Genomic DNA, 115,343 nt, shown 5'->3' on the forward strand with positions numbered 1-115,343 from the left:
TCGCTGTTCGAAACGCTGTTCGTGTTCGAGAATGCGCCCGTCGAGGAGGCGTTGTTGGCGCAGGCGGCGCGGATCGGCGCGCGTGCCGACGGCGCCCGCACGCACACCAATTATCCGTTGACCGTGGTGGTCAAGCCGGGCGATGCGCTGGTGCTGCAGATCACCTACGATCCGGCCCGTTTCGAGGCCTCGGAGGTGCAGGCCGTCCTGACCGGCCTGCGGCACGTGCTGATGCAGTTTGCCAGCCAGCCCGACGCCGCGCTCGACGGGATCGAACTGCTCGATCCCGAGCAGGGACGCCTGGCGCTGGCGGCGGGAGCCGGCCCCACGCCGGATTATCCGTTGGACGCGGGCTATGCCGTGCTGTTCGAAACGCAGGCGCGCCGGCATGCCGATCGCATCGCCGCGCGCGACGCGATCGGCGAGATCCGCTATGCGGCCCTGGACCGGCTGGCGAACCGGCACGCGCATGCGTTGGCGCTGGCCGGCGTGCGCCGTGACGACGTGGTGGTCGTGCTGGCCGAGCGTGGCATTGCCATGCTTGCCGGCGTGCTGGGCGTTTTCAAGGTCAATGCGGCCTATCTGGCCCTCGACCCGTCGCAGCCGCCACAGCGCATTGCCCAGATCTTCGCCCTGAGCCGGGCGCGGGCGCTGGTGGTGGATCCGGTCGCCGCGCGCCAGCATGCGTCCTTGATCGACACGCTGCGCGGCACGGTGCCGGTGCTGGCATTGGCCGACGTGCCCGAGGCCGGCGCGGATCGTGGCCCGGCCGAGCCGGCCCGCCCGGGCCAGGCGGCCTACGTGATCTTCACTTCGGGGTCGACCGGCACGCCCAAGGGTGTCGTCGTGACCAGCGCGGGAATGCTCAACAACCAGTTGAGCAAAGTCCCGGCGCTGGCCCTGGGAACGGACGACGTGATCGGACAGACCGCGTCGCAGAGTTTCGACATCTCGGTGTGGCAATTGCTCGCGGGCCTGCTGTGCGGCGCGTGCGTGGACATCGTGCCGGACGCGGTCGCGCGCGATCCGCAGGCGCTGATACGCCATGCCAATGCGCGCGGCATCACGGTGCTGGAGTGCGTGCCGGCGCTGATCCAGGGCATGTTGATGGGCCAGGCCGAGGACATGCCGCGGCTGCGCTGGATGCTGCCGACCGGCGAAGCCAGCCCGGCCGCGTTGGCCCGGACCTGGTTCGAGCGCTATCCGGGCGTGCCATTGATCAACGCGTACGGCCCCGCGGAGTGCGCAGACGACGTGGCCCTGCACCGGCTCGATACGGCGCCGACGGATGCGGGCGCGGCGTTGCCCATCGGGCGGGCCACCGACCACACCCGCCTGTATGTGCTGGACGCGAATCTGGCGCCCACGCCGGCCGGCGTGATCGGCGAGCTGTGCGTGGCCGGCGTCGGCGTGGGCCGCGGCTACCTGGCCCAACCGGGACTGAGCGCCGATCGCTTCGTGGCGGACCCCTGGGCCCTGACGCCCGGCGCGCGCATGTACCGGACAGGCGATCTGGCGCGCTGGCGCTCGGATGGCGTCCTGGAATACGCGGGGCGCCGCGACCATCAGGTCAAGGTGCATGGTTTTCGCATCGAGCTGACCGAGATCGACGCCGTGCTCGCTCGCCAGCCGGGCATCAGGCAGGCGATCACCACGGTGCGCGACGACGGCCAGGGCCGGCGGCTGGTGGCCTACGTGGTGCCCGTCGATCCGGCGGCAGCCATGGAAGGCGGCCGCCAGGACTGGTGGCAGCCGGCACGCGAGGGGCTGGCGGCGGCGTTGCCCGCGTACATGGTGCCGACCGTCTGGATGACGCTCGACCGCCTGCCGCAGACGCCCAACGGCAAGATCGACCGCAAGGGCCTGCCGGCGCCCGATCCGCTGCGGACCGGACGCGAGCACGTGGCGCCCGAGGGGTCGTTGCAGCAGCAGCTGGCGCGGATCTGGGGCGACGTGCTGGGCGTGGCGCAGGTGGGCCGCCATGACAGCTTCTTCGAGCTGGGAGGGCATTCGTTGCTGGTGATGCGCGTCGTCGCCAGGATCCAGGTCGATCTGGGCCTGGAGGTGCCGCTGGTGGCGCTATTCGAATCGCCGACGCTGGCAGCCTTTGCCGAGGCCGTGGACCGTGCCGGCGCGCGGGCACAGTCGCAGGACCGGGCGCTTCAGGACATTGGCGCCTTTATCGATACGCTGGAGACACACTGATGGACGACACGCTGGCCAGGCAGATCGCCGCCAAATTTGCCACGTTGGCCGCGCCGCAGCGCCGTGCCGTGTATGAAAAGATGCGCGAGCAGGGCCTGGATCCCGGCGCGCTGCCGATCCTGCCGCGCGACCGGCCGGCCGTCATGTCCCACGCCCAGGAGCGCCTGTGGTTCCTCTGGCGCCTGGCGCCGGAGGACGCCTCGTACCATCTGCCCGGGGTGTTGCGACTGCGCGGCGACCTGGATCCCGACGGCGTCCGGGCGGCCTTTGACCGGCTGTTGGAATCGCATGAGTCGCTGCGGACGCACTTCGACATGGACGAGCTGGGGATGGGCCGGCCGGTGGTTCAGGCGCAGGCCCGGGTGGCGCTCGTCCAGTCGGACCTGCGCGGCCTCGGCGCGAATGCGGAGCAGGGCGCGAAGGAACTGGCCGCGCAGTGGATCGCCGAGCCGTTCGACCTGTTGGCCGGGCCGCTGTTCCGGGTCGGACTGATCCGGATCGGCCCCCAGGATCATCTATTGGTCACCGCCATGCATCACATCGTGTCGGATGGCTGGTCCATGGGCGTGTTGATCGAGGAATTCGTGCAGTCCTATGCGGATTGGCGCAGCGGCAAGCCGGGCGCGGTTGCCGCCGGGCGACTGCGCTATGCCGACTATGCGCACTGGCAGCGCGATCTGCTGGAGGCCGGAGAGCGCGAGCGGCAGGCAGGCTACTGGCGGTCGGCGCTCGACGCGGACCAGGCGCCGTTGGTGCTGCCGGGCGACGCCCGCAAGCGGACGGGCGCGCCGTATGCGGCCGACGCGGTGACGCGTCGGCTCCCCGCCACGCTTGCCGGCGCGCTGCGCGGCCTGGCGCCCGGCGGCTCCCTGTTCGTGACGCTGCTGGCGGCATTCCAGGCATTGCTGGCGCGCTACGCGGGCCAACATGACCTCAGTGTCGGCGTGCCCGTCGCGGGGCGTGGCCGGCCCGGGCTGCAAGACGTGGTCGGCCTGTTCGTGAACACGCAGGTCATGCGCGCCCGGCTGGCGCCCGCGACCTCGTGGCGCGACCTGCTGGAACAGGTCCGGCGGGCCTGGCTCGAGGGGCAGGCCCACCAGGAGTTGCCGTTCGATCAATTGGTCGACGCGCTGCGACCGACCCGGGTGGCGGGCGAAACGCCGTTGTTCCAGGTGCTGTTCAATCATCAATCGCTGCCCGCGCGGCATGACTGGCGCGTGGCGGACCTGGTGTGTCAGCCCGTCGCGATGGCGGCGCCCATGTTGCCTTTCGAGCTGCAGTGCGACAGCGTCGAGTACGACGATGGCAACGTGCAGTTCACGCTACGCTACGCCCGCGACGTGCTGCCGCGCGCGCTGGTCGAACGGATGGCAGACGCCTACGAGACCCTGCTGCGCGAGCTGGCGCGGGCGCCGGACGCGGCCGTGCTGGCGGTGCCGTTGATCGACGCCGAGGCCGGGCCGCGGCAAAAGGCTTGGGAGCGTGGCGCGGCCTTGCCGGTTGTGGAGGGGTCGGACGACCCGATGCCGGTGCGCATCGCGGCGCAGGCGCGGCGCACGCCGGACCGGGTGGGGCTGCGGGTGGGCGAGACTGCCTTGAGCTATGCCGAGCTGGACGGCCGCGCCAACGCGCTGGCCTGGCAACTGCGGCAGGCCGGGGCGGGGCCGGAGCAGGTGGTGGGCATCCTGGCCGAGCGCTCGGTGGAGATGGTGCTGGCCCTGCTGGCGGTGCTCAAGGCGGGCGCGGCCTACGTGCCGCTGGACCCGGACTATCCGGACGATCGATTGGCCTACATGATGGCCGACAGCGGCCTGGGGCTGCTGCTGGCACAGCCGGCGCTGGCCGCTCGCGCCGTCACGCTGGCGCCGTCGGCGCGGGTGCTGGCGCTGGACGAGGCCTTGATAGCCGGGCGTGCAGAGGCGCCGCCCGAGGTGGCGTGGCACCCGGAACAACTGGCCTACGTGATCTACACGTCGGGCTCGACCGGTCGGCCCAAGGGCGCGGCCAACCGCCATTCGGCGCTGGGCAACCGACTGGCATGGATGCAGCAGGCGTATGACCTGCAGGCCAGCGACACGGTGTTGCAGAAGACGCCGTTCAGCTTCGACGTATCGGTGTGGGAGTTCTTCTGGCCGCTGGCGCAGGGCGCGCAGTTGGTGCTGGCGGGGCCCGGCGAGCACCGGGAACCGGAACGGCTGGTGCAACTGATCGAGGCGCACGAGGTGAGCACGCTGCACTTCGTGCCGTCGATGCTGCACGCATTCCTGAGCCATCTGGAGACGCAACCCACGCCGCGCTGCGCCAGCCTGAAGCGCATCGTGTGCAGCGGCGAGGCGTTGAGTCCGGAACTGTTGCAGCGGGCGCTGCGGTGCCTGCCGCAGGCCTCGGTAGAGAACCTGTACGGCCCGACGGAAGCGGCCATCGACGTGACGGCTTGGCATGGCGTATTGGATGAAGAGGGCCAGGCACCGGCCATTGTTCCGATCGGTCGTCCTATCGCCGGCGTACAGACGAAGGTGCTGGACGGGCAACTGAACCCGGTACCGGTCGGCGTTGCCGGCGAACTGTACCTGGGCGGCGCCGGGCTGGGTCGAGGTTACCTGGGCCGGCCAGGCATGACGGCCGACCGCTTCGTGGCCGATCCGGACGGCGGCGGTGCACGTTTGTACCGCACGGGCGACCTGGCGCGCTGGCGCGAGGATGGCGAACTGGAATACCTGGGCCGGCTGGACCACCAGGTCAAGATCCGCGGCCTGCGCATCGAGCTGGGCGAGATCGAGTCGGCGCTGCTGGCGCAGGATGGCGTGGAGCAGGCCGCGGTGCTGGCGCAGGACGGCCCCGCGGGTGCGCGGCTGGTGGCCTACGTGGTGCCGGCCTCGGCGCCGGTCACCGCCTTGCGCGAGGCGCTGGCAGCACGCTTGCCGGATTACATGGTGCCAGCAGCCTTCGTGACGCTGGATGCGCTGCCGGTCAACGCCAACGGCAAGCTGGACCGCCGCGCACTGCCGCAGGCGAGCTTCACCGCACAGCAAGCCTACGAGGCGCCGCAAGGCGAGGTCGAGGCGGCGCTGGCGGCGATCTGGTCGCAGGTGCTGGGCGCCGAGACCGTGGGCCGCCACGACAATTTCTTCGAACTGGGCGGCGACTCGATCCTGAGCCTGCAGATCGTGGCGCGGCTGCGCCAGGCGGGTTGGCGCATCACGCCGCGCCAGGTGTTCGAGCGCCAGACGGTGGCGCAACTGGCGGCGGTGGCCGAGGCGGCGCGGACTGACGCGACGCCGCAAGGGCCGGCCCGCGGCGAGGTGGCGCTGCTGCCGATCCAGGCGCAGTTCCTGGCGCAACCGCTGGCCACGCACGATCACTGGAACCAGGCGGTGCTGCTGCACAGCGACGCGCCGGTCGATGGCGATGCGCTGGCCCGGGCGTTGGCCGCGCTGGTGGCGCACCATGACGCGTTGCGGCTGCGATTCAGCCGCGAGGGCGACGGTTGGCGCCAGCGCTATACAGATGTGGACCAAGGCGATGGCGAGGGGCTGCTGTGGCGGCGGCCGGCCGCCGACCGCGCGCAGATCGAAGCGATCTGCGACAGCGCGCAACGCAGTCTGTCCATCGGCGAGGGCCCGCTGCTGCGTGGCGTGCTGATCGAGGTGGCCGATGGCTCCTGGCGCGTGCTGCTGGCGATCCACCATTTGGCGGTGGACGGGGTGTCGTGGCGCATCCTGCTGGAAGATCTGCGCACGGCCTATGGCCAACTGCTCGCCGGTGAGCCGCTCCGCCTGCCGGCGCGTACCAGCAGCTACGGCGACTGGTCGGGCCACCTGTGGCAGGCGCATCGCCCGAACGCGGCAGAGTCGGCCTACTGGCGTTCGTTGCCGGCCGGCGACGCGCTGCCGGTGGATTATCCGCAAGGCGCCAACCGGGTGGGCGACCTTCGCCAGGCCGTGTTGGCGCTGGACGAAGCCACGACCCAGGCGCTGCTGCGCCAGGCGCCCGCGGCGTATCGCACGCAGGTCAACGATCTGCTGCTGGCGGGCCTGGTGCGGGCGCTGCGGCGCTGGGGCGGCATGACGCAGGTCCGGATCGACCTGGAAGGCCACGGCCGCGAGACCGGTGACACGGCGCTGGATCTGTCGCGCACGGTGGGTTGGTTCACCAGCGTGTATCCGGTGGCGCTGACCGCCGAGGACGACGACGCGGCGTTGATTACGGGGATCAAGGAATATCTGCGCGCCGTGCCGGGACGGGGACTGGGCCACGGCCTGCTCGATGCCCAGGGGGTGGCGCGATCTTCGATCCTGTTCAACTATCTGGGCCAGTTCGAGGAGACGGCCGCGGGGCAAGGCTGGCGCATCGCGGCCGAAGGCGTGGGCGCGGGCCAGCTGGAGACGGCGCCGGCCTCGCATGCATTGACGATCAACGGCCAGGTGTACGCAGGCACGCTGCGCCTGACGCTGGGCTACAGCGGCGAACGCCACGACGCGGCGCGCATGCAGGCGCTGGCTGACGCCTATGCGCAGGCGCTGCGCGAGCTGGTGGCGCACTGCGCCAGCGGCGCGCAGGGCGTGACGCCGTCGGACTTCCCGCTGGCCGGGCTGGACCAGGCCGCGCTGGCGGCGCTGCCGATCGACGCGCCGGTCTCGCAATGGGAGGATCTCTACCCGGTCACGCCGATGCAGGCGGGCATGCTGTTCCACAGCGCCTGGGCGCAGAGCGAAGGCGAGGCGGGCGAGCCGGCCTACGTGAACCAGCTGTGCGTGGACGTGCAGGGGCTGGACGAGGCGCGCTTCGAGGCGGCCTGGGCGGCGGCGCTGGCGCGCCACGAGGTACTGCGCACGGGCTTCGTGCAAGGCGCCGGCGCGCCGCTGCAATGGGTGGCGCGCGAGGTGGCCGTACCGTTCGAGCGGTGCGAACGGCTGGGCGCGGACGCGGCGCAACTGCAGGCGCTGGCGCGCCAGGCGCGGCGCGGTGGCTTCGACCTGTCGCGGCCGCCGCTGATGCGGCTGCTGCTGGTGCGCACGGGCGCGGACCGGCACCACTTCATCTGGACGCACCACCACCTGCTGCTCGATGGCTGGAGCGTGTCGCAGTTGCTGGGAGAGGTGCTGCGGGCCTACGAAGGGCAGGCAGTGACGCGCGGCACCGGCCGCTACCGGGATTACCTGGCCTGGCTGGGCCAGCGCGATGGCGCCGCGATGCAGGCGTACTGGCAAGGCGTGACCCGGATGCTGGACGAACCCACGCTGCTGGCGCCGGTTCTGCCGCATGGCGCGCAGGACGGCTCCGACTCCTTGTCGCCGCCACTCGATGCCAGCGTGACGCTGGACGAAACGCAAACCCGGCGCCTGACCGAGGCCGCGCGGCGTCATCGCATCACATTGAACACGTTGCTGCAGGCGGCCTGGTCGCGCGTACTGGCGCAGACCACCGGCCATGACACCGTGGCTTTCGGCGTGACCACGTCGGGGCGTCCGGACAGCCTGGCCGATGCCGGACGCATTCTCGGCCTGTTCATCAATACGGTGGCATTGGTCGTCCCGAGCGCCGCGGATCAGGAACTGGGTGAATGGCTGCGGGCCATCCAGGCGCAGAACCTGGCGTCGCGCGAAGCGGAGCATGTGCCGCTGGCCGATGTGCAACGCTGGGCCGGCCACAATGGCCGGGCGCTGTTCGATACGCTGCTGGTGTTCGAGAACTATCCCGTGGACGCGGTGTTGCGGGGTACCGGCGGCAGTGTGCGATTCGGTGAACTGACCACCGAAGAAGACACCAACTTTGCATTGACCGTGCTGGCGTCGGGTGATCGCTGCCTGAGCCTGCGCCTGCGCCGCGATCCGGCCCGGGTGCCGGCGGCCGCGATGCGGGCCTTGGCGCAACGGTTGCTGGCGCAGTTGATGGGGATCGCGACGCACGACGGCGCCGTCGGCGCGCTGGCGACGCCCATCGCCGCCGAAGACAGCGAGCGCCTGGCGCATTGGGAGCGGGCCGTGGCCTTGCCGGCGGCGGACGGTTCGGACGACCCGATGCCGGTGCGCATCGCGGCGCAGGCGCGGCGTACGCCGGGCCGGGTGGCGCTGCGGGTGGGCGAGACTGCCCTGAGCTATGCCGAGCTGGACGGCCGCGCCAACGCGCTGGCCTGGCAACTGCGGCAGGCCGGGGCGGGGCCGGAGCAGGTGGTGGGCATCCTGGCCGAGCGCTCGGTGGAGATGGTGCTGGCCCTGCTGGCGGTGCTCAAGGCAGGCGCGGCCTACGTGCCGCTGGACCCGAACTATCCGGACGATCGGTTGGCCTACATGATGGCCGACAGCGGCCTGGGGCTGCTGCTGGCGCAGCCGGCGCTGGCCGCTCGCGCCGCCACGCTGGCGCCGACGGCGCGCGTGCTGGCGCTAGACGAGGCCCTGGTCGCCGGCTCGGCCGAGGCGCCGCCGGAGGTGGCGTGGCACCCGGAACAACTGGCCTACGTGATCTACACGTCGGGCTCGACCGGTCGGCCCAAGGGCGCGGCCAATCGGCATTCGGCCCTGGGCAATCGGCTGGCGTGGATGCAGCAGGCGTATGACCTGCAGGCCAGCGACACAGTGCTGCAGAAGACCCCGTTCAGCTTCGACGTATCGGTGTGGGAGTTCTTCTGGCCGCTGGCGCAGGGCGCGCAGTTGGTGCTGGCCGGGCCGGGCGAGCACCGCGAGCCTGAGCGGCTGGTGCAACTGATCGAGGCGTACGAGGTGAGTACGCTGCACTTCGTGCCGTCGATGCTGCATGCCTTCCTGAGTCATCTGGAGACGCAACCCGCGCCGCGCTGCGCCAGCCTGAAGCGCATCGTGTGCAGCGGCGAGGCGTTGAGCCCGGAACTGTTGCAGCGGGCGCTGCGGCGCCTGCCACAGGCCTCGGTAGAGAACCTGTACGGCCCGACGGAAGCGGCCATCGACGTGACGGCTTGGCACGGCGTACTGGATGAAGATGGCCAGGCACCGGCCATTGTTCCAATTGGTCGTCCTATCGCCGGCGTACAGACTCGGGTGCTGGATGGAAACCTGAACCCGGTACCGGTCGGTGTGGCCGGCGAACTGTACCTGGGCGGCGCCGGACTGGGTCGAGGTTACCTGGGCCGGCCCGGTCTGACGGCCGACCGCTTCGTGGCCGATCCGGACGGTGGCGGTGCACGTTTGTACCGCACGGGCGACCTGGCGCGCTGGCGCGAAGATGGCGAACTGGAATACCTGGGCCGGCTGGACCACCAGGTCAAGATCCGCGGCCTGCGCATCGAGCTGGGCGAGATCGAGTCGGCGTTGCTGGCGCAGGATGGCGTGGAGCAGGCCGCGGTGCTGGCGCAGGACGGCCCCGCGGGTGCGCGGCTGGTGGCCTACGTGGTGCCGGCCTCGGTGCCGGTCACCGCCTTGCGCGAGGCGCTGGCAGCACGCTTGCCGGATTACATGGTGCCAGCAGCCTTCGTGACGCTGGATGCGCTGCCGGTCAACGCCAACGGCAAGCTGGACCGCCGCGCACTGCCGCAGGCGAGCTTCACCGCACAGCAAGCCTACGAGGCGCCGCAAGGCGAGGTCGAAACCGCGCTGGCGGCGATCTGGTCGCAGGTGCTGGGCGCCGAGACCGTGGGCCGCCACGACAATTTCTTCGAACTGGGCGGCGACTCGATCGCCGTGATGACGGCCACCGCCATGTTGCGGCAGCGCCATGGCGTGGAATTGTCGCTGCGGGCGGTGTTCGACACCCCGACACTCGCGGCCATCGCGGCCCAACCTGAACTCGCGCGGCTGTGCAATGGCGCCGGCGCGACTGGGCAAGACGAGCGACAGGCGGAACTTGCCGCCATCGACTCGCTGTTGAACGAATTGGAGATTTGAGCACATGGGACTGGATCCTCGCACGCTGGCCGAACGCATCGCAAAACTGGATTCCGTGCAGCGCCAGGCGCTGTTGGACAGGTTGCTGGAGCAGGGTATCGACCCCGCATCGCTGCCGGTCGTGCCGTTCCCTGGCAGGCAAACCTACCCCCTTTCGCACGCCCAGAACGCGCTTTGGCTGACCTGGCGCATGGCGCCGGACTCCGCGGCCTATAACCTGTCCGGCACGCTGGCGTTGTCCGGCCCCCTGGATGTGGACGCGCTGCGCCGCGCGGCGCGGCGGCTGGCCGCGCGCCATGCCGTACTGCGGACCGTCTTCGAGGCGAGCGATGACGCGGCGCCGGTGCAGCGGGTGCTGGCCGATCCGGAAGTCGAATGGCGCCAGGTATCGGTGCGGGAAGTCGATGCGGAGCAGCGCATGGAAGCCGCCCGACGGGCCAGCGTGGCGATGGTGGAGGCCGCATTCGACCTGACGCATGCGCCGGCCTGGCGGTTGGGCGTGGTCAGCCTGGATGCGGAGCAACACTGGCTGACGCTGTGCGTGCATCACATCGTGGCCGATGGTTGGTCGCAGGCGATCCTGGTACGCGAGCTGGCGGCCCTCTACGACGAGGAGGCGACCGGCGTGGCCGCGGCGCTGGCGCCGCTGCCGGTACAGTTTGGCGACTATGCATCGTGGTTGCGTGAGTGGCATGCGCTGCGGCGCCTGCCGGCGCAGATGGAATACTGGAAGGCCCGCCTGGCCGGCTTGCCCGAGAACCTGCGGCTGCCGCTGGACCGGCCGCGTCCGGCGCACCGCGACGCGGTCGCCGGCTCGCACACGTTGCGGCTGGACGCCGCCGCCAGTGACGCCGTGCGCCAATTGGCGCGCGCCAGTGGCGCCTCGGTGTTCATGGTGATGCTGGCGGCATTCAAGTACACGCTGTCCCGCTATTGCGGCGCGGACGACGTCGTGGTGGGCACGCCGCTGGCCAATCGCGACCAGGCGGAAACACATGGCCTGATCGGCTATTTCACCAACACCGCGGTGCTGCGCACCCGTGTGAACCGCGACGCGAGCCTGCGGGAACTGGTGGCTGACGTGCGCGATACGGTGCTGCAGGCGCAGTCCCATGCCGATTGCCCCTTCGATGTGCTGGTGTCCGAACTCGCCGGCGAGCGGGTGCCCGGCTTGAACCCGTTGTTCCAGGTCAAGTGCACGGAGCAGGCGCAGGGCGATGCCATTGGCGCCGGTTTCGGTTCCCTGGGGATGCGGCCCATGTCGCTGCACGCGCAACAGGCGCACTTCGACCTGAGCCTGGACGTGACCAATGGCCGCGATGCCATCCAGTGCCAGTTCGACTACGCCGCCGATGTGTTCGACGCCGCGACGATCATGGCGTTGGCCGAGGCGTTTGGCCAATGGCTGCGCCAAGGCGTGGCCGACGCGGATATCCCCCTGGTCGAGCTGCCGTTGGCGCAGGCCTCGGGCGAAGCGGGCGGCGAGACGGTGGCGTGGGCGGCGACGGATGTGCTGACGCTGTGGGATGCCTGGGTCGCGCATGCGCCGACGGCGACCGCCGCGGTGCAGGAAGACCGCAGCCTGTCCCGCGAGGCGCTGGACGGCATCGCCACCACGCTGGCCGGCAGATTGCGCGGATTGGGCGTGTCTTCGGAGACGCGCGTCGCCGTGCACGCCGGACGCGGCCTGGCCTTCGTCGCCGGCCTGCTTGCCGTGTTGCGTGCAGGCGGCGCCTATGTGCCGCTGGATCCCGCGTTGCCCGAGGCGCGCCGCCGCCAGTTGATCGATGACAGCGGCGCGATTTGCGTGCTCAGCGAAACGGAATGGGAGCCGGCGGGCGTGCCTTGCCTGGATATCGACCTGAGCGCATGCGCGGCGGTCGAGAAGCCGGTGGCGGTGGCTGTCCATCCGGCTCAGACGGCCTATCTGATCTACACGTCGGGCTCGACAGGCCAGCCCAAGGGCGTGGCGGTCAGCCGGGGCGCGTTGGCCAACTATGTGCAGGGCGTGCTGGCGCGCCTGGACTTGCCGGGGACGGCGCGCAGCATGGCCATGGTTTCGACGGTTGCGGCCGACCTGGGGCACACCACCCTGTATGGCGCCCTGTGCGGCGGCTGCGCCTTGCATCTGATTGCGCCGGAGCGGGTCTTCGATCCGGACCGGTTCGCCGAATACATGCGGCAGCATGAGGTTGACGTGTTGAAGATCGTGCCCAGCCATCTGCAGGCGTTGCTGCAGGCCGCGCGGGCCGCGGACGCATTGCCGCGCCATACGCTGGTGTTGGGCGGCGAACGCACGCCGGGCGCGCTGCTGGATACCATCCGCGAACTGGCGCCGGCGTGCCGGATCTACAACCACTATGGCCCCACCGAAACGACGGTCGGCGCGCTGGTGCAAGCCGCGGCGGACACGGGCCGGGAAGAGGGCAGGAACCTGCCCATCGGGCGGCCGTTGCCCAATCTGCGCGCCTATGTCCTGGACGCCTATCTCGACCCGGCGCCAGCCGGCGCCGAGGGCGAACTGTACCTTGCCGGCGCCGGCCTGGCGCGCGGCTACCAGGGACGGCCGGGCCAGACGGCCGAACGTTTCGTGGCCAGCCCCTTCGGGACGGGTGAGCGGCTGTATCGCACCGGCGATCGCGTCCGTATGAATGCGCAGGGCGCCCTGGTCTACCTGGGGCGCGGCGACGACCAGGTCAAGGTGCGCGGCTACCGGGTCGAACCGGGCGAGATCGCCGCCCTGTTGCGCGCGCAGTCCGGCGTGGCGGCCGCGGCGGTGGTCGCGCGGCACGACGACGGGCGGACAGCGCTGCACGCCTACGCGGTGGCGGCGGGCGAGGCGGTGGCGGATGCATTGGCGGTGCTCGCCGAAAAACTGCCGGATTACATGGTGCCGGCCACGCTGACCTGGCTGGACAGCCTGCCACTGACGGCCAACGGCAAGCTCGACATCCGTGCCTTGCCGGCGCCCGCCGTTCAGGCGCAGGCCGATGGCGAAACGCCGCAAGGCGAGGTCGAGGTGGCGTTGGCGGGCATCTGGCAGGAAGTGCTGGGCGTGCCGGCGGTCAAGCGGCAGGACAATTTCTTCCAGCTGGGTGGCGACTCCATCCTGAGCCTGAAGGTCATGGCGCGCGCGCGTCGCCTCAAGCTGCCGATCAAGCCCCGCCAGATCTTCGAATGCCAGACCCTGCAGGCGCTGGCCCGGGCGATCAGTCCCCAGGCGCAGGCCGAGCCGCCAGCCGCGGCCGCCGGCGGCCTGGCGGCCCCGGCGCAGGAACCCGTGGCAACGGTCGCGGCCCCTGCCCAACAGGACGAGCCGGCGCCGCAGCGCCCCGGGCATCGCATGGCGGTGCTCTCGCATGCGCAGCAGCGGCAATGGTTCCTGTGGCGCATGGATCCCCAGAGTTCGGCGTATCACATCAGCGGCGCGCTGCGCTTGTCGGGTGCGCTGGACGAGGCCGCGCTGGCCGCCGCGTTCGAGGCGCTGGTGGCGCGCCATGCCAGCCTGCGTACGCGATTTGTCGCGACCGACGACGGCCAGGCCGAGCCGGTGGTGCAGCCGCCGGCGCCTTTCACCTTGCTGCGTCAGGCCGCCAGCGATCCCATGCGGGCGCAACGGGCGGTGCAGGCCTGGACGCAGGAACCCTTCGACCTGGAGGTGGGGCCGCTGCTGCGCGTGGGGTTGCTGCGCCAGGCGCAAGACGATCATGTGCTGGTCGTGGTCATGCACCACATCATTTCCGACGGCTGGTCCATGCAGGTGATCGTGGAGGAGTTCGCGGAACTGTACCGGGCCCGCGTCGAGGGCCGGGCCGCCGCGCTCGCGGCCGTGGGCCTGGCCTATGAAGACTACGCGGCCTGGCAGCGCGGCTGGCTGGCGCGGGGCGAGGGCGAGCGCCAGCGCGAGTACTGGCTCCGCACCCTGGGCGGCGAGCAGCCGGTATTGCAATTGCCGACGGCGGCGCCGCGCCAGCCCAACGCTTCGTACCAGGCGGCGCGCCACACCTTGTATTTGCCCGCCGGGCTCGTCACCCGGCTGCGCGCGACGGCGCAGGCTCGAAGCGCCACGCTCTTCAGCGCGCTGCTCGCGGGTTTCCAGGCCGTGCTGTACCGCTATAGTGGCCAGACGGACGTGCGCGTCGGCGTTCCCATCGCCAACCGCCATCTCGGCGACACCGAACGCGTGGTGGGTTTCTTCGTCAATACGCAGGTCCTGCGTGGGCGCTGCGATCCGGGCGAGACGCTGGGCGGGCTGCTGGCCCAGTCGCGCGACCGCGCGCGCGAGGCCCAGGAGCACCAGGATCTGCCCTTCGAGCAACTGGTCGATGCGCTGCAGCCCGGACGCGATGGCCATACGCCCTTGTTCCAGGTGCTCTTCAATCACCAGCGTCCCGACTACCGCGCCTTGCGCGACCTGGGCGGCTTGCGCACCAGTGACTACGGCATGCCCGAACAGCAGGCGCAGTTCGAGCTCAGTTGCAATACGGCGGAACTGCCGGACGGCCGGGTCCAGGTCGCGTTGTTGTATGCGCGCGAGCTGTTCGACCCGCGCTTGATCGTCCGTTTGGGAAGCCATCTCGAACGGATGCTGGAAGCGTTGATCGACATGCCGGAGCAGCGCCTGGACCGCGTGGCGTTGCTTTCCGACGCCGAAGCGGCCCAGGTGATGGCATGGGGCCGCGCCACCGAGGCAGACCCGACCGCTGCCCATGACACGCTGCACGGCCTGATCGAAGCGCAGGCGCTGCGCCAGCCCGGCGCCATCGCCTTGAGCTGCGATGGCGCGCAGATGGACTATGCCGCGCTCAACGCGGCGGCAAACCGTATCGCGCATCGGCTGATTGCGCTGGGCGTGGGGCCGGAAACCAAAGTGGGCGTGGCCTTGCCGCGCTCCATGGCGCTGGTCCAGGCCCTGCTGGGCGTGTTGAAGGCGGGCGCGGCCTATGTGCCGCTGGATCCGGCCTATCCGGAGGACCGCCTGCGCTACATGGCCGCGGACAGCGGTTTGCGGGTGGTGCTGACGGGGCAGGCCCAGGCCGATGGCCTGGCGTGGCTGCGTGAAGACCTGCCCGGCGTCACGCTGGCGTGCGTCGACGGGGACGAGGTGTCGCGAGCGCCGGCGCACAATCCCGCGCTGCCCGTGCATACCGACAACCTTGCGTACGTCATCTACACATCGGGCTCGACTGGCCGGCCCAAGGGCGCACTGTTGGCGCATCGCCAGGTGTGCCGGCTGTTGTCGCGCACCGCGCATTGGTTCGGCTTTGGCCCCCAGGACACCTGGACGCTGTTCCATTCCTACGCTTTCGACTTCTCGGTGTGGGAGCTGTTCGGCGCGCTCTGCACCGGCGGGAAGCTGGTTGTGGTGCCCTACGAGCAGAGCCGTGAGCCGGAGGCGATGCTGGCGTTGCTGCGACGCGAGCAGGTCACCGTGTTGAACCAGACGCCGTCGGCGTTCCTGCAACTGATGCAGGTGCCCGGGCTGCTGGGCGGACCGACGCCCACCGGCCTGGCGTTGCGGACCGTGATCTTTGGCGGCGAAGCCCTGGATCCGCGCAAATTGAAACCCTGGTTCGACCATGTCGGCGACGCAATGCCGGCCTTGGTCAATATGTATGGCATCACCGAGACCACGGTGCATGTCACGCACCGCCTGTTGCGGCACGACGATCTGGCGGCGGGCGGCAGCCCCATCGGGGTGGGCATTCCCGATCTCGGCCTGCACGTCTACGACAACGAGCTCAACACCGTGCCGCCGGGTGTCAGCGGCGAGCTGTATGTCAGCGGGCCGGGCCTGGCGCGCGGCTATCTGGGCCGCGGCGGGCTGAGCGCCGAACGTTTCATCGCCGATCCGGCGGGCAGCGGCGGCCGTTTGTACCGCACGGGCGACCTGGCGCGCTGGCGCGAGGATGGCGAACTGGAGTACCTGGGACGCGCGGACCAGCAGGTCAAGATCCGCGGCTTCCGCATCGAGCTGGGCGAGATCGAGTCGGCGTTGCTAGCGCAGGACGGCGTGGAGCAGGCGGCGGTGCTGGCGCAGGACGGCCCCGCGGGCGCGCGGCTGGTGGCCTACGTAGTCCCGGCGAATCTGGCCGTCACCACGCTGCGCGAAGCGCTGGCGGCACGCTTGCCGGACTATATGGTGCCAGCAGCCTTCGTGACGCTGGATGCGCTGCCGGTCAACGCCAACGGCAAGCTGGACCGCCGCGCGTTGCCGCAGGCGAGCTTCACCGCACAGCAAGCCTACGAGGCGCCGCAAGGCGAGGTCGAGATCGCGCTGGCCGCGATCTGGTCGCGGGTGCTGGGTGCCGAGACCGTGGGCCGCCACGACAACTTCTTCGAGCTGGGCGGCGACTCGATCCTGAGCCTGCAGATCGTGGCGCGGCTGCGCCAGGCGGGTTGGCGCATCACGCCGCGCCAGGTGTTCGAGCGCCAGACGGTGGCGCAACTGGCGGCGGTGGCCGAGGCGGCGCGGGTCGAGGCGGTGGCGCAAGGGCCGGCCCGCGGCGAGGTAGCGCTGCTGCCGATCCAGGCGCAGTTCCTGGCGCAACCGCTGGCCACGCACGATCACTGGAACCAGGCGGTGCTGCTGCACAGTGACGCGCCGGTCGATGGCGATGCGCTGGCCCGGGCGTTGGCCGCGCTGGTGGCGCACCATGACGCGTTGCGGCTGCGATTCAGCCGCGAGGGCGACGGTTGGCGCCAGCGCTATACAGATGTGGACCAAGGCGATGGCGAGGGGCTGCTGTGGCGGCGGCCGGCCGCCGACCGCGCGCAGATCGAAGCGATCTGCGACAGCGCGCAACGCAGTCTGTCCATCGGCGAGGGCCCGCTGCTGCGTGGCGTGCTGATCGAGGTGGCCGATGGCTCCTGGCGCGTGCTGCTGGCGATCCACCATTTGGCGGTGGACGGGGTGTCGTGGCGCATCCTGCTGGAAGATCTGCGCACGGCCTATGGCCAACTGCTCGCCGGTGAGCCGCTCCGCCTGCCGGCGCGTACCAGCAGCTACGGCGACTGGTCGGGCCACCTGTGGCAGGCGCATCGCCCGAACGCGGCAGAGTCGGCCTACTGGCGTTCGTTGCCGGCCGGCGACGCGCTGCCGGTGGATTATCCGCAAGGCGCCAACCGGGTGGGCGACCTTCGCCAGGCCGTGTTGGCGCTGGACGAAGCCACGACCCAGGCGCTGCTGCGCCAGGCGCCCGCGGCGTATCGCACGCAGGTCAACGATCTGCTGCTGGCGGGCCTGGTGCGGGCGCTGCGGCGCTGGGGCGGCATGACGCAGGTCCGGATCGACCTGGAAGGCCACGGCCGCGAGACCGGTGACACGGCGCTGGATCTGTCGCGCACGGTGGGTTGGTTCACCAGCGTGTATCCGGTGGCGCTGACCGCCGAGGACGACGACGCGGCGTTGATTACGGGGATCAAGGAATATCTGCGCGCCGTGCCGGGACGGGGACTGGGCCACGGCCTGCTCGATGCCCAGGGGGTGGCGCGATCTTCGATCCTGTTCAACTATCTGGGCCAGTTCGAGGAGACGGCCGCGGGGCAAGGCTGGCGCATCGCGGCCGAAGGCGTGGGCGCGGGCCAGCTGGAGACGGCGCCGGCCTCGCATGCATTGACGATCAACGGCCAGGTGTACGCGGGCACGCTGCGCCTGACGCTGGGCTACAGCGGCGAACGCCACGACGCGGCGCGCATGCAGGCGCTGGCTGACGCCTATGCGCAGGCGCTGCGCGAGCTGGTGGCGCACTGCGCCAGCGGCGCGCAGGGCGTGACGCCGTCGGACTTCCCGCTGGCCGGGCTGGACCAAGCCGCGCTGGCGGCGCTGCCGATTGGCGCGCCGGTGTCGCAATGGGAGGATCTCTACCCGGTCACGCCGATGCAGGCGGGCATGCTGTTCCACAGCGCCTGGGCGCAGAGCGAAGGCGAGGCGGGCGAGCCGGCCTACGTGAACCAGCTGTGCGTGGACGTGCAGGGGCTGGACGAGGCGCGCTTCGAGGCGGCCTGGGCGGCGGCGCTGGCGCGCCACGAGGTACTGCGCACGGGCTTCGTGCAGGGCGCCGGCGCGCCGCTGCAATGGGTGACGCGCGAGGTGGCCGTGCCGTTCGAGCGGTGCGAACGGCTGGGCGCGGACGCGGCGCAATTGCAGGCGCTGGCGCGCCAGGCGCGGCGCGGTGGCTTCGACCTGTCGCGGCCGCCGCTGATGCGGCTGCTGCTGGTGCGCACGGGCGCGGACCGGCACCACTTCATCTGGACGCACCACCACCTGCTGCTCGATGGCTGGAGCGTGTCGCAGTTGCTGGGAGAGGTGCTGCGGGCTTACGAAGGGCAGGCAGTGACGCGCGGCACCGGCCGCTACCGGGATTACCTGGCCTGGCTGGGCCAGCGCGATGGCGCCACGATGCAGGCGTATTGGCAAGGCGTGACGGGGACGCTGGACGAACCCACGCTGCTCGCACCGGTTCTGCCGTTCGGCCAGGCCCGACAACAGGGGGACGCGGCCGCGGGCCATGCCGACCTGCTGCTCGACTGGGACGAAGCCGCGACCCAGGCGCTGGTCGCATTTGCCCGGGCCGAACGCGTGACCGTCAACACCCTGGTGCAGGCGGCCTGGGCGCATGTGCTGGCGCAGGCCACCGGCCACGACACCGTGGCCTTCGGCGCCACCACGTCGGGCAGGCCGGAAGCCTTGCCCGGTGCACAGGCCATGCTCGGGCTGTTCATCAATACGCTCACCATGGTGGTGCATCTGCCGACGGCCTCGCCCACGGGTGACTGGCTGCGCCGGATCCAGGCCGACAGCGTGGCGTCCCGGGAATGGGAGCACGCCGCCTTGGCGGACGTCCAGCGTTGGGCCGGCCACAATGGCCAGGCGCTGTTCGACACGTTGTTGGTATTCGAGAATTTCCCGGTGGACGAGGCCTTGCGCCAGTCACGACCCGCCGGACTGGCCTTCGAAGGGCTGGCCAGCCGCGACCACGCCAGCTATGCGTTGAGCCTGGTGGTGGCGCAGCGGGAGGGTTTGAGCCTGCGGTTGAGTTACGCGCGATCGCAGGTCGATGACGCGGCCGCCGCGGCCTTGGTGGCGCGCGTCGATCTGGCGTTGCGCGGCCTCATGCGGGACGGCGCCGCACCGGTTGCCGATCTGTGCACGCTTACCCACGAAGACAGCGCACGCCTGCGTCGCTGGGAGCGTGCCGAGGCCTTGCCGACGGCGGAAGGTTCGGACGACCCGATGCCGGTACGCATCGCGGCGCAGGCGCGGCGCACGCCGGACCGGGTGGGGCTGCGGGTGGGCGAGACTGCCTTGAGCTATGCCGAGCTGGACAGCCGAGCCAACGCGCTGGCGTGGCGGCTGCGGCAGGCCGGGGCGGGGCCGGAGCAGGTGGTGGGCATCCTGGCCGAGCGCTCGGTGGAGATGGTGCTGGCGCTGCTGGCGGTGCTCAAGGCAGGCGCGGCCTACGTGCCGCTGGACCCGGACTATCCGGACGATCGGTTAGCCTACATGATGGCCGACAGCGGCCTGGGGCTGCTGCTGGCGCAGCCGGCGCTGGCCGCTCGCGCCGTCACGCTGGCGCCGTCGGCGCGGGTGCTGGCGCTGGACGAGGCCTTGATAGCCGGGCGTGCAGAGGCGCCGCCCGAGGTGGCGTGGCACCCGGAACAACTGGCCTACGTGATCTACACGTCGGGCTCGACCGGCCGCCCCAAGGGCGCGGCCAACCGCCATTCGGCGCTGGGCAACCGACTGGCATGGATGCAGCAGGCGTATGACCTGCAGGCCAGCGACACGGTGTTGCAGAAGACCCCGTTCAGCTTCGACGTATCGGTTTGGGAGTTCTTCTGGCCGCTGGCGCAGGGCGCGCAACTGGTGCTGGCCGGGCCGGGCGAGCACCGCGAGCCTGAGCGGCTGGTGCAACTGATCGAGGCGCACGAGGTGAGCACGCTGCACTTCGTGCCGTCGATGCTGCACGCGTTCCTGAGCCATCTGGAGACGCAACCCACGCCGCGCTGCGCCAGTCTGAAGCGCATCGTGTGCAGCGGCGAGGCGTTGAGTCCGGAACTGTTGCAACGGGCGCTGCGGTGCCTGCCGCAGGCCTCGGTAGAGAACCTGTACGGCCCGACGGAAGCGGCCATCGACGTGACGGCTTGGCACGGCGTACTGGATGAAGATGGCCAGGCTCCGGCCGTTGTTCCGATCGGTCGTCCTATCGCGGGCGTACAGACTCGGGTGCTGGATGGAAACCTGAACCCGGTACCGGTCGGTGTGGCCGGCGAACTGTACCTGGGCGGCGCCGGACTGGGTCGAGGTTACCTGGGCCGGCCCGGTCTGACGGCCGACCGCTTCGTGGCCGATCCGGACGGCGGCGGCGCACGTTTGTACCGCACGGGCGACCTGGCGCGCTGGCGCGAGGATGGCGAACTGGAATACCTGGGCCGGCTGGACCACCAGGTCAAGATCCGCGGCCTGCGCATCGAGCTGGGCGAGATCGAGTCGGCGTTGCTGGCGCAGGATGGCGTGGAGCAGGCCGCGGTGCTGGCGCAGGACGGCCCCGCGGGTGCGCGGCTGGTGGCCTACGTGGTGCCAGCGGATCTGGCCGTCGCCACGCTGCGCGAGGCGCTGGCGTCGCGCTTGCCGGACTACATGGTGCCGACGGCCTTCGTGACGCTGGACGCGCTGCCGGTCAATGCCAACGGCAAGCTGGACCGCCGCGCACTGCCGCAGGCGAGCTTCACCGCGCAGCAAGCCTACGAGGCGCCGCAAGGCGAGGTCGAGGCGGCGCTGGCCGCGATCTGGTCGCAGGTGCTGGGCGCCGAGACCGTGGGCCGCCACGACAATTTCTTCGAGCTGGGCGGCGACTCGATCCTGAGCCTGCAGATCGTGGCGCGGCTGCGCCAGGCGGGTTGGCGCATCACGCCGCGCCAGGTGTTCGAGCGCCAGACGGTGGCGCAACTGGCCACGGCCGCCGAGGCGCTGGGTGACGCGGGCGATACCGCTGCCGAGCGCCAGGCCGCTGGGTCCCAGGGCCTGCAAGACCATGCCGGCGCGCCTTCGCTGGCAAGCCTGGGGCTGCGGCCCGAACAGGTCGAGGACGTCTATCCGCTATCCCCGACGCAATCCGGCATGCTGTTCCACACCCTTGAGGCACCGGGTTCGGGTCTCTATGTGAACCAGCTCAGCGTGCCGGTCCAGGGATTGGACGCGCCGCGCCTGGTCGCGGCCTGGCATGCCATGGTGGCGCGTCACCCCGTGCTGCGCACGGCGTTCCTGTGGCAGGAGGGAATGACGCGGCCGCTGCAGCTCGTGCTGCGCCAGGCGCCGTCGCCGGTCGAGGAGGTCGATCTGCGCGGCCACGAGCCGCATGAGCAGCGGGAACGGGTGCGGCGCCTGGCCGGGCGGGACCTGTTGCTGCCCTTCGATTTCCTGCGTCCGCCCGTGGTCCGCCTGACTTTGGTACGGACGGGCGAAAAGGCGTATCAGTTGATCTGGACCTACCATCATCTGCTGTTGGATGGCTGGAGCGCCTCGCGCCTGATCGGGGAATGGCTGAGCGCCTACGGCGGGCAGTCCCTGGGCCAGGCGGGTCCAGGGTATGGCGACTACGCCCGTTGGCTCGAACGCCAGGATCGCGCCGAGAGCGAGCGGGTCTGGAAGCATGAACTGCGCGACTTCGACGGGCCGACCTTGCTGGCGCAGGCGGCGCGGCAGGTCACGCCGGCCGGCGCCGCCGCGCCCACGGACGACACCATGCCGGCGCAGGCCGACTACGGCAAGCTGTATACCCGGCTCGACGGCCCGGCGACCGAAGCGCTGCGCCGGCTGGCCCGGGAACAGCGGGTCACGCTCAACACCGTGGTGCAGGCGGCATGGGCATTGGTGCTCAAGCGCTACACCCAGCAGGACACCGTGGTGTTCGGCGCCACCGTGGCGGGCCGCCCCGCGACGCTCGCGGGCGTCGAGGAGATCGTCGGCCTCTTCATCAACACGTTGCCGGTGCCGGTGCGCCCGGATCCGTCCCTGTCGCTCTCGGCCTATCTGCAAGCCTTGCAGCAGGGCAACCTGCGCCTGCGCGAGCAGGAGCACAGTGCGCTGGCCGACGTGCAGCGCTGGGCGGGTTCTTCCGGACGGCCGCTGTTCGACAGCATCGTGGTGTTCGAGAACTACCCGATCGACGAGACCCTGCGCCGCGGCGATCGCCACGGCCTGCATTTTGGCGCCATCGAAGGCATGGGCCTGACCGGCTACGCGATGGACCTGCAGGTGGTGGCCCGCGACGATCTCGAGATCGAGTACTGCTACGCGCGCGCCGACATCGCGCCGTGGCTGGCCGCCCGCATGCGGCGCCAGATGGAATGCCTGCTTGCCGCCATGGCGGCGCATCCCGGGCGCACGCTGGGCGAGCTGCCCTGGCTGGATGAGGCCGAATGGCATGCTCTGGGGCGGTGGACCGTCGATGCCGACCAGGCGCCGGCGCCGGCCGATGGCCATGGCTACGTTCACACCCTGATCGCGCGCCATGCCCTCGAGCGTCCGCAAGCCCTGGCCGTCGTGATGGGGCAGGCGGGCTTGACCCATGGCGAACTCGAGCAGCGGGCCAACCAGCTCGCGCATCACCTGGTGCAGGCTGGCGTGGGGCCGGAGCAGCGGGTCGGCGTGGCCATGCCGCGCTCGCTGGATACGCTGGTCGTGTTCCTCGCGGTGCTCAAGGCCGGCGGCGCCTACGTGCCGATGGATCTCGAGCACCCGGCCGAGCGGCAGGCCTATGTCATGCAGGACAGCGGCATGCGCCTGGTCGTGACGGCCGCCGAGTCGCCGGCGCATCTGCCCGCGGTCCAGGGCGTCGTTCGCCTGGGCTACGTCGCGGACGCGTTTGCGACGCGACCGGTGACGCCGCCGCAAGTGCGGCTGTCGCCCGACAACATGGCGTACGTGATCTATACCTCCGGTTCCACGGGCAAGCCCAAGGGCGTGGCGGTGACGCATGGCCCCCTGGCCATGCACTGCCGTGCCACGGCCCGCATCTATGGCCTGACGCCGGACTCGCGCGAGCTGTTGTTCATGTCGTTCTCGTTCGACGGCGCGCACGAGCGCTGGCTGACCGCGCTCACCACCGGCGCGCAACTGGCCGTGCGCGGCCCGGACCTGTGGACGCCGGAACAGGCTCTGGACGCGCTGCGCCAGCACGGCACCAGCCACGTGGCGTTCCCGCCGGCCTACCTGACGCAACTGGCCGATTGCGCCGCGCAACAGGGCGAGGCGCCGCCGGTGTCGCTCTATGTCTTCGGCGGCGAAGCCATGCCGCGCGCCGCCTACGAGCGGGCGCGGGCCCATCTGCGGCCGGATTGGTTCATCAACGGCTACGGGCCGACCGAAACCGTGGTCACGCCGCTCATCTGGAAGACCCCCGCCAGTGCCAGCTTCGATACCGCTTACGCGCCGATCGGCAAGCCGGTGGGCGAGCGCACGGTCTACGTGCTCGACGCCGACCTGAATCCCGTCCCGCCCGGACACCTGGGCGAGCTCTATGTCGGCGGCTACGGCGTGGCGCGCGGGTATCTGGGCCGGCCCGGCCTGTCGGCGGATCGTTTCGTGCCCGATCCCTTTGGCGCGCCCGGCGCCCGCATGTATCGCAGCGGCGACATGGTGCGCTGGCTGGCCGACGGCAATATCGAATATGCGGGCCGGGGAGACCACCAGGTCAAGATCCGCGGGTTCCGCATCGAACTGGGCGAGATCGAGGCCCGCCTGATGGCGCTGCACGGGGTCGCCGAGGCCGCGGTGGTGGTGCACGAGGGACCCGCGGGCAAGAAACTGGTGGCCTATGTGGCGCCGGCGGCCGAGGTGGGCGCCGACTTCACCGCCGGGTTGCGCGCGCTGTTGGCGGCGCAATTGCCCGACTACATGGTGCCGGCGGCCTTCGTCCGCCTGGCGCGGCTGCCGCGCCTGGTCAGTGGCAAGCTCGATCGCGCCGCGCTGCCTGAGCCCAGGCAGGTCGAAGCGCGCGAGTTCCATGCGCCCAGCACCGACGCCGCCCGCCGCCTGGCCGAAATCTGGCAGGAGGTGCTGGGGGTGCCCAGCGTGGGGCAGCGCGACAATTTCTTCGAACTGGGCGGCGATTCCCTGCTCAGCCTCAAGGTGCTGACGCGGGTGCGGGCCTTGCGTGATCCCGCGCTGACCTTCACGCTGCGGGACCTGATGCAGCGGCCGACCATCGGCCAGCTGCTGCGGATCGAGGAAGCGCCGTCGCCCGCCGCGCGCGCCAGCTTGCCGCTCAATGGCGGCCAGGGCGACGCGGCGCCCTTGTTCTGCGTGCACGCCGGCATGGGAACGCTGTTTGACTACCAGCCGCTGGCGCGTGCGCTGGATGGCGGGCGCGCGGTCCATGGCCTGCCGTTCCGCATGCTGGATGATCCGGCGCATCGTGACGTGTCGCTGACGCAGATGGCCCGGGACTACTGCGCGATGATCCGCGCGCGCCAGCCCCAGGGGCCGTATCACCTGCTGGGCTGGTCGCTGGGGGGGACGCTGGCGGCCTTGATGGCCGCCGAGCTGGAGGGGCAGGGGGAATCCGTGGCCTACCTGGGGCTCATCGACCCCTATGTGCCGGGCCGGGAGGACGGTGCGCTGCGTGAGTGGCAGGAAGACCTTGGCCACTTCGCCGCGGCGTTGGGGCTGCCAAGGTCCGCGCCAGTCGCAGCGAGTGCCGGCGCGGCCGCGGTGCCCATTTCGCTTGACGCCGTGCAGGCGCGCCTGGCGCCATGGGTGGCGGCGGCGGAGGGCGCCGAAGGCTATGGCGCGCTCGGCGCGGATGAATTGGCGCGCATCTTCCTGGCGGCGCGTGCCTTGCAGGCCCTCTCGTTGCAGGCGGGGCCGGTTGGCGAAGTTCGCGCGCCGCTCGACTGCTGGTGGACGCCGCCGCGCGCACGGGCGGTACGTGACGCATGGGCCGAACAGCTGGGGCAGCCCGTGACGGCCGAGCGCGAGATCGACGTCGACCACTACGCGATCATGCGCGACCCGAACTTGCTGCGCGAAGTGATGCGGGCACTGGCGGCGCTGCCGCTGGCGCAAGGGCAGGCGTGCATGGTGGAGAAATGAAAATGGGCCGGCGCTTTTGGGCGCCGGCCCATTCATTGCATCACGCGGGTCAGGCGGACGTGGCGCTGTCGAAGCTGCGGCGCAGATGATCCGCGAGATCGCGGCGCAACCCGGCCGTCTGGGCGACGATGTTGCCGAAACGGGCAAAGTCGTGGGTCATTCCGGCATGCACGCGCAGTTCGGTGCGCACGCCCGCCACCCGCAGGCGATCGGCATAGGCCCGGCCTTCGTCGATCAGCAGATCGTGTTCGGCCAGCGCGACATGGGCGGGAGGCAGGTTGCGCAGATCGGGGTGCGTCAGCGGCGCGAAGCGCCAATCCCGCGCGTCGCCGTCCCAGCCCAGATAGTTCGCGTACATCCAGGCGAGGGTGTCGGCCTCGAGCAGATAGCCGCGCGCGTAGCGACGGCGCGACGGGCTGTCGTCGCCCGGGCTGGTGCAGGGATAGAGCAGCAGCTGCGTCAGCGCGGCCGGGCCGCCGTCGTCGCGGGCCTGGATGCAGACGGTGGTGGCCAGCGTGCCGCCGACGCTGTCGCCGCCGACGGCCACGCGTCCCGCGTCCAGGCCAAGCGCCGCGCCCTGGTCATGCAACCAGCGCCAGGCATCCACGGCGTCGTTGAACGCCGTGGGAAAGCGATGCTCCGGCGCCAACCGGTAGTCGATTGCCAGCACGGCGCAATCGGCCAGCGCGGCCAGGTCCCGGCACAGGGAATCGTGCGAATCCAGTCCGCCGACGACGTAGCCGCCGCCATGGAAGAACAACAGGACCGGCAAGGGGGTATCGGCGCGGCTTTGATAAAGGCGCGCGCCGATACGCGCGCCATCGCGGCACGGCACGTCCAGGTCGCGCACCTGCGCCAACGGTGCTCCCGGAGCGTCGATGACCGCGGTGGCCGCATCGTAGCCGAGCCGGGCGAGGGCCGGCCCGGCCTCGTGCATGGGCCGACCCTCGCTGGCGGCGGCCAGCTCCAGGAAGGCGGCCAGATCGGGATCCACCTCGCCGTCGAGCATTGCGCCGCTTACCATCGATAGGCCACGCTGGCGATGATCGTGCGCTCCAGGCCGTACCGGCAGTTGGACTGGGTGTTGTTGCGGCACACGATGGTCTCGCGGTTGAAGAGGTTGGTGGCATCGAGCGCGAACCGCCACTTGTCGAGCTGGTAGCTCAGGCCGGCGTCGACCATGAACGACGAGCCGTTTTCCATGGTGTTGGCGACATCCACATAGGTCTTGCCGACGTAGCGCACGCCGACGCCCATGCCCAGTCCGCGCAGCGCGCTGTCCGACAACGTGTAGTTGACCCATGCCGACGCCATGTGGCGCGGCGTCACGATGGGCGTTTTGTCCTTCTCGAGCGGATTGTTGCTCTGGGTCACGGTGACATCGTTCAACGTATACGAGGCCACCACGTCCAGGTTGCGGATCAGTTCGGCCTTGCCTTCGAGTTCGATCCCGCGCGAACGGATCGCGCCGGTCTGGACGCTGAAGTTGATGTTGCGCGGGTCGGGGGTCAGCGCGTTGCGCTGCGTCAGGTCGAAGAACGACGCGGCCACCATGCTCTTGGAACCCGGCGGCTGGTACTTGATGCCGAACTCGTATTGCTCGCCCTTGGTCGGCTTGAAGGGGGTGGCGTCCATCGACACGCCCGCTTGCGGGTTGAACGAGGTCGAGTAGCTCACGTAGGGCGTCACGCCGGAATCGAACAGGTAGGCCAGCCCCAGGCGGCCGGTCAGCGCGGTATCGTTCTGGCGGGTGGTGCTGCTGGTCAGGTTGTTGCGGCTTTCGGACCTGGCCCAATCGTGCCGCAGGCCGGCCGTCACCACCACGCGATCGACCTTGATCTGGTCCTGCAGGTACAGGCCGTACTGCCGGTTGACGTCCTTCTGGTCGATGAAGGCGTTGGCGGCGCCCGGATACGGAATATTCTGGTCGTATACCGGATTGTTCAGGTCCAGGTCGGGCGCGAGGCCCTGGCGATACCATTGCTGGCCGTCCTGGAAGCGGTAGTCGAAGCCCGCCAGCAACGTATGGACGGCGCGGCCGGCATTGAAGCGGAATTCTCCCTGCGTGTCCACGACCACGCCATCGGCGCTTTCCTTCGAGACCATGGCATAGCGGCGCAAGGTGTGGCCATCGGGCCTCAGCCCCTGGGCGTAGAGGTCACGCTGGTCGAGCTTGCCGTGCTGGTAGCGCGCATTCTGGCGCACCGTGACGCTGTCATTGAACCGGTGCTCGAACAGGTAGCCGATGGCGTACTGTTTGCGGTCGTATCGGTTGAAGCCGTAATCGCCCACCGGCACGTGGGTCGGGTACACCGGACGCGACTCGCCGTCGGTCTCGTCGTGCTGATAGTGGGTCAGCAGCGTGAACGAGGTATCCGAGTTCGGACGCCAGGTGAAGGCCGGCGCGATGTAGCCGAGGTCGTCCGGGTAGCGGTGGTCGCCGTCATACTTCACCTGGGTGCCGCTATCGCGCAGAATGCCGGTCAGCCGGTACAGGTACTTGCGGTCTTCGTCGATCGGGCCGCCGATGTCGAAGGCGGCCTGGCGCCGGTCGAAGTTGCCGGCCTGCAGCACGACCTCGCCGAACGGATCCAGCGTCGGGCGCTTGGTGATGCGATTGACCAGGCCGCCGGGCGCCACCTGTCCGTACAGCACCGACGAGGGGCCGCGGATCACTTCGACGCGCTCGAGCGCGTAGGGGTCGGTGCGTGCCCGGATCTGGTCATAGGGCAGCTGGTTCAGGCCGTCGCGGTAGTCGCCGGTTATCTTGGCGTCGAAGCCGCGCAGCACGATCCAGTCGTTGCGTACCTCGGCGCCGCCGAAGTTGGTGATCTGCACGCCCGGAACATACTGGATCGCCTGCGACACGCTTTGCACGCCCCGATCGCGCATTTCCTGCGCGCCCACCACCGAGATGGATTGGGGAATCTCGCGCAACGGCGTGCTGGTCTTGCTACCCGACGTGGTGTCTTCCGCCACGTAGCCCTGCACCGGGCCCGTGCCGGTATCGGCGGTGCCGCTGACGGTGACGCTGGGCAGCGTGCTGACGTTTTCCCCTGTGGCCTGTTGCGCAAGCACCGGCGCGGCGACGACCAGACCCAATAGCGTCAACGTGTGATGCGGGCGAAGCGTAAAGGCTGTGCGTAATGTGTTTTTATGGTCTTTCATGATGTCTTCAGGTAGTCGGGCGCGCCTGCTTCCAGGCTCGCCCTTTTTGAGCGCGTCAAGCTGCCTGGGCGGCCGCCGTCGGCTGTAACGGCGCACGCGCGTCTGGCGTGCTCCGGGCAAGGGAAGCCGTGTCCACGGCATGTCGGAGCGCCGCGGCGAAAATCTCGCAGACGTGGTCGATCTGCGCGGCGGTGATGATCAGGGGCGGCAGGAAGCGCACCACGCAACCGTGGCGTCCGCCCAGTTCGACGATCAGGCCGCGCCGCAGGCATTCGGCCTGCACCTGGCCCGCCAGGGCCGTGGCCGGCGCGCGGCCGTCGTCCTGCGCGGGGTCGATCAGTTCCACGCCCTGCATCAGGCCGCGGCCGCGCACGTCGCCGATCTGCGGCAAGTCGCGCTGCAGGGCGCGCAGATGCCCGGCCAGGCGTGCGCCCATTTCGGCGGCGTGATCGGCCAACGCTTCTTCGCGCAGGACCTTCAGGGTGACGCTGCCGGCCGCCATCGCGAGCTGGTTGCCGCGGAAAGTGCCGGCATGGGTGCCGCTGGTCCATTGATCCAGGTCCTGGTCGTACACCACCAGCGACAGCGGCAAGCCGCCGCCGATGGCCTTGGACAGCACCACCACGTCGGGTTCGATGCCTGCGTGCTCGAACGCGAAGCGCTTGCCCGTGCGGCAGAACCCGGATTGGATTTCGTCGGCGATGAGGGGCACGCCGGCACGCCGGGTCAGGTCGCGCACGCCCGCCAGCCAATTGGTCGGGGCCGGGATCACTCCGCCTTCGCCTTGCACGGGTTCCAGGATCATCGCCGCCGGGGTGGCCACGCCGCCCTCGGGATCCGTCAGGACCGATTCGATGTAGCGCAGGCCCGCCTTTACGCCGGCGTCGCCATGCAGGCCGAAGGGGCAGCGGTAGTCATAGGGATACGGCAGGAATTGCACGCCGGCCAGCGGCGAGCGCAGCGACTGCTTGGGACGGGTGTTGCCCATCAGTTGCAGCGCGCCCTGGGTCATGCCGTGGTACGCGCCCTGGAAAGCCAGCACGTCGGCGCGGCCGGTGGCCGTCTTGACCAGCTTCAATGCCGCCTCGATGGCATCGGTGCCGGCCGGACCGCAGAACTGCACCCGTGCGCGCGCCGCCAGCCGCGCAGGCAGGAAATCGAGCAGATCACGCATGAATCGATCCTTGACCGGGGTGGTCAGGTCCAGCGTCAGCAAGGGCAGCTCGTCGCGCAGGGTGTTCTGCATGGCCTCGGCGACCGCGGCATGGTTGTGGCCCAGCGCGAGCGAGCCGGCGCCGGCCAGGCAGTCGATGAAGACGCGGCCCTCGACGTCCTCGACATAGATGCCTTTGGCACGCCGCAGCGCCAGCGGAATGCGCCGGGGATAGCTGCGCGCGTTCGACTCGCGCTCGGCCTGGAATTGCAGCAGCGGATGGTGCTTGATCACGTAAGGATGGCGCAATGCATCGTGCCTGCGTTCCAGATCCTGCTCGGTCGTCGAGGGTGCGAGATGGGTTGCCATGAGAATTCGCCTTCAGTGAGCCGCCCGGCGCGGGCGGCGGGACGGGGCGGCGGTAGCCGCCCCGGTCATGAGATCAACGCGGCCGCCGGCCGCACAGGCGCGGCGACGCGCGCGTCGGCGGGCATGTCCAGCAGGGCGCTACCGATTTCCTGCGAGCGGATCGCCAGGATCGACAACAGGCTGTCGCTGATGCCATGGGTGCTTTCGCTGCCGCCCTGCACATAGATGGCGGGCAGCAGGCGGTCGGTGGCGCGCACCCGGTAATTGCGATCGATCTGGAAATCAGGCAGGAAGGACGCCAGGGGGCTGAGCAGCGCCCGATGCTGGTCGCGCACGTAGCCGGTGGCCAGCACCACCGCGTCGTAGCGGCATTGCGTCCGGTCGCCGCTCTCGCTGTCCTGCAACTGCAGGGTGATCCCGTCGTCGCCAGGCTGCACGGCCGTGATCCGGCAGTGGCGTTGCAGGCGATGGCGCGCCTCGCGCCGGACCCGCTGTTGATACAGCACGTCATAGATGCGTTCGATCAGTGCCAGGTCCGGCGCGGCATAGTTGGTGTGCCAGACGTCGGCCAGCAGGGCATCGCGCTCGTGCGGCGGTCGGTCGTAGATGTAATCGGTGTGTTCGGCGTTGAAAATCTCGTTCATGAAGGGGCTGTCGTCCGAAGGACGCAGCGCGCGGCCGCGGATCAGCAGGTCGACGGCCGGCTGGCGCGGGTGGCCATGCAGGTCCATGAAGATTTCGGCGGCGCTCTGCCCGGCGCCCACCACGGCGACGCGGCCCAGCTCGCCAGTCTGGTTGATGGCGCTCAGGTATTTGCTGGAATGGATGATGCGCGCGTCGTGCCGTGCCTGGGCGAAGATGTCCGGCACATTGGGGCGCCCGCCGACGCTGACGATCAGGTTGCGCGCCAGGCGGTCGGTGATCCTGCCCTGGGCGTCGCGCGACACCACGCGCAGCAGCGTCACGGTGTCGCCGTCGAATTCGGGGCGGACCTCGATCACGTCTTCGCCGTAGCGCACCTGTTCGTCGAAATGGTCCGCCGCCCACTTCAGGTAGCCGTTGAAGTCGTGGCGGCTCGGAAAGAAGGTTTGCAGGTTGATGAACTGCTGCAAGCGGCCCTCGGCGTGCAGATAGCTCAGGAACGAGAAGGGGCTGGCGGGATTGCGCAGGGTGACCAGGTCCTTCAGGAAGGAGATCTGCATGTGCGTGCCGTCGAGCATCATGTGCGGATGCCAGGCGAATTCCGCTTGCCGTTCCAGGAACAGGGCGCGCAGCGGCGGGCCGGCGCGCTCGCGCAGGGCGATGGCCAGGGCGATGTTGGACGGCCCGAAGCCGATACCGATGAGATCGTGTACGAGCATGGCGGCCTTCAGTGCAAGGAGGGGGAAACGGGGCGGTCGGCCTGGCGCGGCTGGAGCGGCGCCAGTGCCTGGGGGGTGATGCCATCGGCGGCCCGCGGGACCCAGAGCGATTCATTGAAGAACCGTTCGCGCGTGAGCGTGCCCAGCATGGCGCGTTTGTGGGGGAAGTCGAAGGTCTTTTCCAGCGCGTAACCGCTGCGTGCCAGGCTGCGCAGCATCTTCGCGTTGTCGATGCGGGGCTCGATGACCAGGCGCTGTGTGCGGGGATCGTCCAGGAACAGGTAATGCGAGATCGACGGCATCCAGGCCGAGACGAAATGCTGGCCGCGATAGGCGGGATCGCCGATCAGCACATGCCAGCCGCGATCATGGTCGGCGGCGCCGCAGAACGCGGCGATGCGGTCCTCGCGGGCCCAGTAGGCCTCGACGTAGCCCAACGGGACACCGTCCAGGCAGATCACCAGCGGCAGCGTATGCGCGTCCTCGGTTTGCTTGCGCAGATAGGCGCGGTGCTTTTCGATGGGGCCCGCCTCTTCCCAGAAGTGCGCGACCGTCGGGTCGTTCATCCACAGGTTGAGACGGACGGCATCGAGCTCCTCGGTGGCAACGCGCAGGGACAAGGTGGCCTGCAGCCAGGGAATGTGGCGCCGGTAGACCACGCTGGCCGGCTTGGGCGGCCGGCGCGGATGGCGGGCCGCGCCCGTCATGACGTAGTCCAGCGGATAGGGCGCCGCCGCCGGGCCGGCGAGCCAGGGATGCTGCTGCTGCCAGAAGAGGCCGGCCTGGGCGATGATGGGTTCGTCCGGCGGGCGCCGCAATATCCCCTGCGTGAACAGCGGCGATTGGCGTGGCAACGGCGCGACCACGCGGATCGTGCGCGGGGCCGGGTGCAGCGCGAACGTGGCCTCCAGCGCGGCCAGCAGTTCGGGCGTGTCGGGGCCGGTCGAGCAGGGCCCCAGCCAGTCGAGCTGGGCCTGGTCGCCGGCGTGGTGCAGGCGCCAGGCGCTGGCGGCATCGCGATCGATGACCTTGATGGTCAGGCAGGACCCTTGCATGACGGCTTCATGGGGCACGCCGCCGGGGTGGCAGAGATAACGGTGCGATTGCGCGTGTCCAATCGAGGTTTGCTTGGTGACGGGTGGCATCTGCGTCCAGGGAAGGAGAACAACCGGGCGGGCCGGCGTATGAAGCGCTCTTCTTAACTAGACGAATGAGAATCGCTGCCGTTCAGCAGGCCGCCGTGTCGACGTCGGCGCATGGGCCGGCCACGCGCCGGGCGGCGCGATTGCATGGCGCGAGCGGGCAGAGATCGCAGTAGCCATGGCCCGGCAACTGGTAATAGAGGCAGCAGCGGCGCAACAGCGTGTGGGTCGTGTCGCCCTGCGCGCTGCCGCGCGTGACCGCGCGCGCCGGCCGGTACATCGGGTTTTCGAGGCCGTCCCAATCGGGACGCGCGAGCAGCCAGGCGTGATCGGCGCGCAGGCCTGCATGCGTCGGCAGCATGCGCGCGAGTTGGCTGAAGATCACCTCGAGATAGCGGGCCGCATTGCCCCACACGATGCGCGGCGCCACGCCGCAGCATTCGGCCAACCGGGCGGCGACGGGCGCGATGTGGCCGTGCAGCAGGGTGGCATAGCGCTCGGCGCTGGGCGCGCCGGGCATGGCGTGGCCGTCGTGAGGCAGCAGGAAAGGCAGGGGTGCGCCATCTTCGGCCAATGCCAGGCGAGCCTGCGTGGTGCCGACAGGCAGGACGCGCTGCAGCACGCTGGCCGCCGCCACGACCGGTGGCAGCAGGCGCCAGAAATAGGTGAGCGACCAGACCGAGGCCAACGCCGCCAGGGGCGCCTGCGGATCCGTGACGGGCGGGTCGAGGTGGCGGGCGTGGGCCCGGCAGGCGGCCGCAAGCGTCGCCGGGCATTCCAGCCACGCCGCCACCGTTGGCGCCGTGCTGCCGGACGGCGCCAACGCCACGCCAGCGCCGTGCGTGCGCCATTCCCCGGGAAAGAGCGGTTCCAGGCAGGGGATCATGGGACGACGGCACCGTCACGGTTATGGCTCATAGGAATACAGACGAATCAGCCTGGCGAAAATTCAATGCCCAGGCGTTCGGCCCGATCCGTGGGTAAATTTCGGTTCGGCCGGTTCGTCTATCCATAAGACCCCCTCCGCTTTTTCTAGGAATCCGGCTTGATTACCCATTTGATCCGGCAGTCTCGCGCCGCGCTGGTCCTGGCGTCGCTTGCCTGCCTGTGCGCAGGCGTGGCCAGCGTGTTGCTGGTCGTCTTGATCAACACGGCCTTGACGGCCGAGCCCGATGCCCGTGGCGGGTTGGCATGGCAATTCGCGGCCGTCGCCATCTTCGCGATGCTGGCGCGCATGGCCGCATCGTTGATGTTCGAACGCCTGGGGCAACAGGCCCAGGCCGATCTGCGCCGCTACATCACGGACCGCGCCATGCGCGCCGACTATGCCCGGCTCGAGGAAGTGGGCGCGGACCGCCTGCAGTCCGCGCTCACCGAGCACAGCGGCAATATCGCCCAGTACTTCGTGATGCTGCCCGCCATCCTGACCAACGCGGTGATCGTCGTCGGCTGCCTGCTCTATCTGGCGCTGCTGTCCTGGCAGGTATTCCTGGTGGCGGTGCTGGTGGTGGGCCTGGGGTCGCTCGGCTACCATTTCGCCCACCTGCGGGCCATTCGTCACCTGGAGGTGGCCGCGCGTGAGCAGGACGGCCTGTTCGCGGGCTTCCGTTCGGTCAACGCGGGCGCCAAGGAATTGCGGCTGCACCAGGGCAAGCGCGCCGCCTTCACGCAGGACGTGCTGCATCGCTCCATCGAGGCGGTGCGGCGCGCCCGCACGCGCGGCATGTCGATCTTCGTGGTGTCGACCAGCTGGAGCCATTTCCTGATCTATGCCTTCATCGGCCTGGTGCTGTTCGCACTGGCGGGCGAGGGCGCCAGCCAGCAGCGCGTCATGACGGGCTTCGCGCTGGTGTTCCTGTACATGGTGGCGCCGCTGGAGGCGCTGCTGCTGAACATCCCGCGCGCCAACCTGGCGCGGGTGGCGGCCCGGCGCATCGATGCGATCGTGGCGGGCCTGGTGGCTTCCGAATCCGCCGCGCCGCCGGCCGAGTCGCCGGCCACGCTGCGATCGGTGGCCTTGCGGGGCGTCACCCATGTCTACTATCACGAGCAGTCCGACGATACCTTCCAGCTCGGGCCGGTGGACCTGGCTTTCGGTCCCGGCGAGATCGTGTTCCTGGTGGGGGGCAACGGCAGTGGCAAGACCACGCTCGCCAAGCTGCTGGTGGGCCTCTACCGGCCGGAACAGGGCGCGATGACCGTCGATGGCGTCGAAGTGACGGACGCCAACCGCGATGCCTATCGCCAGCGCTTTTCAGCGATCTTCTCCGATTTCCACCTGTTTGACCGCCTGCTCGAAGCCAGCCGGGGCAACCTCGATGACGAGGGCAATCGCTGGCTCGAACGCCTGCTGCTGAACCACAAGGTGCAGGTGCGCGACGGCGCCTTTTCCACGCAGGCGCTGTCGCAGGGGCAGCGCAAGCGGCTGGCACTGGTCGTAGCCTACCTGGAGAACCGCCCGTTCATCGTGTTCGACGAATGGGCGGCCGACCAGGATCCGGTGTTCAAGGACGTCTTCTATCGCGAACTGCTCCCCGAGCTGAAGGCGCGTGGCAAGACGGTGCTGGTGATTTCACACGATGACCGCTACTTCGACCTGGCCGATCGCATTCTGCGCATGGAGCACGGGCAATTGCTGGGCGAGGCCGCAAAGGCGCCGGCCACGCCCGCGTCAGCGCCGGCGGGGACTCGCCCGGGCTTGATCGACGCGGCGATTCCCCGGGCGGAAATGGTGCCTGGCGCAAGCCCGATCTGAACTCAGCCCTGGCCGCCGCGCCGGGGCACGATCATCGGGCTGCCGGTCTCCGGATCCGGCAGCACCCGGCATTCCAGGTCGAACACCCGCCGCATGGCGTCCTCCGTGACCACCTGCCGCACCTCGCCCTGCGCGGCGATACGGCCGCCCCGCATCATGACGACGCGGTCGGCGTAGCGGAACGCCAGGTTCAGGTCATGCAGCACCACCACCAGCGTGCGCCCGGCGCGGTGCAGGCGCGCGCACAGTTCCAGCAGGTCGATCTGGTGGCGGATGTCGAGAAAGGTGGTGGGTTCGTCCAGCAGCATGATGCCGGCGTCCTGCGCCAGCACCAGCGCCAGCCAGGCGCGCTGCCGCTGGCCGCCCGACAGCGTGTGCACCGGCTGGTCGGCCAATTGCGCCAGGTCGGTGTCGGCCAGGGCCGCGTCGACTGCCTGGGCGTCGGCCGGCGACCACTGCCGCAGCAGGGTCTGGTGCGGATAGCGGCCGCGCGCCACCAGGTCGCGCACCGTGATCATTTCCGGCGCTACCGGATTCTGCGGCAGATACGCCAGGCGCCGCGCCACCGCCTTGCGCCGCAGGCTGGCCAGGCTGGCGCCGTCCAGGAAGGCCTGCCCGCGGCTGGGCGCCAGCGCGCCACCCAGCACGCGCAGCAGCGTGGACTTGCCACAGCCATTGGGGCCGACCACCGCCGTGAAGGCGCCCGCGGCCACCGCCAGCGACAGGTCCCGCAGCACGGGCGTGTCGCCATAGGACAGGCTGACCTGCCGCAGTTGCAGGGCGGACATGCCGCCGGCCGGATCGTTCAGGTCGAGGTCTTGCGCCATTCGAGCACCAACAGGAAAGCGAGATAGATGCCGCCGATGCCGGCGCTCAGCACACCGACCGGCAGGCCATTGGGCCCGGCGGCGCGGGCGAGCAGGTCGGCGGCCGCGAGCAGCACGGCGCCGGTCAGGGCCGCCAGCAGCGGCTGCGGACCGCTGGCGCGCACGCAGCGGCGGGCAATCTGCGGCGCCGACAGGGCGATGAAGGCGATCGGGCCCGCCACCGTGACGGCGGCCGCGGCCGCCAGCACCGCCACCAAGGTGGCGGCCAGCCGGCTGCGCGAGGGCGTGGCGCCGAGGGCCTGGGCCAGGTCATCGCCCATTTCCAGCAAGCGTAGCCGGGCGCACAGCGCCAGCCCCAGGGGCAGCAATACCGCGCAGGCGGCGCCGATCAGGGCCACGTCGGCCCAGGTCTTGCCGGCCAGGCTGCCGTTGAGCCAGGCGGCGGCCAGGTAGGCCTGCTCGCGCCGCAGGTTGGACAAGCCATATTGCACGAAGGCGAAGGCGATCGCGCCCACCGCGATGCCCGCGATGACCATGCGCTGGGGCGCGGCAAAGCCGGCGCCGGAGCCGAACCAGACGCCGGCCGTGGCCAGCAGCGCGCCCGCCGCCGCGCCCCAGGCCACCGGCATCAGCCCCGGCCAGACCATGGCCACCGCCACCGCGCCCGCCGACGCGCCGGCCGTCAGGCCGATGACGTCGGGGCTGCCCAGCGGGTTGCGGGTGAGGCTCTGGAACAATGCGCCGGACAGGCCCAGCGCGGCGCCGGCGCCCAGGGCCGCCAGCACGCGCGGCAGGCGCACCGTGTGCACCAGCCATTGCTCCACGGCGCCGCCCGCGCCATGCAGCGCCAGCCACAGCGCGCGCCAGGAAAGGCCCGGATCGCCGGCCCGCAAGGTCGCGACGACCACGGCGCAGGCCAGCATCAGCAGCAGCGCGGCATAGGCCAGCGCCCGCGGCGCGACGGGCCAGGCGAGCCAGTTGCCGGCGCGCAGCAGGCATGCGGGCCGCGGAGCGGAAAAAGGGGCGTTCCAGGTCATGCCAGGCTCCGCGCGCGGCCGCGCAGCGCCGCCAGCAGGAAGGGCGCGCCGATGAAGGCCACCACCACGCCCGTCAGCAGCTCCGCCGGCGCGCGCAGCAGCCGCGCCAGGATGTCGGCGACCAGCATCAGCAGCGGACCGAGCACCACGCAGTAGGCCAGCAGCCAGCGCAGGTCGGGGCCAGCATAGCGGCGCGCGATGTGCGGCACGGCCAGGCCCACGAATGCGATCGGGCCCGCGGCGGCGGTGGCAGCCGCGGCCAGCACCGCCACGCACAACAGGCCCAGCATGCGATACAGGCCGGCCCGCAGTCCCAGCGCCTGCGCCAGCGCCTGGCCCAGCGCCAGCAGGTTGAGCGGCCGCGCCAGGATCGCGGCCAGCAGCAGGCCGGCGCCGATGTAGGGCGCGGCGCGCAGCGCGGCCTCCAGCGCTTGGCCTGCCAGCGAGCCCACCGCCCAGAAGCGGTAGGCATCGAAGATGTCGTCGCGCAGCAGCGCCACGGCCTGCACGTAGGCGAACAGCACGGCGTTGACCGCGGCGCCGGCCAGGATCAGCCGCACGGGTTGCAAGCCGCGGCCGCCCGCGCCAATCAGGTACACCGCCGCCGCGGCCGCCAGCGCGCCGGGCAGGGCGGCCCAGAACGGATGCGCGGGCAGGCCGCCCAGCAGCAGCGCCGCCGTCACGATGGAAGCGGCCGCGCCGGCGTTCACGCCGAGCAAGCCGGGCTCGGCCAGCGGATTGCGGGTCAGCGCCTGGATCAGGGCGCCGGCGACGGCCAGGGCGGCGCCGGTCAGCAGGGCCAGCACGGTGCGGGGAATGCGCGAGGCGACCACCAGCGCGGCGTGGCTGTCATCCGGCTGCAGCAGGACGCGCCAGACCGTGGCCGCCGACAGGCCGTGCGAACCGAGCCACAGGCTGGCCAGCGCGGCGGCGGCCAGCAACATACAGGCGGCCAGCAGCAGTGGCGCCCGCGAGCGCCGCGCGGCCGGGATGGGCGCATCGGCCTGTACAGCGGGCGATCGGGGGAAGCGCCGCATCAGTCGCCGGCCCCGTCGCCGCGAGCATGGCGCGCGGCCTCGGCCAGGCGAGGCGCCAGCCGGTCCAGCATCCACGCCACCGCCAGCGGCGTGCCGGAGGACGAGGCCATGACCAGCGCCGGGTCGCTCAGCGCCACGTAGGCGCCGCGCCGCACGGCCGGGATCGAGGCATACAAGGGCAGGGCCGCGGTGCGGTCGCGCTCCTCGGGCGTATAGAACCAGGACACCAGGATATCGGCGTCGCCAAGGGCGTCGGCGTGCTCGAACCCCAGGTAATGGGCGAAGTGCCCGGCGCTGGCGCGCAGTCCGCGCACCGAAGGCGCCAGGGTCAGGCCCATGGCCGTGAGCGTGTCGACGCGGGGATCGCCGGCGACGTAGGCGGCGAAATTGCCGGAACCCAGGTCGGCGCGCACGTAGGCGAAGGTCTTGCCGGTCAGTTCCGGGTAGCGGCGCGCCACCTGGGCCAGGGCGTCATGGATGCCGCCCTTGAGCGACGCGGCGGCTTCGGGCCTGCCCAGGGCGGCCGCGATCAGGTCGATCTGCGTGTCCACCGGCGTCAGGAACGGCTGCTCGGGATAGGCCACCACCGGCACCAGCCGCGACAGCTGCGCATACGCCTCGGGACTGACGCCGGAGAAGGGCGCCAGCACCACGTCGGGGCGCAGCGCGATGATCTTTTCGATATCCAGTTCGGGATAGACGGTGATGCGCTCGGGCAACGCCTGCCCCCGGGCTTCGATGGCGGCGCGCACCCAGGGCCAGTAGTGCTCGGGGTCGCCGCCCCAGTCGGCGCGGCCCACCCCCACGGGCACCACGCCCAGCGCCAGCGCCAGGTCATCGGCGCCCAGGCCGAGGGTGACGACGCGCCTGGGCGGGGCCGGGATCACCGCCTCGCCCAGGGCGCTGTGCAGCGTAACGGGAAAGCCCGGGACGGACGCCGTGGCCGACGCGCCGGCCGAGGACGGCGCGGATGCGGCCGGCGCCGGCGCGCGCTCGCAGGCGGCCAGGGTCAGCACCATGGCCAGCGCCGCCACGCCGGCCAGGGCATGGCGGCGCATGCGCGCCGTGACAGCAGGATTCAAACGCATCGTGCTGCAACACTCCCTGGCTTGTCGCCGTATGCCATCGCCATCAGTACTGTGCGCGCACGGTCAGCATGACGTTGCGGGGCGCGCCGTACCAGCCCTGGCTGTAAAAGCCGATCTGGTCGTAGTACTTGCGGTCGAAGACGTTGTTCAGGTTGAGGGTGGCCGAGACCTGCTTGCTGAAATCGAAGCGGGCCATCAGGTTGACCAGCGCGTAGCTGCCTTGCTCCACGTCCACGTTGCCGCGCGGGCTGGCGGCGGACTGGTACATGCGGCTCTGCCAGTCGACGCCGCCGCCCACCGTCAGGCGGTGCAGGTCGCCCGGCAGGCGGTAGGTGGTGTACACCTTGAACAGGCTGCGCGGATGGCTGGTGTTGATCGGCTTGCCGTCGGCGTCCTTGGCGGTGAAGTGGGTGTAGCTGGCGCCGATGTTCCAGCCGGGCGTGAGCTGGCCGCTGGTTTCCAGCTCGAAGCCCTCGACCTTGGCGCCGGTGGCGGCGCGATAGGCCTGCGTGCCCGGCATGCCGCTGACCGACTCGCCCGGGATGGCCTGCGCCAGGTTGTTCTGGCGCGTCTGGTAGAGCGACGCGGAGGCGTTCAGCAGGCCGTCCAGGTAGGCTGCCTTCAGGCCGACTTCGTAGCTCTTGCCGTCGATCGGCGGCAGGATCGAGCCATCGGGCGTGCGCGCGTTCTGCGGCTGGAAGATCTCGGTGTAGCTGGCGTAGGCCGTGTAGGTGCTGTTGATGTCGTACAGCAGGCCGGCGTACGGCGTGAACTGGTCGCTGATCTTGTAGGCGCGCTTGCTGCCGAAGTAAGTCTGGTTGGTTTCCCAGTTGCTCCAGCGGCCGCCGACGATCAGGTGCAGCGGGTCGGCCAGCGAAAAGCGCCCGACCGCGTAGGCGCCGGTCTGCTTGACGCGCAGGTCGTCCGCGGGCGTCTTGGTACCGGACCAGGTGGGCTCGGCGATGTGGTCCTGGCGCCAGTCGAAGAAGCTGCCGATCGCCGGCTTGGCGCCGGTCATCGCGTACTGGCCGATGTTGCTGTGGTCGTTCACGCTCATCCAGCCCAGCGCCAGTTCGTGCTTGCGGCCCAGCAACTGGAACGGACCCGATACGGTCAGGTGGATGTCGTCGCGCGAGCGGTCGCCGTCGTAGTTGTTGAACGAGCTGGTCATGCCGGCGCCGGTCGCCTTGTTCGGGTAGCCGCCGCGGTACAGCTGCTTCATGCGGTAGTCGCCGTCGGTGTGGCTGTAGGCGGCGCGCACCTTCCAGTCGTTGGCGAAACGGTGCGTCAGGTCGACGAAGGTGGTGGTGGACTCGGTGTCGATGCGGGCCCAGCGGGTGTTGTTGGCCACCGAGCGGTTGAAGTCGGTGCGCGAGCCGTCGCTGTAGAACAGCGGGAAGCCGCTGCCGAAGCCGTTGCTCTGGTTGCGGAAGTACTCGACGCTGGCGGTCAGCACGGTGTCGGGGGTCAGGTCGGCGCTGACCACCCCGTAGAAGGTGCGCTTGCGCGAATCCAGGAACGTGACGTAGTCGTCGCCCTGGTTGTAGGCGGCCACGAAGCGCGAACGGATGCGGCCGTTCTCGGTAAGCGGCACCGACAGGTCGAGGTCGCCGCCGACATAGTCCCAGCTGCCGGCGCTGGCGCTGCCGGACAGGGCGAATTCGCGCAGCGGCTTCTTGCGGATGAAGTTCACCGCCGCCGACGGGTTGCCCGAACCGGTCATCAGGCCGGTGGCGCCGCGCACGATCTCGACCCGGTCGTAGATGGCCGCGTCGATGTCGGTGGCGCCGTAGTTCCACTGGCTCAGGATGGGTGAGTTCAGGCCGTCGAACTGGAAGTTGTCGATGGAGAAGCCGCGCGACGAGAACGACAGCCGGTTGCTGTCGCTGCGCGTGACCGAGATGCCGGGCGCGCTGGCCAGGATCGAGCCGGTGTCGCGCAGCCCCTGGTCCTCGATCTGCTGGCGCGTCACCACGCTGACCGATTGCGGCGTCTCGCGCGGCGACAGCGTCAGGCCGGTGGCCGTGTTCATGGCGTCGGTGGTGTAGGAATGGGTGCCTTCCGTGGTGCCCGGGATACCCGCGCCGCTGACGGTGACGGCGGGCAGTTGCGCCACGTCATTGGACGCGCCGCCGGCAGGGGCCGCGTTCTGGGCGTTGGCTTGTTGATGGGCGAGTGCGGAGCAGAGCAGGGCCGTCTGGATCGCGTAAGCAAGGGGACGCACCCGGCGCGGCTGCGCGGCGGGCGAGGGTGGAACGGACGACATGAGGACAAGCTCCAGCGGTAAGGTTTGGTAATGAGAATTATTGATTTTTACCGTTGGATTGATGTATGCGCCGCGATGCGATGCGTATGGCAAATGCCGCCGGGCTATCCCGCCTTGGCCGGCGCCTGCCCCAGGGGCGCGGCGCAGCGGTGCAGCCAGGCCCAGCCCGCCGCGCTGGCCGCCACGAACAGCAGCATCGCCGCCGCCAGCCGCAGCGGCTGGCCGTAGACCAGCGGCACGCCCCAGCCGCTGGCCAGCGAAAACGTCAGCATCTGCATGAAGCCCAGCACCGATGCCGCGGTGCCCGACAGATCCGGCACGTGCCCCAGGATGCGCAGGGTCATGGCCGGCACCCCCATGGCCAGCCCGCAGGTGAACAGTCCGGGCAGCAGCACCGCCCAGGGCAGGCGCGGCGGCTCGGCCGCGGCCATGTACAGCACATAGGCCAGGCAACTGCCGCTCATCAGCAGGAAGGCCAGCAGCGTGATGCGGCCATCCGACCAGCGGCCGGCCTTGCGCGCCGCCAGCAGGGCGCCCGCCATCGCGCCCACCACCAGCGGCACGAACAGATAGGCGAAGTCCGTTTCCGGCAGGCCCAGCACGTTGCTGATGAAGTCGGGCGCCGCGCCGATCAGGAAGCCCTGGGCGGCGAACAGCAGGCTGAACGCCAGTCCCAATGCGGTGTAGCGCCGGTTGCCCAGCACGCGCGCGTAGTTGGCGGCCAGCGTGCGCCAGGCCAGCGGTTGGCGCCGTTCGGGCGGCAGGGTCTCGGGCAGACGCCGCGCGCACAGCAGCCAGGCGGCGCCGGCCAGCAGGGTCAGCAGCAGGAACACCGCGCGCCAGCCCTGGTGCGCGGCCAGGTAGCCGCCCAGGATGGGCGCCAGCGCTGGCGACAGGTTGAACACCAGGATCAGGTAGGACATGGCGCGGCGCGCCACCGCGCCGTCGTAGCAGTCGCGGATGATGGCCTGGCCGACCACGATGCCGGCGCCCGCCGACAGGCCTTGCACCGCGCGCCCGGCCAGCAGCCAGCCGAAGCCGGGGGCCAGCGCGGCCATCAGCGAGCCGCAGACGTACACCGCCAGCGCCGCCAGCACGATGCGGCGCCGGCCCAGCGAGTCGGACACGGTGCCGTGCAGCAGCAGCATCGACGCATAGCAGGCCATGTAGACGCCGAGCGTCAGCTGCACGGTCTCCTGCGGCACGCCGAACTCCCGGCCCAGCGCCCCGAAGGCGGGCAGGTAGGCGTCGATGGTGGCGGGCGCGACACAGGACAGCAGGCCCAGCATCAGCACCATGACGGGAAACGAGGGCAGGGGTTCGGGGCGTGACACGGGGACATCCATGGCGGGCGCTTCCGGGGAGGGGAAGCTCTGCCGCATGGTCGCCCGTCACCGCGGATTGCAGGAATGGGAAATGCCGTAAGACCAATGGGCGCCGCCGGAAGCCGTCCACGGCCGGGGTCAGTTCAGTTCGCTGGGGGCGATGCCGTAGCGTTCGCGGAACGCCGTGGCGAAGTTGGTGGCGTGGCGGTAGCCGACGAAATGCGCCGCCTGCTGCACGCTGCAGCCCTGGGCCAGCTGCTCGCGCGCCACTTCCAGGCGGCGTTCGCGCAGCCAGCTGAAGACCGAGCGCTGGTAGGTGGCCTGGAACTTGGCGCGCAGGGTGCTGGGGCTCATGCAGGCCAGCCGCGCCAGGTCGTCCAGCGTGTGTTCCTCGCCGGGCGCGCTGTGCAGGCGCTCGCGCACCCGCTCCAGCAGCTGGCGGTCGCGTTCGGACACCGCGTTCTCGGCCGGCGCGCGCTGTTCCAGCGTGGCCAGGGCGTGGGCCAGCAGCTGGGTGCCGACGCCTTCGCGCAGCATGTGCTGCAGCGGGCCGTCCCAGCCGCAGTCCAGCAGGTGTTCGATGGCCTGCAGCAGATGGCCCTGCACCTGCCAGCGGCGCAGCCGCAACGACGGTGAACGCAGCGCCTTCCAGATCATTTCGCTGGTCTGGTCGTCGCCCGCGCCATCCGGGTCGGACAGCGACAGGTTGACGCTGCGCAGGCGCTGCCCGGCGGCATGGGTGCCGGTCATGGCGACGGTGTCGCCATACAGCGCGCTGACGCCGCTATGCGCCGCCAGGCGGACGTCGTCATGGCGGTCGATGCGGGTCTGGGCGTGGCCCTGCAGCATGACGATGGCCGAGAAGCGCGGCGACATCATCGAGGTGGCTTCGTAGTGCTGGTGCACGCGCACGTCGGACAGCACCAGCGTCAGGCCAGGCCGGATGGCATAGGTGTCGACCCGGCCTTCGGCGATGCACAGGGTTTCCGGGTCTGCGCGCAGCGCGCCCGTGAGCCGTGGCAGGCGGTAGCGGAAACCGCTCTGGCTGCCCATGCGGTTGAAGTCGGCGACGGTGAATTGGGCGGGGGAGGCTGATGGGTTCAAGATCGTCACTCGCGTTACGGGATGAGCCCTTTGGCGGCGCGAAAAAGCCCCGTCAAATGTGAGAATGAGAATAGCATATGTTCTCATTGTTGCGGTTTTTTGCCGGCGTGTTCCGGCACCGCTATCGCTCCGGGCGCCTGCCTCCTCCCTCCGACGTCTCAAGGCGCGGCGCCCATATGCAGGGTGGCGAGGCGCATAGGGACATGGCCGCCGCGCATAAGCTCATGCGGCGCGCGGGCCCGCGCCATGTCGGCGGGTTATGCTTGCCGCCATGTCAGATAAACCTCCTGTGCTCAGGCTGCGCGGCGTCTACAGCGAACGCCTGTCGCCGGTCAGCCTCGATCTCGCGGCAGGCGAGTGCGCCGCCATCACCGGCCCCTCGGGCTCGGGTAAATCACTGCTGTTGCGCCAGGTGGCCGACCTCGATCCGGGCCATGGCGAAGTGGAACTGGACGGCGCGCCGCGCTCGGGCATGCGCGGCTATCAATGGCGCCGCCAGGTGATCTACTGTCAGGCCGAGGCCGGCTGGTGGGACGACCACGTGGCGCCGCATTACACCGATGCGGCCCGGGCGGCCGATCTGTTCCAGCGGCTGGGCCTGGCACCGGGAAAAATGGACGCGCTGGTGCAGGAGCTCTCCACCGGCGAACGCCAGCGCGCCGCCTTGGCGCGCGCCCTGGCGCTGGCGCCGCGGGCCCTGCTGCTGGATGAACCCACCGCGGCGCTCGATCCCGAGGCCACCGCGCGGGTCGAGACCGAGCTGCATCGCTATCTCGATGGCGGCGCCGCCATCCTGATGGTGACGCACAATCCCGAGCAGGCGCGGCGCATGGCGCGGCGCGGCTGGCGCATGGAGCAGGGCAGGCTGGAGCCGCAATGGACGTGATCAGACTGCAGGCGCTGGACCTGGTCATCGCCTCGCTGCTGGTGCTGCTGTCGGCCGGCATCTCTTTCGCGCTGCGGCTGAACCTGCAGCGCCAGGTGTTGTGGGCGGCATTGCGCACCGTGGTGCAGCTGCTGCTGGTCGGCCACATCCTGCGCGTCGTGTTCGCGCACGCCGCGCCCTGGCTGACCGCGCTGGTGGTGGCGGTGATGATGGCGCTGGCCGCGCGCGAGGTCGCGGCCCGGCCCAAGGCCCGGCTGGCGCGCCGCGGCAACGGCCAGGTGGGCGCGATGGCGGTGGTGGCCACCACGGTCGTGACCGCGTTGTTCATCCTCAGCACGGCGCTGCGGCCCGAGCCCTGGTACGACCCGCGCTACACCATCGCGCTGGTCGGCATCGTGCTGGGCAGCGTGCTGAACGCGGCCAGCCTGGCGCTGGACGGCGTGCTGTCGGGCGTGCGCCGCGACCGGCTGGCGATCGAGGCGCGCCTGTCGCTGGGCGCCACCGCGCACCAGGCCTTCGCCGCGTTGCTGCGCGAATCGGTGCGGCGCGGCATCGTGCCCAGCATCAACCAGATGTCGGCGGCCGGCATCATCACGCTGCCCGGCATCATGACCGGCCAGATCATCGCCGGCATGGATCCGATCGACGCGGCCAAGTACCAGATCCTGCTGATGTTCCTGCTTTGCGGGGCCAGCGGCATGGCCGCCATGGGCGCGGCCTACGGCGCCATGCGGCGCCTGACCGACGAGCGCGGCCGCCTGCGGCTGGACCGGCTGCTGTCCGAGCGCTAGCCGGCGCGCGCGTCCGCGGGCCGGCGCCAGCGCGGCCGAAGCGGCAAAATTTGATGAAATATCGACGGGGCCCGCGGCATACTCGGCGTTTTCATACGCAGGCCGGCCGCGCCGGCCGCCGCGACAAGGACCGGATCCGCATGAGTATTACCGAGCTGTTCTCCTGGCTGACCAGCGAGCAGGGCCTGATGGCGCTGCTGGCGCAAAACTGGGTGCTGGGCACCTGCATCATCGCCGCGATCGTGTTCATCGAGACCGGCCTGGTGGTGATGCCGTTCCTGCCGGGCGACTCGTTGCTGTTCGCCGCGGGCGCCTTCCTCGGGCTGGCCGGCATCGATCCCATCGTCTCGCTGGCGGCGATCACCTTTGCCGCCATCGCCGGGGACGCGCTCAACTACGCCATCGCCTCGTCGCGCTGGGGCCAGAAACTGGCGCACAGCCGCTGGGTCAAGCCGGACCACCTGGAACGGGCGCGCGACTATTTCGCCCGCTACGGCGCGATGACCATCACGGTGGCGCGTTTCGTGCCGATCGTGCGCACGCTGGCGCCGTTCGTGGCCGGGCTGTCGCAGATGCCGCGCCGCACCTTCTTCGTCTACAACGTGGTCGGCGCCATCCTCTGGTGCGGCTCGATGCTGCTGGCGGGCTACTGGCTCGGCTCGATCGCCTGGGTGCGCGCCAATCTGCACTGGGTGTCGGTCATCATCATCGGCCTGTCGCTGATTCCGGTGGCGCTGCAGTGGCTGCAGATCCGCCGGGCGCGCAGGGTGTCGCAGGCCTGAGCGGCGAAGAAAAAGCCGGCGGCTCCGCGAGGAACCGCCGGCTTTGACGCGACCGGGCCAGGCGGCCCGGGGCGGGGGGCTTAGCCGATGTTGGCCAGCACCTGGTTCAGCGTGGCGCTGGGGCGCATGGCGCGGCTGGCCTTGTCTTCGTTCGGCTGGTAGTAGCCGCCGATGTCGACCGGCTTGCCCTGGGCGGCCTTCAGCTCTTCCAGGATCTTGGCTTCGCCTTGGACGAAGGCGGCCGCGGCCGGGGCGAACAGCGCGGCGAGCGCGCGGTCGTCGGTCTGCTCGGCCAAGGCCTGGGCCCAGTACGTCGCCAGGTAGAAGTGGCTGCCGCGGTTGTCCAGGCCGCCGACCTTGCGGTCGGGCGACTTGTTTTCGTCCAGGAACTTGGCGGTGGCCAGGTCCAGCGTCTTGCCCAGCACCAGGGCGCGGGCGTTGTCGTAGGCGCGGCCGAGGTGATCCAGCGAAGCGGCCAGGGCCATGAATTCGCCCAGCGAATCCCAGCGCAGGAAGCCTTCTTCCAGGAACTGCTGCACGTGCTTGGGCGCCGAACCGCCGGCGCCGGTCTCGAACAGGCCGCCACCGGCGACCAGCGGCACGATCGACAGCATCTTGGCGCTGGTGCCCAGTTCCATGATGGGGAACAGGTCGGTCAGGTAGTCACGCAGCACGTTGCCGGTCACCGAGATGGTGTCCAGGCCTTCGCGGATGCGCTTGAGCGAGAACTTGGTGGCCTCGACCGGAGCCAGGATGCGCAGATCCAGGCCGTTGGTGTCGTGGTCGTTCAGGTACTGCTTGACCTTGGCGATGACCTGGGCGTCGTGGGCGCGCTTTTCGTCCAGCCAGAACACGGCCGGCGTCTGGCTGACGCGGGCGCGGGTGACGGCCAGCTTGACCCAATCCTGGATCGCGGCGTCCTTGGTCTGGCACATGCGCCAGAGGTCGCCGGCCTCGACGGCCTGCTCCAGCAGCACCTTGCCGGCGGCGTCGGTGACGCGCACGGTGCCGGCGGCAGGGATGACGAAGGTCTTGTTGTGCGAGCCGTATTCCTCGGCGGCCTGGGCCATCAGGCCGACGTTGGGCACGCTGCCCATCGTGACCGGATTGAAGGCGCCGTGCTGCTTGCAGTCGTCGATGACGGCCTGGTAGACGCCGGCGTAGCAGCGGTCGGGGATGACGGCCTTCGTGTCCTGCAGCTTGCCTTCGGCGTTCCACATCTTGCCCGAGTCGCGGATCATGGCGGGCATGGAGGCGTCGACGATGACGTCGCTGGGCACGTGCAGGTTGGTGATGCCCTTGTCGGAGTTCACCATGGCCAGCTGCGGCAGCGTCTTGTAGGCGGCGTCGATGTCGGCGGTGATCGCGGCCTGCTGGTCGGCGGGCAGCGACTGGATCTTGGCGTACAGGTCGCCGATGCCGTTGTTGGGATCGAAGCCGGCCTGCTTGAGCGCGGCGGCGTGCTTGGCCAGCACGTCCTTGTAGAACACGGACACCACGTGGCCGAAGATGACGGGGTCGGAGACCTTCATCATTGTGGCCTTCAGGTGCACCGAGAACAGCACGCCCTGGGCGCGGGCGTCGTCGATCTGGGCCTGCAGGAAGGTCTTGAGCTTGGCGGTCGACAGCACGGCGGCGTCGATGATCTCGCCGGCCTTGACCGGGGTCTTTTCCTTCAGCACGGTCTTGCTGCCGTCGGCGGCCGTCAGTTCGATCTTGACGTCGCCGGCGTCGGCGATCAGGGCCGACTTCTCGGTGCCGTAGAAGTCGCCGCTATCCATGTGCGAGACGTGCGACTTGGAGTCAGCCGTCCAGGCGCCCATCTTGTGCGGGTGCTTGCGGGCGTAGTTCTTGACCGACAGCGGGGCGCGGCGGTCGGAGTTGCCTTCGCGCAGCACGGGGTTGACGGCGCTGCCCTTGACCTTGTCGTAGCGCGCCTTGACGTCGCGCTCGGTGTCGTTGGCCGGGGCGTCCGGGTAGTCGGGCAGCTTGTAGCCTTGTTCCTGCAGTTCCTTGATCGCGGCCTTCAGCTGCGGCATCGAGGCGCTGATGTTCGGCAGCTTGATGATGTTGGCTTCGGGCTGGACCGCCAGGGCGCCCAGTTCGGCCAGGGCGTCGCCCAGCTTCTGGCTGTCATCCAGGTAGTCGGGGAACAGGGCGATGATGCGGCCCGCCAGGGAGATGTCGCGGGTCTCGACCGTGATGCCAGCGGACTTCGCGAAGGTCTGGACGATCGGCAGCAGGGAACGGGTTGCAAGCGCCGGAGCTTCGTCGGTGAGGGTATAGATAATCTTCGGAGTAAGAGACATGATCCTTGAATCTGTTCGGCGGTGGCGCTAGGCGCAAACCCGAACATGCTATGCGGCGTCAGCCGGTAGATGTTGTCGAGAGTGGGTTCGTATGGGCAGACCCGGGCCAGGCCCCGATCGGCTCAACATGGCGTCGCCCGTCCTTTATTGCTGGTCCAATTGCCCGACCGCCTGGAAGGTGCGAGTGCCACGAACCAAACATTGTAATACCGTGACCCGCGCGGCGGGCGCGGAAATGGGCGCCAATCGTCCGCGGCGCGTGCGGCGGACGTCGAAAAAACGGAATTTTCCCCCAGGAATGGCGCCAAATTGACGCAATCTGCTGGCTTCGACCTGCAAGTATTGGCTAATATTCAGCATCTTCCCGCGCCGCCTGGCGGGGCGGGGCAGAGCGGGGCGCCGGATGACGATGGGCGTTGTAGCGCCCCGGCGCGGAGAAGAAATCAATGCGGTTTGGCAATTTGTTGTTCGATCCGAAGTTCCGCTACGCCAGCCGTTCCGATGGCAAGACAATCCAATTCACCCCGGTCGAGACCGCCGCGCTGGCGCTGTTGACCGAGCACGTGGGCCAGATCCTGCCGCGCCAGCGCCTGTTGGACGCGACCCAGCGCGGCGAGGCCGAGGCGCTCGAGCGCAGCGTCGACCTGCTCATCAACCGCCTGCGCGGCAAGCTCGGCGATTCGGCCCGCGCGCCGCGCTTCATCGCCACCAGCTACGGCGAAGGCTACAGCTGGATCGCCGCGCCCGAGGCGGGGCCGGGCGGCGACGTCTATGTCGCCATCGGCCCGGCGGCCGGACCCGAGGCGTTGCGCGCCGAGCCGCGGGTGCGGGCCTTCCTGACCGACCTGGCCGGCGCTCTGCGGGCGCGGCTGCCGAGCGAGCGCGGCGTCAGCCTGTTGTCGCTGGCCGCGGCGAACGAGGCCAACGCGCCGTTCCGCGTCGACGTCGGGCTGCGCCAGGACGAGGCGGGCGTGCATTGCGCGGTGGTGCTGCGCGAGGCCGCCAGCGGCGCCGCGCTGCGCGCCGAGCGCTGGACCATCGCGCCCACGGACGAGGCCGAGGTCGGCCACACCGCCACCTCCGCGTTCGCCGCCTCGATCAAGAGCGAGATCTGGCGCAGCCTGGCGCGCGCCCGCGGCGATGTGGCCGGGCCCACCGACGAGCCGATCGAGCTGCGCCTGCATCGCGCCGCCGTGCTGCTGGCGCGCACGCCGCAAAGCTGGCTGGAGTCGGAGGCCGAGCTGGAAAAGCTGCGCGCCGAGCAGCCGGACGATCCGCAGACCGCGCTGATGTGGGCCTCGCATCTCTACGCCAAGCTGGTGCTGGACCTGGCCAGCGATCCGGCCGAGCTGGAGCCGCGGATCGAGGCGCTGGTGTTCCAGGCCCTGCCGCACGTGCGGGGCAATCCGATGCTGGCGCTGGCCGCGGCCAAGCTGCTGTGCTTCGTCAGCCATGGGCATCTGGAACTGGCCGAGGCCCTAGCCGAAGAGGCCTTCGCCCACAGCACCGCGTTCGCGTCGGCCTTCGCGGTGCTGGGACAGCTGCGGCTGAACCGCGGCCGCCTGCGGGAGGCCATCGATTACTTCGACCAGGGCATCGAACTGGCCGAGGCCGGCTCCGAATTCCAGGTGTTCCTGATGGTGCTCAAGTGCACCACGCTGCTGGCGCTGGACGACCGCCAGGCCTGCCTGGCGGCCTGCGAGACGCTGTATCGGACCAAGCCGCTGACGCGGGCGCAGATGGGGCTGTTCCTGTCCTCGCCCGACGAGGTGCTGCCCGACGACCTGCGCCAGATCCTGCTGGGGCTGGACGCGGACCTGCTGCGCCGGCTGCTGGCGCACTTCGAATACCTGTTCGTGCGGCGGGTGCCGGACGCGGCCGGCAGGAAGAACATGTTCCGCGGCGTGCTGGCGCAGCTGGCGCGGCACCGGCCGCTCGACGGCCTGCCGCCGCAGGTGAGCGCCTACCTGTAGCCGTCCGCCGTGACTCGGCGGGGCGGTTCGACTTGATAGTCCGATTTGACAAACGGCCGCGCATGCGGGAAGCTACGGCCCATGACTTCCCGCGCCGTTCGCATTTCGCTGATTATTACCATCATTCCTGGAATGGTGGGTTAGCGCGCGACCGCAGTCAGTCAAACAAACCCGCCCCACGAGGCGGGTTTTTTGTTGCCGCCTCTGCCGGGCCCAGCCCCCACGCCGCAGAGAGTTTCCATGCAACAACCGCAAGCCGCCACCGCCAAGACGTCCGAGACCGACACCTTCATCCCGGGCCACGCCACGCCCATGGAATACCTGCGCCAGATCCTGACGGCGCGGGTCTACGACATCGCCCGCGAGACCGAACTGGACCCGGCCCAGGGCCTGTCGCGCCGGCTCGGCAACCGCGTGCACCTGAAGCGCGAGGACAACCAGCCGGTGTTCTCCTTCAAGGTGCGCGGCGCCTACAACAAGATGCGCAACACGCCGCAGGCGGCGCTCGAGCGGGGCGTCATCACCGCTTCCGCCGGCAACCACGCCCAGGGCGTGGCGATCTCGGCGGCGCGGCTCGGCGTGCGCGCCACCATCGTGGTGCCGCAGACCGCGCCGCAGGTCAAGGTGGACGCGGTGCGCGCCTTTGGCGGCCCGACGGTGCAGGTGGTGCTGGCGGGCGATTCCTACAGCGATGCCTATGCCTACGCGCAGACGCTGGCCCGCGACCAGGACCTGGCCTTCATCCCGGCCTTCGACGACCCTTACGTGATCGCCGGCCAGGGCACGGTGGGCATGGAGATCCTGCGCCAGCACCCGGGGCGGCTGGACGCAGTGTTCGTGCCGATCGGCGGCGGCAGCCTGGCGGCGGGCGTGTCGGTGTACATGAAGGCGGTGGATCCGTCGGTCAAGGTGATCGGGGTGCAGACGGTCGATTCCTGCGCCATGGCGCAGTCGATCCAGGTGGGCGAGCGGGTCAGCCTGGCCGAGGTCGGCCTGTTCTCGGACGGCACGGCGGTCAAGCTGGTGGGCGAGGAAACCTTCCGCCTGTGCCGCCAGTACCTGGACGAGGTCATCCTGGTGGATACCGACGCGGTCTGCGCGGCGATCAAGGATGTGTTCCTGGATACGCGCAGCGTGCTGGAGCCGGCGGGCGCGCTGGCGCTGGCCGGGCTCAAGCAGTATGTCGAGCGCGAGGGCGTGAGCGGCCAGTCGCTGGTGGCGATCACGTCGGGCGCCAACATGAATTTCGACCGCATGCGCTTCGTGGCGGACCGCGCCGAGGTGGGCGAGGCGCGCGAGGCGGTGTTCGCCGTGACGCTGCCCGAGGAACGCGGCAGCTTCCGCCGCTTCTGCGCCGTGATGGGCGCGCGCAGCGTGACCGAGTTCAACTACCGCATCGCCGACGCGAACACCGCCCGCATCTTCGTCAGCGTGCAGATCGCGCGCCGCGGCGAAGGCGCGGACATCATGCGCGGCCTGGAGCAGGAGGGCTTCGCGGTCAGCGACCTGAGCCACAACGAGGTCTCCAAGCAGCACATCCGCTACATGGTGGGCGGGCGCTCGCCGCTGGCGGGCGGCGAACGGCTGTTCCGTTTCGAATTCCCGGAGCGCCCGGGCGCGTTGACGAAGTTCCTGTCGGCGATGGCGCCAAACTGGAACATCAGCCTGTTCCACTACCGCAACCAGGGCGCGGACTTCAGCTCGGTGCTGGTGGGCATCCAGGCGCCGCTGGCGGACGACGCGGCGCTGGACCGCTTCCTGGCGCAGCTGGGCTACGCGCATTGGGAAGAGACGGCGAACGAGGCCTACCGCCAGTTCCTGATCTAGGCGGTGGCGGGGCGCCGGTCGCCGGGCTGCGCCGTGGCGGGCGCGACCGGCGTGAGCGTGCCGTTCGTCAGCCCATTCTGGGCCAACCCATCCACATGCACCTGCGGCTGGCCTTGCGGACAGCGTTCGACCCGCGCCAGCACGCCGTAGGCGCGGCGCAGCGTGTCGGGCGTGACCACCTGCTGCGGCGGGCCTTCGGCCAGCAAGGCGCCGCCATGCAGCAGCAGGGCGTGGTCGGCGTGGCGCAACGCGATGTTCAGGTCGTGCAGCACCACCAGCGTGATGAGGCGATGGCGCGCGGTCTGGCGGCGCAGCACGTCCATCACGTGGAACTGATAGTTCAGGTCCAGCGCCGACAGCGGCTCGTCCAGCAGCAGCAGGCGCGGCCGCCGCACCAGCGCCTGCGCCAGCGAGGCCAGTTGCTTCTGGCCGCCGGACAATTCGTCCAGGTAGCGGCTGGCAAGGTGGTTGATGCCGAGTTCGGCCAGCACCTGCATCGCCTCGCGCATCAAGGCGTCGCCACCCTGGCGCGCCCGGCCCGAGCGGGCCGCCACCAGCACCGATTCCAGCACGGTCATGTGCACGCCCTTGGGCAGGGCCTGGGGCATGTACATGGCATGCTCGGCGCGGCGGGCGGGCGAGAGGCCGGCGAAGTCCGCGCCGTCCAGCCGCAGGTCGCCGCCGAGCATGGGATTGAGCCCCGCCAGGGTCTTGAGCAGCGTCGATTTGCCGCTGCCGTTCGGCCCCAGCAGGGCCGTCAGCGTGCCTTCGGGCAGCGGCGCCGCCCGCAGGTCGCGCAGCACCGGACGGCTGCCGTAGCCGGCGGTCAGCGAGCGGATCTCCAGCGAGGCCATGGCGTCAGGGCTGCAGCGCCAGCGTGCCACGCATGTGCTGGGCGTGGGCGGGGAACGAGCAATAGAAGGTGTACGACTGGCCCGCGGCCAGGCGGCTGACCGGGAACGTGACGGTGGCGGTTTCGCCGCCGCCGAGCATCGGCGTCTTGGCCAGGATGCGAGCGTCGCCAGGCGCCAGGAAGTCGTGCGCCGCACCGGCCTTGATGCCGTCGACCATCACCGCGTCGATGTCCTCGGTCTTGGTCAGCACCCAGTTGTGGCCGGCCTTTTCCTTGCTGTTCTTGCCGGTGTGGATGAGGCGCACCGTGAAGTCCTTGCAGGTCGCGGGCACCACGATGTGGGCGGGCGCGAACTTCTTGCCAGGCTGGCCTTCGACGTCGATGCTGCAGGCGGGATCGGCAGCGTGAGCGGCGCCGGTGGCCAGCAGGGCAACGAGGGCGAGCGGGTAACGGTATTGCATGGGGAGGCGTCTCCGGGGTCGGGGGAAGGGGTCAGCTGCGCTTGAGGGCGCGGATGACGATGGTGAGAAAGAAGGGAATGCCGACCAGCGAGGTCACGATGCCGACCGGGATCAGGGCCCCCGGCAGCACGGTCTTGGAAGCGACCGAGGCCAGCGACAGGATCAGGGCGCCGGCCAGCGCGCTGCCGGGCAGGTAGTAGCGATGGTCCTCGCCCAGCAGCAGGCGGGCGATGTGCGGCGCCACCAGGCCGACGAAGCCGATGGTGCCGACGAACGACACCGCCAGCGCCGCCAGCGCGCTGACCCGCAGCAGGCTGACCAGGCGCAGGCGTTTGACGTCGATGCCGAAACTGGCGGCGCGTTCCTCGCCCAGGCGCACGGCGGTGAGTTTCCAGGCGTCGCGCAGCGAGAACGGCAGCGCCAGCGCCAGCGCTGCGGCCATCACGCCCACGGTGGTCCAGGTGGCGCGCGCCAGGCTGCCCATGGTCCAGAACACGATGCCTTGCAGCGCTTCCTCGCTGGCGATGAACTGCAGCAGCATGACCAGCGCCTGGAACGAATACACCAGCGCGATGCCGAACAGCACTACGCCCAGCGTCGAACCGCCGCGCCAGCGCGCCACGCGCTCCAGGATCAGGACCGACACCAGGGTGCTGGCGAAAGCCGACAGCGACACCACCATGCCGGGCGGCAGCGCCGGCACGTGCCAGTCCAGCGTGATGGCCAGGGAGGCGCCGAACGCGGCCGCGGCCGACACGCCCAGCGTATAGGGGCTGGCCAGCGGGTTGTCCAGCATGGTCTGCATCTCGGCGCCGCCCAGGCCCAGGGCCACGCCCACCAGCAGCGCCATCAGGGCGTAGGGCAGGCGGAACTGCCAGACGATGACGCGGGTGCCGGCATCGGCCAGGTCGGGATGCAGCAGCGTGCGCAGCAGGTCGGTCGGCGCCAGGCCGGCCGGCCCGCTGGCGATGTCGGCCAGCAGGCTGACGGCGATGGCCAGCGCCAGCACCAGGGTCAGCGCCAGCCGCCGCCGGCGGGTGCGGTGGTAGCGGGCGACGGGATCGTCCGGGGCGCCGTCGGCAACGAGGGCGGTGGCGGAAGTCTGCATGATGCGTGCCTGCCTGCCGTCAACGGGCAGTGGGCGCGGTCCAATAGGTGCCGGCGCCGTCCACGTCGAGGAAGTCGCGGTACAGCGTGGCCATCGTGGCGTCCGGGTCCAGCGCGGCGGCGCGTTCGGGGTACAGCCACTTGGCCATGGCTTCGATCGCCGCGACGTTGTAGGGCGAGTTGTAGAACGCGTGCCAGATGCCGAAGGCGCGGCCGCGCTTGACCGCGTCCAGGTCGCGGATGCCGTCGCGTTGCAGCAGGGTCGAGAGGCTGGCGGCGGACACGTCGGCGGCGGCGCCGGGGCCGACCAGCAGGCCGGGGCGGCCGGGGTCGGAACGGCTGCCGGTGGCGATGTAGACCTGCGGCTGGGCCTTCAGCAGGAATTCCATGCTGACGTCGCCGATCGCGCCCGGCAGCACCGGGGCGGCCACGTTGACGCCGCCGGCGGCTTCCAGCAGCTCGCCGAAGCTGCCGTTGCCGGTGGTGTGGCAGCAGGCGGGCCAGACGCCGGCCAGCATTTCCACGAACACGCGCGGACGCTCGGCCTGCGGCACGGGTTGCACCAGTTCGCGGACCTTGGCCAGGTGCGATTCATAGAACGCGATGTAGCGCTCGGCCTGTTCCGGGCGGTCGAGCGCCTGGCCCAGGATGCGCAGGCTGGGCACGGTGTTCTGCACCGGATGCTGGCGGAAGTCGATGAACACGACCGGGATGCCGGCCTGCTGCAGCGAGGCGATCATCGGGTTGTTGCGGCCGGGACCATGTCCGCTGAGGCTGAAGATGGCGACGTCCGGCTTGAGCGAGACGATCTTCTCCGGGCTGACGCTGGCTTCCGAGGTGGTGCCGATCAGCGGCACCTCGGCCGCCTTGGGAAAGCGCTTGATCAGCTGCTGCCAGGAATAGGGGTCCTGCTGCTTGAGCTCGCCCTGCCAGCCGACCACGCGCGCCACCGGGTCGGCGCGGTCCAGCAACGCCATGGCGAAGACGAAGCGGCCTTCGCCCAGCAGCACCCGCTGCGGATGATCGGGCACGGTGACGACGCGGCCGGCCAGGTCGGTCACCTGACGGGCCTGGGCGCCGGGCAGGGCGCAGAGCAGGGCGGTGGCGGCCAGCGCCGCGCGGAACATGTTTTTCAAACGCATGGGGAGATCCCGATCCAGTGGCCACGACACGCCCCGCGGGCTTGCGGGTAACGCGAACCATTCCTATCGGCAGGCAGTCTCCGCCATCGCGGTTCAAGAATTCGTTAAGACGCGCGCCGCTCTGTGGCGGCACAGCCGCGAAATCGGGCCAATCCGCGCCCGGATACCGGTCGCGCTTACAATCTGAGATTGATTTCCATTCCCCGCACCGCCCCATGCGCGTTCTTGTCATCGAAGACGACCCCGATATCCTCGCGAACATCACGCATCACCTGACGCGCCGCGGCTACATCGTCGATTGCGCCGAGGACGGCTTGCGTGGCTACGCCATGGCGGCCGAGGGCGGTTTCGACCTGATCGTGCTCGACCTGATGCTGCCGCGGCTGGACGGCTACGACCTGTGCCGCCGGCTGCGCACCGAGGCCGGCTGCGATACGCCGGTCATCATGGTGACGGCGCGCGACACGCTGGACAACCGGCTGACGGGATTCGACGCCGGCGCCGATGATTACCTGGTCAAGCCCTTCGCCCTGGCCGAGCTGGCGGCGCGCGCCAAGGCGCTGCTGCACCGCGCCAGCGGGGCCGGCGCGTCGCGGGTGCTGCGGGTGGGCGACCTGACGCTGGACACCGGCACCCTGGCGCTGGAGCGGGCCGGACAGCCGCTGCGGCTGCCGCCGTCGCCGCTGCAATTGCTGATGCTGCTGATGCGCGCCAGCCCCGCGGTGGTGCACCGCGGCCGGCTGGAAGAGGCGTTGTGGCGCGATTCGCCGCCGGACAGCGACAGCCTGCGCACCCATATCCACCAGATCCGTCACGTGGTGGACAAGCCGTTCGCCACGCCGCTGCTGCATACCGTGCACGGCATCGGCTACCAGTTGCGGGCCGTCGACGATGCGTAGCGCGCGGCGCGGGCTGGCGCGCTATCTGGTGCGCACCTACCTGCTGCTGGCGCTGCTGGTCGGCGGCGTGCTGACCTGGGTCTCGATCTGGAGCGTGAACACGCTCGAAGTCCATCTGCAGCGCATCGACATGGGCATGGCGGTCGAGCGCGTGCGCAGCGACTTCCTGGCAGGCATCGATCCGGGCCGGCCGCACCGGTTCTTCCATGGCGAGCCGGGCAGCGCGGCGTTTCCGCAAGGGCTGCGCGGCCTGGCGCCGGGGTTCCACAAGATCGAGCGCGAGGGCCGCGTCTGGCACGTGATGGTCGACGACAAGGACGGCCAGCGCTACATGCTGCTGCGCGACTACACCGAGTACGAACGCAACCAGTCCACCTCGCACTGGACCGTGGTCAGCGGCCTGGCCGGCGGCCTGGTGCTGGCGTTCGTGCTGGGCACCCTGGCGACGCGGCGCATGTTGCGGCCGCTGGCGCGGCTGGCGGCGCAGGTCACGGCGCGCGGCGCGCAGCCGCCCCAGACCCGCCTGGCCGCGGACTATCCGCCGGACGAGATCGGCCGGCTGGCGGACGCCTTCGACGCCACCTACAACCAGCTCGAACAGGCCCTGCGACGCGAGCAACTGTTCACCGCCGACGTCGGCCATGAGCTGCGCACGCCGCTGATGGTGATCTCCAGCTCCTGCGAGCTGCTGCTGGAGGAACCCGGCCTGGACGCCGACGGCAGCGCCCGCGTGCGGCGCATCGCGGCCGCGGTGACCGACATGGGTGAACGGCTCGATACCTACCTGATGCTGGCGCGCGGCCGTGATGCCGGCGACCAGTTCGCGCGCGAAAGCGCCGGCGGCGCGGCGCGTGAACAATTGGCGGCCTGGAGCGCGATGGCGCAGCGGCGCGGCATGTCGCTGGTGCTCGATGCGCCGGCGCAGGCGAGCGCGGCGGACCCGGACGACGCTCCGGCTGGCGCCGCGCAGGCCGACCCGCCGCGTTTTCCCGCGCCCTTGCTGCGCGCGCTGCTGTCCAACCTGATCCGCAACTCGCTGCAATACGCCGGTCCGGGCGCGCGGGTCACGATCAGCGCCGGCCCCCACTACCTGCAGGTGGCCGACGACGGCCCCGGCATCCCGCTGGAACGGCAGGAAGCCGTCTTCAGCCCGTTCGTGCGCGGCACGCAGGCCGATGCCGGCAACCTGGGGCTGGGCCTGTCCCTGGTGCAGCGCATCTGCGAGCACCAGGGCTGGCGCGTGTCGCTGCGCTCCGCGCCAGGGCAGGGCAGCGTGTTCCGGGTGGACCTCAGAACGACAGCTCGGCCGTGAAGGTCACGGTGCGCCCGGCGCCCGGCACGCCATACAGCTGGAAGCCGTCGAGCGAGGCGCCGACGCGGCTGTAGTAGAACTTGTTGAACAGGTTCTCCACGTTCATGCCCAGCGTCAGCGACTTGTCGACGCGGTAGCGCGCGGCCACCGAGTGCAGCCAGTAGGACGGCGCCTTTTCATCGTCGCGCACCCAGATCGGATGGTTGCCGTACGGCCCGGAGACGGTGGAGCTGTTGTTGTTCTTGCCGCCCACGTACTTGTTGTCGGTGTAGCGCCGCTTGCCCACGTACTGTGCGCCATAGCTCAGCGACAGCTTGTCCGTGGCCGCGTAGGTGGTCCACAGGTTGAACGTCAGGTCCGGCACGTTCTTGGCTTCCTCGCCGCTGTTGGCGCCCTTGGTGATGCGGCTCTTCATGGCGCTGACGCCGGCGAACGCCGACCAGCGCGGGGTGATGTTGCCGGCCAGCCCCAGCTCGATGCCGTCGACCCGCTTGGCCGGCAGCGCGCGCACCACGTCGGTGGCGTCGTCGCCGTATTCCCAGGAGTCGGACAGCTCGGTGCGGAACACCGCGCCGGTCAAGGACAGGTCGCCCTGGGCCAGGTCCCATTTGCCGCCCAGCTCGTAGGTCTTGGACACCGCGGGCTTGTAGCTGTCGCCGCCGGTGGCGCCGTAGATGTTGTTGTTGGTTGACGCGCCCAGCGCGGACGGCTGCGCGGCCTGGCTGTAGGAGGCATAGATGCTGGCTTCGGGCGCCGGCTTGTAGGTCACGCCGACGCGGCCGCTCCAGGCGCCGTCCTCGACCCGGTTGGTGCTGTGCTTGGCGGCCGAACCGCTGACCTGGGTGACGCGGAACCGGTCATAGCGCAACGCGCCCTGCAGCAGCCATTGCGGCGTCAGCGTCAGGGTGTCGCCCACGTAAAGGCCCGTGTTGAAGACCTCGGCGCGGTTGCCGTCGGCGCCCTTGACGGTGTCGACGCCGCCCATGTCGACGCCGCCATTGGTGCGCAGGTCGAAGGTCGGATTGGTCGAGGGCGCCTTGATGGTGCGCTCGTGGTCGCCGTAGGTTTCCTTGTAGAACTCCACGCCGGTCACCAATTGGTGCTTGATGGCGCCGGTCTGGAAGTCCAGGCTCAGGTTGGTCTGGTTGGCCAGGATGGTGTAGCGCTTGGAGGTGCCGAAATCGTTGCCGCGCAGCTGACCGTAGGGGCTGGGGTTGTCCAGCGGCACGTAGCCGCTGTACGACGGGATGCCATCGGCGCTGTTGACCAGCGGCCCGGCGCCAACATAGCCGTAGGAGGTGCGCGAGGTGCTGTTCAGGCGCGCCGGCGACAGCACGCCGATGCGGTCGGTCTGCTCCCAGCGGCTGATGTTGGTCAGGTGCACGCGGTCGTTGAAATCGTGCTCCGCCTTCAGCGTGGCCTGGTCGGTGCGGGTCTGCTCGGTGTACAGCGACGGGTCGCCGTACCAGGCGTTGCGCGACACGTTCGGCATGCGCTTGCCGCCGGTGCCGCGCTGGATCGGCACGCCGCCGTCGGGAATGTTGTTGTCTTCCTGGTGCAGGTAGTCCAGGGTGATGCGGGTGGGCGTGCCCAGCCCCATCGCCAGCGAGGCGGCCATGCCGGAGCGGTCGAACTCGGTCACGTCGCGCTCGGCCACGCCGTTGTGGTGGCGCATCAGGTTGATGCGCAGCGCCGAGCTGTCGGTCAGTTCCTGGTTCAGGTCGGCCGTGATGCGGCGGTAGTGGTCGGTGCCCAGGCCGCCCGAGGCCTTGTAGAACGACCCCAGCCGGGCTTCCTTGCTGACCAGGTTGACGCTGCCGCCGACCGCCGAGACGCCGGACTCGATCGAGCCGGTGCCCTTGAAGACTTCGGCCCGTTCCAGGTTGAAGATGTCGGTGCGGCTGGACATGCCGGCGTCGCGGATGCCGTCGACGGTGATGCTCTGTTCCGCCGAGAAGCCGCGGATGGTGAACATGTCGCCCCAGCCCAGGTTGCCCTCGCCGGAGCTGAAGGTGATGCCGGGGACATTGCGCAGTACATCCTGCAGGCTCTGGGCATGCTGCTCTTCCAGCACCTCGTGGGGCACCACCGTGATGCTCTGCGGGGTGTTCAGCAGCGGCTGGACGAACTTGCCGGACTGCACCTGGTCGGCCTTGTAGGGCACGGGACTGTCGGCCTGCACCGTCACCGGCGCCAGCACCGTGGTGTTGTCGGCGGCCGGCTGTGCCTGCGCGCTGGCGGCGGCGCCAAGCGCCACGCCCAGGGTCTTGAGCGCCACCGCGCCGGGATGAGAGGGTTTGTACTGCGCCATGATCGGGTTCCAGAAAGAGTGCCAATGAGAATCGTTGCGATTCTAGGAAGGCGCGTCTCAAGATCTCGTTAAGGCATGGCGGCAGCCGGCCCCCCCGTGGATGGACGCGGGGTCGGTAAATCGGACCGAGGCAGGGGTGAACGAACGGCGGCGCCAGCGCCGCCGTCCGGTGGGCGTGCCGTCAGGCCAACAGCACGCCGTCGGTCATGCGCGGCAGGCCGAGCGGATTGGCGCGCTTGAGGCCGTCGGGCAGCAGCGCGTCGGGCAGGTCCTGGTAGCAGACCGGGCGCAGGAAGCGGCGGATGGCGGTAGCGCCGACCGAGGTCGAGGCGGGGTTCGAGGTGGCCGGGAACGGACCGCCGTGCACCATCGCATGGCTGACCTCGACGCCGGTCGGGTAGCCGTTGGCCAGGATCCGGCCGGCCTTGCGTTCGAGCACCGGCAGCAGGGCGCGCGCGGCGTCGGCGTCGGCCTCGTCCACGAACAGCGTCGCGGTCAGCTGGCCTTCCAGGTGCTCGGCCACCGCGCGCATCTGCGCGGCGTCGCGGCACGCCACCACCAGCGAGGCGGGGCCGAACACTTCGGCCTCCAGCTCGGACGAGGTCAGGAAGCGGGTGGCGTCGGTGCCGAAGACGGCGGGGCCGGCCGCATTGGCGGCGGGCCGCGACGCTTCGCCGCGTCCCAGCGTGGCGACGCTGGCGTGGCCGGCCAGCGCCTGTTCGCCTTGGGTGTAGGCAGAAAAGATACCCGGCGTCAGCATGGTGGCGGCGCCTTTGGCCTGCACCGCCTGGCCGGCGGCCTGGCGGAAGCGATCCAGCGCCGGGCCTTCGATGCCGATCACCAGGCCGGGATTGGTGCAGAACTGGCCCACGCCCATGACCAGCGATTCGACGAAGCCCTTGGCGATGGTCTCGGCGCGCGCCTCCAGGGCCGCGGGCAGCAGGAATACCGGGTTGATGCTGGACATCTCGGCGTACACCGGGATCGGCACCGGCCGCGCATTGGCGGCCGCCACCAGGGCCAGGCCGCCGCGGCGCGAACCGGTGAAACCGACCGCGGTGATGGCGGGGTGCGTCGCCAGCGCGGTGCCGATGTCGTTGCCGGCGCCGAACAACAGCGAGAACACGCCTTCCGGCAGGCCGTGCTTGGCGACGGCCTGCTGGATCACGCGGCCCACCATTTCGGAGGTGCCGGGATGGGCGTTGTGCGCCTTGACGATCACCGGGCAGCCGGCGGCCAGCGCCGACGCGGTATCGCCGCCCGCCACCGAGAACGCCAGCGGGAAGTTGCTGGCGCCGAACACCGCCACCGGACCCAGCGGCACGTTGGCCAGGCGCAGGTCGGCGCGCGGCAGCGGCTGGCGGTCCGGTTGGGCGGGGTCGACGGTGGCGTCCAGGAAGTAGCCATCGCGCACCACCCGCGCGAACAGGCGCAACTGGCCGACCGTGCGGCCGCGCTCGCCCTGCAGGCGGGCCAGCGGCAGGCCGGTCTCCAGATGCGTGCGCTCGATCAGCGCATCGCCCAGCGCCAGGATGCCTTCGGCGATGCTTTCGAGGAATTGCGCGCGGGTCTCGAGCGGCGCGGCGCGGTAGGGGTCGAACGCGGCCGCGGCCAGTTCGGCGGCGCGCGCCACGTCCTCGGCGGTGCCGGCGCAGAAGCCGGGTTGCAGCGGCTCGCCGCGGGCCGGGTCGATGGCGTGCAGCGGCGCGCCAGCGCCCTTCACGGCCTGGGCGCCGATCAACATGTTGCCGGTCAAAGTCATGCAGTCTCTCCGAATGAAAACGCCCCCGGACCGGGGGCGAACAGGTAGGGCGCGAAGCGGGCTTATTGCGGACCCAGCTTGCGGATCAGGGCGTCGAGCATCTCCATTTCCTCGGGATGCAGATCGGTCAACGGGGCGCGCACCGGGCCGGCGTCGTGGCCGACCAGCTTGGCGCCGGCCTTGACGATGCTGACGGCGTAGCCGGCGCAGCGGTTGCGGATCTCCAGGTAGGGCAGGAAGAACTCGTCAAGCAGGCGGTTGGTGGTGTCGTGGTCCTGGGCGGCGATGGCGCGGTAGAACTGCATCGCCGTCTTGGGCACGAAGTTGAAGACGGCCGACGAGTACACCGGCACGCCCAGGGCGCGGTAGGCCGCGGCGTAGACCTCGGCGGTGGGCAGGCCGCCCAGGTACGAGAAGCGGTCGCCCAGCTTGCGGCGGATGCGCACCATGGCCTCGATGTCGCCGACGCCGTCCTTGAAGCCGACCAGGTTGGGGCAGCGTTCGGCCAGCTGGGCCAGCTTGTCGGCCGACAGGCGCGACTGGGCGCGGTTGTAGACGATGACGCCGATCTTGACGGACTTGCAGACCTGTTCGACATGGTCGGCGATGCCTTGCTGCGAGGCTTCGGTCAGGTAGTGCGGCAGCAGCAGCACGCCCTTGGCGCCCAGGCGCTCGGCTTCCTGCGCGTAGGCGATGGCCACGCGGGTCGGGCCGCCGGCGCCAGCCAGGATCGGCACCTTGCCGGCGCAGGTGGTGACGGCCGTGCGGATGACGTCCGAATACTCATCGGGAGCCAGCGAGAAGAACTCGCCCGTGCCGCCGGCGGCGAACAGGGCGGTGGCGCCGTATGGGGCCAGCCATTCCAGGCGCTGGGCATAGGTCTTGGCGTTGAAGTTGCCTTGCGCGTCGAAATCGGTCACGGGGAAGGAGAGCAGTCCTTCCGAGACGATGGCCTTGAGCTCCTGCGGCGTGGTCATGGGCGGGTTTCCGTAAGTGGCGGGTCACCGCAGGCAGGCGAGCCTGTCGTGCGGATCCGGTTGAATAGGTACGTCATCGTACAACATGATTTTGGTCCATTCAACCAATCTCCTAGCGCGCAGCGGGCAGGCATTGGGGAAATCCGCAATGCGGACCAAGCCCGTCCAAACGCATAATCGCTCAGGTTGTACGATAACGTATCGCGCGCCGCCTAACGCGTCGCCACTTTCGCAGAGGATTCCACCATGCTGCCCGCGGCTGGCCCAGCGCCCGTGCTGATCAAGATTCATCCCGACGACAACGTCGCCATCGTGGCCAATGACGGCGGCCTGGCGGCCGGCGCCGCGCTGCCCGACGGCCAGACGCTGGTCGAGGCCGTGCCGCAGGGCCACAAGGTGGCGCTGCGCGACCTGGCGGCGGGCGAGCCGGTGCGCCGCTACAACGTCATCGTGGGCTACGCCGCGCGCGATCTGCCGCGCGGCAGCTGGGTCAATGAACGCGTCACCACCATGCCCGACGCCCGCACGCTGCAGGACCTGCCGGTCGGCACGCGCAAGCGCGCGCCGCTGCCGCCGCTGGAGGGCTACACGTTCGAGGGCTACCGCAATGCCGACGGCACGGTCGGCACGCGCAACATCCTGGCGATCAGCACCACGGTGCAATGCGTGCAGGGCGTGGTCGAACACGCGGTCGAACGCATCCGCCGCGAGCTGCTGCCGCGCTATCCCAACGTCGACGGCGTGGTGGGCATCGAGCACACCTATGGTTGCGGCGTCGCCATCAACGCGCCGGGCGCGGCGATCCCGGTGCGCACCCTGCACAACATCGCCCGCAATCCCAATTTCGGCGGCACCACGATGGTGGTGAGCCTGGGGTGCGAGAAACTGCAGCCCGAGCGCCTGCTGGCGCCCGGCGCGATCCCGATCCGCGCTGGCGAGGGCATGGCGGCGGACGGCGGCGTCGATACCATCGTGCTGCAGGACGACGAACACGTGGGCTTCGAGTCCATGATCGCCAACATCATGCGCACCGCCGAGCGCCATCTGCGGATCCTGGACCAGCGCCGCCGCGAAACCTGTCCGGTGTCCGAGCTGGTGGTGGGCGTGCAGTGCGGCGGCAGCGACGCGTTCTCGGGCGTGACGGCCAATCCGGCGGTCGGCTTCGCGGCCGACCTGGTGGTGCGCGCCGGCGGCACCGTGATGTTCTCGGAAAACACCGAGGTGCGCGACGGTATCGACCAGTTGACCGCGCGCGCCGCCACGCCGGAAGTGGCGCAGGCGCTGGTGCGCGAAATGGCCTGGTACGACGAATACCTGCAACGCGGCAGCGCCGACCGCAGCGCCAACACCAGCCCGGGCAACAAGAAGGGCGGCCTGTCCAACATCGTCGAGAAGGCGATGGGGTCGATCATCAAGTCCGGCACGTCCAACATCGACGGCGTGCTGTCGCCGGGCGAGCGGCTGACGCGCAAGGGCCTGATCTTCGCGGCCACGCCGGCCAGCGATTTCATCTGTGGCACGTTGCAGCTGGCGGCGGGCATGAACCTGCACATCTTCACGACCGGCCGCGGCACGCCTTATGGGCTGGCGCAGGTGCCGGTGATCAAGGTCGCCACGCGCAGCGACCTGGCGCGGCGCTGGCACGACCTGATGGATGTGGACGCCGGCCGCATCGCCACCGGCCAGGCCAGCATCGAGGACGTGGGCTGGGAGCTGTTCCGCCTGATGCTGGACGTGGCCAGCGGCCGGCGCCAGACCTGTGCCGAGACGCTCAAGCTGCACAACGCCCTGGCGCTGTTCAACCCGGGTCCGGTGACCTGACGCCTTTCCGGCGGGTCCGCCAGTGGCGGATCCGGCGCAAGCGGCACCCCGGCGCGCGGCGGCGGGGCTCGACCGGGCCTGCCGCGGCCGGCCCGGACACACGACCTACAACGACAACGGAGACAACATGGATTCAAACAGAAGGCACCTGCTGGCGGGCGCGGCCGCGCTGGGACTGGCGCGCCTGACGCCGGCCTGGGCCCAGGCGGACGCATGGCCGACGCGGCCGGTGCGCATCGTGGTGCCGTACCCGCCCGGCGGTTCGTCGGACATCATCGCGCGCGTGATCGCGCCGCGCCTGGCCGAGGCGCTCAAGCAGACGGTGGTGGTCGAGAACAAGCCCGGCGCCAACGGCAACCTGGGCGCCGGCATCGTGGTGCAGTCGGCGCAGGAGGGCCATACGGTGCTGCTGTGCGACGTCGGCGCGCTGGCGATCAGCCCGTCGGTCTACACCAAGCTCAGCTTCGATCCGTCCAGGGACCTGCGCGCGGTCGGCATGCTGGCCTATTCGCCGCACGTGCTGGCGGTGCATCCGGATGTGCCGGCCAAAACCGTGCCGGAACTGGTGGCGCTGTCGAAGAAGCAGCGCCTGAATTTCGCCGTCACCGCCATCGGCAGCGCGCCGCACCTGGCGGCCGTGGCGGTGCAGCAGGCCACCGGCGCGCAATGGGAGTACGTGCCCTACAAGGGCGGTTCGCAGGCGGTGACCGACACCATCGGCGGCCAGACCCAGGTCATCATGAACGGCCTGTTGGCGACGCTGCCGCACATCAAGGGCGGCAAGCTGCGCGCGATCGCGATCTCGAAGAAGGAACGCATGCAGCTGGTGGCCGACATCCCCACGATTTCGGAGCAGGGCGTGGCGGGCTTCGAGTCCGGCACCTGGCAGGGCGTGATGGCGCCCGTCACCACCACCGACAAGACCGCCAGCCTGCTGGCCACGCTGATGGGCCAGATCGTCAACCAGCCCGATGTGAAATCGCAGCTGAACGAGCAGGGCGCCGAGATCGTGGTGCGCGATCCGGCGCAACTGGCGCAGTTCTTCAACAGCGAGCGGGCGCGCTGGGCCAAGGTGGTGCAGAGCGCCGATATCCGGCTGGACTGATCCAGGCGGCCGGCACGACCGGCGCCCCAAAAGACCGCGGACCGTGAAGCGCCTGGCGCCGCACGGTCCGCGGTCTTTAGAGGCGGCGATCAGTCGCTGGTCTGCGTATCCGACGGCGCCTGGGTCGGCGTGTCCACCGAGGTATCGACAGACGTTTGCACCGAGGTATCGACCGACGCGTCCACGGACGTGTCGGCGGCGGCGGGCGCGGCGGCCTCGGCCTGCGCCGGCTGCTTGGCGCCTTCCGCGGCCGGCTTGCCCTTGTTCGCATTGCCCTTGCCGCCACGGCCACCGCCCGCCTTGGCGTGGCGGCGCGAGGCCATGCGCTTGGCGTGCTGCGCCTCGTTGGCGGTGACGGCGCCGGCGGGTTCGCCGTTCAGGTCCACGCGCGCGGCGGCCTCGACCATGCAGTCCCAATAGCGACGGCCATCACACCAGGTCTTGACGGCCTGCTTGATCTCGTCGGCGCTGAGCTGCAGGGGCTTGGCGTGTTGCACCAGGTCCTCGAGCACGCCCAGCTTGAGCGGCACCTTGGGCGCCGGCTTCTTGGGAAAGGCCTTGGGGAATTGCCGTTGCAGCCGCGAAATGGCGATCAGCACCGGGTCGACCGCCGGCGCCTCGCGTCGCTCGCCGGCCGGCGAACGCGCAGGTTTCTTCCGGGCGGCGCCCGCATCGTCGGACCCACGCGCGGACGGCTTGCGCGACCCCGCTTCGTTGGCGGCCGGACGGGCGGGTTTCTTTTTGGAAGCCGCCTCTTCGGGAGCCTGCTTCAACAGCAGTTCTCGGATTGCGGCGAGCTGTTCTAGACCCATGGTGTGCTGCGACTTCAAATGTTGAAAGCGTGGAGCATAACAGTTGTGGCGGGTCAGATTGAAGTTGCGGGCGTCCGGCGGCCGTCGTAAGCTCGGGACCACCATGGGGATGCACACGCCGGTTACGTTTACAAGCCCGTCCACCGCCGCCCGTCGCGCGGTGGCGTGGCTGGCGGCGGCGTTGCTGGTTTTCCAGTCGCTGGTGGCCTCCACGGCGTTCGGCGCGCCGGCGCCGGCGGTGTCCGCCGCGGTGTCCGGCAAGGGTGCCAGCGTCATCCTCTGCACCGCCAGCGGTCCGCGCGTGGTGGTGCTGGAGGCGGATTCCCCGGCCGGCCCGTCGGCGGCCGGCCATGACGCCGGGGCCAAGGGCGGCCCGTTGCCGCACTGCTGCGCCTCGACCTGCGCCATGCTGGGCGCGGCTTGCCCGCCCGCGCCGGCCGGCGTGGCCTGGCGCCTGCCGGCCGCGCTGCCGGCGCTGCCCTTTGTGGCCGACGCCGCACCGCGTCTGCGCGGCGAACCGGCCTGGCTGCCCCAGCAATCCCGGGCCCCGCCACGCGCGGCCTGATACCGTCTTAGCGCCGCGCTGGCACGGCATTGCCGGCTCGCCCGTCGTTCACGCGCACCGGATACCGGCCGTGGCGCCCGCCGCGGCCCGCTCCGCGCTCCATTCCCTTCGTGACTGTTCCGCGCGCCTGCCGCGCGTCCGTTTTTCGCCATGCGGCCTTGCGCCGCCTGTTTTCCAGGAGTTCATCATGTTCAAACCCGTTCTGATCGCCGCCACGCTGATCCTGGCCCCGCAATGGGCCTGGGCCCATGCCCACCTGCAACGCGCCACGCCGGCCGACAAGGCCGAAGTGGCCACGCCGTCCTCGGTGAGCGCCAGCTTTTCCGAAGGGCTGGAGCCCGCGTTCTCTTCGCTGACCGTGCTGGACGCCGCCGGCAAGCCCGCCGTCACGGCCAAGGCGGCGCCGGCGCCCGGCGACGACAAGACGCTGGTGCTGCCCGTGGCCAAGCCCCTGCCGGCCGGCGCCTACACGGTCAAATGGCAGGCGCTGTCCAAGGACGGCCACAAGACCGACGGCGCGTGGACCTTCACGGTCAAGCCTTGAAATGACGTCGTTGTTGCTGGCGTTCGCGCTGTGCCGGGCGCTCGCCGCCGGCGCGGTGGCGGTGTTGTTCGGCGCTGGCGCGATGCTGGCCCTGGGCGGTTCGCCCCGCCTCGGGCTGGAGGCGGAAGCCGCGCTGCGGCGCGTTTTCCGCCTGGCGGGGAGCGTCGGGCTCGCCGCCACGCTGTGCCTGTTGCCGCTGCAGGCCGCCAGCATCGCCGGCGACTGGCACGCGATGCTCGATGGCGACATGCTCGATACGGTGATCCTGCAGACCCGTTACGGCCAGGTCTGGATCGTGCGGGCGCTGGCCACGGCGGCGCTGCTGGGCGTGGTGCTCGGCCTGCGGCCCGGCAGCCCCGGCCTGATCGCCGGGGTCGCCGCGCTGGCGCTGGCGCCGCTGGCCTTGAGCGGCCATGCGGCGATGGACGAGGGCTGGCTGGGGCTGGCGCACGCGGTGAATGACTTCCTGCACGTGCTGGCGGCGGCGTTCTGGCTGGGCTCGCTGCCGGTATTCCTGCTGTGGCTGGCGGCATGGCGGCGGCCGGAATGGCGCCGGGACGCCACGCGCGCGCTGCTGCGGTTTTCGGCCTGGGGGCATGTGGCCGTGGCCGTGCTGCTGTTGAGCGGGGTGGCCAACGCGGTCCTGATTCTCGGTCCGGGGCTGCCCGACCTGGCCACCGGCTATGCGCGGCTGCTGTTGGTCAAGGTGGCGCTGGCGCTGGCCATGACGGCCCTGGCGCTGCGCAATCGTTATCACTGGATCCCGCGCATCCGCTCAGGGCCCGTGCCGGCGCTGCGCGCGATCCGGCGCAACACGGTGTGGGAACTGGCGCTGGGCGCGTTGCTGCTGGCGGTGGTGGGCCTGCTGGGGCTGATGTCGCCGCACTAGCCGGGCGCGGCGGGCATTCAGCCCGCCAGCACCAGCAGCAGCGCCAGGCCCAGCAGGATGGCGAACGCGCCCAGCGCGAACGGCAGCAGTTGCGCGTAGACCGCGCGTTCCTGGCCGCGGCCGTGGCCTAGGCCGGCGGCGATCGACATGCGTATCGGCGAGAAAAACCCCATCGACGTGCCGGACACGTGCAGCAGCGCGGCCGCCGCCGGCAGGCTCAGGCCGGCGTGCAGCGCCAGCGACAGCTGCGACGGCATGAACAGGCTGTTGGGCGCGTTGCCGCTGTTGGCCAGGATGCCGAAGGCGCCGGCCAGGAGCGGCGTCAGCAGCAGCGTCCAGTCCTGCAGGCCGCGGAACAGCCCGTCGGCGAAGGCCTGCGAAATGCCGGCGCCCGCCAGCACCTCGGCCATCATCGCGAACAGGAACACGGACAGCACCGCGTGCTTGCCGGTGTTCCAGGCATGGCGCGCATTGCCGGCCAGCAGGCCGGGCTGGCGGCGCCACAGCGCCATCAGCAGCGCGCCTCCGATGAGCCAGCTGCCGGCGTGCAGGAACGGCGCCCAGGCGGGCAGGTCGGGGTATGGCGCGATCCTGGCCAGCCCCGCCAGGGCCGGGTTCAGCCCCGGCGCCAGGCGGGTCACGACCAGGCAGGCAATCAGCAGGATGTAGGGCAGGGCGCCGCGCGCCGCCGTGCGCAGCTCGGCGCGGCCGGGCCGGCGGTCGAGCACGAAGCGCAGCACGATCAGCGGGCCATACGCGGCCAGCAAGGCGGTCTCGGGGCCCAGCAGCGCCGTGGCCGCCGTCAGCAGCCCCAGGCAGGCCAGCATCCAGCCGGCTTCGCGGAGGCGTTCGCCTGCCGCCGCCGGCAGGCCGGCGCGGTTCGCGGTGCGCCAGAACAATGTCATCCAGACGATCATCAGCAGCGCCACCGGCACCATGCCGAGCAGCGCCAGCTGCGCCGCCGGCACGCGCGCATAGGCCGAAGCCAGCAACGTGCCGCTGCCCATGGCGCCCCAGGGGATCAGGGTCTGGCTCAACAGCGCGAACACCATCAGCTCGCGCGGCTTGAAGCCGAGCGGCCGAATCAGCAGCACCGTGCCCAGCATGCCGACGCCGAAGCCGGTGGCCGACTCCGCGAACGGCCCCACCAGGAAACAGGCGAAGAACAGCAGGCGGCGCCGCGCCTGCGGGTCGGCCGGCGCCTGGGCGGCGCCGTGGCCGGCATCGCCGCGCGCGGCCATCTGCCAGAACAGCAGGCCGCCCAGGATGTAGGGGGTGATGACGGCGCCGATCCACAAGCCGCGCGCCAGGGCATGGCCGAGCTGCCCCGCGCCGAAGACGCCGGGCGCCGTGAACAGGGCCACCGGCGCGGCCGCCAGCAGGCCCAGCACGGCGGCCAGGGTGGTGTTCAAGCGGCCGCTGGCGATGGCGGCGATGACGATCAGCGCCGGCAGCGACCACAGCAGATAGGTCAGCATGCCGCCGCGAAGCCGCGCAGGATCGATTGGGCGTGCGGGGTGGGGGCCAGCGCAGCGCGCAGGGCGGCGATGTCGTGCCCCTCCGCCGCGAACACGTCCTGGCGCCGCGCCAGGCAGGCGTCCATCAGGCCGGCGGTGAATTCGGGGTGGAACTGCACCGACAGCGCGCGCGGGCCGTAGCGCAGCACCTGGTGCGGATCGTGCGCCGTGCCCGCCAGCACCGTCGCGGTGGCGGGCGGTTGCAGCACGCTCTGCTCGTGCGTCAGGTGCGCCAGGAAGCGGTCGGGCAGGCCCGCCAGCAGTGGATCGGCGGCCGCGGCGGGCAGGCGCTGAACCGTATGCAGGCCGATTTCGCGGCCGCGCGGGTGATAGTCGACCACGCCGCCGAACGCGTGCGCCATCAACTGATGGCCGTAGCAGATGCCCAGCAGCGGCAATTGCGCCGCCATGGCGTCGCGCAGCCACTGCGCGGTGCGTTCGCTCCACGGCTCGCGGTCGGTGACCATGGACCAGGAGCCGGTCAGCACCGCGCCGCGCAGCGAGGCCGGGTCGGGCAGGGTGTCGGTGGCGGCGGGATGGAGCACGGCCAGCGGAACCTCGACGCCCTCCAGGGCGGCGGCGACCCAGTCGGCCTGCTCCCCGTGAGTGGCGCGCAGATCTTCGGGCGGGCGGCCCATTTGCAGGATGGCGAGCGGTTTGTGCGGCATGTCGGTGGCGGAATCGGCGCGGCCCGGACGGGGCCCCGCGCCATGATGAGGCCAGCGCGGTCATTCATCAATATGAAAAACCGCCTATCTGCTATGAGCCAGGATGATATCGCCGGGGCGCCGGCCAATGGCCGCCTGGCGCCCCGGCGGACCTGGCGTCAGGCGGCGGCGGTTTCCGCCTCCGCGGCGCCGGCGCCCACCGGCGCCACGGCCCGATGCGGCGGACGCGCCAGGCCGAGATGCTGGCGCAGCGTGGCGCCCTCGTACTCGCTGCGGAACAGGCCGCGGCGGCGCAGCTCCGGCAGCGCCAGTTCGATGAAGTCGTCCAGCCCGCCCGGCAGCCACGGCGACATGATGTTGAAGCCGTCGGCGCCGTCTTCCTCGAACCATTGCTGCAACTGATCGGCCACGCTCTGCGGCGTGCCGACCACCTGCTGGTGGCCGCGGGCGCCGGCGATGCGCAGGTACAGCTGGCGGATCGTCAGGTTGTCGCGCCGCGCCAGGTCGATCAGCAACAGCTGGCGGCTCTTGCCGCCGTTGGTCTCCGGAATGTCGGGCAGGGGCCCGTCGACCGGATAGCCCGACAGGTCGAAGCCGCCGATCATGTTGGACAGCAGCTGCACGCCGACGACCGGATGGATCAGGTCCTGCAGGCGCGCGAATTTCTCCTCGGCCTCGGCCTGGGTGCGGCCGATCACGGGGAAGATGCCGGGCATGATCTTGATATCGTCGGGATCGCGGCCATACTCGACGGCGCGGCCCTTGATGTCGCGGTAGAACGCCTGGGCCTCGTCGAAGGTCTGGTGCGCCACGAAGATGACCTCGGCGGTGCGCGCCGCCAGGTCGCGGCCGGCGGGCGAGGCGCCGGCCTGCACCACCACCGGCCGGCCCTGCGGCGAGCGCGACACGTTCAACGGCCCGCGCACCGAGAAATGCTCGCCGCGGTGGCGCAGTGGATGCAGCTTGGCCGGGTCGAAATACTGGCCGCTGGGCTTGTCGCGCAGGAAGGCGTCGTCCTCCCAGCTGTCCCACAGCCCCAGCACCACGTCGTGGAACTCGGCGGCGCGGGCGTAGCGGCGGGCGTGCTCGACGTGCTCGTCCAGATTGAAGTTCTGCGCCTCGCCCTGGCCGCTGGAGGTCACCAGGTTCCAGCCCGAGCGGCCGCCGCTGATGTGGTCGAGCGAGGCGAACTTGCGTGCCACGTGGTAGGGCTCGTTGTAGGTGGTCGAGACCGTGGCGATCAGGCCGATCTTCTCGGTCACCGCGGCCAGCGCCGACAGCAGCGTCAGCGGCTCGAAGTGGTCGCTGCGGGCGGTGCGCGACAGCGACGCCAGGTCGGTGTTGCGCACGCCGACCGAGTCGGCCAGGAAGATGGCGTCGAACTTGGCGGCCTCGGCGCGCCGCGCCAATTCGGCGTAGTGGCGGAAATTGACCGGCGCGTCGGCCTGGGCGTCGGGATGGCGCCAGGCGGCGATGTGATGGCCGGTCTGCATCAGGAAGGCGCCGAGCTTGATCTGGCGCGGGGAACGGGTCATGGGGATGACTCCAGCAATGGGGTGGCCGGCAACGCTGCCGGGGATCGGAACGGGAACCTCACCAGGCCATGCGCAGCGAGGCCAGCGAGGGCAATGCGGGCACGCCGGCGGTGGCGTCCACGCCCAGCGGCGGGCTGTCGTCGGCGGGCGCGCCGTCCGGCTCCAGGAAGTCGGACAGCACGTCGTCGCGCAGCTTGATGAAGCGCGGGTCGCTGCGGTTGCGGGCATGCGGCAGCGGCACGTCGACGATGCGGCGGATGCGCCCCGGGCGCGGCTGCATGATGACCACCCGGTCGCCCAGGTAGACCGCTTCCTCGACGTCGTGCGTCACCAGGATCATGGTGATGCGCTCCTTCTGCCAGATGCGCTGCAGTTCGGCCTGCAGGCGCGCGCGGGTCAGCGCGTCGAGCGCGCCAAAGGGTTCGTCCAGCAGCAGCACGCGTGGCCGGTTGACCAAGCCGCGGGCGATCGCCACGCGCTGCGCCATGCCGCCGGAGATCTGGTGCGGGTACGACTGTTCGAAGCCCTCCAGCCCGACCAGGGCGACGTGCTCGGCCACGCGGTCACGCTTTTCGGCGCTGGAAATGGCGGCGTTGCGCAGCCCCACGGCGATGTTCTGCGCCACCGTCAGCCACGGGAACAGGCGGTGGTCCTGGAACACGATGCCGCGTTCCGGCCCGGTGCCGCGCACCGGCTCGCCACCCAGCGTGATGGCGCCCTCATAGGTATCGTCCAGCCCCAGGATCAGGCGCAGCAGGGTGGACTTGCCGCAGCCGCTGGCGCCGACGATGGAAACGAACTGGCCGGCGGGAATGTCCAGGTCCACGCCTGTGAGCACCTGCAGCACGCCGCCTTCGGCCTGGGCGCTGGGATAGCGCTTGCCGACCGCCTGCAGCGACAGGTCCAGCGAAGAATGTTGAGCCATGCTTGAGTCTTCCTGCGGTTATTGGTCCTGCCCGCGCAGGCGCGCGAGCCGGCGTTCGGCCACGCGGGCCAGGGCATTCATGAGCCAGCCGATCACCCCGACCACGAACATGCCGAAGATCACCAGGTCCATCTGGAAATGTTCGCTGCCCTCGATCAGCAGGTTGCCGATGCCGACGCCCGCCACCAGCAGGTATTCGGCGCCGATGGTGGCCAGCCAGGAATAGATCAGCGCCAGGTAGACGCCGGTGAAGATGGCGGGCGCGGCGGCCGGCAGCACCACCTGGGCGAAGGTCTGCCAGCGGCTGTAGCCGTACACCCGCGCCACCTCCAGCAGCTTGGGCGGCGCGTTGCGCACGCCGTCGCAGGTGTTGACCACCACCGGCACCAGCGCCGCCAGCGACAGGAACACCACCTTGGCGGTGTCGCCCAGCCCGAACCACACCGAGATCAGCGGAATCCAGGCGAACAGCGAGATCTGCTTGAAGGTGTTGAAGCTGGGACCGACCAGCCGGTTGAACAGCGGCGACAGGCCCAGCAGCACCCCCAACACCAGGCCCGAAACGGTGCCGATGGCGAACCCGGTCAGCTCGCGGCCCAGGCTGGCGCCCAGCGCGCGCCACAGCTTGCCGCCGACGATCTGGTCGGCCGCGGTGGCCAGCACCTTGCCGGGCGAGACCAGCAGGGCCGAGTTCACCAGGTCGGCGCGGGCCAGCAGCCACCACAGCGCGATCGCCGCCACCGGCAGCGCCAGGCCGCGCCAGCGGCCGCCGCCGCGCACGGCCAGCGGTTGCGACAGCGCCAGCTCGGCCGCGTCGCGCGAGACAGGCGTCGGCGCGCTCATGGTTGCACCTGCGGGGCCGTGGCGGCGCCGCGGCGGCCGTGGATCAGGCGGGTCTCGGCCCAGTCCAGCAGCCGGTCGATGGCGTAGCCGATGGCGCCCACCACGATCACCGCGGCCATCACCAGGTCCAGCTGGAACAGCTGGCGGCCGTAGACGATCAGATAGCCCAGGCCTTCGCTGGAGGCCACCAGTTCGACCACCACCAGCGACAGCCAGGCCTTGGTGAAGCCCAGCCGCAGGCCGGTGAACAGCGTCGGCAATGCCAGCGGCACGACCACCTCCAGCACCTCCTGGCGCCGGCTGTAGCCATAGACCCGCGCCACTTCGCGCAGCGCCGGGCTGGCCTGGCGAAAGCCCTGCAGGGTGTTGAGCGTGACCGGCACCAGCGCCGCCTTGGCGATCAGGATGTACTTCAGCGGCTCGCCGATGCCGACGATCAGCAGCACGAACGGCAGCCAGGCCAGCACCGGGATCTGCACCAGCGCGTTGAAGGTCGGCAGCACGTAGGCCTCGAGCCGGCGAGACAGGCCCATGGCCGTGCCCAGCAGCAGCCCCAGCAGGCTGCCCAGCGCGAAGCCGACCAGCACCCGCTGCAGGCTGGCGCGGGTGTTGAGCCACAGGTCGCCGCTGGTGGCCAGGTCGCGCAGGGTGTCCCAGACGAAGGCCGGCGGCGGCAGCACCTGTGGCGAGATCCAGCCCTGGCTGGCGCCGGTCTGCCACAACGTCAGCAAGGCCAGCGGCAGCAGCCAGGGCGCGGCGGTCCAGGCCGCCTGGCGCGCCCAGGCCGGCGCCGGGGCCAGGCGCGGCAGGGCGGAGGAAGAGAGGGAAGGCAAGGCCATGGCGGCGCTCCGGTCAGCGCGCGGCGGCCTGGGCCGGTCCGGCGACCGGCTTGCCGGCAGCGTCGAAGGCGGTCCAGTAGCGCTCCAGCCCCTGCGCCTTGAGCGCGTTCTGCAGATAGCGCGGATCGAACCAGCCGTCCAGCGAGACCTCGCGGCGGATCAGCTTGAGCTTGGCGGCGTCGGCCACCACCGCCTTGTAGCGGGCGATGATGAAGTCGTCGATCAGCGGCGAATTGCGCGCGGCCAGGTCCTGCTTGTCGAACTCGGCCGCCCACGAGGCGTAGGGCACGCCGCTCTTTTCCCAGATCTTGAACAGGGCGTCGCGGTTCTTCTCGTCGGACGACCATTGCGCGGCGCGCACGAACACGTCCACCACCTTCTGCACCTGGGCGGGGTTCTCGCGCTCGAAGTCCTCGCGCACCAGCAGCGACGCCTGGCGGGTGTAGGCGGGGTCCTGGCCCTGGGTGCTGTAGATGACCTTGGCCAGGCCCTGGTCGCGCACCTTGAACCATTCGTAGCCGCCGAAGGCCGCGTCCACGCCGTTGGACACCAGCGCGGCCTGGGCGCTGCCCGCGTCCAGGTTCACCCCCTTGATGTCGCGCTCGGCCAGGCCGTGCGCGGCCAGCACGTTGATCGCCACCAGGTGGCCGTTGGTGCCGCGGAAGATCGACACCTTGCGGTCCTTCAGGTCCTCGATGGACTTGAGCGGGGAATTCGGTGGGGCCACCAGGTACAGGTTGTTGCGCGCGCCGCTGACCAGCAGCAGCTTGGTCTTCAGGCCGTTGGCGCGGCCCACCACCTGCGGCAGGTCGCCCTGGTAGGCGAAGTCGATCTGCTTGTTCGACAGCGCCTCGTTGACGGCCGGGCCGGCGCCCTTGAAGAACAGCCACTCGACCTTGACGCCGTCGGCGGCGAAGGCCTGCTCCAGCCACTGGTTGACGCGCACCACGCCGCCCGGCGAGCCGCCCCAGGTGATCGGGTCGCCGCCGCCGGCGGTGGCCACGCCGACGCGGATGACGTCGGCGGCCCGGGCGCTGCCGCTCAACGCCGCCAGGGCCACCAGGCCCAGCGCGGCAACGTGTTTGCTCAGGTTCATCAATGACTTCATGGAAAGACTCGTTCAGAAAGGAAACGGGCAACCCGCCGGCGCGACGCCGGCGGCGGACAACGGCAGCAACAGGCCGGCGTGGATCAGGCCGCGGCGCGGGCCGGGGTGGCGGCGAGCTTGCGTTCGATGGCGGTGCCCTGGAAGAAGGCCGGATTGGCCTCGGTGTAGAAGCGGTAGGGGTTGCCGAACACCAGCGCCTTGAAGTCTTGCGCGCTGATCACGCCCTGTTCGACCAGGTCCCAGCTTTCGGCCAGCGGCGCGGTCAGGTCGGGCACGTCCCAGTGGCCGATGTCCGAGGACCAGATGGCGTTGATCTTCACGCCGAGCGGATTGACCTTGTCGTTGAAGGCCGCCGCCACGGTGCGGTCGTCGGACTCCGAGCCGAAGTAGAAACTGTCGACCCAGCGCTTGCGAATGTCCTCGACCGATTCGATGCCGGCGGCGGCGAAGTCGTCCAGCTCGTCCGGATGCGGGTCGCGGCTATGCGGCAGGGCCGAGATGCCCAGGCTGTCGCGCAGCAACTGCTGCGGGTCGATGTCGCGGCCGCGGATGAAGTCGGCGCCATAGCGCTGAAACAGCTCGTGCAGCAGCGCCACGTCGGCGTTGGCCGGGTTGTAGTTCTGCACCGCGGCGCGGTTGCGCTTTTCCCAGCGGTCCACCAGATGGGTGTAGACGTGCGAGCCCCAATCGGCGCCGCCTTCCAGCAGCGCCACGCGCAGGTTCGGGAAGCGCCGCGTGACGCCGCCGAAGAACAGCGCCTTGGCGAAGGCCTGCGAGCCATCGGCGAAGTGGCCGATGTGGTTGAACATGTAGTTGCTGATGGAATGGCGGCCGGTCCAGCCCTGGCTGCCGTAGTGCGTGGTGACCGGCACGCCCAGCTCGACCACCTTGGCCCAGAACGGGTCGTAGTCGTACTCGCTGTCGATGCCATAGAAATCGATATAACTGGCGTGCTTGGCGATCTCGGGATAGTCGGCGGCGGGATACTTGCGCGCGATCGCCTTGATCGGCCGCTTCACGCCGCCGGCGATGTTGATGACCTTCAGCCCCAGGGTCTTGACCGCGAACTCAAGCTCCTCGATGCCTTCCTGCGGGGTGTTCAGCGGGATGCCGGCCACCGGCGTCAGGCGGTCGCTGTACTTGCGGTACTGGTCGGCATGGAAGTGGTTGATGGCGCGGTGCAGCGGCTGGCGGAACTCGTCGCCCGCGGCCAGCGGCGCCAGCACGTCGTTGGGGAACAGCACGGAGTAGTCCGCGCCTTGCTCGGCCAGGCGCTCGTTGAGCAGCTCGGGCAGGGTATAGGTGGCCAGGTCCAGCGTGTTGCGCGTGACCCGCGCCCACCAGGGCGAGCGCAGGGTGCGGTTGTCCTGGCGCTCGGCCGGCGTCTGCTGGTACCAGTCCTTGCCGCCGCTCTTGGTGGCGAAGCGCGAGCCCAGCGCCTTGCGCAGCGCATCCACCAGCTTGCCGCCGCCGTAGTGCTGGACGTAGTCCTCCAGGACCGGCGCGTAATCGTTGACGTGCACGTCGGTGTCGATCACCGGGTAGTCCAGGGTCGCCTTGACGGCGGCGGACCGTGACGCGTGGCTCGGGTGCAAAGGCTGGTTCATGCTGGCGCTCTCCGTGGGTCGTATCGCGAGGCGCAGGGGAAGTCCCTGCTTGCCTGGCAAACATTACGGGAGCGCCGCGCGGCGCCCAACGAAGGATTGGTTGTTTAGTTGTGCGTCATGACCAAATAACCAGCAGTCACGGCGGGCGGGCCAGCCGCCGCGCCAGCGAGCGGGCTTCGCGCACGGTCTGCGTGAACGGATCGGGCCGCGTCGCAATAGGCGCCGAATACCGCTTTGCCGTCCAGCAGGTGGATGACGGGATGCAGGCCGTTGGCCCGGGGGCTAGCCGGGCGGCTCACCATTTGTAGCGCACCGAACCGACGATCTGCCGTCCCTGGCCCAGGTAGCAATAGCCGCCGCTGCAAGCCTGCACCTGCTTGTCGGCCAGGTTCTGCACGCTCAGGCGCGCCTGCCACCCCTTGAGCGCCGGATGCGCGTAGCCGGGCTCGTAGCTCACCGACACATCGAACAGCGTGGCCGCTGGATTGCGCATGAGGTTGAGCTTGTCGCCATAGCTGGCGCCGATGTAGCGCGCGCCCGCGCCCAGCCCAAGACCGGCCAGCGGGCCTTGCGGCAGTCTGTAGTCGAGCCACAGGCTGGCCAGGTGGCGCGGCTGGTAGGACGGCACCTTGCCGATCTCCGCCGGGTTGTTGCTCTTGATCACCTCGCCACGGTTGTAGCTGTAGCTGGCGATCAATTGGACGCCGCGCTCCAGGTCGGCCAGGCTTTCCAGTTCGAGGCCGGTGGAGCGGATGGTGCCAGCCAGTTCCGACCAGGGTTGGGCGGGAACGACGCGGGCCGCGTCCTTTTCCTCGATACGGTAGGCGGCCAGCGTCACATAGCTGTGCGAACCGGGCGGCTGGTACTTGATGCCGGCCTCGACCTGCTCGCCATGGGTCGGGTCGAGCACCTCGCCGGTCCGGGTAAGGCCGGTGTTGGGGATGAACGAGGTGGAATAGTTCATGTACGGCGCCAGGCCGTTGTCGGCCAGGTACAGCGCGCCGGCCTGCCAGGTGAAGGCATGGTCGGACTTGACCGTGGCGGGCTTGCTGCGGTTCAGCAGGTTGCGTTTGTCATGGCGCAGCGTGTCATAGCGGCCGCCCAGCGTCATGCGCCAGTTGCCCACCGAAGCCTGGTCGGACAGGTAGAACCCGTGCTGTGAATTGCGTTGCAACGACGATGAAAGGTTCGTCGGCGAGGTCGGTCGCGACACGTTGCCGTACTGGGGATTGTCCAGGTCCAGCGTGGGGTAGCCGGTCAGATAGCCATTGCCCTGACTCCATTTCAGCCACTGGTAGTCGAAGCCGGTCAGCAGGCTGTGGGCGACTTGGCTGGTGTTGAACCGCACGGTCGCGTTGTTATCCACCGACACGTTCTTGACCATGCTTTTGATGCTCCAGGCGTTGCGCTTGAGCAGGCGGGTACCCGGCTCCAGGCCGGCGCCGCTCAGATATCGCGCGTCCAGGTCGATACGGCCGTGGCGCAATTGCTGGCGCAGCGTGACGTTCTGGCCCAGGCGATGCTCCAGCTCGTAGCCGATCTGGTATTGCGTCTGGCGCTGGTGATCGTAGCGCGGATCGCTGACGCGGATCTTGGTGACCTTGCCGTTTTCGACGTAGTTGCCGACGCTGGCGTCGGTTTCGTCCTTCAGGTATTGGCCCAGCAGCGTCAGCGTGGTGTGCTCGCCCAGGCGGAACTCGAACGACGGCGCGAACAGGTCGCGGTCGTCGGCGATCATGCGTTCGGTCTCGCCGCGGCGCATCAGGCCGATCACGCGAAAGCGCGCCGTGCCCGCCTCGTTGATGTCGTCGCCGATGTCGAAGGCGGCCTGCTTGCGATCATGGGTCATGCCTTGGAGCATGATCTCGTGGACCGGCTCGGGGCCGGGCCGCTTCGAGATCCGGTTGACCATGCCGCCCGGCGTGCCCTGGCCGTAGAGCACCGACATCGGGCCCTTGACGATGTCGACGCGTTCCAGCGCGTAGGGCTCGGTGCGGAAGTAGGCGTAAGAGCCCGGCGTCTGGCGCAGGCCGTCCAGATAGTCGCCGGTGGTGTTGACCGAGAAACCGCGGATCGAGATCTGGTCGAAGCGCGGATCGAACCCGGCGCTGCCCGTGCCGACGCCGGCCGAATAGCGCACCGCCTCGATCATCGAGGTGGCGCCGCGGGCGTCCATCTGCGCGCGGGTCACCACGCTGACCGAGCGCGGCGTCTCCATCAGCGAGGTATCGCTCTTGAAGGCGCTGCCGCTGGCCCGCGCCACGAAGGCGTCCGCGTCGCGGGCGGCGGCGCCGACCACCGCGATCGGCGCCAGCGTGGCCGGCCCCGACGCCTGCGGCTGCAGCACATACTGTCCGTCCGGCGTGCGCGCGGCGGCCAGGCCGCTGCCGGCCAGCAGCGCGGCCAGCGCCTCCGGCACCGTGTAGCGGCCGGACAGGCCCGGGCTGGTCTTGCCCTGCGTCAAGGGCATCGCGCCGCCGAGCGGCACGCCCGCCGCCAGGCCGAAGGCATTGAGCGCCTCGGTCATGGGGCCGGCGGGGATCTGGTAGGCGCGGCGGCCATCGGCCGCGGCGGGCGCGGGCTGGGCCAGCGTGGGCAGGGCCGGCGCCAGGCCGGCCAGCGCCAGGCTGGCGGCCAGCAGCCAGGGACGCAGCCCTTGGGGCGAGGGAGAAGAGGGGGGCAAAGCGTAAGCGCGTGTCATGACGGTTCCGTATTCGTGCATCGGCGAGCGGGACGGCGATGAATGGCGGTCCCGCACTTACCAGATCGAACGAAACGGAAAAAAGGGAAGGCCGGCGTTCACGCCGGCGCCAACGTGGTCCACCAGGGCAGCTTCTGTTCCACCCGCAGGGACAGCGCGCGGGCCAGCAATTGCAGCGTGCGGTCGGGGTCGTCCAGCGGATAGGTGCCCATCACGCGCAGGCCGGCGACCTCGGGCGCCACGCCCAGGTGGCCGTGGCGGTAGCGCGCCAGCTCGGCCACCAGATCCGCCAGGCGCATGTCATTGGCCACGAGCATGCCGCGGGTCCAGGCGCCGGCGCCGGGGGCGGCGAGGTCCGGGCGGCCGATGCCGTCGGCGCTGAACGAGACCTGGCCGCCGGCGGACAGCGCCAGCGTGTCGCCACGGATGGCGCTGCGGATCTCGACCGTGCCTTCGAACACGGCCAGCCGCGCCGCATTCGCCAGCAGCCGCAGGTTGAAGCGCGCGGCGCGCGTGCGCAGCCGGCCATGGGGAGTGGCCACCACGAACGGCCGCGCGGCGTCGATGGCGTTCACGAGGATCTCGCCGCGCAGCAGCGTCAGGCGGCGTTCGGCCGGCCCGTCGTCGAAGTCGACGGCGCTGCCGGTGTTCAGCCACAGCGCGCTGCCATCGGCCAGCCGCCATTCTCGGACCTGTCCGACGGCGCTGCGGTAGTCGGCCGCCAGCGCCAGCAGTTCGTCGCGCAGCGGGGTATGACGCCAGGCCAGCCAGCCGCCCAGCAGCCCGCCGGACAGCAACGCCAGCGTGCGCAGATGGCGGCGGCGCGGCGGCGCCAGCGCCGCCTGCAGGCCGGCCGAGGCCGCGCGCGGTTCGCTGGCGCGCAGCGGCGCGAAGCGCTGGCTGACGGATTCGATATAGCCCCAGGCGGCCTGGTGGCGCGGGCTGCGGTCGAGCCAGGCGCGCCACTGCTGCCAGTCGGCGCTGTCGGCGGCGTCATCGTGCAGCCGCACGTACCAGTCGGCGGCCTGCTCCAGGCTGCGGTGGTCGGCGGCGCCGAGCGGGGCGCCGGGCAGCGTGGGCGAGGCCATGGCTAGGACGCCGCCGGCGCGCGCGAGGACGAGGCTGGAAAATGCCGGGGTTGCGCCGCGGCCTGGTATGACGCCTCCAGCAGCGCGCAGTGCAGCAGGGCGCGCGCCAGATAGCTCTTGATGGTGCGTTCCGAAACCCCCAGTTCGGCGGCGATGTCGCGGTACTTCATGCCATCGACCTGCGCCAGGATGAAGGCCCGCGCGACCTTGGGCGGCAGTTGTTGCAGCATCTGCGCGGCCTGCAGCAGGGTCTCGACGATGATGGCCTGCTGCTCCGCCGACGGCGCGGTGGCGCCGGCGCAGGTGCCGAGCGTATCGAGCCAGGCGCGCTCGACTTCCTGGCGCCGCCACAGATCGATGCACATGCCATTGCCCATGCTGCGCAGGTAGGCGCGCGCGCCCTGTGGGGTGTCGAAGGCGCGCGGCGCGGCCAGCAGGCGAGCGAAGGCGTCATGCGCCAGGTCGGCGGCGTCGAAGGCGTTGCCGAGCCGGCGTAGCAGCCAGCCGCGCAGCCAGCCGTGGTGCGCCTGGTACAGGCTGTGGATGTCCGGGGAGCGGGAATCGGAGCTCATGGCGGGGGAGAGGGGCGGAAACCCCCGCGAGTATAACAATAACGATTATCAATTACACGATTGCCTGATTGCGCGGCAAGCCCCGCTCCGCGCCGTCGTGGCGCGGAGCGGGCCGCCGGCATCAGGTGCTACGGCGCGAAGTCAGCCACTGCGACGGCAGCAGGGCATGGTCGACGATCCGCACTTCGCCGATGCTGCCGAAGAAGCCGTCGGCGCGCGCGCCGTCCCACGATCCGGCGCCGATCACCCAGGGCATGTTGGCCGCCAGCGTCGCCAGGCCCGGCGCGTCCGAGGTGTTGCGCAGCACCGGCGCGCCCTCGACGTACAGGATGGTCTCGTGGGTGGTGTTGTCGTTGACGATGGCCACGTGCATCCACTTGTCGGCGATGATCTCGCCCGACCAGTTGGTCTTGGCGTCGCGGGCGCCGGTGCGCTCGGGCACCACTTCCCACTGGATCTCGCGCAGGCTCGAGATGGCGAACAGCAGCGGCGGCGATTCGGGGTCGCCGCCGTTGAAGCCGGTCAGGCTGCCGCGCTTGCCGTCGCGCGTCATGATGTTCATCCACGCATGTTTCTGCGCGGTCCAGTCGCGGTCGATCTTGATGAAGGCTTCGACGGTGTAGCCGTTGGGCACCGTCTCGGCGTTCAGCGCGGCCGTGGTGGCGGTGGTGAAGTAGCTCATGCGCGGGGTGTTCTTGTCGGTGTTCAGGAAGCGCACCGAGCCGGGCGCCGCCGACAGGTAGTGGTGGTCGTTGGACCACACCACGTCACCCAGTTGCGCGCCGACCACGCCGTCGATGTTCAGCGTCGCGCGGCTGACCGGGTTGTTGCCGGTGCGGTCCTGGATCACCTGGCCCATCGGCACCGGCTGGCCATCGGCGCCGCCGAAGAAGCGCCAGTGCGCCAGCGTGCCGGACACCTGCGGGTAGTCCTCGCTGTCGGCCGCGGGCTTCTGCGTGGTGATGGCCGGGTCGGTGTAGTTGGCCAGGATCAGGGCGCGCGCCTGTTCGACCAGCGACGTGTGCGTGGGCGCGGCGGCCTTGAAGTCCTTGTTGAAGCGGGCGAAACGCTTGGCGAAGTCCATCTTGATGGTGAACTCCTCGTTGGCGCCGGTCAGCACCGCCTGGTCGAAGGCGTTGAGCGTGGCCCGGGGCTTTTGCGGCACCCACGGCGAGAACGACAGCACGCGGATCTCGTTGTCGCTCAGGTCGAACTCGTACAGGCGCATCAGGCCGTTGCCGCCCTGGTAGGCCATCTGGTAGTCCACCACCATTTCCTCGACCGGATTGCCGAAGGCGTTCATCTTGGTCAGGTGCGCCGCGCCGTGGTAGTGGCCGTTCAGCGTCATGAAGATCTGGTCGTTGTCGCGGATCAGCTTGTCCCACAGCATCAGGCCGTAGGGCACTTCCAGCGGGGTGACGCCGTCCTTGTCGATGTTGAGCAGCTGGTGGTTGACCAGGATCACCGGCAGCGTCGGATTGGCGCGGATCACCTGGTTGGCCCAGGCCAGTCCGGCGTCGGAAATGCGCCACGATAGCGACAGCACCATGAACTTCTGGCCCTCGGCCTGGAAGATGTGATATTCGTGGAAGCCGCTGGGATCGCGCCCGCCGAAGGTGGCCTGCTTGCTGGCGCGGTCGGTACCGAAAGTCTGCAGATAGGGTTCCGCGGCCAGGTTGCGCTGCGCGTCGGTGGCGCTGCCCTGGCTGCTGGGGTCGACGTAGTCGCGATCCAGGATCACGTCGTGGTTGCCCGCCAGGATCGAGTAGGGCACCTTGGCATCTTCCAGGATCTTCATGGCCTTGCTGGCCACGGTCCACTGGTCGGGCTTGCCTTGCTGGTCGACCACGTCGCCCAGGTGGATCAGGAACGGAATGTCGAGCGACTTGGCGTGGTCGGCGACCCACTGCGTCTGGGCCTTGTAGGGCTCGCTGCCGTACTTGCGCATGAACTGCTGGTTCTCGGCGTCGGTGGCATAGCGCGAGTAGAACTGCGTGTCCGGCAGCACCGCGACGGCGAAGCTGGAGATGTTCCTGGGCGGCGGGCGGCTTATAGCCATATAGCGCCAGGTTGGTTCGCCTGGCCGCCGGGGCGCGCTATCTTTTTCGTTTCGGCGAAAACAGGGTTCTTGTCATGCCAGCGCAACGTCAACTCAAGCTGGGCGCGTTCATGCGCCCCGTCAGCATCCACACCGGCGCCTGGCGCTACCCCGGCGCCCAGCGCGACGCCAATTTCAACTTCGAGCACCTCAAGCGCTACGCCCAGGCGCTGGAACGGGCGCGCTTCGACGCGTTCTTCATGGCGGACCACCTGGCGCTGCTGAACATGCCGATCGAGGCGCTCAAGCGCAGCCATACCGCCACCTCGTTCGAGCCGTTCACGCTGCTGTCCGCGCTGAGCCAGGCGACCGAGCGGCTGGGGCTGGTGGCGACCGCGTCGACCACCTTCGACGAACCGTTCCACGTGGCGCGGCGCTTCGCCTCGCTCGACCACCTGAGCCAGGGGCGCGCCGGCTGGAACATCGTGACCACCTCCAATCCCGACGCCGCGCTCAATTTCGGCCGCACCGAACAGCCCGACCATGCCCGGCGCTATGCCCGCGCCCGCGAGTTCTACGACGTGGTCACGGGCCTGTGGGACAGCTGGGCCGACGACGCCTTCATCCGCGACGCCGACAGCGGCATCTATTTCGATCCGGCGCGCCTGCGCACGCTGGATCACCGCGGCGAACACCTGTCGGTGCGCGGGCCGCTGCACATCGCGCGGCCGGTGCAGGGTTGGCCGGTGATCGTGCAGGCCGGCGCCTCCGAGCCCGGCCGGCAGCTGGCGGCGGAGACCGCCGAGGTGGTGTTCGCCGCGTCCGGCACGATCGAGGATGGCCAGCGCTTCTACGCCGACGTCAAGGGGCGCATGGACGCCTTGGGGCGCGACCGCGACCATCTCAAGATCCTGCCCGGCGTGCTGGTGGTGGTGGGCGACACCGAGGGCGAGGCGCGGGCCATCCGGGCACGCCTGGACAGCCTGGTGCACTACGAAAGCGCGATCGCCTCGCTGTCGGTCGCGCTGGGCTGCGACGCCTCGCGCTTCGATCCGGACGCGCCGCTGCCGCCGTTGCCCGAGACCAACGCCAGCAAGAGCAGCCAGGAGCGCGTGCTGCGCCTGGCCGAGCGCGAATCGCTCACGGTGCGCCAGCTGGCGCAGCGCCTGGGCGGCTATGGCGGGTTGGCGATGGTCGGCACCGCCGCGGGCATCGCCGACCAGATGCAGGAATGGCTGGAGACCGAGGCCTCCGACGGCTTCAACGTCATGTTCCCGTGGCTGCCCGGCGGCCTGGACGCTTTCGTCGGCCAGGTCGTGCCGGAATTGCAGCGGCGCGGCATCTTCCGGCGCGAGTACGAGGGCCGCACCCTGCGCGAAAACCTGGGCCTTCCGCGTCCGGCCAACCGCCATTTCACGCCGTGACGGGCGCCGCGATCAGTGCGTCGGCGCGGGACGGGCCTCGCCCCGGCGCCGCTCCATATAGGTCTTCACCGCCAGCGTCAGCAGCGCCATGCAGGCCAGCAGCGCCGCCGCGGTGAAGGCCGCGACGGTCTTGTAGTCGTCGTTGAGCTGTTCGATCAGCAGCGGCAGCGTCAGCGTCTTGCCGCGGATGGCGCCCGCCACCACCGACACCGCGCCGAACTCGCCGACCGCGCGCGCATTGGTGATGACCGCGCCGTACAGCAGCCCCCACTTGATGTTGGGCAGCGTCACGCGGCGGAAGATCTGCCAGCCGTTGGCGCCCAGCGTCAGCGCCGCCAGCTCCTCTTCCTGGCCTTGCGCCTGCATCAGCGGGATCAGCAGGCGCGCCACGAACGGCGACGTCACGAACACCGTCACCATCAGGATGCCGGGCCAGGCGAACATCAGCTGCACGCCGTGGCCGCTGAGCCAGCGGCCGAAGAGGCCTTCCAGGCCGTACACCACCAGGTAGCACAGCCCGGCCACCACCGGCGAGGTGGCATAGGGAATATCGACCAGCGCCACCAGCAGGCGGCGGCCGCGGAAGTCGTAGCGCGTCACGCACCAGGCCAGCAGCACGCCGAACACCAGGTTGATGGGCACGCTGACCACCGCGGCCAGCAAGGTCAGGCCGATGGCCGCGCGCATGTCGCTGGCGCCCAGGTTCTGCAGCAGGGCGTCGAAGCCGCCGGCGATCACCCGGGCGAAGATCAGGGCCAGCGGCAAGGCCAGCAACAGCAGGGCGGCGAGCAGGCCGGCGCCGATCAGCAGGCGGCGCGGCCAGGGAGAAGGGCGCGTCATGGCTCAGATTCCCGGCACGCGCTGCCACGGCAGCAGGCGGCCCTGCAGCACCTGCAGGGCGAACAGCAGCAGCAGGGAGGCCGCCAGCACCACGGTGGCGATGGCGGCGGCGGCCGGATAGTTGTATTCGGCCAGGCGGCTGAAGATCATCAACGACGTCACCTCGGTCTTGTAGGGAATGTTGCCGGCGATCATGACCACCGCGCCGAACTCGCCCAGGCTGCGGATGAAGGCCTGCGAGCCGCCGGTGAACAGGGCCGGCACCAGCGCCGGCAGCAGGATGCGCCAGGCGGTCTGGCCCGGGCTGGCGCCGAGCGTGCGGGCGGCTTCCTCGTATTCGGCCCCGATGTCGGCCAGCACCGGCTGCACCGAGCGCACCACGAACGGCAGGCTGGTGAAGATCATGGCGATCACCAGGCCCGGGAATGCATACGAAATCTTGATGCCCAGCGGCGCGAACCATTGGCCGACCCAGCCGCCCGGCGCCAGCAGCACGGAGAGGGTCAGGCCGGCCACGGCCGTGGGCAGCGCGAACGGCAGGTCGATGGCGGCGTCCAGCAGGGCCCGCCCGGGGAAGCGGTAGCGCACCAGGATCCAGGCTAGCAACAGGCCGATGACCAGCACCACGGCGGTCGAATAGATCGCCGCCAGCAGCGTGACGCGGTAGCTGGCCAGCACGCGCGGATCGGTGACGGCCTGCCAGTACTGGCCCCAGCTCATCTGGCTGCTGTAGAGCGGCAAGGCCGACAGCGGCAACAGGATCACGAGCGTGATGAACAGGCTGCTGACGCCGAAACTGAGGCCGAAGCCGGGCAGGACGGGATGCTGCCGGAAGAACGTGGACATGCGGACCTGAACGTAAAAGCGCCAGCCACCCTCGCGGGCGGCCGGCTGACGAGACGGAAGGCGGGGATCGACGCGGCGCGTCAGCGGCCGGCGCCCAGCAGTTGGTCGAGCACGCCGTTGGCGGCGAAATGGGTCTTGGTGATCTGGTCCCACGAGCCCAGCACGTCCTGCGGATTGATCAGCCTGATTGACGGAAAGCGGCTGGCCGCGGCCTTGACCGCCTCCGGGTCATGCACCCGGTAGTTGAAGTCGGTCAGCAGCTTCTGGATGGCGGGCGAGTACTGGAACTGCAGATAGGCCTCGGCGACCTTGCGCGTGCCTTTCTCGTCGGCCACCTTGTCGACCACCGCCACCGGGAACTCGGCCAGCACGCTGACCGGCGGCACCACCACCTCGAAGCCCTGCGCCTTGAACTCGTCGCCCTTGGCGATGTTGTTGACCTCGGATTCGAAGGTCAGCAGCGCGTCGCCCTGGTTGTTCTGCGCGAATGCCACGGTCGCGCCGCGTCCGCCGGTGGGGAAGCTTTCGACGTTCTTGAGCAGTTTGCCGACGAAGGCGCGGGTCTGCGCGTCATCGCCCTTGAACTTCTCGTTGGCGTAGAGCCAGGCGCCCAGGTACGAATAGCGCGCGTTGCCCGAGGTCTTGGGGTTCGGGAACACCAGCTTGACGTCGTCGCGCACCAGGTCGTCCCAGGTCTTGATGTTCTTGGGATTGCCCTTGCGCACCAGGAAGGCGATGGTGCTGTAGTAGGGCGAGCTGTTGTTGCCGAATTTCTTCTGCCAGTCGGCGGCCAGCAGCTTGTTCTGCGCCAGGATGTCGACGTCGGGCACCTGGTTGAAGGTCACCACGTCGGCCTTCAGGCCCTGGATGATCGACTGCGCCTGGCGCGAGGTGCCGGCGAACGACTGCTCGATCGTGACATCCTGCCCGGTCCTGGCCTTCCAGTCGGCCTGGAATTTCGGATTGATGGCGGCGAACAGCTCGCGCGCGATGTCATAGGAGGTGTTGAGCAGGGCCTGGGGCGCTTGCTGGGCTTGGGCGGCGCTGGCGGCCAGGGCCGTCAGCGTCAGGGCCGAGGCGAGCAGTCGTTTGAGCAAAGGGCTTCTCCGGATGAAAGGCGCAACGCGGGAAACCCGCGGCCGGGGCGGAAGGCCCCGATACCGCATGATGCTTACGCCGGCCGGCGTTTGGAAATATTCAATTACCTTTAACTCATAGCCGCACGTTGTATCCGATGCGTCGCGTCCGCGCTTTCCGCTATGTGGCGGGGTCGCCGAGCGCGCGGGCGCGGCGCGGACCGCGCCGGCCTCACGGGAACGCCATCAGCGCGTCGCTTTCGGCGGGATCGGGCTCGATCAGCTCGACTCGTTCCGGCGCCATCTCCTTGACCAGCCGGATCAGCATGCGGGCGAACTCGCGCGCCTGCTCCGACGGCGCAAAGGCGCTGGGCAGCAGGAAGCCATAGGGCATGGTCAGCCGCGGCTCGAAGTCGCGCAGCACGATGCCGGGCACGTTGGCCGCCAGGATCGGGTCGGCCAGCGCGATGCCCATGCCCAGCGCCGCCAGCTGGCAGGCCGATTGCCCGGACGAGGTCTCCATCACCAGCCGCAGCGGTAGCCGGCGCTTGGCCATCAGGTCGTCGATGTGCTGGCGCAGCAGGGTGAACGGGCGCAGCGCGATGAAGGGCTCGTCCTGGATGTCTTCGGCGCTGACCACCGATTTGGCGGCGAGCCGGTGGCCCTCGGGCATGGCGATCACCAGCCGCACCTGGGCGAAGGTGCGCGAGATGATGCCGGGAAAGTCGATCGGCAGCGCCGCCACGCCCAGGTCGAATTGCTGGCCGGACATCCACAGGCCGACGTCGACCCGCGAACGCACTTCCAGCGACACCCGCGTGTGCGGATGGCTGCGCGCGAATTCGGCGATGGCGCGCGGCGTGACGCTGTAGGCGAAGTAGGGCTGGGTCAGGATGCGCAGCCACGCGTCCTGCTTGTTGCGGATCGAGTCGGCGATCCGCGAGACTTCTTCGAAGCCGGCCAGGATATGGCGCGTGCCTTCGTAGAAGCGCAGGCATTCCTGCGTCGGGATCAGGCCGCGCCCCTGGCGCAGGAACAGCGGAAAGCCGACTTCGTCTTCCAGCGCCGAGATCAGCCGGCTGATCTGCGGCTGGGTGCGATGGATGCGGTGCGCGGCCTCGGTCACGCTGCCGGTCTCGAGCACGGCGCGCAGCGCCTGCAGGCGGTTCAGCCGCATAGGGACAAACCCCGATGGGGCGCACAGGGGGCCGGCGCGCGGTGGCCGCCGCGCCAGAGGGAAAAGCGCCTTGGTCGCGCCGACACATTACAAAAGTGCATGAATCGATACTCCAAACGAAATTGACGCATGAATTCACGCAATCTTAGGATCATCCCACCTTCAATGAAAGAGGCGCGGCGTGAATATCCTCGACAAACCGGTTTCCGTGGGCGGACCCGCGGCACTTTTTCCCGATGACCGCAACGGCATCGAACAGCTCGACTGGAGCAACATCGGCGACGCGTTCCCGATCAAGCAGCGGCGGGCCTACCTGAACAACGCCTCGATCGGGGCGCTGAGCCTGCCGGTGGTGGCGGCGGTGAACCGCTTCATGGAGGACGTGCGCGACAACGGCCGCAACGCCTATCCCGAGTGGTGCCGCTACGCCGAGGAAACCATCAAGGCCCGCATCGGCCGCCTGATCGGCGCTCACCGCGACGAGATCGCCTACGTCAAGAACACCACCGAAGGGCTGGTGAACGTGGCCAACGGCTTTCCCTGGCGCGACGGCGACAACCTGATCCTGCCCGACATCGAGTACCCGTCCAACGTGTACTGCTGGATGAAGCTGGCCGCGCGCGGCGTGACCATCCGCTGGGTCAAGAACCGCAACGGCCGCATCCTGGCTGACGACATCCGCAAGCTGATCGACGACCGCACCCGCCTGGTGTCGCTGAGCGCGGTGCAGTTCTCGAACGGCTTTCGCCAGGACCTGGAGGCCACCGCCAACCTGTGCCACGAGCGCGGCGTCTACCTGAACCTGGACGCGATCCAGTGGGCCGGTTCGCTCGAACTGGACGTCGAGAAGCTGGGCATCCACTTCCTCTCGGTGGGCGGCCACAAGTGGATGCTGGCGCCGATCGGCACCGGCTACTTCTATTGCCGCAAGAGCGTGCTGGGCCTGCTGGATCCGCCCAGCGTGGGCTATCACAGCGTCGACAGCACCGAGGACCACATGCACTACCTGCTGGAGTACCGGGCCAACGCCGGGCGCTTCGAGGAGGCCCTGGCCAACTTCACCGGCATCTGGGGCCTGGACGCCGCCGTGCGCATCCAGCTGGCGCTGACGCCGGCCCGGATCGAATCGCATATCCTGGAGTTGACCGATTACGCCAGCGCCGCGCTGCAACGCAAGGGCTACCAGATCGTCAGCTCGCGCGCGCCGGGTGAAGCCTCGGGCAACCTGTCGTTCAAGCACCCGGGCCAGGACGCGCAGGAACTGGCGCAACGCCTGCGCGACGCGGGCGTGGACCTGGCGGTGCGCGGCGGCAATCTGCGCATTTCGCCGAGCTACTACAACGATTCCAGTGAAATCGACCGCCTGGTCGAGGCGCTGCCGTCCTGACGGCGCGCCCGGCGAGCGGATAATCCAGAGCACAAGGGGTACAACATGACGTTCAAGCAGACATGGCGCCGGATGGCGCAACTGGTGGGCGCCTGCGCGCTGGCGGCCGCCGCCGCGGGCGCGCAGGCGGCCGACACGCCCAAGCCGGGCGGCACGCTGCGCTATGGCACGGTGTCGGAAATCGTGTCGCTCGATCCGCACGTCTACGGCGGCAGCGCCTGGAAGGTGCTGATCGAGGCGCTCTACAGCCCGCTGGCGGGCTACGACAAGAGCGGCGCCATCGTGCCGCGCCTGGCGCAAAGCTGGGACCAGCCCGACGCCCGCACCATCGTGTTCCACCTGCGGCCCGACGTGGCCTTCCAGGACGGCACGCCGGTGACCGCCGACGACGTCAAGTTCTCGCTCGACCGCATCCTGGACCCGGCCACCGGCGCCACGCTGCGCTCGAACCTGCTGGGCGCCACCGTCACCGTGGTCGACCCGGCCACCGTCAAGGTGGAAAAGCCGTCGCCCGACGCCACCATGCTGAGCGTGCTGGCCTTGCCCGAGGCCGCCATCGTGTCGCGCAAGTGGGTCGAGAGCGGCGCCAACCTGAAGCTGTCGGCCAACGGCACCGGCCCGTTCCAGTTGAAGAGCTACGAGCCCGCCGTGCGCGCCAGCCTGGTGCGCAACCCGCGCTATTTCGTGGCCGGGCAGCCGTATCTGGACGGCGTCGATTTCCGCATGATCAAGAGCGACGACGCGCGCGTCAACGCGCTGCGCAGCCAGTCGCTGGACATGATCGACTTCGTGCCGTGGAAGGACATCGACGTGCTGCGCCGCAATGCCGGCACCAAGATCGACACCGCCGGCGGCGCCTTCATGAGCGTCTGGTTCAACACCAGCAAGAAGCCGTTCGACGACGCCCGCGTGCGCCGCGCGGTGTCCTACGCCATCGACCGCGAGGCCGTGTCCAAGGCCGCCTTCTTCGGCTACGGCAAGCCGATCTATGGCGCGCCGACGCCCGAGGATTCGCCGTACTACGACAAGTCGCTGGACGGCACCTACAAGCGCGACACCGCCAAGGCTCGCGCGCTGCTGGCCGAGGCCGGCTACGGCAACGGCGTGGACGCGTCGATGGTGGTGTTCCAGGGCCTGGGCATCTACACCACGATGGCGCAGGTGGTGCAGGCCAACCTCAAGGAAGTCGGCATCAACCTGAAGCTGGAGCCGGTCGAATGGGCCACGCTGGTCGAGCGCAAGAACCGCGGCGACTATGACTCGATGATCTACGGCGTGTCGGTCAAGCTGCCCGACCCGGACGCGTACGCCTATTACCTGGGCGGCGACTCCAGCTACTGGGCCAAGCCGATCGGCTACCGCGATCCCGAGCTGGAAAAGCTGCTGGCCGAGGGCCGCGCGCTGACCGATCCCAAGGCGCGCCAGCCGATCTACCAGCAGGCCGAGAAACGCATCCTGGAGACCAGTCCGTGGGTGTTCGTGAGCTGGCGCGAGCAGGCCCAGGGCTACCTGCGCAAGGTGCACGGCTACACGCAGCTGGGCGGCGCGCTGAGCGAAAGCAGCCCGGGCATCTCGCTGCCCACCATGTGGATCAACTGAGGCCGGCATGCTGCCTTTCCTGTTCAGACGCCTGGCGTCGGCCATCGTCACCCTGGCGCTGGCGACGGGCGTGGTCTTCATCGCCATCCACCTGCTGCCGGGCGACCCGGTCGCCATCATGCTCGGCGACCAGGCCGGCAGCGACCCGGTGGCCGTGGCGCGGGTGCGTGCCCAGCTCGGCCTGGACCTGCCGCTGGGCACGCAGTTCACGCATTGGGCCGGCGCGCTGGCGCACGGCGACCTGGGCGTGTCGCTACGTACCGGCGAGCCGGTGGCCGACGAGCTGGCGCGCCGCATTCCGCGCAGCCTGGAACTGATCGGCGCCGGCCTGCTGGTGGCCGTGCTGCTGGGGGTGCCGCTGGGCGTGGTGGCGGCGCGCTCGCGCGGCCGCCTGGCGGGCGCCGCGGCCTCGGTGGTGGCGGTGGCCGGTTTTTCGGCGCCGGTGTTCGTGCTGGGCATCCTGCTGGTGCTGCTGTTCAGCCTGGCGCTGGGCTGGCTGCCATCGTCGGGCTTCGTGGCGTTCTCGGACGATCCCGTGCAGCACGTCCTGGCGCTGATCCTGCCGTCGCTGACCATCGGCCTGAACTTCATGGGCGTGGTGGCGCGCATGACCCGCGCCAGCCTGTCAGACGTCATGGGCCGCGACTACGTCAAGCTGGCCCGCGCCAAGGGCCTGCCGCGCGGCAAGGCGATCCTGCGGCACGCGCTGCCCAACGCGCTGGTGCCGGTCATCGCCATCATCGGCGTGCGCGCCGGCAACCTGCTGGGCGGCACCGTCATCATCGAGGCCCTGTTCGATTGGCCGGGCCTGAGTTCGCTGCTGGTGAGCGCCGCCTTCTCGCGCGACTATCCGGTGATCCAGGGCTCGCTGCTGGCCATCTTTGCCTTGTTCATCCTGATCAGCCTGGTCATCGACCTGGCGCAGGGTTTCGTCGACCCCCGCATTCGCAGGCCATCCGCATGATTGCATTCCTTCGAGCTTCCAAGGCCGGCGTGCCGGTACTGCTGGCGCTGGGCTTCCTGACGGTGATGGTGCTGGCCGCCGCCCTCGGGCCGGCGCTGGGGCTGGCCGATCCCTACCGCATCGACGCCGCCAATCTGCTGGCCTCGCCATCGTGGCAGCACTGGCTGGGCACCGACGAACTGGGCCGCGACCTGCTGGCGCGGGCGGTGTATGGCGCCCGCGTGTCGCTATCGGTGGCCGCGGCCGCCGTGATCCTGGCCGGCGTGCTGGGCGTGGCGGTGGGCGTCGGCGTGGCTTTCCTGGGCCGGCGCGCCGAGGCCGCCGCCATCCGCGTGGTGGACGTGTTCGTGTCGCTGCCGGAGATCTTCGTGGCGCTGGTGGTGCTGGCCTTCATCGGCGGCAACCTGCCGACGCTGGTCGGGACCATCGGCATCCTCTATGCGCCGCAGTTCGCCCGGGTCTCCTGGGGCGTGGCGCGCGGCATCCGGGCGCGCGAACACGTGCTGGCCGCCAGTTCGCTGGGCGCGGGCAGCGGCTGGATCATCTGGCACGAGGTGCTGCCCAACATGCGTTCGATCATCGCGGTGCAGGCCTCGTTCACGTTTTCCTTCGCGATGCTGCTGGAAGCGGGCCTGAGCTTCCTCGGCCTGGGCGTGCGTCCGCCGGTGCCGTCGTGGGGGCAGATGGTGGGCTCGCTCAAGGACTACCTGTTCACCAATCCGTGGCCGGTGCTGGTGCCGGCGCTGGCGCTGTTCTTCACGGTGCTGGCCGTCAACGTGCTGGGCGACTGGCTGCAGGACGCGCTCAATCCGGAGTTGCAACGATGAGTTCCGAGACGGATGTGCTGCTGTCGGTCAGGAACCTGACCGTCGATTTCGATACGCCCCAGGGGCCGTTCGCCGCCGTCAAGGGCGTGGACCTGACCCTGCGGCGCGGCGAGGTGGTGTGTCTGGTGGGAGAGTCCGGCTCGGGCAAGTCGGTCACCGGCTTTTCCCTGATGGGACTGGTGGACGCACCCGGACGCGTCGCCGCCGACGAGCTGCGCTTCGATGGCCGCGACCTGCTCCGCGCCTCCGAGCGCGAACGCGACGCGCTGCGCGGCAAGGACATCGCCATGGTGTTCCAGGAGCCGATGACCGCGCTCAACCCCGGACGCACCGTTGGCAGCCAGATCGCCGAAGTCATGCGCATACACGGCAATGTCAGCCGCAAGGCGGCATGGACCAAGGCGGTGGCGCTGCTGGAGCGGGTCGGCATCCGCGAACCGGCGCAGCGCGCCAAGGCCTATCCGCACGAACTGTCCGGCGGCATGCGCCAGCGGGTCATGATCGCCATCGCCTGCGCCTTGTCGCCGCGGCTGATCATCGCCGACGAGCCGACCACCGCCCTGGACGTGACGGTGCAGGCCCAGGTGCTGGAACTGCTGTTCTCGATCCAGGCCGAGACCGGCGCCGCCGTGCTGTTCATCACGCACGACCTGGGCGTGGTGGCCGAGATCGCCGACCGCGTGGTGGTGATGCGCGCGGGCGAAGTGGTGGAGGAGGGCGACGTGGCGCAGATCTTCGGCCGGCCCGCCCATCCCTACACCCAGGCGCTGCTGGCCGCCGTGCCGGACGTCGATGCGCCGCGCGACCGCGGCCGCCGCCTGACGCCGCGTGCGCGGGCCGCCGCACAAGGAACCCCGTCATGAGTGAATTCATTCTGCGCGCCGAAGGCGTCACCAAGGACTATGTCGCCGCCCGCGGCCTGCTGGGCCAGCCGACGCGGCTGGTGCGGGCGGTCAAGGGCGTCAGCCTGGCGGTGGCGCCGGGCACCACGCTGGCGTTGGTGGGCGAATCGGGTTCCGGCAAGAGCACGCTGGGCCGCTGCATCGCCGGGCTGCTGCGCCCGACCTCGGGCCGCATCGAGCTGGCCGGCCACGACGTGCGCCATCTGGCGGGCGGCCGGCTGATGGCGTTCCGGCGCCAGGTGCAGACGATTTTCCAGGACCCGTATTCCAGCCTCAATCCGCGCCGCCGGGTCGGCGACGCCATCATGGACGGCATGGTGATCCACAAGCTCTATTCGCCCGACGAACGCCGCGACCGCATGCAGACGCTGCTGGCGCGGGTGGGGCTGCGGCCCGAGCACGCGCAGCGCTTCCCGCACCAATTCTCGGGCGGCCAGCGCCAGCGCATCGCCATCGCCCGCGCCCTGGCGCTGGAGCCGCGCTTCATCATCGCCGACGAGGCGGTGTCGGCGCTGGACGTCTCAGTCAAGGCGCAGGTGCTGGACCTGCTGGCCGACCTGCAGGCCGAGCAAGGGCTGACCTATCTGTTCATCTCGCACGACCTGGGCGTGGTGCGCCACTTCGCCGACCGGGTGGCCATCATGGCCGCGGGCGAGCTGGTGGAAGAGGGCGAGTGCGACCGCATCTTCGAGGCGCCGGCGCAGGACTACACGCGCAGACTGATCGCCGCCGTGCCACGGCCCGATCCGTCGCGCCGCCGCCTGCGCCAGGCGGCCTGATCCGGGGCGCGGGCTTGATGCGGATCAAGCCCGCGCATCGGCGGCGGCCGTTGGCGCGTTTCCGAGCGTCCTACAAGGCTGCGCGCGCCTTTTTGGCCGGATCCTGCGTGCTACCATCGGCGCCTTCGAGGGGATGCGAATGCAGACGGGCGCCAATACCGGGAGACGATGGACCGCGCTAGCCGCGGTGTTCCTGTTCGTCTTCCAGGCGCTGATGGCCTCCGCCGCGCTGCCCGGTCCCGGCGCCACGCCGGGCGCCACCACCATCATCTGCACGGCCAGCGGCCCGCGCGTGGTCACGCTGGATACCGAAGGCGGCGTCACGCAGGACGCGCAGCAACACAGCGGCGCCTTGCCGCATTGCTGCTTCGCCGGCTGTGCCATGCTCGGCGCCGCCGCGTTGTCCGGGCTGCTGCCGCTGGCCTGGCGCCTGCCCCTGGTCCGGCAGGCGCTGCCGGCCCCCACCATCGACATCCACTTCTCCAGCGCGCAGGCGCGATTGCCGCGGCAGTCGCGCGCGCCGCCCGTCCTGGCCTGACCCCCCGCCTGTTCCCGTTGTTGCTGGCGCGCCTTGTCCGCGGCCCGCGTTGCCGCGCGCGCGTCCAGCCCGTTCAGATCCAGAGACTCATATGCACAAGAACAAGGACATCCTGCGGGCGACCAGCCTGGCCTGCGCCCTGGCCGCGTCGTTTCCCGCCTGGCCGCAGGCCACCGGCGCCGACGCCATCACCACCACCGATCCGGTGGTGATCACCGGCGTCGCCCCGAGCGCGCCGCTGACCGTCACGACCGACCCGAAGATCCCGCGCCAGCCCCTGCCGGCCAGCGACGGCACCGACTACCTCAAGACCATTCCCGGCTTCTCGGCCATCCGCAACGGCGGCACCAACGGCGATCCGGTGCTGCGCGGCATGTTCGGCTCGCGCCTGAACATCCTGACCAACGGCACCTCGATGCCCGGCGCCTGCCCGGCGCGCATGGACGCGCCCAGCTCGTACATCTCGCCCGAGAACTTCGACAAGCTCACCGTCATCAAGGGCCCGCAGACCGTGCTGTGGGGTCCGGGCGCGTCGGCCGGCACCATCAGGTTCGACCGCGACACGCCGCGCTTCAGCGAGCCCGGCGTGCGCTTTGACGGCAGCCTGGTGGGCGGATCAAACGGCCGCAACGACCAGGCCGCCGACCTGACCGTCGGCAACGACAAGGTCTACACCCGCATCACCGCCAACCATTCGCACGCCCAGGACTACAAGGACGGCGACGGCAACAAGGTGCCGTCGCGCTGGGACAAGTGGAACGCCGACCTGGCGCTGGGTTTCACGCCCGACGCCGACACGCTGTACGAGCTGACCGCCGGCACCGGCGACGGCAACGCGCGCTACGCCGGACGCGGCATGGACGGCTCGCAGTTCAAGCGCGAGAGCTTCGGCCTGCGCTTCGAGAAGCGCAACCTGGGCGGCGTGCTGGACAAGCTGGAGGCGCAGCTCTACTACAACTACGCCGATCACGTGATGGACAACTACACGCTGCGCAAGCCGGACATGACCAGCGCCATGCCGATGGCCATGGCGGCGGACGTGGACCGCGCCACCTGGGGCGGCCGCGTGGCCGGCACCTGGAACCTGGCGCCCGACGTGAGCCTGGTGACCGGCCTGGATTTCCAGCAGAGCCGCCACCGCTCGCGCAGCGGCACTGACATGCTGCCGTACCGTGAACAGAGCTGGGTCAAGGACGCCGCCTTTGCCAACACCGGCATCTTCGGTGAGTTGACCTGGCATGCCAGCGAGAGCAGCCGCGTCATCGGCGGCGCGCGGGTGGACTGGGCCTCGGCCAAGGACTTCCGCCGCGACAATGGTTCGATGATGATGCCGATGCCCAATCCCACCGCCGGCGAGCGCCGCAACGACACGCTGCCCAGCGGCTTCCTGCGTTACGAGCGGGATCTGGCCGACGTGCCGGCCACCGTCTACATCGGCCTGGGCCACGCGGAACGGTTCCCGGATTACTGGGAACTGTTTTCTCCGAAGAAGGGACCGGAAGGTTCGATCAACGCGTTTCGCGGCGTCAAGCCCGAGAAAACCACGCAGCTCGATTTCGGCGCCCAGTACAAGACCGAGACCTTGGATGCGTGGCTGTCCGGTTACGCGGGTTATGTCGACGACTTCATCCTGTTCGACTACGCCAGCGGTGGCATGGGCGGTATGGGCGGCATGCATGGCGGGCACGGCGGTCATGGGGGCCACGGCGGTTCCACGCAGGCCCGCAACATCGACGCCCGCATCGCCGGCGGCGAACTGGGGATGTCGTACCAGGTGGCGCCGCGCTGGACGCTGGGCGCGACGCTGGCCTACGCCTGGGGCCAGAACCGCAGCGACGGCCGCGCCTTGCCGCAGATGCCGCCGCTGGAGGCCAAGCTCAGCGCCGCCTACGACGACGGCACCTGGTCGGCCGGCGCGCTGTGGCGGGTGGTGGCCGCGCAACGCCGCTATGCCCTGAACGAGGGCAACGTGGTCAGCAAGGACTTCGGCCCCAGCGCCGGCTTCGGCGTATTCTCGCTGAACGGCGGCTACGCGGTCAGCAAGCAGGTCAAGCTGTCGCTGGGCGTGGACAACCTGTTCAACAAGACCTACGCTGAGCACCTGAACCTGGCGGGCGACGCGGGCTTCGGCTTTGCCGCCAACACGGCCTTCAACGAACCCGGGCGCACCTTCTGGGCGCGCCTGAGCTTCAAGTACTGAGCGCCGTCCGGATCCGCTTGAGATCCCGTTCCAGCTCGATGCGCATCGCTTTCAGCAACGCCCGCGCGTTCTCCGAAAGCGGTGTGCCGGGCCGGAACACCAGCAGGCAGGCAAAGCCGATATCCAGTTCCAAAGGCTTGATGGTCAGACCGCGCGCCAGGTAGTCCAGCGCCATGACCGGATGCACCAGGCCGATGCCGACGCCGTGCAGCGCGAACTCGCAGACGGAATTGGAGTAGGGCGTCTCCAGCACCGGCCGCAGCGCCAGGCCCTGGTCGTGCAGCGCCGTCTCCAGGCGCCGGCGGCTGGCGTCCTCGGGGTTGAGCGCGATGAAGGGATGCTCGGTCAGGTCGCGCAGCGTAATGCGCGGCCGCGCCGCCAGCGGATGGCGGCTGTGCATGGCGATCACGCCCGGCAGCCGCAGGAATTCCGAGTGTTCCAGGCCCGCCACCGACAGTTCGTCGGCCATCAGGCCGAAATCGAGCTGGCCGGCCGTGACCTGCTGCAGCACCTCGCGCGAACTCATGATCTGGAACGACATCTGGATGCGGCGGTCCTGCAGGCCGAAGGCGGCAATGGCGCGCGGCATGAAGCCGGTGCCCAGCGCCGGCAGCGACCCCACCGCCAGGCGTCCGACGCCGAACGACTTCAGGCTGCGGATGCGGTGCTCGATCAGCTCGAAGCCGGCGAAACAGCGATCCACTTCCTCCATCAGCGCGCCGGCCTCCTGGGTCGGCACCAGCCGGCCGCGCACGCGCTCGAACAGGCGCAGTTCCGACGAGGTTTCCAGCTTGCGGATGGCCTGGCTCACCGCCGGCTGCGAAATGCCCAGCAGGGTAGCGGCCTTGCTGGTGGTGCCGGCCTGCATCACGGCCCGGAAGACCTGGATCTCGCGCATGTCCATCTATAAGTCCCGCTTATTGACTAAGTTTTTTCGATTGTTGAGGCAATGGAAAGAAAGGCAGACACTGGCGCTGTTCCCGATCACTCCTAAGCTCAGCAAATAGATTAGATGAAAGCTATCAATCAGACTAATAGAGATTTCGCCAGCCTGTCGCCCGCGGTCCAGCGCGCCTCGACCGTGGTGTTCGACTCGCTGCAGGCCTTCGTCGAGCGCAAGCACCGCCAGCCCGACGGCTTCAGCTATGGCGTCACCGGCACGCCCACCGCGCGCCTGCTGGAAGACCGCATCGCCGCGCTGGAAGGCGGCCGCCACTGCGTCATCACGCCGTCCGGGGCAGCGGCGCTGATGACGGTGGTGATGGGCTTCGTGCGCGGCGGCGACCACCTGCTGCTGTCGGCGGCCTGCTATGGCGCGCTCAAGACTTTCGGCGAGAAATGGCTGGCGCACATGGGTGTGGACGTGGAGCTGTACGACCCGTCGATCGGTGCCGGCATCGAGGCGCTGATCCGCCCGGCCACCCGCATGATCTGCATCGAGGCGCCCGGCACCGTCACCATGGAAATGGCCGACGTGCCCGCCATCGCCGCCGCCGCGCGGCGCCACGGCGTGCTGACCATGATGGACAACACCTGGGCCAGCCCGCTGGGCTTCCAGCCGCTGGCGCACGGCGTCGATTTCAGCGTCGAGGCCGCCACCAAATTCTTCGGCGGCCATTCCGACGTGCTGATGGGCAGCATCAGCATGAACGACGCCGATCATTACGCCGTGCTGCGCGAGACCCAGAGCATCCTGGGCCAGCAGGTCAGCCCGGACGATTGCTTCCTGGTGCTGCGCGGCCTGGAGACGCTGGCGCTGCGGCTGCGCGCGCAGAGCGACGCGACGCTGCGCGTGGCCGAGTGGCTGCAAAGCCAGCCGCAGGTCGAGCGCCTGCTGTATCCGCCGCTGCCGTCCGACCCGGGCCATGCCCTGTGGCAGCGCGACTTCCGCACCAACGGCTGCCTGTTCTCGATGGTGCTGGCGCCGGCGCCGGAGGCGGCCTTCAACGGTTTCTTCGATTCGTTGCGCCATTTCGCCATCGGCGCCAGCTGGGGCGGGGTGCACAGCCTGGCGGCCTATTACCCGGCGGGGCTGCAGGCCGGCCGCGCCTTCCCGGCCACGGACCGACCCATCGTGCGGCTGTCGGTCGGCCTGGAGGACGTGGACACGCTCAAGGATGACCTGCGCACCGCGCTGGCGGCCTATCGGGCGCAGCGCTGAGCGCGCGGCCGGGCGGGGCCGCGCGCGCGCCTGGCGCCCAGCCCACCCGGACGGCGCTTTGCGCCGAATCCCGTTCAACACACCGGCCGGCCGCGCATGGCCGACCGGCACGAAGCGCCCCGAGGCGCTCATCACATAGCAAGGGGAATTGCCATGTTCAGCTTCAAGCAGACTTACCGTTGTCTCGCCCTGGCCATCGCGGCCTGCGTCCCGGCCGCCGTGCCGGCCCAGGCCGCCGCCCAGTCCGCGGCGCAACCCGAGGCACAAGCCGCGACACAAACCGCGACACAAACGCCCGCCGCCGGCGCCTCGCCGGTGGCGGCCGCCGTCACCCAGACCAACAGCCCCACGGTGGACCAGATCCGCGCCCGCGGCTATGTCATCTGCGGTTCCGGCCACGGCACCACTGGCTTCTCGGCGCCCGACAAGGACGGCAACTGGAAGGGACTGGACGTCGACACCTGCCGCGCCATCGCCATCGCGGTGCTGGGCGACGCCAGCAAGACGCGCTTCGTGCCGCTGACCGGCCAGCAGCGCCTGACGGCCCTGCAGACCGGCCAGATCGACGTGCTGCCGCGCACCACCTCGTGGACCCTGCGGCGCGACGCCAACGGCATCAACTTCACTTATCCCAACTACTACGAGTACGACGCCTTCATGGTGCGCAAGGACCTGGGCATCACCCAGACCAAGGACATGAACGGCGCCACCATCTGCGTACAGACCGGCTCCACCAACGAGGTCACGGTGGCCGACCTGTCGCGCAAGTTCAAGCTGGGCCTGAAGACGGTGCTGTTCGACAACGTCGCGGCCTCGCGCCAGGCGTTCTTCTCGGGCCGCTGCGACGGCCTGATCACCGACGCCTCGGCGCTGGCGGCGGTGCGCGCGACCCAGGCGCAGAACCCGGACGACTACGTGATTTTCCCGGCCAGCGGCCACAGCGAGGCGCTGACGCCGTCGGTGCGCCACGGCGACGACCGCTGGTTCGACATCGTCAAATGGGTCATCCAGGTGCCGATCGCCGCCGAGGACATGGGCATCACCCAGGCCAACGTCGACGACATGCTCAAGTCCGACGACCCGCGCATCGCCCGCTTCCTGGGCACGGAGCCGGGCAACGGCAAGGCGCTGGGGCTGGATGAGCGCTGGGCCTACAACATCGTCAAGCAGTTGGGCAACTACGGCGAGATCTTCGAGCGCAACGTCGGCAAGAACAGCCCGATGAAGCTCGAGCGCGGCATGAACCGGCTGTATCGCGACGGCGGCCTGATGTACCCGTACGTCTTCAACTGACCGGCGGGCGAGTCTCATCATGTTCAAGCGACTCTGGTTCGACGGCCGGGCCCGGGCCGTCCTGGCGCAGCTGCTGATCGCCTGCGCCTTCGTCGGCACGGTGGGCTGGCTGGCCTGGAACGCCCACGCCAACCTGACCCAGCGCGGCATCGCCATGGGCTTCGACTACCTTGGCGAGGCGGCCCGTTTTCCCATCGCCGAAAGCCTGCTGGCATACCAGCCGACCGACAGCTACGGCCGCGCCTTCCTGGTGGGGCTGGTCAACACGCTGTACATCTCGGCGCTGGTGATCGCGGCCTCGACGCTGCTGGGCTTCGGCCTGGCGCTGGCGCGCCGCAGCCGCCATCCGCTGGTGACGGGGGTGGCCACGGTCTACCTGGAAGCCGTGCGCAACACGCCGCTGGTGGTGCAACTGCTGTTCTGGTACAGCCTGGTGACGATCAATCTGCCGCCAGCGCGGCAGGCGTTGCAGCCGCTGCCCGGCGTGTTCCTGTCGGTGCGCGGACTGTTCTTTCCCAGCCTGTCGCTGCAGGGCGATACGCAGCCGCTGTGGTGGGCGCTGGGCGGGGCGGCGCTGCTGCTGTGGGGCGCCTGGCGTCTGGCGCGCCGCGCCGTCGCTCCGCGCATGCCATGGCGCGGCCTGGGCCTGCTCGCGGCGGTCGCGCTGGTGGCGGCCGCGGCGGGGTGGGGCGGCGCCTCGCTGCACGCCGACGTGCCGGCGCTGCGCGGCCTGAATTTCGCCGGCGGCAGCGCCTTCACGCCGGAGTTCACTGCCTTGCTGGTGGGGCTGACGATCTATTCGGCGGCGTTCTCCGGCGAGATCATCCGCGGCGGCATCGACGCGGTGCCCGCCGGCCAGTGGGAAGCCGCGCATTCGCTGGGCCTGAAACCCGGCGCCGCGCTGCGCTGGATCGTGGTGCCGCAGGCGCTACGCGTGATCATCCCGCCGATGACCAGCCAGTACCTGTCCATCATCAAGAACACCACGCTGGCGCTGGCGGTGGGCTACCCGGACCTGTCCTTCGTCATCACCACCACCATCAACCAGACCGGCCAGGCCATCGAGGGCGTGGCGGTGCTGATGGCGGTGTACCTGAGCATCAGCCTGAGCGTGTCGCTGTTCATGAATCTGTACAACCGCCGCATCCTGAGGACGCAACGCGCATGAGCCTGTCCCATCCTTCCTCCCTGCCGCCGCAGGCCCTGCGGCCGCCGCGCGAGCGCCGCGACAGCGTCTGGCACCGCCTGTTCGGCAGCGCCGTCAGCGCGGTCGCCAGCGTGGCCACGCTGGCGCTGGTCCTGGCCGCGGCCGGCAAGCTGCTGAACTGGGCGGTGCTGGACGCCGTCTGGCCGGGCGCCACGGGCGACGTCTGCCGCCAGGCCAGCGGCGCCTGCTGGGCCTTCCTGGGCGAAAAGATGCGCCAGATCCTGTTCGGCATCTATCCCCCGGGCGAGCAATGGCGGCCCACCGTGGTCTGCCTGTTCATCCTGGCGATGACGGTGTTTTCGCTCAGCCCGCGCCAATGGCGCGCCCGCACGGCGGTCCTCTGGATCGCCGGCCTGGCGGCCGGGCTGATGCTGATGCAGGGCGGCGTGTTCGGCCTGGCGCGGGTGCCCACCTCGTCGTGGGGCGGCCTGCCCATCACGCTGCTGCTGGCGGTGTGCGCGCTGGGCGCCGGACTGCCGCTGGGCGTGCTGCTGGCGCTGGGACGCCGCGGCAGCCTGCCGACGGCGCGCTTCATCAGCATCGGCGTGATCGAGCTGATCCGCGGCCTGCCGCTGGTCAGCCTGCTGTTCATGGCCTCGATCGTGCTGCCCATCATGCTGCCGGCCGGCATGACCATCGACAGCCTGCTGCGCGCCGGCATCGCGCTGACGGTGTTCTCGGCCGCCTACCTGGCCGAGGTGATCCGCGGCGGCCTGCAGGCGATCCCGCCCGGGCAGGCCGAGGCCTCGCGCGCGCTGGGCCTGTCGTGGTGGCAGATGACGCGGCTGGTGGTGCTGCCGCAAGCGCTGCGCAAGGTGATCGCGCCGCTCACCAACACCGCCATCGTGATGATCAAGAACACCAGCCTGGTGCTGATCGTGGGCCTGTTCGACCTGCTCAGCTCGGGGCGCGCGGCGCTGACCGATCCGGCCTGGCCCACGCCCTACGTCGAGACCTATCTCTTCATCGCATCGATCTATTTCTGCATCTGCTTCGGCCTGTCGCGCTACTCGATGTGGCTGGAGCACCGCTACAAAAAAGGGGAACTCCGATGACCACGCCTTCCGCCGCCACGCCGCCCGCCATCGCCATCGCCGGCATGCACAAGTGGTACGGCGAATTCCATGTGCTGCAGGACATCAACCTGCAGGTCCGCGCAGGCGAGCGCCTGGTGATCTGCGGGCCGTCCGGCTCGGGCAAGTCCACCATGATCCGCTGCATCAACCGGCTCGAACGCCACCAGCAGGGCTCCATCGTGGTCAACGGCGTCGAACTGAGCGACGACCTGCGCGCCGTGGACGGCGTGCGCACCGACGCCGGCATGGTGTTCCAGCACTTCAACCTGTTCCCGCACCTGACGGTGCTGGAGAACTGCATCCTGGCGCCGACCCAGGTGCGGCGCATGCCGCGCGCGCAGGCGGTGGAGCTGGCCATGCGCTACCTGGAGCGGGTGCGCATTCCCGACCAGGCCGGCAAGTATCCCGGCCAGTTGTCGGGCGGCCAGCAGCAGCGCGTGGCCATTGCCCGTTCGCTCTGCATGCAGCCGCGCATCATGCTGTTCGACGAGCCGACCTCGGCGCTGGATCCGGAGATGGTCAAGGAGGTGCTGGACACCATGACCTCGCTGGCCGAGGACGGCATGACCATGCTGTGCGTGACGCACGAGATGGGCTTCGCCCGCAACGTCGCCGACCGGGTGGTGTTCATGGACGGCGGCCGCATCATCGAGATGGGCGAGCCGGGCGCGTTCTTCGACAACCCCAGGCATGAACGCACCCGGGCGTTCCTGGAGCGCATCCTGCATTGAGGGCAGGGCGGCGCGAAAGATCGGGGCGGGGCGGCGATTTGGTGAGGTTTCAATTTATAATGAAACTCGTTCTTAATTGAAAATCACGCGGCCTGCGAGGCGGCGTACCCGCCATGGCCACTCAGGACCTGGATTACTCCGCCCCGATCGCCGTCGACGCCGTTGCCCGCACGCAGCTGCAACGCTTCTATGTCGACCACCATCCCTGGCTGCTGGGCTGGCTGCGGCGCCGCGTCGGCAACAGCAGCGACGCCGCCGACCTGTCGCACGACACCTTCCTGTGCCTGCTGGGCGAGGGCCGGCGCGACGCCATCCGCGAAGCCCGGCCGTTCCTGGCCACCATCGCCCGCCGCCTGATCGCGCGCCGGCGCCACAAGGCGGCGCTGGAAGCCGCCTACCTCGAAGCGCTGGCCTGCCTGCCGGTCCCGACCGCGCCGTCGCCGGAAAGCGTGGCGCTGGCGGTGGAAACGCTGCAGCAGCTCGACCAGGCGCTGGAAGGCCTGCCGCAAGCGGCGCGCAGCGCTTTCATCATGGCGCACATCGAGGAACTGACCTACGCGCAGATCGCCGAGCGCCTGCGCATCTCGCCCAGCACCGTCAAGAAATACCTGATCCGCGCCAACGCCCACTGCCTGTTCGCGCTGGCGGCATGAGGGCCGGGCCGGACCGCCGGCGGGCGGCCCGGAGCGTCGTCGTCAGAACTCCGTCGCCACCGACAGCCACAGCGTGCGCGGCATGCCGCTGATCAGGTAGCCGGTCGGATTGGCCTCCCAATAGTGCTTGTCGAGCAGGTTGGTCACGGTCGCACGCAGCGTCACGTCCTTGCCCGCCACGCGGGTCTTGTAGCGGCCGCCGAAGTCGTAGCGCGTCCAAGCCGGCACGCGCTGGCTGTTGTCGGCGCTGAGATAGGCCTGGCTGGTGTGGATGGCCCGGCCCATCAGGGTCAACCCCGGCGCGAACGGCGTATCCCATTCCAGCGTCAGGTTGGCCTGCAGCTCGGGCGCGCCGACGGCGTGGCGGCCGTCATTCAAGCCGCCCTGGGTTTTGCGCTGTTTCGCATCCAGCCAGGTGACGCCGCCCAGCAGGCGCACGCCGCGCGCCAGTTCGCCAAAGCCGTTCAGCTCGACGCCCTGGTTGCGCTGCTCGCCATTCAGGCTGTAGACCTTGGACACCGGATCGACGATGCCGCCCGGCACGCGGATCTGGAACAGCGCCAGCGACGCGCCGAAGGCGCCGAAGTCGAGCTTGCTGCCGATCTCGTACTGCTTGGACTTGTAGGGCGCGAACACCTGGTCGGCGTTGGCGGCGTCGGCCGGCGGCGAGGCGCCGGCCGTCAGCGCCTCGATGTAGCTGGCGTACAGCGAGACCTGTTCCGTCGGCCGCACCACCAGCGCGGCCGAGGGCGTCGTAGCGCTCTGGTCGTAGCGGTTGGTGACGTCGCCGGCCGGCGAGTACGAACGCGTGTTGACGTTCTGGCGGCGCGCGCCCAGGGTCAGTTGCACCAGGCCGTCCTTGACCGACAGGGTATCGGCCACGGCCACGCTTTGCAGGATGCTCAGGCTGGTCCTGGTTTCCGGCGAGTAGGCGATCGGCGCGCCCGGATCGGCCAGGCGCGCGGGGTGATAGATGTTGGTGGCGTAGTCCGCGTAGCGCGTCTGGCCCTGCCAGGTGCGCGATTCCAGCCGGTTGCCGCTCAGCACCAGCTGGTGCGTGACGGGGCCGGTCTCGATGCGACCGCGGATGCCGATCTCGCCCGAAGTGGCCTCGGCCTTGCCTTTCTGGTGGGTCGAGGTGGACAGCGCGTCGCCGTTGTCGCCGACGATGGTGGCGCCCGGCGCCTCGCGCTTGTTGTAGTCGAAGCGGTTGGCCCCGAACGCGCCGAACAGCGAGACCCGGTCGCTCAGGTCGTACTCGGCGCGCACCAGCCCGGTCAGGCTCTGCGCGCTGGACGTGTCGAAGCGCTGCGCCAGGTTGATCTTGGGATCGGGCGCGCCCGGCACCTTGACGCCCGGAGCGACCGTGTAGCCGCGCGCGGCGGCGCGCATCCAGTCGTCCTGGTAGACGATGTCGGCCGACAGCCGCAGCCGGTCGCCGCGATAGTCCAGGCCCAGCGAGCCCGAACCGTTCTGCGTCGACTGGCCGTCGATGCGCGGCTGGCCGCCGCGGAACGCGCCATTCACGCGCAGGCCGTACTGGTTCTGGTCGCCGAAGCGGCGCCCCAGGTCCAGGTGGCCGCCCCAGCGCGAGTCGGACGCGTATTCCGTGGTGAAGCGCGTCAGCGGCGCGTCGTCGGCGCGCTTGGTCACGATGTTGACGCTGCCGCCCACGCTGCCCCACGGCAGCATGCCGTTGAGGAAGGCGCCGGCGCCGCGTAGCACTTCGATGCGCTCCACCGGGTCGGGGTTGATGCGATAGGCCGGCACCAGGCCATACAGGCCGTTGAGCGCGATCTCGTCGTTGTCGACGCGAAAGCCGCGGATGGTCAGCGCGTCATAGCGGTTGCCGCTGCCGATCGAGGCGCGCACCGACGAATCGCTGGTGGTCAGCACGTCGGCGATGCTGCCGGCCTGCTGGTCCTGGATGGTCTGGGCGGTGTAGCTGGCGATGCTGAAGGGCGTGTCCATGTAGTCGGTGTTGCCCAGCAGGCCGAGGTGCCCGCCGCGCGCCACCTGGCCGCCGGCGTAGGCCTCGGGCAGCTCGTAGACCGAACGGGCGGTGACGGTCACGGGCGCCAGCGCGGTGACGGGCGCGTCGACGGCGGGCGTCAGCACGTAGCCCTGGTTGGCGCGCTGCACGGCCTGCAGGCCGGTGCCGGCCAGCAATGCCTCGAACGCCTGCGCCGGGCGGTAGGCGCCCTTGAGGCCGGCGGTGGTCTTGCCCTGGACCTGGTCGGCCGTGAAGGTCAGCGCGATGCCGGCGGTGCTGGCCAGGCTGCGCAGGGCCGGCGCCAGCGGGCCGGCCGGAATGTCGTAGGACGCCGCCGCCTGCTGTGCCGGCCGGGAAGCCGTGGCGCCCGGCGCCGCGCCCTGGGCTGCCGCCGCGGCGCTGGCGCCCAGCATCAGCGTGGCGATGAATGCGCGGGTCAGCCCGCGCGGAGGGTTCGCTGCCATGTGATCTCTCGAATGAAGTGCTGAAGGAATGAATTGACGTCAGCAGGTAGGAGCAGCGGGCAGCCGGATCGGGCACGCGAAACGGGCGTCGAGATGAAACAGTGTGTATCTTGAAACTCAGCCGGCCCTGGGAACCACCGTGACCCAGTAGCGCGTGACCTGGCGGATGGCCACCGGCAGCGAGTTCGGCAGCAGGGCCAGGATGTGGTCGGTATCGGCGATCGGGAACACGCCCGAAAAGCGCAGGTCCGCCACCGCCGGATCGCAGCGCAGGATGCCGGGCCGAAAGCGCGACAGATTGGCGATGAAGTCGCCCAGGCGTTCGTCGTCGGCGATCAGTTGTCCGCGCGTCCAGGCCAGGGCCTGCGCCGGCAGCGGCTCGGCGCGGGACGGCGCCCATTGCGTCAGGTAGGCCGATTCGCCGGCCGCGACGCGCAGCGCGAGGTCGGGCTGGCGCAGGGGCCGCAGTTCGACCGCGCCTTCCTCGACGCCGACCATGGTCCGGTCCGGATCGAGCCGCACGCTGAAGCGGGTGCCCAGCGGCCGCACCGAGCCCTGCGGCGTCCGGACGCTGAAAGGGCGCGGGTCGCCATGCGCGGTCGCCACGAAAATCTCGCCGGCGCGCAACGCGATGGCGCGTTGCGATGCGTCGAACTCGATATCCAGGGCGGTGCCGGTGCCCAGCAGCAGCCGGGAGCCGTCGTCCAGCGTGACCCAGCGCAATTCACCGGTGGCGGTGCGCAGGTCGGCGACCCAGGCGCGCCCGGTCGGCGTGCGGCTGGCCGCCAGGCCCGCCGCGCCGGCGCCGGCAGCCAGCCACAACGGCGCGAACACCAGTTTGCGGCGCGACGGCTTGCGCAGGCCGGCCAACGCGCGCGCGGCCGGCGCCTGTTCCAGGGCCTGGAAGCGGCCGAGCACCGCCTCGACGTGCAGCCAGGCGCGCTCGTGGTCCGGATGCGCGGCGCGCCATTGCCGCCAGCGCTCGCGTTGCGGGCCGTCCAGCTCGCCGGCCATCGCCTGGGTCAGCCAGGTGGCGGCCGCGGTGGCGACCGACTCGGGAATCGGCTCGCCCTGCGCGCGGGGGATCCGTCCGGGTGCGGCGGCGGAGGCGTCGTCAGCGGCCATGGTGGCGTCCTTGCATGGAATGCGGGTTTGTTTATGAAAATGGAAACCATTATCATGCCTGACTCTATCGATTGCGCGCCATGTCATTGCGTTCGTCCCGCCCATCCGGCTTCCTGGCCTATTACGAAGAACTGCTCGCGGTCTGGACCCGGAAGCTGGGCTGCCGCGACGCCGCGCGCGACCTGGCCCACGACGCGCTGGTCAAATGCCTGGAAACGGACCCGGCGCAGGTGGCGCAGCCGCGCGCCTACCTGCACCAGGCCGCGCGCAACGCGGCCGTCGACCAGTTCCGCCGCGACGGCGGGCAGGAATGGGTGCCGCTTGATACCATTGCCGACCACGCCAGCCCGCTGGGCGACCCGATGGCCCAGGCGCGCACCGGCCAGCTGGGCCAGGCGCTGGAAGCGGCGCTGGCGGAACTGCCGCTCAAGTGCCGCCAGGTGTTCGTCTGGCAGCGGCTGGAAGGCCTGACGCAGGCCGAGATCGCCGAACGCATGGGATTGAGCAAGAACATGGTCGAGAAATACATGATTCGCACCGCGTTGCATCTGCGCGAGCGGCTGGGGGCTTATGCGCCCAACTGACGCCGCATCGCCCGGGCAGGCCGGCCGCGAGGCCGGCGCCGATGCCATCCGCGCCGAGGCGGCGCGGTGGTTCGCGCGTGCCCATTCCGGCGAGTGGGACGCCGCGCAGGAACAGGCGCGCGCCGCCTGGCTGGCGGCCGATCCGCGTCACGCCTATGAGTACCGCCTGCTGGAATCGATCTGGCAGGCCGCGGACGCCGTCGCGCCCGAGCGCCTGCGCGCCCTGGCCGAAGCGCCGCGCCGCGCGGCCCATTCCGGACGGCGAGCCGCGCTGGCCTTGAGCCTGGGCGCCGCGATCCTCGCCGTCGGCGGCTGGACGCTGTGGCCGCGCGGCGCGGGCTGGACCGAATACCAGACACAGGTTGGCGAACTGCGCAGCGTGGCGCTGCCCGATGGTTCCCGCGCCGAATTGAATAGCAACAGCCATATCCGCGTGCGCTTCGACGACGCCGAGCGGCGCGTGCTGCTGGTGGCGGGCGAGGCGCTGTTCTCGGTCGAGAAGAACGCCGGCCGCCCGTTCGTGGTGGACGCCGGCCTGGGCACCGCGACCGTGACCGGCACGCGCTTCGACGTGCGCCGCGACGCGGAGCAGGTGCGGGTGCTGGTGGAGTCGGGCTCGGTCAAGGTGGCCGGCGCGCACGACGCGGCGGCCGTGCCGGTCACGGCCGGGCAGGGCGTGCGTATCGGCGCGGCGGGGCAGGCCGACCGGGCCGAGCCCGTCGACGTGGCCGCGACGCTGGCCTGGCGCGGCGGCCAGATCCGCTTCAGCAATACCGACCTGGCCAGCGCGGCGCGGGAAGTGTCGCGTTATCGCCAGCAGCCGATCGTGCTGGGGCCGGGCGTCGAGCATCTGACCGTGACCAGCGTGTTCCAGACCCGCGACACCGACGCCTTCCTGACAGCCTTGCCGCACATCCTGCCGGTGCGGGTGCGCCAGCTGCCCGACGGCCGCAGCGAAATCTCGGCGCGCTGACGCTGTTACAAAATAGTTGGCCCGGACATTCAGGTTTTTTCGCCGTATTGCGTCTTCTTCTTGATTCCGTGGGGCATGGGGCCTATCGAGAGCGGATCAGGAGCAGAAGCTGTGGTTCACAAGAAAATGGGACAAGGCGCGCCGGTGGGTGCGCGCCTGACGATGGCCGCGATGGCGGCATTGCTGGCGTTCGGCCCGGGGATGGCCAGCGCCCAGATGACGGCGCCCGTCGTCATCGACATGCCGGCGCAGTCGCTCGACCAGGCGCTCAAGCGGCTGGCCGAGACGCATGGGCTGCAGATCTTCTATGCGCCCCAGACCGTGGCCGGCATGCAGGCGCCGGCGCTGTCCGGATCCATGACGCCGCAACAGGCGCTGGCCGCGCTGCTGCAGGGCAAGCCGCTGCGGTTGCGGCAGGAGGGCACGGCCACCATCATCGAACCCGAGGCCGCCGCCAGCGGCGCCACCGTGCTGGCGCCGATCGAGGTCAGCGCCTCGCGCACGGCCAGCAACCTGGTCAGCCCGGTGCAGCAGACCATCGTGCTGGAGCGCGACGCCTTGCAGGAACTGCGCACCGGCTCGGACAGCCTGGCCACCGTGCTGGCCAAGACCGTGCCGGGCATGGCCGATTCCAGCCGCACCATGACCGACTACGGCCAGACGCTGCGCGGACGCGGCGTGCTGGTGCTGGTGGACGGCATTCCGCTGAACACCAACCGTGATTCATCGCGCAACCTGGCCAACGTCGACCCGGCCACCATCGAGCGCGTCGAGGTGCTGCGCGGCAGCAGCTCGATCTACGGCGCCGGGGCCACCGGCGGCATCGTCTCGATCACCACGCGGCCGGCCGGCGGCGAACCGGTGGCCGAGACCACCGTGACCGCCGTCAGCCCCCTGAGCCGGCTGAGCGGCGACGGCCTGGGCGGGCAGCTGCAGCAGCATTTCGCCGGCAGCCAGGGCATGCTGGACTACGCGCTGGACCTGGGCGCGCGCCACAACGGCGCCTCGTACGACGCGCGCGGCCGCCGCATCGCGCCCGAGCCCAGCCAGGGCGACCTGTTCGATTCGAACATCTACAGCCTGGGCGGCAAGCTCGGGCTGCGGCTGGATGACAAGCAGCGCCTGCAGCTGTCGGCCAGCTACTACAACGCCGACCAGAACTCCAATTACACCTCCGATCCCTCGGTCGGCCGGCTGCCGCCCGGCACGGCGCGCGCGCTGCCGCTGAGCGGCCTGGACCTGGCGGACCAGAACCAGATCCGCAACACGCTGGTGAACCTGGAATACCAGCACCTGGACCTGCTGGGCAGCAAGGTCACGGCGCAGATGTACTACCGCGACTACTACACGCGCTTCACGCCGTTCGACGCGCGCGCGGTGGTCACGCGCGGCGGCAACGTCGATCAGGTCATGCAGAACAGCAAGGTGTTCGGCAGCCGTCTCACCATCGACACGCCGCTGGGCGAGCAATCGAAGCTGCTGTGGGGCATGGACTTCAACCAGGAACGCAGCGACATGCCGATCGACGTGTTCGACGCGGCCGCCTACGACGCCAGCGGCGGCCGGGTGTTCCGCAAGACCGGCCGCCTGACCTACATGCCCGAGCTGACCTCGCGCAGCACCGGCATCTTCGGCCAGCTGGAACACCGCTTCAACGAGCAATGGTCGGTGCAGGGCGGGGCGCGCTATGAGTACGCCACGGCGCGCTTCGGCGACTTCGTGCCGCTGTCGCAGTCGCGGGTGGCGGCGCCGGCCTCGGTGCAGGGCGGCTCGGTCAGCTACGACGCCTTCCTGTTCAACGCCGGCCTGACCTATGCGCCGATCCGCGGCCAGGAGCTGTACGCCAACTTCAGCCAGGGCTTCCAGCTGCCGGACATCGGCGTGCAGATGCGCAACGCGCGGCCGGGCTTCGATATCGGCTCGTCGGACCTGCAGCCGGTCAAGACCAACAACTACGAGCTGGGCTGGCGCGGCGGGGTGGGTAACACGACCGCGTCGCTGGCGCTGTTCTACACCACCTCCAAGCTGGGCGACGTGCAGAGCTTCAACAACGGCCTGATCCTGACCCGCACCGAAGAGCGCATCCACGGCATCGAGGCGACGGTGGACTACCTGACCGACGACGAGAAGTGGGGCACGGGCGGCACGTTCACGTGGATGAAGGGGCGCGAACGGCCCGACAACGGCCCATGGCGCGACATGACCGGCTACCGCATCCCGCCGCTCAAGCTCACGGCGTACCTGCAGTACCGCCCGAACGAGCGCTGGAACAACCGCATCCAGGCCAACTACTTCGGCGGCAAGGACTACCGGCTGGACGGCGTCGAAGGCTTTGGCCGTCGCGATGTCGGCAGCTACTTCACGGTGGACCTGATGAGCCGCTACCAGGTCACGCCGAAGGACACGCTGATCGTCGGGGTCGAGAACCTGTTCAACCGGGACTATTACCCGCTCTACAGCCAGCTGATGCGCACCAGCACCAATACCAGCCGCCTGCCGGCCCCGGGCACGGTGCTGACCCTGACGTACCAGCATCGCTGGTAGGCGTCGACGGCCCTGGCGCGGCGCTCAGCGCCAGGGCTGCCAGTCCACCTCCAGGTTCTCGCACAACCAGGCGCAAAAACCCGCGGCCAGCGCATGGTGGCTGTCGCGGTGCACCAGCCAGCGCCAGGTCGGGCCGCGCACGGTCTGCGGCGTCATCGGCGCGAGCAGTCCTTCCGCGCAGGCGCGCTGCGCCAGCAGCGCCGCCACCAGGCCGATGCCCAGCCCCTGGCTCGCGGCGTCCAGCAACTGCCCCGGATCCGAGAAGTTCAGGCCGCTGTCACGCTGGCCCACATCGGCGCCGCCCTGCATGCGCCAATAGCTCCAGTCCATCTCGCGCTCGCCATGCAGCGTGGTGCGTTGCGCCGGATCGGTCGCCAGCAGGCGCGGATGGCAGGCGGCGAACAGCCGGTCCTCGCACAGCAAGCGGAAATCGCAATCGGCCTGCGGGCCGATATCGTCGCGCAGCGCGATATCGATGGTCTGCGTGGCCATGTCCGGCGCCGGGTCGCTGGTGTAGAGCCACAGGTCGACCTCGGGATGGCGCGCGTGGAACGTGTGCAGGCGCGGCACCAGCCAATGGCGCGCGAACGCCGGGCTGGTGTTGACGATCAGCTGGTTCGGCTTGCGGTACTGGTCCAGGCGGCGGATGCCCGTCGCCAGTTGCAGCAGCATCGCCTGGGTGGTGCCGAGCAGGTCGGCGCCGGCGTCGGTGAGCGTCACGCTGCGTCCCTGGCGCAGGAACAGCGGTTGTTCCAGGTAGGTTTCCAGGCTGCGGATCTGCTGGCTGATGGCCGACTGAGTCAGGTGCAGCTCGTCAGCAGCCTTGTGGAAACTGCCCAGGCGGGCGGCGGCCTCGAAGCCGCGCAACACGTTCAGCGGGGGCCATTGTTTGAGCATATTGATAAGTAAATCTAATCAGATGTCCGCTAAATATATCGCTTGTTGGCGGTGTCCGGCGCGCTCTACGATGCATTCATGGGTCGCAGGCCCGATTTTCCCCTCGTTTTCACACTGATTGGATTTGCTTATGTTTACCCGCCGCCTTTTCGTCAAACAGCTTTCCGCGCTCGCCGCGGGCCGGGCGCTTGCCGCCGCCGGCTTCGGGTTGGCCGCGGGCCCCGCGCGGGCGGGCGCCGGCGGACAGTGGCGCATGCCCGACGAAGCCGATCGGCAGGCCCGCGCCTTCATCGCCTTCGGCGCGCAGCCGGCGATCTGGAAGGACTTCACGCCCGATGTGCAGGCCGCGCAGGGACGCATCGCGCGCGCCATCGCGCGCTACCAGCCCGTCACCGTGTTCTGCCGCGAGGCCGAGACGGCGCTGGCCCGGCGCCACTGCGGCGACGCCAACGTCACCTATCTGGCGGCCGAGCTCGACGACATCTGGATGCGCGACATCGGCGCCAACTTCCTGGTGACCGGGCAGGGCGGCCTGACCGCGATGGATTTCAATTTCAACGGCTGGGGCGACAAGCAGCAACACCAGGCCGATGCCTTGCTGGCCGAACGGGTGGCCAAGGTGGCTGGCGCGCGCCACGTGCGCAGCGAGCTGGTGGGCGAGGGCGGCGGCATCGAGGTGGACGGCCGCGGCACCGGCATCATGACCGAAAGCTGCTGGGTCAAC

78 protein-coding genes (2 of these 78 cut by a window edge) are annotated in these 115,343 nt (G+C 70.0%); 35 read left to right on the forward strand and 43 right to left on the reverse strand.

Annotated features, from left to right (window positions below):
• The 3 genes in view from I6I07_RS23205 to I6I07_RS23215 are tightly spaced (at most 4 nt apart) and all read left to right on the forward strand, a layout consistent with a single transcriptional unit that may run on beyond the window.
• A protein-coding gene (locus I6I07_RS23205) for a non-ribosomal peptide synthetase (RefSeq protein WP_198483889.1) crosses the window boundary here: on the forward strand, positions 1–2,205 show its final stretch. The gene continues 5,661 nt to the left of window position 1, outside the view; only the last 2,205 of its 7,866 coding nucleotides appear in the window; its start codon lies off the left edge, out of view; its stop codon occupies positions 2,203–2,205.
• Positions 2,205–10,061, forward strand: coding sequence for a non-ribosomal peptide synthetase (locus tag I6I07_RS23210; protein WP_198483890.1), 7,857 nt, complete (start codon positions 2,205–2,207; stop codon positions 10,059–10,061). Before I6I07_RS23205 ends, I6I07_RS23210 begins: the two co-directional genes overlap by 1 nt.
• A 4-nt stretch (positions 10,062–10,065) precedes the next feature.
• Positions 10,066–25,158, forward strand: coding sequence for a non-ribosomal peptide synthase/polyketide synthase (locus tag I6I07_RS23215; RefSeq protein ID WP_198483891.1), 15,093 nt, complete (start codon positions 10,066–10,068; stop codon positions 25,156–25,158).
• Positions 25,159–25,207: 49 nt separating this feature from the next.
• Here the strand turns inward: I6I07_RS23215 and I6I07_RS23220 are convergent, their stop codons facing one another.
• The 6 genes from I6I07_RS23220 to fhuF all read right to left on the reverse strand — a co-directional run bounded on the left by I6I07_RS23220 (position 25,208) and on the right by fhuF (position 33,237).
• Positions 25,208–26,167, reverse strand: a complete 960-nt coding sequence (locus I6I07_RS23220) for an alpha/beta hydrolase (RefSeq protein ID WP_198483892.1) — start codon at positions 26,165–26,167, stop codon at positions 25,208–25,210.
• An 8-nt stretch (positions 26,168–26,175) separates the two neighbouring features.
• The gene (locus I6I07_RS23225) at positions 26,176–28,269 is read right to left on the reverse strand and encodes a TonB-dependent siderophore receptor (RefSeq protein ID WP_232625698.1); all 2,094 of its coding nucleotides are present in this window, start codon (positions 28,267–28,269) and stop codon (positions 26,176–26,178) included.
• 112 nt (positions 28,270–28,381) lie between these two features.
• On the reverse strand, positions 28,382–29,848 hold the full coding sequence (locus tag I6I07_RS23230; RefSeq protein ID WP_198483893.1) for a diaminobutyrate--2-oxoglutarate transaminase: 1,467 nt from the start codon (positions 29,846–29,848) through the stop codon (positions 28,382–28,384).
• Between the two features lie 65 nt (positions 29,849–29,913).
• Positions 29,914–31,209, reverse strand: coding sequence for a lysine N(6)-hydroxylase/L-ornithine N(5)-oxygenase family protein (locus I6I07_RS23235; protein WP_198483894.1), 1,296 nt, complete (start codon positions 31,207–31,209; stop codon positions 29,914–29,916).
• Positions 31,210–31,217: 8 nt separating this feature from the next.
• Complete coding sequence (locus tag I6I07_RS23240; RefSeq protein WP_232625699.1) at positions 31,218–32,264, reverse strand: GNAT family N-acetyltransferase; 1,047 nt, start codon at positions 32,262–32,264, stop codon at positions 31,218–31,220.
• A 172-nt stretch (positions 32,265–32,436) separates the two neighbouring features.
• A complete protein-coding gene (gene fhuF, locus I6I07_RS23245; protein WP_198483896.1) occupies positions 32,437–33,237 on the reverse strand; it encodes a siderophore-iron reductase FhuF in 801 nt (266 codons plus the stop codon).
• A 159-nt stretch (positions 33,238–33,396) separates the two neighbouring features.
• Here fhuF and I6I07_RS23250 point away from each other — a divergent pair, with 159 nt between their 5' ends.
• Positions 33,397–35,106: a cyclic peptide export ABC transporter gene (locus I6I07_RS23250; protein ID WP_198483897.1), complete on the forward strand. Its 1,710-nt coding sequence runs from the start codon at positions 33,397–33,399 to the stop codon at positions 35,104–35,106.
• A 2-nt stretch (positions 35,107–35,108) separates the two neighbouring features.
• On the opposite strand, the gene I6I07_RS23255 is transcribed toward I6I07_RS23250, so the two are convergent.
• The 7 genes from I6I07_RS23255 to I6I07_RS23285 form a co-directional block, all read right to left on the reverse strand.
• Positions 35,109–35,933 (reverse strand): ABC transporter ATP-binding protein, encoded by an 825-nt coding sequence (locus I6I07_RS23255; protein WP_198483898.1) that lies wholly within the window; start codon positions 35,931–35,933, stop codon positions 35,109–35,111.
• A complete protein-coding gene (locus I6I07_RS23260; protein WP_198483899.1) occupies positions 35,912–36,970 on the reverse strand; it encodes a FecCD family ABC transporter permease in 1,059 nt (352 codons plus the stop codon). The genes I6I07_RS23255 and I6I07_RS23260 overlap by 22 nt, the downstream gene beginning before the upstream one ends.
• A complete protein-coding gene (locus I6I07_RS23265) occupies positions 36,967–38,007 on the reverse strand; it encodes a FecCD family ABC transporter permease (RefSeq protein WP_232625700.1) in 1,041 nt (346 codons plus the stop codon). The genes I6I07_RS23260 and I6I07_RS23265 overlap by 4 nt, the downstream gene beginning before the upstream one ends.
• On the reverse strand, positions 38,007–39,095 hold the full coding sequence (locus I6I07_RS23270; protein ID WP_232625701.1) for an ABC transporter substrate-binding protein: 1,089 nt from the start codon (positions 39,093–39,095) through the stop codon (positions 38,007–38,009). The genes I6I07_RS23265 and I6I07_RS23270 overlap by 1 nt, the downstream gene beginning before the upstream one ends.
• A gap of 43 nt (positions 39,096–39,138) precedes the next feature.
• Entirely contained in the window at positions 39,139–41,361 is a 2,223-nt protein-coding gene (locus I6I07_RS23275; RefSeq protein ID WP_198483900.1) for a TonB-dependent siderophore receptor, read from the reverse strand.
• A 104-nt stretch (positions 41,362–41,465) separates the two neighbouring features.
• Positions 41,466–42,695, reverse strand: coding sequence for a multidrug effflux MFS transporter (locus tag I6I07_RS23280; protein WP_269784296.1), 1,230 nt, complete (start codon positions 42,693–42,695; stop codon positions 41,466–41,468).
• A 129-nt stretch (positions 42,696–42,824) separates the two neighbouring features.
• Positions 42,825–43,793, reverse strand: a complete 969-nt coding sequence (locus I6I07_RS23285; protein WP_420094595.1) for a helix-turn-helix transcriptional regulator — start codon at positions 43,791–43,793, stop codon at positions 42,825–42,827.
• 268 nt (positions 43,794–44,061) lie between these two features.
• Between I6I07_RS23285 and I6I07_RS23290 the strand changes: the two genes are divergently transcribed.
• The 3 genes from I6I07_RS23290 (at position 44,062) to I6I07_RS23300 (ending at position 46,249) form a co-directional block, all read left to right on the forward strand.
• Positions 44,062–44,676, forward strand: a complete 615-nt coding sequence (locus I6I07_RS23290; RefSeq protein ID WP_232625702.1) for an ABC transporter ATP-binding protein — start codon at positions 44,062–44,064, stop codon at positions 44,674–44,676.
• On the forward strand, positions 44,667–45,467 hold the full coding sequence (locus I6I07_RS23295) for an ABC transporter permease (protein ID WP_198483904.1): 801 nt from the start codon (positions 44,667–44,669) through the stop codon (positions 45,465–45,467). The genes I6I07_RS23290 and I6I07_RS23295 overlap by 10 nt, the downstream gene beginning before the upstream one ends.
• 140 nt (positions 45,468–45,607) lie before the next feature.
• Positions 45,608–46,249 carry a VTT domain-containing protein gene (locus tag I6I07_RS23300; RefSeq protein WP_198483905.1) on the forward strand — a complete coding sequence of 214 codons (642 nt, stop codon included), beginning with the start codon at positions 45,608–45,610 and terminating at the stop codon, positions 46,247–46,249.
• An 80-nt stretch (positions 46,250–46,329) separates the two neighbouring features.
• On the opposite strand, the gene I6I07_RS23305 is transcribed toward I6I07_RS23300, so the two are convergent.
• Positions 46,330–48,558, reverse strand: coding sequence for an NADP-dependent isocitrate dehydrogenase (locus tag I6I07_RS23305; RefSeq protein ID WP_198483906.1), 2,229 nt, complete (start codon positions 48,556–48,558; stop codon positions 46,330–46,332).
• Positions 48,559–48,702: 144 nt separating this feature from the next.
• Complete coding sequence (locus I6I07_RS23310; protein WP_198483907.1) at positions 48,703–48,918, reverse strand: hypothetical protein; 216 nt, start codon at positions 48,916–48,918, stop codon at positions 48,703–48,705.
• Positions 48,919–49,004: 86 nt separating this feature from the next.
• Between I6I07_RS23310 and I6I07_RS23315 the strand changes: the two genes are divergently transcribed.
• Positions 49,005–50,531, forward strand: coding sequence for a winged helix-turn-helix domain-containing protein (locus I6I07_RS23315; RefSeq protein WP_198483908.1), 1,527 nt, complete (start codon positions 49,005–49,007; stop codon positions 50,529–50,531).
• Positions 50,532–50,843: 312 nt separating this feature from the next.
• Positions 50,844–52,358, forward strand: a complete 1,515-nt coding sequence (gene ilvA / locus I6I07_RS23320) for a threonine ammonia-lyase, biosynthetic (protein ID WP_232626140.1) — start codon at positions 50,844–50,846, stop codon at positions 52,356–52,358.
• Here ilvA and I6I07_RS23325 read toward each other — a convergent pair.
• Genes I6I07_RS23325 through I6I07_RS23340 form a run of 4 tightly spaced genes read right to left on the reverse strand, consistent with a single transcriptional unit; the run spans position 52,355 to position 55,921 of the window.
• Positions 52,355–53,212: an ABC transporter ATP-binding protein gene (locus I6I07_RS23325; RefSeq protein WP_198483910.1), complete on the reverse strand. Its 858-nt coding sequence runs from the start codon at positions 53,210–53,212 to the stop codon at positions 52,355–52,357. The two genes, ilvA and I6I07_RS23325, sit on opposite strands and share 4 nt — an antisense overlap.
• A gap of 4 nt (positions 53,213–53,216) precedes the next feature.
• Positions 53,217–53,672 carry an azurin gene (azu, locus tag I6I07_RS23330; RefSeq protein ID WP_006395115.1) on the reverse strand — a complete coding sequence of 152 codons (456 nt, stop codon included), beginning with the start codon at positions 53,670–53,672 and terminating at the stop codon, positions 53,217–53,219.
• Between the two features lie 31 nt (positions 53,673–53,703).
• A complete protein-coding gene (locus I6I07_RS23335) occupies positions 53,704–54,780 on the reverse strand; it encodes a FecCD family ABC transporter permease (protein ID WP_198483911.1) in 1,077 nt (358 codons plus the stop codon).
• A gap of 19 nt (positions 54,781–54,799) precedes the next feature.
• Positions 54,800–55,921: an ABC transporter substrate-binding protein gene (locus I6I07_RS23340; RefSeq protein WP_198483912.1), complete on the reverse strand. Its 1,122-nt coding sequence runs from the start codon at positions 55,919–55,921 to the stop codon at positions 54,800–54,802.
• Positions 55,922–56,136: 215 nt separating this feature from the next.
• On the opposite strand from I6I07_RS23340, the gene I6I07_RS23345 reads away from it, so the two are divergent.
• A complete protein-coding gene (locus tag I6I07_RS23345; protein WP_198483913.1) occupies positions 56,137–56,820 on the forward strand; it encodes a response regulator transcription factor in 684 nt (227 codons plus the stop codon).
• Entirely contained in the window at positions 56,813–58,132 is a 1,320-nt protein-coding gene (locus I6I07_RS23350) for a sensor histidine kinase (RefSeq protein WP_198483914.1), read from the forward strand. The genes I6I07_RS23345 and I6I07_RS23350 overlap by 8 nt, the downstream gene beginning before the upstream one ends.
• On the opposite strand, the gene I6I07_RS23355 is transcribed toward I6I07_RS23350, so the two are convergent.
• The 3 genes from I6I07_RS23355 to kdgD form a co-directional block, all read right to left on the reverse strand.
• Positions 58,110–60,443 carry a TonB-dependent receptor gene (locus I6I07_RS23355; protein WP_198483915.1) on the reverse strand — a complete coding sequence of 778 codons (2,334 nt, stop codon included), beginning with the start codon at positions 60,441–60,443 and terminating at the stop codon, positions 58,110–58,112. The two genes, I6I07_RS23350 and I6I07_RS23355, sit on opposite strands and share 23 nt — an antisense overlap.
• A 181-nt stretch (positions 60,444–60,624) precedes the next feature.
• On the reverse strand, positions 60,625–62,205 hold the full coding sequence (locus I6I07_RS23360) for an aldehyde dehydrogenase (NADP(+)) (RefSeq protein WP_198483916.1): 1,581 nt from the start codon (positions 62,203–62,205) through the stop codon (positions 60,625–60,627).
• A gap of 62 nt (positions 62,206–62,267) precedes the next feature.
• Complete coding sequence (gene kdgD / locus I6I07_RS23365; protein ID WP_061071187.1) at positions 62,268–63,182, reverse strand: 5-dehydro-4-deoxyglucarate dehydratase; 915 nt, start codon at positions 63,180–63,182, stop codon at positions 62,268–62,270.
• Positions 63,183–63,428: 246 nt separating this feature from the next.
• On the opposite strand from kdgD, the gene garD reads away from it, so the two are divergent.
• Complete coding sequence (gene garD / locus I6I07_RS23370) at positions 63,429–65,003, forward strand: galactarate dehydratase (protein ID WP_198483917.1); 1,575 nt, start codon at positions 63,429–63,431, stop codon at positions 65,001–65,003.
• A 127-nt stretch (positions 65,004–65,130) separates the two neighbouring features.
• Complete coding sequence (locus I6I07_RS23375; RefSeq protein WP_198483918.1) at positions 65,131–66,108, forward strand: Bug family tripartite tricarboxylate transporter substrate binding protein; 978 nt, start codon at positions 65,131–65,133, stop codon at positions 66,106–66,108.
• An 89-nt stretch (positions 66,109–66,197) separates the two neighbouring features.
• Here the strand turns inward: I6I07_RS23375 and I6I07_RS23380 are convergent, their stop codons facing one another.
• Positions 66,198–66,920 carry a ProQ/FinO family protein gene (locus I6I07_RS23380; protein ID WP_232625703.1) on the reverse strand — a complete coding sequence of 241 codons (723 nt, stop codon included), beginning with the start codon at positions 66,918–66,920 and terminating at the stop codon, positions 66,198–66,200.
• Positions 66,921–67,029: 109 nt separating this feature from the next.
• Between I6I07_RS23380 and I6I07_RS23385 the strand changes: the two genes are divergently transcribed.
• The 3 genes from I6I07_RS23385 to copD all read left to right on the forward strand — a co-directional run bounded on the left by I6I07_RS23385 (position 67,030) and on the right by copD (position 68,918).
• Positions 67,030–67,485 (forward strand): hypothetical protein, encoded by a 456-nt coding sequence (locus tag I6I07_RS23385; protein WP_198483919.1) that lies wholly within the window; start codon positions 67,030–67,032, stop codon positions 67,483–67,485.
• Between the two features lie 187 nt (positions 67,486–67,672).
• Positions 67,673–68,029, forward strand: a complete 357-nt coding sequence (gene copC, locus I6I07_RS23390; protein ID WP_006395099.1) for a copper homeostasis periplasmic binding protein CopC — start codon at positions 67,673–67,675, stop codon at positions 68,027–68,029.
• 1 nt (position 68,030) lies between these two features.
• Complete coding sequence (gene copD / locus I6I07_RS23395) at positions 68,031–68,918, forward strand: copper homeostasis membrane protein CopD (RefSeq protein WP_198483920.1); 888 nt, start codon at positions 68,031–68,033, stop codon at positions 68,916–68,918.
• A 17-nt stretch (positions 68,919–68,935) separates the two neighbouring features.
• On the opposite strand, the gene I6I07_RS23400 is transcribed toward copD, so the two are convergent.
• The 12 genes from I6I07_RS23400 to I6I07_RS23455 all read right to left on the reverse strand — a co-directional run bounded on the left by I6I07_RS23400 (position 68,936) and on the right by I6I07_RS23455 (position 84,380).
• On the reverse strand, positions 68,936–70,396 hold the full coding sequence (locus I6I07_RS23400) for a hypothetical protein (RefSeq protein WP_198483921.1): 1,461 nt from the start codon (positions 70,394–70,396) through the stop codon (positions 68,936–68,938).
• Entirely contained in the window at positions 70,390–71,103 is a 714-nt protein-coding gene (locus tag I6I07_RS23405; RefSeq protein ID WP_198483922.1) for a glutamine amidotransferase, read from the reverse strand. The genes I6I07_RS23400 and I6I07_RS23405 overlap by 7 nt, the downstream gene beginning before the upstream one ends.
• A gap of 158 nt (positions 71,104–71,261) precedes the next feature.
• A complete protein-coding gene (locus I6I07_RS23410; RefSeq protein WP_198483923.1) occupies positions 71,262–72,638 on the reverse strand; it encodes an LLM class flavin-dependent oxidoreductase in 1,377 nt (458 codons plus the stop codon).
• Between the two features lie 58 nt (positions 72,639–72,696).
• A complete protein-coding gene (locus I6I07_RS23415; RefSeq protein ID WP_198483924.1) occupies positions 72,697–73,563 on the reverse strand; it encodes an ABC transporter ATP-binding protein in 867 nt (288 codons plus the stop codon).
• 18 nt (positions 73,564–73,581) lie between these two features.
• Positions 73,582–74,406, reverse strand: coding sequence for an ABC transporter permease (locus I6I07_RS23420; RefSeq protein ID WP_198483925.1), 825 nt, complete (start codon positions 74,404–74,406; stop codon positions 73,582–73,584).
• On the reverse strand, positions 74,403–75,245 hold the full coding sequence (locus I6I07_RS23425; RefSeq protein WP_198483926.1) for an ABC transporter permease: 843 nt from the start codon (positions 75,243–75,245) through the stop codon (positions 74,403–74,405). The genes I6I07_RS23420 and I6I07_RS23425 overlap by 4 nt, the downstream gene beginning before the upstream one ends.
• Before the next feature lie 13 nt (positions 75,246–75,258).
• A complete protein-coding gene (locus tag I6I07_RS23430) occupies positions 75,259–76,353 on the reverse strand; it encodes an ABC transporter substrate-binding protein (RefSeq protein ID WP_198483927.1) in 1,095 nt (364 codons plus the stop codon).
• Positions 76,354–76,436: 83 nt separating this feature from the next.
• The gene (locus I6I07_RS23435) at positions 76,437–77,960 is read right to left on the reverse strand and encodes an amidohydrolase family protein (protein ID WP_198483928.1); all 1,524 of its coding nucleotides are present in this window, start codon (positions 77,958–77,960) and stop codon (positions 76,437–76,439) included.
• 295 nt (positions 77,961–78,255) lie between these two features.
• The gene (locus I6I07_RS23440; protein WP_198483929.1) at positions 78,256–80,661 is read right to left on the reverse strand and encodes a TonB-dependent siderophore receptor; all 2,406 of its coding nucleotides are present in this window, start codon (positions 80,659–80,661) and stop codon (positions 78,256–78,258) included.
• Positions 80,662–80,759: 98 nt separating this feature from the next.
• The gene (locus tag I6I07_RS23445) at positions 80,760–81,749 is read right to left on the reverse strand and encodes a FecR family protein (RefSeq protein WP_198483930.1); all 990 of its coding nucleotides are present in this window, start codon (positions 81,747–81,749) and stop codon (positions 80,760–80,762) included.
• A 2-nt stretch (positions 81,750–81,751) separates the two neighbouring features.
• The gene (locus tag I6I07_RS23450) at positions 81,752–82,321 is read right to left on the reverse strand and encodes a sigma-70 family RNA polymerase sigma factor (protein ID WP_198483931.1); all 570 of its coding nucleotides are present in this window, start codon (positions 82,319–82,321) and stop codon (positions 81,752–81,754) included.
• A gap of 121 nt (positions 82,322–82,442) precedes the next feature.
• Positions 82,443–84,380: a LamG-like jellyroll fold domain-containing protein gene (locus I6I07_RS23455; protein WP_232625704.1), complete on the reverse strand. Its 1,938-nt coding sequence runs from the start codon at positions 84,378–84,380 to the stop codon at positions 82,443–82,445.
• Positions 84,381–84,454: 74 nt separating this feature from the next.
• Here I6I07_RS23455 and I6I07_RS23460 point away from each other — a divergent pair, with 74 nt between their 5' ends.
• Entirely contained in the window at positions 84,455–85,783 is a 1,329-nt protein-coding gene (locus I6I07_RS23460; RefSeq protein WP_198483932.1) for an LLM class flavin-dependent oxidoreductase, read from the forward strand.
• Positions 85,784–85,795: 12 nt separating this feature from the next.
• Here I6I07_RS23460 and cysW read toward each other — a convergent pair whose 3' ends face one another.
• The 4 genes from cysW to I6I07_RS23480 form a co-directional block, all read right to left on the reverse strand.
• Complete coding sequence (gene cysW / locus I6I07_RS23465) at positions 85,796–86,623, reverse strand: sulfate ABC transporter permease subunit CysW (RefSeq protein WP_198483933.1); 828 nt, start codon at positions 86,621–86,623, stop codon at positions 85,796–85,798.
• A gap of 3 nt (positions 86,624–86,626) precedes the next feature.
• Positions 86,627–87,469: a sulfate ABC transporter permease subunit CysT gene (gene cysT / locus I6I07_RS23470; RefSeq protein WP_198483934.1), complete on the reverse strand. Its 843-nt coding sequence runs from the start codon at positions 87,467–87,469 to the stop codon at positions 86,627–86,629.
• Positions 87,470–87,549: 80 nt separating this feature from the next.
• Positions 87,550–88,566 carry a thiosulfate ABC transporter substrate-binding protein CysP gene (cysP, locus tag I6I07_RS23475; RefSeq protein WP_054430477.1) on the reverse strand — a complete coding sequence of 339 codons (1,017 nt, stop codon included), beginning with the start codon at positions 88,564–88,566 and terminating at the stop codon, positions 87,550–87,552.
• A 211-nt stretch (positions 88,567–88,777) separates the two neighbouring features.
• Positions 88,778–89,722: a LysR family transcriptional regulator gene (locus I6I07_RS23480; RefSeq protein WP_198483935.1), complete on the reverse strand. Its 945-nt coding sequence runs from the start codon at positions 89,720–89,722 to the stop codon at positions 88,778–88,780.
• A 181-nt stretch (positions 89,723–89,903) separates the two neighbouring features.
• Between I6I07_RS23480 and I6I07_RS23485 the strand changes: the two genes are divergently transcribed.
• The 8 genes from I6I07_RS23485 to I6I07_RS23520 all read left to right on the forward strand — a co-directional run bounded on the left by I6I07_RS23485 (position 89,904) and on the right by I6I07_RS23520 (position 98,918).
• The gene (locus tag I6I07_RS23485) at positions 89,904–91,109 is read left to right on the forward strand and encodes an aminotransferase class V-fold PLP-dependent enzyme (RefSeq protein ID WP_198483936.1); all 1,206 of its coding nucleotides are present in this window, start codon (positions 89,904–89,906) and stop codon (positions 91,107–91,109) included.
• 45 nt (positions 91,110–91,154) lie between these two features.
• Positions 91,155–92,708: an ABC transporter substrate-binding protein gene (locus I6I07_RS23490; RefSeq protein ID WP_006395077.1), complete on the forward strand. Its 1,554-nt coding sequence runs from the start codon at positions 91,155–91,157 to the stop codon at positions 92,706–92,708.
• A gap of 7 nt (positions 92,709–92,715) precedes the next feature.
• On the forward strand, positions 92,716–93,672 hold the full coding sequence (locus tag I6I07_RS23495) for an ABC transporter permease (RefSeq protein ID WP_198483937.1): 957 nt from the start codon (positions 92,716–92,718) through the stop codon (positions 93,670–93,672).
• Positions 93,669–94,499, forward strand: coding sequence for an ABC transporter permease (locus tag I6I07_RS23500; RefSeq protein WP_198483938.1), 831 nt, complete (start codon positions 93,669–93,671; stop codon positions 94,497–94,499). Before I6I07_RS23495 ends, I6I07_RS23500 begins: the two co-directional genes overlap by 4 nt.
• Positions 94,496–95,362, forward strand: coding sequence for an ABC transporter ATP-binding protein (locus I6I07_RS23505; protein WP_198483939.1), 867 nt, complete (start codon positions 94,496–94,498; stop codon positions 95,360–95,362). The genes I6I07_RS23500 and I6I07_RS23505 overlap by 4 nt, the downstream gene beginning before the upstream one ends.
• Positions 95,359–96,180 (forward strand): ABC transporter ATP-binding protein, encoded by an 822-nt coding sequence (locus I6I07_RS23510; RefSeq protein ID WP_198483940.1) that lies wholly within the window; start codon positions 95,359–95,361, stop codon positions 96,178–96,180. Before I6I07_RS23505 ends, I6I07_RS23510 begins: the two co-directional genes overlap by 4 nt.
• 139 nt (positions 96,181–96,319) lie before the next feature.
• Positions 96,320–96,718, forward strand: a complete 399-nt coding sequence (locus tag I6I07_RS23515) for a DUF2946 family protein (RefSeq protein WP_198483941.1) — start codon at positions 96,320–96,322, stop codon at positions 96,716–96,718.
• 91 nt (positions 96,719–96,809) lie between these two features.
• Positions 96,810–98,918, forward strand: coding sequence for a TonB-dependent copper receptor (locus I6I07_RS23520; protein WP_198483942.1), 2,109 nt, complete (start codon positions 96,810–96,812; stop codon positions 98,916–98,918).
• Here the strand turns inward: I6I07_RS23520 and I6I07_RS23525 are convergent.
• Positions 98,908–99,822, reverse strand: coding sequence for a LysR substrate-binding domain-containing protein (locus I6I07_RS23525; RefSeq protein WP_006395069.1), 915 nt, complete (start codon positions 99,820–99,822; stop codon positions 98,908–98,910). The genes I6I07_RS23520 and I6I07_RS23525 overlap by 11 nt on opposite strands.
• A gap of 108 nt (positions 99,823–99,930) precedes the next feature.
• Here I6I07_RS23525 and metC point away from each other — a divergent pair, with 108 nt between their 5' ends.
• The 6 genes from metC (at position 99,931) to I6I07_RS23555 (ending at position 106,039) form a co-directional block, all read left to right on the forward strand.
• On the forward strand, positions 99,931–101,079 hold the full coding sequence (metC, locus tag I6I07_RS23530) for a cystathionine beta-lyase (RefSeq protein ID WP_198483943.1): 1,149 nt from the start codon (positions 99,931–99,933) through the stop codon (positions 101,077–101,079).
• 153 nt (positions 101,080–101,232) lie between these two features.
• A complete protein-coding gene (locus I6I07_RS23535; protein ID WP_198483944.1) occupies positions 101,233–102,372 on the forward strand; it encodes an amino acid ABC transporter substrate-binding protein in 1,140 nt (379 codons plus the stop codon).
• A 19-nt stretch (positions 102,373–102,391) separates the two neighbouring features.
• On the forward strand, positions 102,392–103,540 hold the full coding sequence (locus I6I07_RS23540; RefSeq protein ID WP_198483945.1) for an amino acid ABC transporter permease: 1,149 nt from the start codon (positions 102,392–102,394) through the stop codon (positions 103,538–103,540).
• Positions 103,537–104,634, forward strand: a complete 1,098-nt coding sequence (locus tag I6I07_RS23545) for an amino acid ABC transporter permease (protein WP_198483946.1) — start codon at positions 103,537–103,539, stop codon at positions 104,632–104,634. The genes I6I07_RS23540 and I6I07_RS23545 overlap by 4 nt, the downstream gene beginning before the upstream one ends.
• Positions 104,631–105,386: an amino acid ABC transporter ATP-binding protein gene (locus I6I07_RS23550; protein ID WP_198483947.1), complete on the forward strand. Its 756-nt coding sequence runs from the start codon at positions 104,631–104,633 to the stop codon at positions 105,384–105,386. The genes I6I07_RS23545 and I6I07_RS23550 overlap by 4 nt, the downstream gene beginning before the upstream one ends.
• 113 nt (positions 105,387–105,499) lie before the next feature.
• Entirely contained in the window at positions 105,500–106,039 is a 540-nt protein-coding gene (locus I6I07_RS23555) for a sigma-70 family RNA polymerase sigma factor (protein ID WP_054430462.1), read from the forward strand.
• A gap of 42 nt (positions 106,040–106,081) precedes the next feature.
• Here the strand turns inward: I6I07_RS23555 and I6I07_RS23560 are convergent, their stop codons facing one another.
• Together I6I07_RS23560 and I6I07_RS23565 are read right to left on the reverse strand one after the other, a co-directional pair.
• Positions 106,082–108,496: a TonB-dependent receptor gene (locus I6I07_RS23560; protein ID WP_232625705.1), complete on the reverse strand. Its 2,415-nt coding sequence runs from the start codon at positions 108,494–108,496 to the stop codon at positions 106,082–106,084.
• Positions 108,497–108,613: 117 nt separating this feature from the next.
• Entirely contained in the window at positions 108,614–109,621 is a 1,008-nt protein-coding gene (locus I6I07_RS23565) for a FecR domain-containing protein (protein WP_054430461.1), read from the reverse strand.
• An 80-nt stretch (positions 109,622–109,701) separates the two neighbouring features.
• Here I6I07_RS23565 and I6I07_RS23570 point away from each other — a divergent pair, with 80 nt between their 5' ends.
• The 3 genes from I6I07_RS23570 to I6I07_RS23580 all read left to right on the forward strand — a co-directional run bounded on the left by I6I07_RS23570 (position 109,702) and on the right by I6I07_RS23580 (position 113,722).
• Positions 109,702–110,205 carry a sigma-70 family RNA polymerase sigma factor gene (locus I6I07_RS23570; protein WP_054430671.1) on the forward strand — a complete coding sequence of 168 codons (504 nt, stop codon included), beginning with the start codon at positions 109,702–109,704 and terminating at the stop codon, positions 110,203–110,205.
• Complete coding sequence (locus I6I07_RS23575; RefSeq protein WP_198483948.1) at positions 110,192–111,178, forward strand: FecR family protein; 987 nt, start codon at positions 110,192–110,194, stop codon at positions 111,176–111,178. Before I6I07_RS23570 ends, I6I07_RS23575 begins: the two co-directional genes overlap by 14 nt.
• Positions 111,179–111,304: 126 nt before the next feature.
• On the forward strand, positions 111,305–113,722 hold the full coding sequence (locus I6I07_RS23580) for a TonB-dependent siderophore receptor (protein WP_420094596.1): 2,418 nt from the start codon (positions 111,305–111,307) through the stop codon (positions 113,720–113,722).
• Positions 113,723–113,746: 24 nt separating this feature from the next.
• Here I6I07_RS23580 and I6I07_RS23585 read toward each other — a convergent pair whose 3' ends face one another.
• Entirely contained in the window at positions 113,747–114,619 is an 873-nt protein-coding gene (locus I6I07_RS23585; protein WP_198483949.1) for a LysR family transcriptional regulator, read from the reverse strand.
• A 130-nt stretch (positions 114,620–114,749) separates the two neighbouring features.
• Here I6I07_RS23585 and I6I07_RS23590 point away from each other — a divergent pair, with 130 nt between their 5' ends.
• Positions 114,750–115,343: the 5' portion of an agmatine deiminase family protein gene (locus tag I6I07_RS23590; protein WP_198483950.1), read on the forward strand. Its footprint extends 531 nt past the window's final position; 594 of the gene's 1,125 nt are visible here — the first part of the coding sequence; the start codon lies at positions 114,750–114,752; its stop codon lies beyond the right edge, outside the window.

The organism is Achromobacter deleyi, from assembly GCF_016127315.1.
Classification (GTDB): Bacteria; Pseudomonadota; Gammaproteobacteria; order Burkholderiales; family Burkholderiaceae_B; genus Achromobacter; species Achromobacter insuavis_A.

Coding starts and splice junctions, on each gene's coding strand:
- I6I07_RS23210 (WP_198483890.1), top strand. CDS start 2,205: ATGGACGACACGCTGGCCAGGCAGATCGCCGCCAAATTTGCCACGTTG.
- I6I07_RS23215 (WP_198483891.1), top strand. CDS start 10,066: ATGGGACTGGATCCTCGCACGCTGGCCGAACGCATCGCAAAACTGGAT.
- I6I07_RS23220 (WP_198483892.1), bottom strand. CDS start 26,167: ATGCTCGACGGCGAGGTGGATCCCGATCTGGCCGCCTTCCTGGAGCTG.
- I6I07_RS23230 (WP_198483893.1), bottom strand. CDS start 29,848: ATGGCAACCCATCTCGCACCCTCGACGACCGAGCAGGATCTGGAACGC.
- I6I07_RS23235 (WP_198483894.1), bottom strand. CDS start 31,209: ATGCTCGTACACGATCTCATCGGTATCGGCTTCGGGCCGTCCAACATC.
- I6I07_RS23240 (WP_232625699.1), bottom strand. CDS start 32,264: ATGCAAGGGTCCTGCCTGACCATCAAGGTCATCGATCGCGATGCCGCC.
- fhuF (WP_198483896.1), bottom strand. CDS start 33,237: ATGATCCCCTGCCTGGAACCGCTCTTTCCCGGGGAATGGCGCACGCAC.
- I6I07_RS23255 (WP_198483898.1), bottom strand. CDS start 35,933: ATGGCGCAAGACCTCGACCTGAACGATCCGGCCGGCGGCATGTCCGCC.
- I6I07_RS23260 (WP_198483899.1), bottom strand. CDS start 36,970: ATGACCTGGAACGCCCCTTTTTCCGCTCCGCGGCCCGCATGCCTGCTG.
- I6I07_RS23265 (WP_232625700.1), bottom strand. CDS start 38,007: ATGCGGCGCTTCCCCCGATCGCCCGCTGTACAGGCCGATGCGCCCATC.
- I6I07_RS23270 (WP_232625701.1), bottom strand. CDS start 39,095: ATGCGTTTGAATCCTGCTGTCACGGCGCGCATGCGCCGCCATGCCCTG.
- I6I07_RS23275 (WP_198483900.1), bottom strand. CDS start 41,361: ATGTCGTCCGTTCCACCCTCGCCCGCCGCGCAGCCGCGCCGGGTGCGT.
- I6I07_RS23290 (WP_232625702.1), top strand. CDS start 44,062: ATGTCAGATAAACCTCCTGTGCTCAGGCTGCGCGGCGTCTACAGCGAA.
- I6I07_RS23295 (WP_198483904.1), top strand. CDS start 44,667: ATGGACGTGATCAGACTGCAGGCGCTGGACCTGGTCATCGCCTCGCTG.
- I6I07_RS23300 (WP_198483905.1), top strand. CDS start 45,608: ATGAGTATTACCGAGCTGTTCTCCTGGCTGACCAGCGAGCAGGGCCTG.
- I6I07_RS23305 (WP_198483906.1), bottom strand. CDS start 48,558: ATGTCTCTTACTCCGAAGATTATCTATACCCTCACCGACGAAGCTCCG.
- I6I07_RS23310 (WP_198483907.1), bottom strand. CDS start 48,918: ATGCTGAATATTAGCCAATACTTGCAGGTCGAAGCCAGCAGATTGCGT.
- I6I07_RS23315 (WP_198483908.1), top strand. CDS start 49,005: ATGCGGTTTGGCAATTTGTTGTTCGATCCGAAGTTCCGCTACGCCAGC.
- ilvA (WP_232626140.1), top strand. CDS start 50,844: ATGGAATACCTGCGCCAGATCCTGACGGCGCGGGTCTACGACATCGCC.
- I6I07_RS23325 (WP_198483910.1), bottom strand. CDS start 53,212: ATGGCCTCGCTGGAGATCCGCTCGCTGACCGCCGGCTACGGCAGCCGT.
- azu (WP_006395115.1), bottom strand. CDS start 53,672: ATGCAATACCGTTACCCGCTCGCCCTCGTTGCCCTGCTGGCCACCGGC.
- I6I07_RS23335 (WP_198483911.1), bottom strand. CDS start 54,780: ATGCAGACTTCCGCCACCGCCCTCGTTGCCGACGGCGCCCCGGACGAT.
- I6I07_RS23340 (WP_198483912.1), bottom strand. CDS start 55,921: ATGCGTTTGAAAAACATGTTCCGCGCGGCGCTGGCCGCCACCGCCCTG.
- I6I07_RS23345 (WP_198483913.1), top strand. CDS start 56,137: ATGCGCGTTCTTGTCATCGAAGACGACCCCGATATCCTCGCGAACATC.
- I6I07_RS23350 (WP_198483914.1), top strand. CDS start 56,813: ATGCGTAGCGCGCGGCGCGGGCTGGCGCGCTATCTGGTGCGCACCTAC.
- I6I07_RS23355 (WP_198483915.1), bottom strand. CDS start 60,443: ATGGCGCAGTACAAACCCTCTCATCCCGGCGCGGTGGCGCTCAAGACC.
- I6I07_RS23360 (WP_198483916.1), bottom strand. CDS start 62,205: ATGACTTTGACCGGCAACATGTTGATCGGCGCCCAGGCCGTGAAGGGC.
- kdgD (WP_061071187.1), bottom strand. CDS start 63,182: ATGACCACGCCGCAGGAGCTCAAGGCCATCGTCTCGGAAGGACTGCTC.
- garD (WP_198483917.1), top strand. CDS start 63,429: ATGCTGCCCGCGGCTGGCCCAGCGCCCGTGCTGATCAAGATTCATCCC.
- I6I07_RS23375 (WP_198483918.1), top strand. CDS start 65,131: ATGGATTCAAACAGAAGGCACCTGCTGGCGGGCGCGGCCGCGCTGGGA.
- I6I07_RS23380 (WP_232625703.1), bottom strand. CDS start 66,920: ATGGGTCTAGAACAGCTCGCCGCAATCCGAGAACTGCTGTTGAAGCAG.
- I6I07_RS23385 (WP_198483919.1), top strand. CDS start 67,030: ATGCACACGCCGGTTACGTTTACAAGCCCGTCCACCGCCGCCCGTCGC.
- copC (WP_006395099.1), top strand. CDS start 67,673: ATGTTCAAACCCGTTCTGATCGCCGCCACGCTGATCCTGGCCCCGCAA.
- copD (WP_198483920.1), top strand. CDS start 68,031: ATGACGTCGTTGTTGCTGGCGTTCGCGCTGTGCCGGGCGCTCGCCGCC.
- I6I07_RS23400 (WP_198483921.1), bottom strand. CDS start 70,396: ATGCTGACCTATCTGCTGTGGTCGCTGCCGGCGCTGATCGTCATCGCC.
- I6I07_RS23405 (WP_198483922.1), bottom strand. CDS start 71,103: ATGCCGCACAAACCGCTCGCCATCCTGCAAATGGGCCGCCCGCCCGAA.
- I6I07_RS23410 (WP_198483923.1), bottom strand. CDS start 72,638: ATGACCCGTTCCCCGCGCCAGATCAAGCTCGGCGCCTTCCTGATGCAG.
- I6I07_RS23415 (WP_198483924.1), bottom strand. CDS start 73,563: ATGGCTCAACATTCTTCGCTGGACCTGTCGCTGCAGGCGGTCGGCAAG.
- I6I07_RS23420 (WP_198483925.1), bottom strand. CDS start 74,406: ATGAGCGCGCCGACGCCTGTCTCGCGCGACGCGGCCGAGCTGGCGCTG.
- I6I07_RS23425 (WP_198483926.1), bottom strand. CDS start 75,245: ATGGCCTTGCCTTCCCTCTCTTCCTCCGCCCTGCCGCGCCTGGCCCCG.
- I6I07_RS23430 (WP_198483927.1), bottom strand. CDS start 76,353: ATGAAGTCATTGATGAACCTGAGCAAACACGTTGCCGCGCTGGGCCTG.
- I6I07_RS23435 (WP_198483928.1), bottom strand. CDS start 77,960: ATGAACCAGCCTTTGCACCCGAGCCACGCGTCACGGTCCGCCGCCGTC.
- I6I07_RS23440 (WP_198483929.1), bottom strand. CDS start 80,661: ATGACACGCGCTTACGCTTTGCCCCCCTCTTCTCCCTCGCCCCAAGGG.
- I6I07_RS23445 (WP_198483930.1), bottom strand. CDS start 81,749: ATGGCCTCGCCCACGCTGCCCGGCGCCCCGCTCGGCGCCGCCGACCAC.
- I6I07_RS23450 (WP_198483931.1), bottom strand. CDS start 82,321: ATGAGCTCCGATTCCCGCTCCCCGGACATCCACAGCCTGTACCAGGCG.
- I6I07_RS23455 (WP_232625704.1), bottom strand. CDS start 84,380: ATGGCTATAAGCCGCCCGCCGCCCAGGAACATCTCCAGCTTCGCCGTC.
- I6I07_RS23460 (WP_198483932.1), top strand. CDS start 84,455: ATGCCAGCGCAACGTCAACTCAAGCTGGGCGCGTTCATGCGCCCCGTC.
- cysW (WP_198483933.1), bottom strand. CDS start 86,623: ATGACGCGCCCTTCTCCCTGGCCGCGCCGCCTGCTGATCGGCGCCGGC.
- cysT (WP_198483934.1), bottom strand. CDS start 87,469: ATGTCCACGTTCTTCCGGCAGCATCCCGTCCTGCCCGGCTTCGGCCTC.
- I6I07_RS23480 (WP_198483935.1), bottom strand. CDS start 89,722: ATGCGGCTGAACCGCCTGCAGGCGCTGCGCGCCGTGCTCGAGACCGGC.
- I6I07_RS23490 (WP_006395077.1), top strand. CDS start 91,155: ATGACGTTCAAGCAGACATGGCGCCGGATGGCGCAACTGGTGGGCGCC.
- I6I07_RS23495 (WP_198483937.1), top strand. CDS start 92,716: ATGCTGCCTTTCCTGTTCAGACGCCTGGCGTCGGCCATCGTCACCCTG.
- I6I07_RS23500 (WP_198483938.1), top strand. CDS start 93,669: ATGATTGCATTCCTTCGAGCTTCCAAGGCCGGCGTGCCGGTACTGCTG.
- I6I07_RS23505 (WP_198483939.1), top strand. CDS start 94,496: ATGAGTTCCGAGACGGATGTGCTGCTGTCGGTCAGGAACCTGACCGTC.
- I6I07_RS23510 (WP_198483940.1), top strand. CDS start 95,359: ATGAGTGAATTCATTCTGCGCGCCGAAGGCGTCACCAAGGACTATGTC.
- I6I07_RS23515 (WP_198483941.1), top strand. CDS start 96,320: ATGCAGACGGGCGCCAATACCGGGAGACGATGGACCGCGCTAGCCGCG.
- I6I07_RS23520 (WP_198483942.1), top strand. CDS start 96,810: ATGCACAAGAACAAGGACATCCTGCGGGCGACCAGCCTGGCCTGCGCC.
- I6I07_RS23525 (WP_006395069.1), bottom strand. CDS start 99,822: ATGGACATGCGCGAGATCCAGGTCTTCCGGGCCGTGATGCAGGCCGGC.
- metC (WP_198483943.1), top strand. CDS start 99,931: ATGAAAGCTATCAATCAGACTAATAGAGATTTCGCCAGCCTGTCGCCC.
- I6I07_RS23535 (WP_198483944.1), top strand. CDS start 101,233: ATGTTCAGCTTCAAGCAGACTTACCGTTGTCTCGCCCTGGCCATCGCG.
- I6I07_RS23540 (WP_198483945.1), top strand. CDS start 102,392: ATGTTCAAGCGACTCTGGTTCGACGGCCGGGCCCGGGCCGTCCTGGCG.
- I6I07_RS23545 (WP_198483946.1), top strand. CDS start 103,537: ATGAGCCTGTCCCATCCTTCCTCCCTGCCGCCGCAGGCCCTGCGGCCG.
- I6I07_RS23550 (WP_198483947.1), top strand. CDS start 104,631: ATGACCACGCCTTCCGCCGCCACGCCGCCCGCCATCGCCATCGCCGGC.
- I6I07_RS23555 (WP_054430462.1), top strand. CDS start 105,500: ATGGCCACTCAGGACCTGGATTACTCCGCCCCGATCGCCGTCGACGCC.
- I6I07_RS23560 (WP_232625705.1), bottom strand. CDS start 108,496: ATGGCAGCGAACCCTCCGCGCGGGCTGACCCGCGCATTCATCGCCACG.
- I6I07_RS23565 (WP_054430461.1), bottom strand. CDS start 109,621: ATGGCCGCTGACGACGCCTCCGCCGCCGCACCCGGACGGATCCCCCGC.
- I6I07_RS23570 (WP_054430671.1), top strand. CDS start 109,702: ATGTCATTGCGTTCGTCCCGCCCATCCGGCTTCCTGGCCTATTACGAA.
- I6I07_RS23575 (WP_198483948.1), top strand. CDS start 110,192: ATGCGCCCAACTGACGCCGCATCGCCCGGGCAGGCCGGCCGCGAGGCC.
- I6I07_RS23580 (WP_420094596.1), top strand. CDS start 111,305: ATGGGACAAGGCGCGCCGGTGGGTGCGCGCCTGACGATGGCCGCGATG.
- I6I07_RS23585 (WP_198483949.1), bottom strand. CDS start 114,619: ATGCTCAAACAATGGCCCCCGCTGAACGTGTTGCGCGGCTTCGAGGCC.